Consider the following 111309-nt stretch of genomic DNA (forward strand, 5'->3'; position numbering starts at 1 on the left):
CTGGGTCCCGTCCTCCCCCGCTCTCGGGGGGGGGGGGGGGGGGGGGGCCCCGGCGCCGCCCGCGGGCGGGGGCCCCCCGCCCCCCCCGCCCGGAGGCGGTCCGACCCTACGGAAGATCGACAGCGCTGTTCGTGACCGGCGGAGTCGGCGCGGGGGCGGCGCGGGCCCCCGGTGCGTGCGCCGCAACGGCCGGCCGGGCGCCTCACCCCGACGGGAGGTCCGCCGGACGGGGAAGGGGCAGAATTGACGAGAAGCCGGGAAGCCCGAAAGGGGGCGTCTGGTGCCGACGGATCCGCTGGGGGGCGAGCGGTCTCCAGGCCTCCTGAGGTCGGAGCCGGGCACGCTGCTGGAGCACGTGGCGGTCGCGGTCTTCGGCCTCGACGACCAGGGCCGCGTCCGGTACTGGGGACCCGGCGCCGAAACGCTGTTCGGACACCCGCCGGAAGCCGTGCTGGCCGCTTCGGCCGACGTCCTGTTCCCCGCCCCGCCCGAGGGCGGCCCCAGCCCCGCCGCGCAGCTGGCGGAACGCGCCCGGACCCTGGGCTACTGGCGGGTCCGCATGCCCGCCGCGCACCGCGACGGCACCGTCTTCGACTGCGGCTTCCGGGTCTTCCCGGTCACCGGCCCCGGCGGCAGTTCGGTGGTCATGGGCCTGGCCAGCAGCGGCAAGGACCTCGACCGTGTCAAGACGAACCTGACCTTCCTCGACGCACTGTTCGAGACCTGCCCCATCGGCCTGGTCATGCTCGACGATCAGCTGCGGTACGTCCACCTCAACCAGGCGCTGGCCGACATGGACGGCATGCCCATCGCGGAACACCTCGGCCGGCGGATGACCGAGATCATGCTCACCTCCGACGAGGGCGAGTACGAGCGCACGCTGCGGAACGTCGCCGAGCAGGGCCCACCCGTGGTCGGGGTCCTGGTGGGCCTGCGCACGCCGGGCCGCCCCGACCGCGACCAGGTCCGGTCGGTGAGCCTCTTCCCGCTCAGCCGGGCCGGCGACACGCGCCCCGGCGTGGGTGGGCTGCTGGTGGACGTCACCGACCGTGAGCAGGCCATTCTGGAGGCGACGGCGGCCCGCCAGCGACTCGCCCTGCTGGACCGGGCCGGGGCCCGGATCGGCACCACCCTGGACCTGAACGTCACCGCGCGGGAACTGGTCGAGACCGTGGTCCCGGAATTCTGTGACGGCGCCGTCGTGGAACTCGTCGAGTGGATGGACGAGGCGGCGGACTTTGACCCCGGGCGGCCGCTGATCACCCGCCGCATCGCCGCCGGGACCAGCCTGCCCCCGCCCGCCGACGAACTCGTCGGCGGGCTGGAACGCGTCACCTACCCGCCGGGTTCCAGCATCCACGCCATGCTGAGCACCGGACGCCCGCTCTCGGTCCCCGTCAACGAGGAGTTCGTGACCAGGACCGTCGCCCACGAGGCGCGCGCCGAGCTGCTGCGGGACAGCGGGCTGGCGTGCATCCTGATCGCCCCGCTCGTCGCCAGGGGAACGGTCCAGGGCATCACCATGTTCGGCAGGTCCGCCGCCCGCCCCGCCTTCACCGACGAAGACCTCGCCCTGGCCTCGGAGCTGGCCTCCCGCGCCGCGCTGTGCCTGGACAACGCACGCCTCTACGGACGCGTCCAGAACATCGCGCTCACCCTCCAGCGGGCCCTGCTCCCCAGTGCCACGGGGGCCGGACCGTACGTGCGCGTGGCCCACCGGTACCTGCCGGCCGGCCATGTCACGGAGGTCGGCGGCGACTGGTACGACGTGATCAGCCTGCCCGGAGACCGGGTGGCCCTCGTCGTCGGCGACGTGATGGGCCACGGGGTGGCGGCGGCAGCGGCCATGGGCCGGCTGCGCATCACCGCGAAGGCGCTGGCCCGGCACCACACGGATCCCGGCGCGCTGCTCGCCGAACTCGACCATTGCGCCCATGAGGCCGGGATCGAGCTGGCCACCTGCCTCTACCTGCTCTACGACCCGGCGACCGGGCGTGCCCGGATGGCCAACGCGGGCCACCCGCCGCTCCTGGTCCGCCGCCCGGACGGCACGGTCGACACGGTGGCCGCCGCCGGGGCCGTGCCGCTGGGCGTGGGCGGTCTGCCGTTCCCGACGACGGAGCTGGACCTCCCGGAGGGAGCCACCCTCGCCCTGTACACGGACGGCCTCATCGAAGCCAGGGGCCGCGACATCGAAGTCGGCCTGGACGCCCTGCGCGACCAATTGCGCCGGGCCGAGGGCACGATGGAGGAGGCTGCCGACCGCATCCTCGCGAACCTGCTCCACGGCAACCCTGCCGATGACACGGTCCTGGTCCTGGCGCAGGTCAGTCGTGCGCCCGGCCGGCCGCGAGGGGCCGAGAGGTGAGTGGGGCCGTCCCGGCGCCGTACGGCATGGCCCGTACGGCATGGCCCGTGCGGCCCGTGCGGCCCGTGCGGCCCGTGCGGCCCGTGCGGCCCGTGCGGCCCGTGCGGCCCGTGCGGCCCGTGCGGCCCGTGCGGCCCGTACGGCCCGCACGGACGTGGACCTCGACGACCGGCTCGTGGCGCGCCGGTCCTGCCGCCGGGCGCCGTCGGTGTGGCGGACGGCGCCGCGCCCCGGGCCGCATCACAGGAGGAGCTCCTCGAACCAACCGTGGCCTCGTGCGACGTCGTGTGCGGGCGGCAGCGCGTCCTGGCCGCCGTGGCGGCGCTGCCGGCGCCGGCGCTCGTCGAGGACCGTCCCGCGCCGCGGATCGACGTGGCGCTCGCCCTTGCCGCGCGCGGGAGTGCTCGCGCAGCGGCCCGTCCGGCCCGTCCGGCCCGTTCGCAGGGAGCGGACCCGCCGCACGCGATGTGCGACGGGCCCGCCCTCCGCGGCTACTTGAACGCCGCGAACGCCTTCGTGAAGGCCAGCGGCTCCTGGAGGATGGAACTGCACGTGGCGTCGGCGTGGTTGACGGCCCCGCCCGCGCACTGCCGGTCCCGGGCCGAGGACCACATCGCCAGCCGGCCGATCCCCTTGGCCGCCGCGAAGTCCACGAGCTGCGAGGCGTCCGAGACGGTGAAGACCTCGGTCGCGACATCGTTGACGCCGATCATCGGCGTGACGGCCACCGCCTTCCAGGCCGCCGCGTCGGAGAGCCCGAGCACACCCTTGATCTGGGCCTGGGTGGCCGTCGCGGCCTGGATCGCGTACTGCCCCATGTCCCCGCTGTACGCGGGCCCGTAGTCCATCGCCATGATGTTGACGGCGTCGACCCGCACACCGTTGTTCCGGGCGTCGGCCAGCAGCGCCACCCCCGGCTGGGTCAGCCCCTCGGGCATCACGGGCAGGGTGAACGCCACGTCCAGCCCCGGGTGGGACTTCTGCAGGCGGGCGATGGCCTGGGCGCGGCGGGCGTTGGCCGCGGTGTCCGGCAGGGCCGCACCCTCGATGTCGAAGTCGACCTTGGTGAGCCGGTACTGGTCGACGACCTTTCCGTACGCGGCGGCCAGCTCGTCGACGGTGGCGCAGTTCAGCGCCAGTTCGTGCCCGGCGGCCCCGCCGAACGACACGCGGACATCGCCTCCCTTGGCCCGCAGCGCACCGATCTGGGCGGCGACCTTGTCGCTCGCGAGGTCCGTGACACCGCCCCACATCGGTGCGCAGCCGCCGCCGGAGGTGATGAAGGCGAGGTGGAACTCCTTCACGCCGGTCCTGGTCGCGGTGTCGACCAGGTCGTACGCGGGATACAGAGAGGTGTCCACGTACGGGGCGAAGCGCGCGCCGGGGGTGGCGGGGGAGGTCGCGGTGGGGGTGGGCGACGTGGTCCGGGTCGGGGTCGGGGTCGCGGTGGCGGTCGCCGTGGCGGTGGCCGTGGGCGCGGGGGTGGGCGCGGTCGTCGGCCGGACGGTGGGCCGCCCTGTCGGACCGGCCGTCGCACCCTGGTCCACCGAGCACTTCAGCCCGTTGATCCGGCAGCCGGTCGGGTCGCCCGGGGCGCCCGATCCGCTGGTCACGAAGCCGACGGTGACGGAGGCGCCCGCCGCCAGCTGCCGGTTCCAGCTCGCGGGCTTCACGGTGACGTGCTGCCCGTCGACCGTGTGGACGCCGTTCCACAGGGACTCGACCTTCACGCCGGCCGGCAGGTCGAACTGGAGCGTCCAGTCCGACTGGGCCTGCCCGGTGCTGTTGGTGATGACGTACTGGCCGGTGTAACCGCCGCTCCAGGAACTGGACTTCGTGTAGACCGCTCCGACGGAGCTCGCCTGCGCGGTGCCGGTCACCGCGAAGGCCGCGCCACCGATCACCGCCGCCGCCACGATCGCGCCCGTGACCTTCGCCGCCCGGCTCGTCGTGCGCCGGTGCCCACCTGTCCTGCTCATCGCGTGCCTGCCTCTGTGTTACTGGGGAGTTGGGAGGATGAGGCAGCACGCTAGCCGCCCCGAAGCGGACATTCGTTCGTTTCGGGGCGCCGTCCACGAACCTTAGGTTCCACTTAAGGCAGAGGAAAGAAGGGCCTCAGGAAGCGGGCTCGCCGGGCTACGCTCCGCAGATGGAGCGTGCAGAGGTTCTCAAGCGAGTCATCGGGATTCTCACGGAGGCCCAGGAGATCCGCCGGGCGGCGGAAGCCGGTGAGGACGACGAGGTTCCCGAGCGCGAAGCGGGGGTCGTCACCCAGCTGCTGAACGAGATGCTGCCCTCCATCAGCGTCCCGGCGGAATCCTCCCCCCAGCAAGTGGCCCGGCTCGTCGCGCAGGCGCTCGGTCCCGCCCTGCAGACCATGGTCGCCGGATTCAGCCTCGCCTTCACCAGCCTCGCCATTGCGCACGACGGCGGCCGGACGGACCTCTCCGCGATCGACGTCCTGCAGCAACTCGCACTCGAAGTGGAGGCAGGGGTCTACGACGGGGACGACTGAAGGGCCGTCCGGCGGGGGTTCAGCCGTGGCTGGTGTCGATGACGCAGAAGCGGTTGCCCTCGGGGTCGGACAGGACCACGAAGTCCGGGTCCGGCGGGTAGGAGTCCCAGTCGACGTGCCGGGCCCCCAGGGATACCAAGCGCGCGACCTCCGCCTCCTGCTCCGCCGCGTCCGCCGCGTACAGGTCGAGGTGGACGCGGGGACGGTCCTGTACGGGCGAGGTGCTGCGGCCGAGGGCCAGGCCGGGGCCCCGGCCGTCGGCGGGGACCAGGACGGTCCAGCCGGGGTCGACCTCGCCGTCCCGGGGGACGTATCCGAGCGCCCGCGCCCAGAATTGCGCCGCCCGCCGGACATCCGTGGCGCCCATGACGATCGTTCCGATGCTCAGCATGAGCATATTGTGCGGGCCGGGGCCGGTGCGCGTCGTCGGCGAGCGTGCGGCCGGCCGCATGGGCGGGCAGATCCTCGCGCGGCCGGTCCAGCCGGTCCAGCCGGCACGGGGGGTGCGGGCCCGGCCCGGCGGCCGCGCGCTTCGGTGAGCGGTCAGATCACGCCGGTCCTGCCGCGTGGCGCCCCGGCCCGCGAAGGCCCCGCGGCCTGCCCGCCCCGGCTACGACCGGCGGCGGGGCTTGCCGCCCTTGCCGCCCTTGGGGCCGCCCGACCCGCCGCGGGCGCTCTTGCCGGCGGGCTTTCCGGATGCGGTCTTGCGCTGCGCGCCGCCGCTCCCGCCCGCGTCCGGACGCTTCGCCTTCGCCTTGGCCTTCGCCTTCGCCTTGGCGGTCGCCTTGGGCTGCTCCGAGGGCGCCGGGCGGCCCCGGGTGCTGTTGACGGTCCGCCCGCGGACGATCCCGATGAACTGCTCCACCAGGTCCGTGGTCTCGTCCTGCGGCCACGACAGCGCGACGCGCGATTCGGGAGCGTCCGAAACCGGCCGGTACGTGAGGTCCTTGCGGTGGTGCAGGCGCGCGAGCGACTGCGGGACGACGAGCACGCCCACCCCCGCGGCCACCAGCTCGATGGCGTCCGCCGTCGTCGCGGGGCGCTCGATCGCCGGCTGTCCCGGCAGCCGCTCCCAGTCGAGGGTGTCGTCGAGCGGGTGCAGCACGATCTCCTCGGCAAGATCCGCCGTGGACACCTCTTCGGCCGACGCCACGAGGTGGTCCTTGGGGATCACGACCACGGTGGTCTCGGTGTAGAGGGGGATCGCGCTGAGGTCCGCGCGGTCCACCGGCAGCCGTACGAAACCGGCGTCGGCGCCGCCGTCGCGCAGCACGCCGAAAGCCTCGGTGGGGGACACCGCGACGAGGGTCAGCGGGACGTCGGGCAGTCGCTCATTCCAGATCCGGATCCACTTGGTGGGTGTCACCCCGGGGACGTAAGCGAGCCGGAACGAATGGGGTACTTCCGAGCCTGTCACCCCGCCAGGTTACCGGTCGTGGTCGGAGGTAGCGCACACGATCGATACTCTTGACACCATGACGTCGCACCAGAGCACCCAGACGATGAAGCCCGCAACCGCGGCGAAGAAGCTGGGCGTGTACCTCGAGGCCACCCCCGCCGAGTTCCAGGAGGGTGTCGTCTCGCGCAGTGAATTGAGTGCGCTGCAGGCCGACCCGCCCCAGTGGCTGCAGGAACTGCGGCGCAACGGCCCGCACCCCCGCCCCGTGGTCGCGGCGAAGCTCGGCGTGTCCATCGCCGGCCTCGCCCGCGGCGGAGTCACGGAGCCGCTCACCACCGAGCAGATCGAAGCGCTGAAGCAGGAGTCCCCCGAGTGGCTGCAGCGGGAGCGCGCCACTCAGGCCGAGGTCCGCAAGGAAGCGGTGCGGATCAAGGAGAAGAACGCGGAGAAGAACGCGGAGAAGGCCGCGAAGGACGCGGAGCGTGCCGAGTAGGACCGCGGTCCGCGTTCCTGAGGTCCGACCGGTTCCGGTGATCAGGCCCGGCTCCCCCTCGGGGAGCCGGGCCTGATCGTCATCCCGGCCGGCCGCCCGTCGCCAGCAGCTGCACGGCCTTCTCCAGCCTGGCCCGCCTCGTCTGCGGGGTCGGTGCCTGGAGCAGCGGCAGGGCCACCAGGTAGCGCCCGGTCCTGTCGAGGGCCTCGAACGCCTCCCTGGCCGCAGGGCTCGCGTCGAGCGCCGCCGCGAGGTCGGGCGGGACCGTCGCCGTCCTCTGCGACTCGTAGGCCCGCGCCCACCGACCGTCCTCCTGCGCCTTGCGTACCTCGGCCAGTCCCGGTTCGCGCATCCGCCCCGCGGCCGTCAGCATCGCGACCTTCTCCACGTTCACCTGCGACCACATGCTCCTGGGCCGGCGCGGTACGTACTTCTGCAGGTAGTGGGTCTCGTCGAGGGAGCGCCGCTGCCCGGAGATCCAGCCGTAGCAGAGGCCGATGTCGACGACCTCGTCATCGCCGACGGACGGGATGCCGGACTTCTTCTTGGCCATCTTGATCCACACGCCTTCGTGGCGCGTGTGGTGCTCGGCCAGCCAGCCCTCGAACGCCGCGCCGTCCGCGAAGGCGACGATCTCCACTCCGTCGAGTTCATCCATGCGGCTCAGGCTATCGGCTGCCCTTCGTCACCCGGGAAGCCCGGGAAACCGGGGAAACCGGGGAAACCGGGGAGAGGCGCGGTGAGTTCGCGCAGGACCTCCTCCGGTGAGGGGGGTTGGGGTGTCGAGTTCGAGGATCACGATCCGATCGCGGACGTCGTCCGGGGCACCGGCACCCGCACCCGCACCGGCCTCGGCACCGGCCCGGGGCCCCGCGGCGGCGAAAGGCGGTTTCCGGCCGGTCGCGGGCATCACCGAGCGCGAGCGGGAGGTCCTCACGCTGGTGGGGCGGGGCCGGTCGAACGCGGACAGAGCCGAAGAGCTGTTCCTCTCCGTGGCCACGGCCACGGGCACGGCCACATCGCACGTGGCGCGCCTGTTCAGCACGCTCGGCGCGCGGGACCGGGTCCATCTCGTGACCACCGCCTACGGGACGGGCCTGCTCGCACCGCCGCCCTGAAGCGTTTCCACAGGCATTCAGGCGGCCACGGCCTCCTGGCTGCGGTCGCCGTCGGACCGGCGGCCGCAGGCGCGGGAGGCGAGCAGGGAGTCCACGGCGAAGGCGCCCGGGCCGGTGAACACCAGCAGGAGGAAGGCCCAGCAGAACATCGCCGAGGCCTCGCCGCCGTTCTGCAACGGCCACAGGGCGCCCGGCTGGTGGACGGTGAAGTACGCGTACGCCATCGAGCCGGAGGCGACGAAGGCGGCGGCCCTGGTGCCGAGGCCCAGCAGGATCAGGGCGCCGGCCACCAGCTGGATGGCGGCGGCGTACCAGCCGGGCCAGGTGCCGACGGCGACCGTGCCGCCGCCGCGCGCGCCGCCGAGGACACCGAAGAGCGAAGCGGCGCCGTGCGAGGCGAACAGCAGTCCCGTGACCATGCGGAACAGGGCGACGGCGTACGGCTGGTTCCTCGCGAGATGTGCGTTCATGCGGGGCTCCTTCGGTTGGGGCGGGGCCCGAAGTAGTGCCGGGGTGTGGGACGAGAGGTACGGGTGCGGACGTGCGCGACGGATGCGGACGTGCGGGAGTGGGTGCGCCCACACGGGCGAGCCAGAGGTCAGGTAGTTCTGACCGCTCTGGAGAAATCGAGTTCCGGCCACCGGCCGAGCCGTGGCGACGCTACCCCGGTGCCGGAACGCGGTGCCGACGGCGCGCGGAGAAAACCCGCCGGTCCGTTCCCCTGTGACGGACCGGCAGGCCCCCGTCTCACCCCGAGCCTAGGACCGGGCCGCGGTCGCGCATGTGCATCGCGTGCAGAGTCCGTTGATCTTGCGCGCAGATGGTTTGGGCGACGCCGCGGCCGTCCGGCCCCCAATCCCCTTCGGAAGGGGTCGAGGTGGCGGAGCGTGAGACGCGAGGGCCACCAGGACGGTTCCCGACCTCGCGCCCCTCCCGTCGCCCCTCCCGCCCCCGTCCCCTCGTGTCCCTCGCGTCCCCGCTCCCGTCCCCCTTCCGGGACGCGCCCTCAGGCGTGTCGGCTGGCGGGGCGCGGACCAGTGGGGTCCGCTGGGCACGTGAGCGTTCTTCCTGGTCGCGGCTGGTGGGCCGGACTCCCGCCGGCGGCGGGAGCCGCCGTCATGGCCGCCGGCATCCTCTCCGTCGGCCTGCACCTCACCGGGCACGAGGTGGTCTCGCTGGTGGCGCTGGTCATCGCTGCGGCGCTGTGGCTGGTACTCGCCGCCGACTTCGCGTCCCGGCTGCTCGGGGACCGCGGGCGGTTCCGGGCCGAGGCCGACACCCCGGCCGCGCTGACCGCCGTCGCCGCCACCGCGGTACTCGGAACCCGGATCTCGCTCCTCGGCTGGCAGAGCGCGGCCGCCGCCTTGCTGGTCCTGGCCGCCGTGATCTGGCCGGGGCTCCTGCTGCACGTCGTACGGCACTGGCGGCGGCGTCTGCCGGGGACGGCGTTCCTCGGCTGCGTCGCCACCCAGGGGCTCGCCGTGCTCGCCGCCGTCCTCGCCGCTCCCGGCCCTCACGACTGGCTGGCCCGGGCGGCGCTGGCCGCCTTCTGCCTCGGACTGCTGCTCTACGCGGCGGTCCTGGTCCGGTTCGACCTCCACGAGATCGTGGGCGGCGCGGGCGACCACTGGGTGGCGGGCGGCGCGCTCTCCATCTGCGCCCTGGCCGGCTCCTGGCTCACGGCGTCAACCGTATGGACCGGCGGGGCGCACACCGCCCTGCTCACCGTCACGCTGGTGACGCTCGGCCTCTCCCTCGTCTGGTACGCCGTCCTGCTCGGCGCCGAACTGCGCCACCCCCGGCCGCGCTACGACATCCGGCGCTGGGCCACCGTCTTCCCGCTCGGCATGACGGCCACCGCCTGCCTCTCCGCGGCGGACCCGGCCGGCGTCCCCTGGCTGCGCCCGCTCGGCGAGGTGCTGCTCTGGATCGCCGTCGGCGCCTGGCTGCTGACCTTGGTCGCGTTCCTCGCCTCCCACCGGGCCGCGCGCCGTGCGAGACGGCACGGCCCACCGGGAGTGACGACCGGATGACCCGCCCCCCGCCCCCGCTCCCTGCCCCGGCCCGGGCGGCGGCGGGAACCGCGCCCCGCGCGGGGCCGTGCCTGCTCCTCCTGTGGCGGCGCCCGTGCCCGCTCAGTAGGGTCCCGGCATGGCATACACGTTCCAGGTGACCATCGATTGCCCCGACCCGCACCCCCTCGCCGACTGGTGGGCCGACGCCCTCGGCTGGGAGGTGGAGCCGAGCGACGAGGGCTTCATCCGCGGCCTGATCGCCGCGGGCCACGCGAGCGAGGCCGACACCACCACCCACAACGGCACCCTCGTGTGGAAGGCCGGCGCCGCCATCCGCCACCCGGAAGGCCTGGAACGCGCCCCCCGGATCCTGTTCCAGCTGGTCCCCGAGCCCAAGACGGTCAAGAACCGCGTCCACCTCGACGTCCGCATCGGCTCCGACGACCCCAAGACCGTCGTCGACCGGCTGCTCGCCAAGGGCGCGACCTTCCTCCACGACGGCCAGGTGGGCCCCTCGGCATGGACCACCCTCGCCGACCCGCAGGGCAACGAGCTGTGCATCACCCACCAGGCGGACTTCGGGTGAACGTCATCCTCTTCGGCGCCACCGGAATGATCGGCCGGGGCGTGCTCCGGGAATGCCTGCGCGACGACTCCGTCACCAGCGTCCTCGCCGTCGGCCGCACCCCGCTCGGCGTCACGCACCCCAAGCTCCGCGAGCGCGTCCGGAGCGACCCCTCCGACCTCTCGGCTCCGGACTTCGACCCGGCTGCGTACGACGCCTGCTTCTTCTGCCTCGGCGTCTCCTCCGTCGGCATGAAGGAGGAGGAGTACCGGCGCGTCACCTACGACCTGACGCTCGCGGTGGCCCGCCCCCTCGCCGCCGCCAACCCCGGCCTGACCTTCGTCTACGTGTCCGGCGAGGGCACGGACAGCACCGAGCGGGGCCGTTCCATGTGGGCCCGGGTGAAGGGCAGGACCGAGAACGCCCTGCTCGAACTGCCCTTCCGGGCCTACATGTTCCGCCCCGGAATCGTCCAGCCGGTGCGCGGGATCCCTTCCAGGACCCGGCTCTACCGGACCCTGTACGCCGTCACCGCACCGTTCATCCCGCTGCTGCGCCGGATCGCGCCGGACCTCGTCATCACCACCGAGACACTGGGCCGCGCCATGATCGCCGTCGCCACACCCGGCACCGAGGTCCCCGGCCACGTCCTGCGCCCGAAGGACATCAACCGCCTGGGCACGGCTCGCGACCAGGCGTAATCGAGTACCGGGCAGCCCCTTCCTCAGGCGAGAATGCAGCATCTCGAACTGGGAGGACCCCATGAGCCAGGACCACCTGACTCTGCATGACCTGCTGCCCGCTCAGGCGCTGGCGGACTCGATCGACGCCGGGTACGTGACCCGCAAGTCGCACCCCGAACTGCCGCTGTCCATCTACACGTACACGAGGACGGCCCAGTACGAGCGCGTCTGGAACCAGGTCACCACGCGCTGCCGCGGACTCGTCGCCGACGACACCACCGGCGCGATCGTCGCGCTGCCGCTGCCGAAGTTCTTCAACGTGGGCGAGCACGAGTCGGGTCAGTCCTACGCCCCCGGTCTCCCGGACGAGCCGTTCGAGGTGTACGACAAGGTCGACGGCAGCCTCGCCGTCGTCTTCCACTACGCGGACCGCTGGCGGGTCGCCTCCAAGGGCTCCTTCATCAGCGCCCAGGCCACCTGGGCCCAGCGCCTCCTCGACAACCGGGACACTGCGGCCCTGCGCCCGGGCACCACGTACCTCGCCGAGATCCTCTACCCGCAGAACCGGATCGTCGTCGACTACGGCGACCGCCGGGACCTCGTCCTGCTCGCCGCGTTCGGTGCGGACGGCACCGAGGTCCCGCTCGCCGAGGCCGCGCCCCACTGGGAGGGCATCGGCTCCGTCGTCACCGTCTGGCCGGCCATGCCCCTCGACGAGCTGATCGCGCTGACCGAATCCAACACCCTGCCCGGCGGCGCCAGGGCCAGCGGCCTCGACGCGGAGGGCTTCGTACTGCGTTTCGCCTCGGGGGTGCGCGCCAAGGCGAAGCTGTCCGAGTACGTACGCCTGCACAAGGTGCTTACCGGTGTCACCGAACGGGACATCTGGCGCAGCCACGGCATCCAGCGGTTCGCCGCACTGCCCGCCAAGCAGCTCGCCCAGGGCCTGAAGTGCACGGTCGCCGACATCGGGGCCTCGGGCGGCAAGCCGCTGGACGCATTGCTGGAGCAGGTGCCCGACGAATTCGACACCTGGGTGCGCGAGGTCATCGCCCGCCTGGAGGACGCGGCGGCCCGCCACGAGCGTGCCGTCGACGAGGCCTACGCGGGTCTCGCGCACCTGGCCGCCGACCGGGGCGCCTTCGCGCGCGCCGTCAAGGAGCTGGGCGACCGGGGCGTCCGCGCCGCGATGTTCATGCGGCTCGACGGCCGTTCGACCGAGCTCACGACGTGGCGGCACGTGCGGCCCGAGACGGGCGACCCGTACGTCACCGACGAGGAGAACACGGCCGTGTCCGAAGCAGTGCCCGACAGCGCGCCCGCCGAGGCGCGTCGCGCACCCGCGCGCGAGGCCGCTCCGCGCGTGCCCGTGCCGTCCGCGGGCCGGCCCGCGGACGACGACCGGCCGGAAGCCGCGCTGCCGGTCGTGCACGTCATGACGGGTCTGCCGGCCTCCGGCAAGACGACCGCGGCGCGCGCCCTCCAGGCGCAGTCCGGCGGCCGGATGCGCCGCGTCAACCTGGACGACCTGCGGAGCATGCTCGACCTGCCGGACCCCGGGCGGGGCCGCTCCTGGGAACACGAGCAGACCGTGCTGGCCGTGCAGGACGCAGCGGTCCGGGCGGCCGTCGACGGCGGATTCGACGTGGTCGTCGACAACACCCACCTGACCAAGCACATCCCCAAGCGCCTCAAGGCGGCGGTCGGCGGACTCGCCACGTTCGTCGTGCACGACTTCACCGACGTTCCGCTGGAGGAGTGCCTGCGCCGGGACGCCGCCCGGGAGAACCAGGTCGGCGAGGAGATCATCCGCGTCCTGGCCGACAAGCACCACAAGGCCCGCAAGGGCGGCTGGCGGCTGACGGCGGAGTGGCTGAACGGCACGTCCGGCGGGACGGCCGTGCCGCCGGTACGGGAGTACGTCGCCGACCCGGCGCTGCCCGCCGCGGTCATGTGCGACATCGACGGCACGCTCGCCCTGACCGGCGACCGCGGGCCGTACGACTTCTCGCGCTGCGAGCTCGACCTGCTCAACGAGCCGGTCCGGCACGCGCTGGACGCCTTCCGGCGGGCCGACGGCGACGTGATCGTGCTGCTGTCGGGGCGGAGCGAGGAGCACCGCACGCAGACGGAGTCCTGGCTGCGGCGTCACCAGGTCCCTTACGACGAGCTGTGGATGCGCGCGGCGGGCGACACGCGCCGCGACGACGTGGTGAAGGCGGAGCTCTTCGACGCTCACGTGCGCCACCGGTACGCGGTACGGGTCTCGCTCGACGACCGGGACCGGGTGGTCGCGGTCTGGCGCCGGATGGGCCTGCCCACCTGGCAGGTCAACTACGGCGACTTCTAGGGCGGGCCGTCGTGACGGGCGTGCTGATCGTCGATGCCGCGAACGTCGTCGGCTCGGTACCGGACGGCTGGTGGCGGGACCGGCGGGGCGCGGCGGAGCGGCTGCGTGACCGGCTGGCGGCGTGGGGCGGGGACGAGGAGATCATCCTCGTCGTGGAAGGCGCCGCCCGGGGCGTCGAGTCCGTGCCCGGCGTACGGGTGGACCCGGCGCCCGGGAGCGGTGACGACCGGATCGTGGAGCTGGCCGCGGCCCACGCGAGCCGCGACTGCGTCGTGGTCACGGCCGACCGCGAACTGCGCGAACGGGTCCGGGCGTACGGCGTGCGGTGCGTGGGTCCGCGTGCCGTACGCCCGGACCGCTGACCTCGTCACGGCCGGCCCCGGGCCGTCACGTGGGCCGTGGCGTGGGGCCCTGACGTGGGCGGGGTCAGCGGCAGTGGTGCACCGTGGTGAGGTTCTTGACGTAACGGGCCGCGACCCAGCGCTCCTGGCCGTAGGCCTTGTCGCCCTGCCCGCGGCCGCCCGTGCCGCCGTTCTGCCAGTCGCCGCCGTTCTGCCAGTTGCCGTTCCCGCCCGTGCCGTTCTCTCCCGTGCCGTTCTCCTCGTGCAGGCGGTACCAGATGCGGTTGCCGTCGACCGACTGGCCGTAATCCTTGCACTCGATCTCGACCCTGCGGTTCGGCTGAAGCTGCCCGACGACCCGCGAGCGCGTGGTCGGCTCGCTGCGGACCTTCAGCGGGCCCTTCGAGACGACCCTGCCGATCGCGTACCGGCCGTCGGCGGCGGCCGGGGCCGGCTGCGACGCGACGGCGGTCGTCGGGGCACCGTCGGCGACCGCGCCCCCGGCCCCGACCAGGCCGAGCACCAGGCTTCCGGCGGCGAGGGCGAGGATGGTCCTGGGGGGCTTCAGCATGAGCCGGCTCCTCTACGAAGACGTCCGCCCGGCCGCGGCGCGCGGCGCGGGACGGCAACCAGGCGGTTGCACCGCCGACTATGGCGAGGGCGGGGCCGGTCCGGGCCGTCGGCGCACCGGCGTATAGCCCGATATGCCCAATCCGCGCGCCTCTGTTCATGTTCGGGCCGCCGGGTTTCCGTACTCATGACCTCCGGGCCCGGTGCGGCTACCGTGAGGGGCACGTGGGGGTTTGACGAAGGCTCAGGGGGCGGCATGCGGCGCGGGCGGGCGACGGCAGGGGCGTTGAGCGGGGCACTGGGCGCGATGCTGGCCCTGGGCGGATGCGGGTCGGGAGGGGATACCGGGACGAAGGCGAAGCCCGGACCGTCGGGTTCGGGTTCGGTCTCGGTGTCGGCTTCGTCCGCGGCCAGCGGTCCGGCCGCCCCGTCACCCGCCGTCTCCACCGCGCCCGGCACCCTGCCGACGGCGTACACCTTCACCCCCGACCCGGCCCGCGTCCCGCACACCCCGGAACAGGCGCAGCGCCTGACCCGGGCCGCCGCCCTGGACCCGGACTCCTGGTCGGCGGGCATGGTGGCGCACGATCCGTACGAGAGCGCGGCCGACTGGCCGGTGCTTTCGGCGGACTGCGCCTGGTCGCGTGCCGGGCTGCCCGACGGAGTACTGGACAGCTACACCCGGAGGATGGACGTCCCGGCCAAGGACGGCAAGGGGCGGTTGCTCGGCTCGGTCACCCTCACCGTGCACCGGGACGCGGCGGCCGCGGACCGCGACATGCAGGAGACGGTGCAGCAGAGCTTCCGCTGCCCGGACCAGGACCTGGGCGGCGGCCAGTCCCTCCAGGGCCTGCTGTCGATGCACCAGCCCAAGGAGTCGGTCCTCAACGCCGACGCCTCGATGTTCGAGTCGGGGAAGTTCGTCCCGCCCGAATCCGGCGGTCCGCAGGGCTACGTGTCGACCAAGTCCCGGATCGGCACCGTGGTCATGGGCCTTTCCGTGAAGGGCGCCCAGGGGTACGAGACCAAGGACCTGCTGAGGGTGGCCGCCGAGGGCGCGGCCAAGGCGCTGTACCGCGTCGAACTGGAGCTGAAGAGCTGATGCAGCCGCTGCACGCCACCGATCCCGCGCGGATCGGCGGCTACCGCGTTCTCGGCCGGCTCGGTGCGGGCGGCATGGGGGTCGTCCTGCTCGGCCGGTCCGCCGGCGGGGCACTGGCCGCCGTGAAACTCGTCCGGGCCGAGTACGCCGACGACCCCGACTTCCGGGTGCGCTTCCGGCGGGAGGTGGCCGTGGCCCGCCGGGTCCGCAGCCGCTGGGCCGTCCCGGTCGTGGACGCCGACACGGAGGCCCCCGCGCCGTGGCTGGCGACCGAGTTCGTGCCGGGTCCGCCGCTGAGCGACGCCGTGGCGCGGGCCGGCGGACTCCCGGCGTCCAGCGTCCGTTTCCTCGGGTCGCGGCTGGCGGAGGCGCTGGACGCCGTGCACGAGGCCGGGCTGGTCCACCGCGACGTGAAGCCCGCGAACGTCCTGCTCGCCACGGACGGGCCCCGGCTGATCGACTTCGGGATCGCGCGGGCCCTGGACGACACCGTGCTCACCGCCACCGACGTCGTGATCGGCTCGCCCGGATTCCTCTCGCCGGAGCAGGCCCAGGGCGGTCACGTCGGACCGCCGAGCGACGTCTTCTCGCTGGGGTGCGTGCTCGCGTACGCGGCAACGGGGCGGCGTCCGTTCGGCACCGGCCCGGCCGAGGCCATGCTGTTCCGTACCGTGCACGACGCCGCCGACACCTTTGGGATCCCGGACGGGCTGCTGCCCCCGGTCGCCGCCTGCCTGGCCAAGGCGCCGGGTGACCGCCCCACGGCCGCGCAGCTGCGCGACGCCCTCGCCGAGGACACCCCCGGCCCCTGGCTGCCCGGCGGACTGCTCCAGCTGATCGCCGAACGCTCCGCGCGGATGCTCCAGTTGCCCGACATCGAACCGACACGGCCGACGGCGGGGACGGCGGGGACGGCGGGGACGGCGGGGACGGCGGGGACGGCGGCGCACGCGCCCGGAGTTCCGGCGGACGCCCCTCCCGCCGCGGCATCCGTACCCGTACCCGTACCCGTCTCCCTGCCCGCGCCCACCCGGCCGCGCCGTCGGACCGTGCTTGCCGCGGGCGGCGCCCTCACCCTCCTCACGGGCGGCGGAGGGTCGGCCGCCTGGCTGCTGCGGGACAAGGATTCCGCACCGGACGAGAAGGGTTCCGGCCCGGTCCGCCCCGTCCTGGCCATCGGCCTCCAGGCCGACCTGAGCGGCCCCGGCCAGACCGTGGGCAGGGCCCAGCGCGACGGCGCCCTGCTGGCCGTGGAGGAACTCACGTCCCGCGAGGACCTGCCCTTCGCCTTCCGGCTCGCCGAGTCCGACGACCGGGGAGCGGCCGGCCCCGCCGCCGCGGCGGCCGCCGCGTTCACCGCCGACACCTCCGTCGTCGCCGTCCTCGCGGCCACCGGTCCGGCGGCCGTCGCGGCCGTCCTCGCCCGCTACGACCAGGCCGGTCTGCCCGTGCTGACCGTCAACGACGGCGACACCACCCACCTGAACCGCGTCTACACCTGCCTGCGCCCCAACGACGCCTACCAGATGCGGCCCGTCGTCGAATACCTGACAGGGCGCCGACGCGGTACCACCCTGGTCGTGGACGACGGCACCCCGTACGGCTGGCAGACCACCCGCTTCCTCAGCGAGGCGCTGCGCGCGGGCAAGAGCCCGATGACCCCCGCCACGGTGGCCCCGGACGCCGACCACACGGACCTCGCGCGCGAAGCCGTACGGTCCGCCGCGGGCGCCGTGCTCTACGGAGGCGGCCCCTCCGGCGCGGCCCGCCTCGCCGTGGCCCTGGCCGCGGCCGGCTACCGGGGCCGGGCCCTCGCCACCCAGGCCGTCCACGACCCCCGCTTCCTCCAGGAGGCGGGCGCGGCCGCCGAGGGCTGGCTGCTGGTCTCCACCGCGGTCGACCCCGCCGCGGCCCCCGCGGCCCGCGCCTTCGACACGGCCTTCCGCGCCCGGCACCGGGCCCCCGCCCCGCCCTACGCGGCCGAGGCCTACGACGCCGTCCACCTCCTGGCCCGGTGCGCACAGGGCCTGGGCCGCGCCCAGGTCGGCCGCGGCGACCTCGTTCCCACCTTGCGCGGGACCACGTACGAGGGCGTCTCCAAGACGTACGCCTTCGAGCAGGCCAACGGCACCTACACGGGGGACGGCCTCTTCTTCTACGAGGTCGCCTCGGGCCGCTTCCGGTTCCTCGGCAACCGCTCCACCGCGTGGCCGGTCTGATCCCGGCCGGTGAACCGGCGGAGGCGAATCTGCGGGCGGGGGCCCGCGAGTTCGGTCCGGCCGCCCGAATGCCCCGACACCGCCCGCCTCCGGATGCGGGTGGCGGCGGCCCGGGCGAGAGTGGGGGCCATGGGTATCGAAGACTACGGCGGCGGCCCCGGCGCCCAGCAGACCGGCGTCCTCGTCGTGACGACCAACGACGTTCCCGGCTTCCGGGTGGAGCAGGTGATCGGCGAGGTCTTCGGCCTCACCGTGCGCTCCCGGCACCTGGGCAGCCAGATCGGCGCGGGCCTGAAGTCGATGATCGGCGGAGAGCTCAAGGGCCTCACCAAGACCCTGGTGGAGACCCGCAACCAGGCCATGGACCGCCTCATCGAACAGGCGAAGGCGCGGGGCGCGAACGCCGTCCTGATGATGCGCTTCGACGTGACCGACGCTGCCGACGTCGGGACCGAGGTGTGCGCGTACGGAACCGCGGTCGTCCTCGTACCCGCCTCCGCCTGATCCACGGGCCCGCCCCGGCCCCGGGCGCTGCGGGTGACGGCCGCCGACTCCTGCCGTCGGCGATCAGCCCCGGGGGCGGGGAGGAAACGCCTTCCCGGACACCACCGCCCGGCAGGACGTCCCCCTTCACGGCCCGCACCGCGCGCCACGTCGGATTCAAGGCCACGAGCGAGCGAGGAGACCGGTCAATCGGCGAGGCGAAGGTCGGTGATCAGGCGGAAGCGTTGCAGAACCACCGGCGTCGCGTCGTCCACGGTGAACCGGGGGTCCTCCAACGCCGCACGCATCTCCTCGCTGTGCCAGAACCGCTCGTGGCCCGCCCGCCATCCGGCCACGCTGGTGTCCCCCTCCCCCTCGTCCACGACGTGGGGGAGGTCCACCTGAGCGAGCGGGACCACGCGCACGCCGGTCACCTCGATGACCGCGACCGGACGGTCGTCCGAGTCGACGACCACCGAACGGCTCCCTGCTTCCGGCAGGGGGTCCCCCTCGTGCTCGTAGTCGACGAGGAGCGCTGTCGTCGAGGTCTTGGAACCGTCGAGGATCGCCGCGACGAGCCGGTCGCGCAGTGGACCGGGGAAGGCGAACTGCGTCCTGGGCAGCGAGGCGATGTCCGCGGATGATGAGGCAGAGTCAGATGTCATGCGATCACGGTAACGACTCGTAACGACCCGTAACGACCCGTTGCGGTCAAGCCGGCAGGAGCGGGAAGTGACGTGACGGCGGCCGCGTCGGCTGTTGCGGCCGAGGGGGCCGCGCGGGCCGGTGCCAACCCCCGGCGACCTCCGAAACTGGGCGGCTCCACGAATGCCGAGGCCACGAGTCGACGGCACCGGGGTGCCGCGCCGGGGGCCGTGACCCGGTGCACCTTGCCGGTAACAGCACCAGGCCCTGTACCGCCCTTGTACGGTGGTCGCCCGGAGACGAAGGGGCGGTCCGATGGGTCAACGCAAGTCGGCGGCAGAGGTGTTCGACGAGCTGGGGGAGCGCTACGAGGAGGCGTTCGGACGGGTGCCCGGCCAGATCGACGCCCTCGGCTGGCTCACCGAACGGCTGCCCGGCGGAGCCCGGGTGCTGGACGTGGGCAGCGGCACCGGACGGCCCACCGCCGAGGCGCTGGTCCGGGCCGGCTGCGCCGTGACCGGCATCGACGTCTCGGCGGCCATGGTCGAACTGGCCCGCGCCAGGGTTCCGCGGGCGCGCTTCGAACAGGCCGACGTGCGCACCTACACACCCGAGCCGGGCGGGTTCGACGCGGTGTGCTCCTTCTTCCCGCTGCTCGTGATGGACCAGCCGGAGGTCGCGGCGGCGCTGGACCGGATGGCGTCCTGGGTCGCCCCGGGCGGGTACTTCGTGATGGCGACGGTCCCGGGCGACATCCGGGGCCTGGACATCGAGTGGATGGGCCACGAGGTCACCGTCAGCAGCCTTTCCACGGAGGACCACCTGGCCAGGCTGGCGGAGAGCGGCCTGGAGGTGCTGCACCACCACATCGCCCCCTTCCGTCCCGCCGACGCGCTCGCCGGCCCCGAAGAACACCTCTTCTGCTACGCCCGGCGGCCGTGACGGGGCTCAGCGGACCGCACCGCGCACCGACTGCCGGGCCCGGAACCGTACGGGAGCCGTGCCGACCCTCCGGCGGGCACACCCCGGGCCCAGGGGGTGTCCGGCGGATCACGATCCGCAGGTGACGAGGCCCCGTACAGCGGGCGGTTGGATGAGGTACTCACCGGGACGCGGGTTCCGGGAGCGCGAGCGGCACGGGAACGGGCACGGGGCGCGGCCGGCCGCCCAGTCCCGCCGCGAGGCCGGCGACGACCACGGCGAGGCCGAGCCACACCGCCGGACCCGGGACACCGCCGCCCGTGAGGGCCCCGGCGCCCGCCGCGGCGATCGGCGCGACCCCCGCCAGCAGCCCGGCCCGGCCGGAGCCCACGGCGGCCACCGTGCGGTACCAGAGCAGGAACGCCACCGCCGTGACCATGACGGCGAGGTACCCGGCGGCCGCCCACTGGGCCGCGCCGAGTTCCAGCAGCTCCGCAGGCCGCTCCGTGCACACCGTGAGCCCCACCAGCATCACCGCCCCCATCCACACCGCATGCACGGACACGCCCCACGCGCCGTGCCGGCGCAGCACCGGTACGGCGAGCAGGGTGAAACCGGCCTCGCAGCCCAGCGCGAGGGCGGCCCAGGCCACCCCGGTGGCGTCGGTCCGGCCCGTCCCCTCGACCAGGACGGCCCCGGCCACCACGACCGGAGCCGCCAGCAGCACCTGACGGCTGGGCCGCCTCCCCTCCAGGAACGGGCCGATCAGCCCGAGGAGGATCGGTACGGAGGCCACCGCGACGGCGATGACGGCCGGTTCGGCATGCGCCACCCCCCGTACGACGGCCACGTTGAACAGCACCAGTCCCGTCGCCGCGATCCCGGCCAGCCACAGCCACTCCCGGCCGCGCGGGCGCAGCACCGGCACCCGGGCGGCCCGGGCCAGGGCGAGCAGGAGCAGAGCGGCGGCCGCGTACCGGACGGCCTGGACGGCGAACAGCGGGGCGTCGACAAGCGAGCGGGAGACGGTGACGCTGCTGCCCACCAGCGCCATCCCGGCGATACCGGGCGCCAGGTCCCGGAAGGCGGTGGAAGGTGTTGTCGTCTTCATGCGTCCAGCCTCGGGGCACAATGGTCCCCATGAGCAGGTCCAATGAAGGCCGGGACGAGGGGTCCAAAAGCGGCTCGGACTTCCTCCAGCTCGACATAGGCCAGGCCCCGCCGGGCGGCCGTACCGACTGGCTGGCGGGCCGGCTCCGCGCCGCCATCGCCGACGGCACCCTGCCGGTCGGCAGCCGGCTCCCGGCCAGCCGCGTGCTCGCCGCCGAACTGCGCGTCTCCCGGGGGCTGGTCACCGAGGCGTACCAGCGGCTGGCGGAGACCGGTCAGGTGTCCGGCCGGGGCCGGGGCGGCACGGTCGTCGTCGCCGCTCCGCCCCCGGCGGCCGGGCCCACCACCGCCCCCGCGCGCGGAGGGCCGGTCGACGCCCTGCGGGCCGTACCCTGCCGGATCGACCTCTCGCCCGGAGTGCCCGACCTGACGGCCTTTCCCCGTACCGCCTGGCTCCAGGCCGAGCGGCGGGTGCTCGCCGGGCTCACCCCCGCCGACTTCGGCTACGGGAACCCGCAGGGCGCGCCCGCGCTGCGCGAGGCCGTCGTCGGCTGGCTGGCCCGCAACCGGGGGATCCGCGCCGACCCCGGCGAGGTGGTGGTCGTCGCGGGCGTCGCCCAGGCCCTGGGGCTGCTGGCGCAGGTCCTGCGGGAGGACGGGGTACGCCGGATCGCGGTCGAGGACCCCGGCTCGCTCGGGGCCCGGCAACAGCTGGAGTACGGGCGGCTGGAGACGGTGCCCGTACGGGTGGACGAGGCCGGGCTGGACGTGTCCGCGCTCCGCGCGAGCGGGGCGGGCGCCGTCCTGCTCACCCCCGCGCACCAGTTCCCGACCGGCGTCGTGCTCGACGGCGAGCGCCGCCGCGACCTGCTCGGCTGGGCCGCCGCCGGGGGACTGGTCATCGAGGACGACTACGACGCGGAACACCGCTACGACCGGGCCCCCGTCCCCGCGCTGCGCGCCCTGCTGCCCGAGGCCGTCTGCTACGCCGGGAGCGTGTCCAAACTCCTCGCCCCCGCCCTGCGCCTCGGCTGGCTGCTGGTCCCGCCGCGCCTGCGCGAGGCCGTGACCGAGACCAAGCGCTTCGCCGACCTCGGCAACCCGGTCCTCGCCCAGCTGGTCCTCGCCCGGCTGATGGACTCCGGCGAACTGGAGCGCCACCTGCGCTTCGTCCGGCGCCGCCACCGCCGCCGCAGGGACGCCATGCTCCGCGCCGTCGCGGAGCGGCTGCCGGGGGCCCGGGTGCACGGCGCGGCCGCCGGCCTGCACCTGATGGTCACCTTCGACCGCGCCCGGTTCGAGGACACGGCCCTGGCGTCGGCGGCCCTGGCCCTCGGAGTCAAGACCCACCCGCTCTCCTGGCACCGCCTCACCCCGGGCCCGCCCGGCCTGATCCTCGGTTACGCGGCGGGCTCGACGGGCGAGATCGAGGAGGGCATCGCCACGCTGGGCACGGCCCTGGCCGGCCTCCCGCCCGGCTGACCGCCCCCGGACACGCTCGAAAAGAATTCGTGCGAGGGCGGCAACCTCGGCGGGGTTCGCGCGTCGTGCGGGGGTGAAGGGTGCGATCCGGCGCCCTCGACCCGACCGTGGAGAACCACCGTGATGAACCTGAAGCGCGTCCCCCGTACCGTCCGCCGCGCCGCCGTCGGCGCTGCCGCCGTCGGGGCGGTCGTCGCTCTCGCCGGACCGGCCTTCGCCGCGGGGGGCTCCGCCTCGCCGACGCCCGCGTCCAGCGCCTCGCCGAGCGCCGCGCCGAAGACGACCGCCACCAGCCCGGCGCCGAGCCCGTCCGCCAGCCTGCCGGGCGGTGCTGCGCCGAGCCCGTCCGCCAGCCTGCCGGGCGGTGCTGCGCCGAGCCCCTCCGTCAGCCTGCCGGGCGGTGCGGCACCCAGCGCGGTCCCGAGCGCGGCTCCCGGTGGCGTCCCGCAGCCCTCCGCTTCGCCCGCCGGTTCCGAGCTCGCGCATACTGGCTCCTCCGCGACCACCACCGCACTGGGGGCCGGAGCCGCCGCGCTCATCGCCGCCGGCGCCGGGACCGTGTACGCCGTGCGGCGCCGCGCCAACGGCTGAGGAAACCCGTGCTCCACCTCGTACCAACCGTCGGCCCCCTCACGCCCGGCTCCGGCCGGCCGTGGCGGGGCCTGTGGTCGTTGCTGCGCCGGGACCGCTCCGCCCCTGCCGCGCCCCGGCCGTACGGGTACCCGTACATCCACGACACGACCGGCGGCCCGGCCGATCCGCCGCCCACCGTCACCGCGCTCTACCACGCGCACCGGCTGCGCATGGTCCGCCTCGCGGTGCTCCTCGTCGACGACCTGGCGACCGCCGAGGACGTGGTCCAGGACGCCTTCACCGCCCTGTACCGCCGCCACGGGGAGCACATCACCGAGGTGGACAACGCCCTCGGCTACCTGCGCACCGCCGTCGTCAACACCTCGCGCTCGGTCCTGCGCCGCAGGCGGACCGCCCGGGCCTGGACGCCGCCCGCCGCGGCCGAGGTGCCGTCGGCGGAGGCGTCCGTGGTGCTCGACGAGGCGCACCGCGAAGTCCTCGCCGCGCTCGGCCGGTTGACCCCGCGCCGACGCCAGGTCCTGGTGCTGCGCTACTGGGCCGAGCTCAGCGAGGCGGAGATCGCCACCACCCTCGGGATCAGCAGGGGAGCGGTGAAGTCGAACGCGAGCCGGGCGCTGGACGCGCTGGAACGGATTCTGGAGGGACGGGTATGACGTACGGCGAACGCCCCGTCGAGCGCAGGCTGCGGGAGGCCCTGGACGCGCGCGCGGCCGGTGTGACGGTCCGCGGGCTGCGCCCGGCCGATCCGCCGGGGCCGCACGTACGGCGGTTCCCCGGCCTCCCCGTGGCGCGGCTGCGGAGTCTCGGGCTGCCCCTGGCCGGGCTGGCCGCGGCGGCGGCCGCCGTGGTGGGCTACCTGGTGTTCGCCCCCGAGGCGCCTTCGGTCCGTCCGGGGCCGCCCGCCGCGCCGCCCGGGATCGGGACCCCGACCCCGACGCCGACGCCGACCGACCTGCCGTCGCCGTCGCCGTCCGTGATGCCGGAGCCGAGCTCGGCGCCGAGGCCGGGCCCGAGCACCACGCCGTCCGCGACGCGGACTCCCGCTGGGGCCTCGGCCACACCGTCGAAGTCCACGCCCGCGTCGGCGTCCCCGCCGCCCACGAGCTCCCGCTCCACACCCCCCTCGGCATCCCCGAGCCCTTCCAAGCCTTAGGTCCTGTCGTCGAAGTGGCGCGGGCCAGGCGCACTTTGACGACAGGACCTGGAGGTGTCTTGCCGATCAGGCGGCTGGAGGCCGCGCACCCGGGTGTGCGCGCCCCTCCGCGCCGCCCGGGGAGGAGGCCCGAATGTGACGGCCGGGCCGCGTCAACCCACCGGCACGTCCCCGTGGCGGACGCCCAAGGCCGCGCCCTACGGCCCTCAGCCGGCTCGGGTGTTCTCCACCACCGCGACCAGCGGGGCCAGTTCGGGGTTCTGTGCGGCCTCGTCCAGCGCCTCGCGCAGGGCGCTGTCGTTCGTCGGCCGGGCCGCGGCCAGCAGGGCCAGGCCCGCCTCGCTCACGTCGGTGTAGATGCCGCGCCGGTCGGTGTCGCAGATGTAGCGGTTCAGCAGGCCGCGGTCCTCCAGCCGGCTGACGAGGCGGGTCGTCGCGCTCTGACTGAGCAGCACCGAGTCGGCGACCTGGTGCATCCGCAGGTGCCCGCCCGGCCCGCTGTGCTGGCGGCTCAGGACGTCGAGCAACGAGTACTCGCGCACGCTCAGGCCGTGCCCCGCCTGCAGCGCCCGCTCGATGTGCGCCTCGATCCGCCCGTGCAGGAGGGAGAGGGCGCACCAGCCCTGGGAGAGGGCGGTGAGCGCGCCGTCCGTGGCCGTCATGGGCTCCTCCTTCGAAGCGGGTCCTGCGCGTGCCACCAGGATAGGCCACCTACGCAATAGCCCGCGCTTGCAAATATCCCGCGTCTGCAATTAATGTGGACGCACGTAAGCGGCGACGGCAAAAGATGCCGCGCACCAGCGGCCGAGGCGCCGCGAACCGCTCCACCCCTCCCCTGAAGGGCACCTCCCCTCATGCCTCTCGCACTCCTCGCCCTGGCCATCGGGGCCTTCGGGATCGGCACCACCGAGTTCGTGATCATGGGCCTGCTCCCCGAGGTCGCCGGCGACTACGGCGTTTCCATCCCCACCGCGGGCTTCCTGGTCACCGGCTACGCCCTCGGCGTGGTCCTCGGCGCTCCGCTCATGACCGTCCTCGGCACCCGCGTCCCCCGCAAACGGATGCTGATGCTGCTCATGGGCCTGTTCGTCGCGGGCAACGTGCTCTCCGCGCTCGCCCCCGCCTTCGGCGTCATGCTGGCCGGTCGCGTCGTCGCCTCCCTCGCCCACGGCGCCTTCTTCGGCATCGGAGCCGTCGTCGCCGCCGGGCTCGTCGCCCCCGAGAAGAAGGCCGGAGCCATCGCCATGATGTTCACCGGCCTGACCGTGGCCAACGTGGTCGGCGTCCCGCTCGGCACCCTCGTCGGGCAGACCTTCGGATGGCGCGTCACCTTCCTGATCGTCGCCGGGCTCGGCGTCCTCGGCTTGCTCGGCATAGCCCGGCTGGTGCCCGAACTGCCCCGGCCCGAAGGCGGCGTACGGATCCGCCGCGAGCTGGCCGCCTTCCGCAACGTCCAAGTGCTGCTCGCGATGGCGATGACGGTCCTCGGCTTCGGTGGCGTCTTCGCCGCGATCACCTACATCACCCCGATGATGACCGGCGTCGCCGGCTTCGCCGACTCGTCCGTCACCTGGCTCCTCGTCCTCTTCGGCCTCGGCATGGTCGCCGGCAACCTCATCGGCGGCCGGTACGCCGACCGCGCGCTGATGCCGATGCTGTACGTGTCCCTCGGCGCGCTCGCCGTAACCCTGGCGGTCTTCACGCTCACCGCCCACACCAAGGCCGGCGCCGCCGTCACCCTCGTGCTCATCGGCGCCCTCGGCTTCGCGACCGTGCCCCCGCTCCAGAAGCGGGTCCTCGACCAGGCGGCGGGCGCGCCGACCCTGGCCTCCGCAGTCAACATCGGCGCCTTCAACCTGGGCAACGCCCTCGCCGCCTGGCTCGGCGGCCTGGTGATCTCCGCGGGCCTCGGCTGGACCGCCCCGAACTGGGTCGGCGCGGCGCTGGCCGCCTCCGCCCTCGTGCTCGCCCTGGTCTCCGGCGCGCTGGAGCGCCGTACCGCAGGGCCCGCGGACCGCTCCGGCCGCGTGGCCGCGGCCGGAGCGCCCGAGTCGCCCGCCGTCGCGGCCCGCCTCTGATCCACCACCCGCCCCTCGCATCCGCCCCCCAAGGAGAAACCCGCATGTCCAGCGCCACCCGTACCGCCGTCGCCCCCCTGACCACCGAGGACGCCGACCTGCTCGTCGCCGCCGCCCGGACCGCCGCGGAAGCCGCCGGGGTCACGGCCAGCGTCACCGTCCTCGACGCCGGCGGCCACCTGCTCGCCTTCCGCCGCGACGACCGCGCCGTACTGATCTCCGGCGAGACCAGCACCCGCAAGGCCTACACGGCCCTCCAGCTGAACGCGCCCACCGCCAACCTCGTCGACGCCGTGCGGCCCGGCGGGCCGTTCCACACCCTGCCCACCGCCCTCGACCGGCCGCTGCTGTTCATCGCCGGCGGGCTGCCCGTCCATCGCGACGGCCGCCTGATCGGCGCGATCGGTGTCGGCGGCGGGGCCCCGGACCAGGACCACGCCGTCGCCGCCACCGCGCGGGCCGAGCTGGTCTGACACCGCCGCCGGGTCGCGCGCCCGGGCTCCCCGTGCCAGGTTGGTACGGGGAACACGGGCGCACGATGCGAAATCCGAGGTTCAACGTGAGAGGCCACGTCATAGCGACGGCCACGGTCGCCGCACTGGTCACCCTTGCCGTCCCGGGCTGCACGGCCGCCTCCGACGAGGCCCGCGCCCCCGCCGCCCCGACACCCGGCGCCAGCACCCGGCCCGGCCCCGCGGCGCCCTCCCCTTCCCCCGCGCCCACCGAACCCGCCCCGACCCCGACGCGCTCCTACGCCCTGTCCACCGCCCCGCGCACCATCCCGGCCGTACGGGAGCACATACCCGCCCGGGGCCCCGGCTGGAAGCCCGCCCCCGAAGCCCGTGTGGTCGTCGCGCCGGGCGAGAGGGCGGCCCTGTCCGACGAGGGCAAGCTGCTCGCCGGTGAACTGCGCATGGGATACGCCGAGTCGGGGGAGCCGCGCACGGGAGACGTCGAACTCTCCTTGGGCGCCAAGGGATCAGGCCCGGCCGAGTCGTACACCCTCGCCGTCAAGGACGGCCGCGTGCGGATCACCGGACCCGACGAGGCGGGGGTCTTCTACGGCACCCGCACCCTCAAACAGGCCGTGAAGAACGCCGGTTCGGCCCCCGAGGGCACCGTGCGCGACGGCCCGGCCAAGCCCCAGCGCGGGCTCAACCTTGACATCGCGCGCAAGTACTACACCCCCGACTGGATCGAGGACCGGCTGCGCGAGATGGCCGACCTGAAGCTCAACCAGCTCGGCCTGCACTTCTCCGACGACCAGGCCTTCCGGATCGAGTCCGCCAGCCATCCCGAGATCGTCTCCACCCCGCACCTCACCAAGGCCCAGGTGCGCGCCATCACCGCCCTCGCGGCCCGCCTGCACATCACCGTCGTCCCCGAGATCGACTCGCCCGGACACCTCGGCGCGGTGCTGCGCGCCCACCCCGGCCTGCAACTGCGCGACGCACAGGGCAGGGCGGTGAAGGGGGCGGTGGACATATCGAACCCCGCTTCCGCGAAGCTCGTCGACGAACTGCTGCGCGAGTACCTGCCGCTGTTCCCCGGCGGGGCCTGGCACCTGGGCGCCGACGAGTACCAGGCGCTGGTGGTCCGCGACCCCCAGGCCTCCTTCCCGCAGCTCGCGAGTGCGGCGCGGCAGCGGTACGGGCCCAGCGCGCGGGTGCAGGACCTGGCCACGGGCTGGCTCGACGACCGCGCGGACACCGTGCGGCCCTCGGGCAAGGCACTGAAGGCCTGGAACGACGGCTTCTTCCGCGGCGGGGTCGCGAGCGCGGCCAAGGACATCCAGGCCGAGTACTGGACCGGCAAGGAGATCGGCGCCCGCCCGCCGCTGGAATACCTGCGCGAGGGCCGCAAGGTCGTGAACCTCAACGACGAGTACCTGTACTACGTGCTGGGTGAACCGAACCAGTTCACCTACCCCACGGGCGAGCGCATCTACAAGCAGTGGACCCCGCTGGTCCTGCGCGGCAGCACCCCCGTCCCGGCGCAGTACGCGGACCAGATCCTGGGCGGGCGCCTGGCCATCTGGTCCGACCTGTCCGGCGCGCAGACCCAGGACCAGGTGGCGGCGGGCATCAGGCTGCCGCTGGCCGCGCTGTCCCAGAAGGTCTGGGACGCCCGCACCCCGGCCCTGCCGTGGACCGGCTTCACCGCCCTCGCCGACCGCCTGGACCCGCCGCGGTGATCTCGCGGGGGTCGGGGCCGCCGCGGTGAGAGCCCCGTCGGTGAGGGCCGGAACGACGTCGCAGAGGCCGGTCCGGGGTTCCGCAGCCGCGCCGGGCGAGCGACCGGCCCGCCGCCGTCGCATCGCGCGGACGAGCCGCGACCACCAGCGATCCGGCCGCGGCGGCGGCTGCGATCGAGGAGATCGAGGCGATCGAAGGACGGCGCCACCGGCCTGTCGGCCTCAGGCCCGCCGATCCCGGCGCTGCCAGCGCCGCCGGGCCCAGCGGCCGATCAGCGGCAGGGCAGTGACCACGGTAAGGACCCAGGCGGCGGCGAAGGCCCAGATCAGCGGCTGGGCCACGGTGACCGAAGCCGCCACGAGCAGGGCCACCGTCACCGCGCCCAGCAGACAGGCCGCAAGGACGCGGTGACGCGGACGCCCGGACCGCAGGAGCCGGTCGAGGGAGCGGTCGCCCTTCAGATCGGCTTCGATCGCCGACAGGGCGCGCTGCTCGTGATCGGAAAGTCCGGCTCCGTCCATGACGACGTACCTCCGCAGGCTGTCCCGCCGGGCGCGGACCGAAGCCTCTGACCTGCGAGTACCCGGTCACGGTGCGGCCCAACCCCGAAGGACGTCACTGCTGTCCGACCGGTTACCAGATGGAGTTGACCCACTCCGGGTGGTCGATGAACGGGTTCCGGTTGTGCTGGTAGGTGTCGAATATGACCTGGTTGCGGCGCTGCTCGAAGGCGTCCGGCGGGTCCATCTGGTTCCACTGCTTCAGCAGGCTGATCCGGCCGAAGAGGGGGGCGGTGCCGTTGTTGACCTTGTCGTTCATCTCCAGGTCCGCGAAGCCGTCGCCGCCGTCGTAGCGCACGGCCATGTAGAGCAGCATCCGCGCCACGTCTCCCTTGACCGCGTTCCGCGGCTCGAAGGAGTCGGCGTCCGTGTAGCTGCCCGGGGCCTCGGAGACCGGGCTGCCGCCCATGTCGAAGTCCTTGTTGCCGCGGGTGCTGTTGACCGTGACGTCCTCGGGGCGCAGGTGGTGCAGGTCGGTGCCCGGGCCGGTCGCGGTGCCGAAGTCGCCGTGGCTCTTGGCCCAGACGTGCTCCCGGTTCCAGTCGTTGGGGTCGCCGCCGTTGGTGGACTTGGACTGGGAGCGGCCGGAGTAGACCAGGATGACGTTGTTCGGGTTCGCCGGGTCCTGGTCGGTCACCTTGAGCGCGTTCCACACGCCGTCGTAGGTCACCTTGGACTGGGTCTTGATGATGCCGTGCAGCGCGGTCTTCAGCGCGGCTCCGGTCTTGCCCGCGGCGGGTGCGTAGTAGTCGTCGACCGTGGTCGCGGCCGTCACTGCGGCCGTGCCCGTGGCGGACCGGGCGTCCGCCGTCCGCTGCTGGCCGGCCGAGGCGGCGGCCGGGACGGCGAACAGGGCGGCGGCCGCGAGACCGGCCGCCCAGGGAGTCAGGCGCGAGATTCTCATCACGTGGGGGTACCTATCCGTATGCACCGTCCCCGCCCGGGGAATTGGCGGGGTGTCAGGTGGCAGAGCGAGGCTCACATTGTCATGTGCCGAACAGGTTAAAACCATGTGTCCGGCGTGCGGATCCCGGGGTGTGCCGGGCCTGCGGCGCGGGCAGGGTAGCGGTGGCCCCCACGGGGCCGATCCGACCGAGCACGGCCCTTCCTGGAGCAGCCCATGGCAGTGAAGATCCTCATCGTGACCGGCGACGCGGCCGAGTCGCTGGAGGTCCTGTATCCGTACCAGCGCCTGCGCGAAGAGGGGTACGAGGTCCACATCGCGGCGCCGTCGGTGAAGAAGCTGCGGTTCGTGGTCCACGACTTCGAAGACGGCTTCGACACCTACACCGAGAAGCCCGGTTACACCTGGCCGGCCGACCTGGCCTTCGCCGACGTGGTCACCGAGGACTACGCGGCCCTGGTCGTCCCGGGCGGGCGGGCGCCGGAGTACCTGCGCAACGATCCCGAGGTGCGGCGGATCCTGGCCGCCTTCGCCGACGCCGACAAGCCCATCGCCCAGATCTGCCACGGCCCCCTGATCACCGCCGCGGCCGGGGGCCTCACCGGCCGCCGGGTGACCGCGTACCCGGCGCTGGAGCCGGACATGGAGGCGGCCGGGGCCGAGTTCGAGGACTCCGAGACCGTGGTCGACGGCACGCTGGTGTCGGCGAGGGCCTGGCCCGACCACTCGCGCTGGATGCGGGAGTTCCTGACGGTGCTGCGGAGCAAGGCCCCGGTGATCTGACCGGGAGCGGGCTTCCGCTCCGGCGGTGAAGGGGAGGCTCCCCATTCCTTTGTGAAGTGTCCGGACGCGGGACTGACGGCGCGCGGGCGGTGTGCTGAGGTGTGAGCGTCAATCAACGCTCATGCCACGGCAGTTGAAAGGACACCACCGTGACCGGATCCTTGGGTCGGCGCAGGTTCATCGGCGCGGCCGCTGCCCTCGGCGGCGCCGCGCTCGCGGGTCCGCTCGCCCCGCTCGCCCAGGCCCGGCCGGCCGGGCCCCCTCCGGAGGGGCTCCTCCCGGCCGGGGCCCCGTCGGCCGGGAGCCCGCCGGCCGCCGCCCGGTGGCCCGACACCCTCGTGACCCCGCCCGGCTTCCAGCCCGAGGGCATAGCCGTCTCCGCCCGCGGGGTGGCCTACACCGGCTCGCTGATCGACGGCTCCATCTACCGGGCCGACCTCGCCACCGGAACCGGCCGGATCCTCACCCGGGGCCAAGGGCCGCAGTCGGTCGGGCTGAAGCTCGACGCGTACGGCCGGCTGCTCGTCGCGGGCGGCGCCAGCGGTCAGATCCGGGTCGTCCACCCCGGCGACGGCAGGGTCCTCGCCACTCACCGGGCCGCGACCGGCACCGCGTTCGTCAACGACGTCGTCGTCGGATGCGGCGGGGCCTGGTTCACCGACTCCTTCGGCGACGTCCTGTACTTCCTGCCCGCCGGGCGCGAGCTCACCGGCGCCGGCGCCGCCCCCCGCGCGCTGCGGCTCGGCGGCGAATGGGCCCCGGTCCCGCCCGGCGGCGAGTACTGGGGAGCCAACGGCATCGAGCGGACCCCCGACGGCCGGGCCCTGCTGGTGGTGCACGACACCGCCCAGGCGCTCTTCCGCATCGACCCGGCCACCGGCGCCGCCACCCGGACCGTGCTCGACGGCGGGTCGGTGGGCAACGGCGACGGCCTCGTGGTCCACGGCCGCACGTTGTACGTCGTACGCAACTGGAGCCACGCCGTGGACGTGTTCACCCTCAGCGGCGACGGCCGCCGTGCCCGCTTCGTCCGGCAGATCACGGACCCGCGGTTCGACGAGCCGACGACGGCGGCGGTGTTCGGGGACCGGCTCTACGTCGTCAACGCCCGCTTCGACGCCGACTGGTCGGACCCGGCCACCGCCTCGACGATCGTCAGCTGCCCGCGGTGATCGCCGGCGCCGGCTCGTACTTGTAGTCCGCGCCGAAGTTCTTCTTCACGGCCGCTTCCCAGGAACCGTCCGCGACCATCTTCTTCAGCGCGGCGTTGATCTTGGTCTGGAGTTCCTTGTTGCCCTTCTTGACACCGATGCCGTAGTTCTCGGTGCTCAGGCTCTGGCCCGTCAGCTTGAACTTGCCCTCGTTGCCCTTGTGGGCCGCGTACCCGGCCAGGATGGAGTTGTCCGTGGTCATGGCGTCGACCAGGTTGTCCTCGAGGGCGACGAGGCATTCCGAGTAACCGGGGAGTTCCAGCACGCTCGCCTTGGGGGCGACGCTCTTCCTGATGTTCTCCGCCGAGGTCGAGCCGGTGACGGAGCAGAGCCGCTTGCTGTTGAGGTCCTCCGCCCTGGCGATCGTGTTGTCGCTGGCGCGGACCAGCAGGTCCTGGTGGGCCACGAAGTACGGGCCCGCGAAGTCGACCTTCTCCTTGCGCTTCTCGTTGATCGAGTAGCTCGCGGCGACGAACTGCACCTCGTTGTACTGGAGCAGCAGCTCGCGGTCGTTGCTGTAGACCTGCTTGAACTCGATCTGGTCCGCCTTGTAGCCGAGCTCCTTGCCCACGTAGGTGGCGACGTCCACGTCGAAACCGGAGAAGACGCCGCCGGTCTCGCGCAGCCCGATGCCGGGCTGGTCGAACTTGATGCCGATGGAGAGCGTCCCCTTGGCCTGGTCGTCACCGCCGCACCCGGAGGTGGTCAGGGCGAGGGCGATCACTGCGGCGACCGCGCCGGCCTGGGGAACCTTCATTGCTGCACTCTTTCCTCGGTGACGCGGGACGTGTGCCGGGATCGCCGGCGCGCGTGGAACCGCGGATGCGTGGGGGACGTCACGACACGTGTACGAGGAAGCTAGGAAGCCGGTGGCCGCAGCGTCACTACATCTGAGGAAAACTTGAGGATAACGATCCGGACCGGCCGCAGATTCTGCGGTGGGACCGGGCCGGAGCCGCCAGAAGGCGGGAAAGGGGCGGGCGTGGAGACGGGTTCGGTGCGGATCGACAAAAATGCGCTGCTACTGGGAGAAGGGGTGCAGATCCGCTTCATCCGGACCCTGCGGCTGCCCGAATCGGGCACGCACGCGCTGCCGCCGGGGCTGGGGGAATTCCCGCTCCGGCGGGTGGAGGACTACCCGGACACGGTGCCGCCGGAGTGGCTCGCGAAGGGGGGTGTGATGCTGCCCGTGTACCTGCGCGAGGCGATGTGGCTGAGTTTCGCCGGTACCCGCGAGCCCGCCGCGCTCCAGGTCGGGGTCGGCAAGGTGTGCGCGGTGTCGGGCGAGCGCTGGACGGGCCGGCTCGCCCGAGGTCCGCAGAACTACGTGGTGCTGCCCCGCCAGCCGTGGCTGGACGGGATCAACTCGGGCGACGGGACGGTGCGCCAGTTCGTCGCCGTACCGCTGGGGCTCGGTGCCACCGTCGAGGGGCAGGTCACCGGGCAGGAGACCACCGGCGGAGTACAGCTCCAGGCGTTCCCGCTCGCGCCGGCGGTGCTGGAGGAGTGGCGGCGGGCGGACAGTGCGCGGACCCGGCCTCCCGGATCGCCGCAGTGGGCCCCGCCGCCCCCGACCCCGCCGACCGGCCCGGCCGGCGGGTTCGCCGGCTTCGGAGGCCCGGTACCCATGCCGATGGCGGCGGCTCCCGGCGGGATCCCGGCCCCGGCCGTCGCTCCGGCGGCCCCGGGGGCGGCGCCGACCCGGGGCGCGCCGCCCGCCGCTCCCGCGATGGGGCTCGGCGTCGGCGGTTCCATGCGCCAGGAGGTCTACCGGGACGACCGGCCGCTCTCCGCCTGGGCGGAGGAGCCGGCCGCGCGGGTCTTCGTGCACCTGGTGACGCCGCCCGAGTGGCGTCGTATCACCGGGGAGGCCGCCCCGCCCTCGCCGGTGGACCGGGCCGCCTACACCCGGGCCGGGCTGCCCTGGTTCGACTACTACGACGAGTCCGCCGCCGACCTCGCGCCCTCCGCGACGCTAGCCGGGGTCAAGCCGGTGGGGGAGTGGATCGGCGACGACCACACCCCCTGGGCGGAGCCGGAACCCGCCCAGGTCAAGCCGCTCGGTAACGCCCCGAGGCCGGGCAAACCTGTACAGGACGGCAATTGGTAGACAAATTCCGGCAGTCGGGAATCAATGACCCAAACTGGTGATCGATTTCCGGCCGCCGGGCCGGTATGATCGCGCGCAGCAAGGCCGTAGCGCAGAGGTCGTCGCGCCCACGCATCGAGCTGGAGGACGTCGGTTCGAATCCGACCGGTCTTGCGTCTACTTGCTGTCTCAAGTCGTGATGGACGCCGGGCACCGGCGAAGGAACCGGTGGAGTGGTGATGACACAGCCGACACCCGTACGGTGCCCCGCGATCGAGCACCCGGACATGCCGCCGGCCGACCCCGCGGGTCTCGACCCGCTGCTCGCCCGGCTCGCGGCGGACCACCCGGTCGAGGCCGACGAGGCCTTCCCGCTCGGCACCCTGCGCGCCGACGGCCGCGTCGACCTCTGCAAGCAGGGGCTCGGCCCGGGCGGCGCGGCCCGGCTGCTGCCCGCCGCGGCCGCCTCCGCACACGCCACCCACCTGCTCCTCGGCACCAACGCCATCGGCGACGGGGGAGCCCGCACCCTGGCGGAGAACCTGGCGGCCGGAGCGGACGGGCACGGGCTGCGCACGCTCTACCTCGGCTGCAACAGGATCGGCCCCGACGGGGTCGCCGCCCTCGCCGGAGCCCTCGCCGAGGACACCACCGTCCGAGCCCTCTGGCTCAAGCGGAACCCGCTCTTCGAGGACGGCGCCCGCACCCTCGCCGCGCTGCTGCGCCGCAACACCGCCCTGCGCACCCTCGACCTGGTCAACACCGGGATCGGCGCGGACGGCGTACGCCTCCTCCTCGACGCCCTGCTGGAGCGCGAGCAGCCGCTGGAACGCCTCTTCCTCGGCGGCAACGGCCTCGGCCCCGACGCCGCGCCGCTGCTCGCCGCCCTGATCCGGGAGGCCGGGGTGCGCGAGCTGTACGTACCGGCCAACCACCTCGGCGACGACGGCGCCGCCGTCCTGGCCGCCGCGGCCGCGTCCTCCCCCGGCCCGGTCCGCCTCGGCCTCGGCGGCAACGGCATCGGCGCCGCCGGAGCGCGCTCCCTGGCCGGCGCCCTCGACTCCGTCGAAGCCCTGGACCTCGGCCGGACGATGTCCGAGCGGAGCCTGGGAGCCCCCGGCAACGACCCGGGCGACGAAGGGGCGTACGCCCTGGCCGCCGCGCTCCCCGGCAGCCCCCTGCGCCGCCTGGAACTGCGCCACACCGGCCTCACCGGCCGCGGCGCGAAGAGCCTGCTCGCGGCGGTGACGGCCGACAGCCCCCTGGAGTACGTCGGCCTGGGCCCCGGCCTGCCCCGCCGCGTCAAGCGCTCCTTCGCCGACCGGCTCCGCCCGGCCCGGGCCACCCATCCCGACCTGCGCGCCATCGGCAGCGTGTACCGGTGAGCCCGTACGCGGGAGCACCCGGCGGCTTCCTGCCCGAGGACGGCCCGGCCTGGCAGCGGATCCGCCGGTACGCCGTACCCGGCTGGATGATCGAACAGGCCACCGCGCACCGCCTGGCCGGGGACTGGCGAGCGGCCTGCGCAGCCGCGGGCGTGGACATCGGCTTCGACCTGCCCGAGGTCGCGGCCCGCTACGGCGCCTCCGTCGCCGGGGCCGTGGAGGAGGACCTCCGCAACCTCGCCCCCGACCTGCTGCGCTGGCACCTGCCGCGCGGCCTCGGCGGCCGCACCACCATCGCCACCGACCTGCGGATCCTGCTGGCCTCGTACGGCGGCGCCGACGGCCCGACCCTGTCGGTCACCACGCCCGTCATGACCGAGGGCGCGCAGCGGCTGCGCCTGCACTGCGCGCCGGTCGTCCCGACGAAGCGGAACCGGTACACGGGACGCGGCTTCGTCCCGGAGGACTGGACCGCGGTCCGGCCGTTCTGGGACGCCCGCCGCGCATCCGAGCTGGGCGCGCGCTTCGGCGACCCGGAGGGCCGCACCGAGCGGATCGACCTGCTGCGCGCGCAAGGGGACACCGCCGCGGCGTACGAGGCCGCGGGCATCGAGTGCGACCTGACCGTGCCGGCCCCGCAGCCCTACCAGCGCCAGCTGGACCCGGAGGCCCTGTTCGGGCGGATGCCGATCGACCTCACCCGGCTCGTGCAGGAGGTGGGGCGGCTCGTGGCGGCCGGCGCGGGCGAGCGGTACCGGATCGCGGCCGACTGGCGTACTTACCTCCTGCTGGAGACCGACGGCCCCGACCGGCTCCGGGCCCGCTTCATCGAGCGGGAAGAGGCACTCGCCGTCCCGAAACTGCTGCCGCGGTACGCCTGGCAGCGGCTGCCCGACCTCGAACTGGTGCGCACCGGCCGGATCACCCCGCGTGAGCTGCACCCCCTCGTGGCCGCCTCCCTGTTCCCCGGCGCCGGGCCCGCCGCGGGCCCGCCCGGCCCCGCCGAGGCGGAGCCCGTCCGGGTGCGCTGCCGGGGTGACTGGCACGAGGTGCGCTCGCGGGGCGGCGTACTCGACCTGCCGCACACCGCCGAAGAGCAGCAACGGGAGCGCGCCATGCGAGCGTTCGGCGGCGCGGTCTCAGGCTGCTTCGCCGTGCAGCAGACCTGGACCACGGGTGAGGGCCGGCTGCCCCGCGCCCTGCGCGACCAGCAGCGGGAGCTGTTCCTGCGCGCCCAGCACGGGGACACCCCGGGTGTGGTGACGCTGCTGGACGCGGGCGTGGACCCCCGGATCCGGGAGGCCCGCGGACGCGGCCTGTTGCACGAACTCCACCTGCTCGACCACGAAGTGCTGCTGCCCCGGCTGCTCGCGGCCGGCCTCGACCTGGAGGCGCGGGACAAGCACCAGCGCACTCCGCTGCTGTCGGCCGTGCACTGGGGCGGCTCCCCGGAGCTGGTCAGGGCCCTGCTGGCGGCCGGTGCCAGGATCGACGTCATCGACGAGATGGAACTGTCGCTGTCCCAGGAGATCCGCCGCTACAAGCGCACCGACCTGGACTTCCTGCGCCGGCGCGTCGACGAGGAGTTCCCCGGCATCGGCGCCGACTGGTTCGACGAGCACATGGAATACCGTGAGGAAGACGAGGACGACGACGCATGAGTGCCCAGCCGCAGCCCTCCCGGGCCCTGGCCGCCGCCGACGCCCTGGGCAAGCGGTTGGGCGCCACCCGGAGGGAACCCGCCACCGATCCCCAACTGGAGGCGCTGGCCCTGGCGGTGACGGCCAATCAGCCCGTGCTGCTGTGGGGTGAGCCCGGCATCGGCAAGTCCGCCGGCATGCGGCAGCTCGCCACCGCGCTCGGGGTGGAGCTGGAGACCGTCATCGCCAGCGTCCACGAGCCCTCGGACTTCTCCGGGCTGCCCATCGTCGGCGACGACCCCGCCACCACCGGCGTCCCGATGGCCCCGCCGGACTGGGCGGTACGCCTCGCCCGCACCGGCCACGGACTGCTGTTCTTCGACGAGTTGTCCTCCGCCCCGCCCGCCGTGCAGGCCGCCCTGCTGCGCGTGGTCCTGGAACGCCGGGTCGGCAGCCTCGAACTCCCCCCGGCGGTACGGATCGTCGCCGCGGCCAACCCGCCCGCCAGCGCGGCCGACGGCTGGCACCTCAGCCCCCCGCTGGCCAACCGCTTCGTGCACCTCGACTGGACGCACGATCCGCGCACGGTGGCCCGCGGCATGGCCGGCACCTGGCCCGAGGTGGCGATCCCGGCTGTCGACCCCGCCAAGGCCTCCGGCTCGGCCGCCCGCGCCCGCGGCGCCGTCTCCGGCTTCCTCACCGCCCGGCCGGGCCTGGTCCACCACATGCCCGCCGAGGCCGCGTCCCGCGGCCGCGGCTGGCCCTCCCCGCGCACCTGGGAGATGGCCCTGCGGCTGCTGGCCACCGGGTACGCGGCCTCGACGGGCCGGGAGGCACTGGCCGCCGCACTGACCGGAGCCGTCGGCGAAGCCGCCGGGATCGAGCTGCTCTCGTACCTCGAACACCTCGACCTGCCCGACCCGGACCGGGTGCTGGCCGACCCGGACGCCTTCGCCCTGCCCGAGCGCGGAGACCGGCAGCTGGCCTTCCTCATCGCCGTGGTCGCCGCCGTGCAGAGCGAGCTCACCCGCCCCCGCTGGGAGGCGGGCTGGGCGGTGCTGGCCAAGGCCGTGGACGCCGGCGTACCCGACGTCGCCGCCCGGGCCGCCGCCGACCTCGCCGCGATGCGCGACCTCGACTGGCCGGTGCCCGCCGGCATCGACGCCTTCGTGGAACTGCTCCGGCTGTCCGGCTCGCTGCCGGGCGGCGGCTGAGCCCGGCGGGCCGGGCCGTGCGCCTGGACCGCGCGAAGCTCCTGGCGGCCCGCTACAAGGCCGCCGAGGGCCGCCCGTACCTCGCCTCCGCCCTGTACGCACTGACGGTCGTCCCCTCGGACGGCGTGCGCACCATGGGCGTCGACCGGCACTGGCGCTGCTACGTCTCGCCCGCCTTCGTCGAGGCGACCCCGGTCGACGAACTGGCCGGAGTGTGGATCCACGAGGTGGCGCACCTGCTGCGCGACCACCACGGCCGGGCCGAGCGCCTGCCCGCCGCCGATCAGCGCGATCACGGCCGCGTCAACATCGCCCAGGACTGCGAGATCAACGACGACCTGCTCGCCGACGGGCTGAGGCTGCCCGAGGGCCGGATGGAGCCCCGGCTCTTCGGCCTGCCCACGGGCGGGCTCTTCGAGGCCTACCTGCCGACGATACCCGCACAGTGCAGCACGTCCTCGGCGCACGGGGTGGACTGCGGGTCCGGCGCGCACGGCACTCCCACGCCCTGGGAGCTCGGTGAGCGCGGCCCCGCCCGGGTCGGCCCGGTGGAGGCGGAGGCGCTGCGCCGCCAGACCGCCCAGGCCGTACGGGCCCACCAGCGCGCCCGGGGCCGGATGCCCGAGGGATGGGCCCGGTGGGCCGAGGAACTGCTGGAGCCTTCCGTCGACTGGCGCCGGGCCCTGTCCGGAGCGGTGCGGGAGGCCGCCGCCTGGGCGGCCGGCGCGGTGGACTACACCTACCGCCGCCCCTCGCGCCGCACCCCCGCGCTCGGCGGCCGGGTGGTGCTGCCCAGCCTGCGCCGGCCGCTGCCGCGGGTCGCGATCGTCATCGACACCTCGGGGTCGATGGGCCCGGAGGACCTGGCCGCCGCGCTCGCCGAAGTCACCGGCGTGCTGCGGGAGGTGGGGGTCGGCGGCAACCGGGTCGCCGTCCTCGCGTGTGACGCGGACGTCCACGCCGTGACCCGGGTGACCAGCGTCGACCAGGTGGCCCTGGCCGGCGGCGGGGGCACGGACATGCGCGTCGGCATCAGCGCCGCGCTGGCCCTGGCCGACCGGCCGAACATCGTGGTCGTACTGACCGACGGGTACACCCCGTGGCCGGACGAGACCCCGTCCTGCCGGCTGATCGCCGCGCTGGTGGGGGAGAACGCGCCCGCGCCGCCGGGATGGGTGGAGACCGTACGCGTCGACCTCGGGGCCTGAGCGGACTGGCCGGGAACGTGCGGTCGTCCGGGCTCCGGCGGTTGACCCGTGGGACCATGGGCGGGCAATACCCGTTGGGCGGAGGGGGAGTTCGGTGACCGGTGTACGCAAGGGCCTGGCCAAGGTGGAGATCGCGCTGCGATGGGACCCCAGTCCCGCCGGCACGCCGGCGCACGACCTCGACATCGTGGCCGCGGTCTACGGAGCGGCGGACCTCCACGGGGTCCCCGTCCACCTGGTCCACTTCGGCAGCCGGTCGCCCGACGGCACCATCACCCTCAACCGGGACAGTCAGACGGGCCAGGGCTTCGGCTTCGACGAGGTGATGACCCTCGAACTCCACCGGATGGCGCCGGAGCTGCGCCGGGTGGTCGTCGGTGTCCTGATCCAGGACACGGGTGCGGACCGCCCCACGACGTTTTCCGACGTCGCGGGAACGGGGGTCCGGATCCGTGAGGGGTACGAGGATCTCGCCCAGGGCGACTTCGCGGCCGTCCCGTCCGCCACCGCCGCCACGGTCGCCGAGTTCACCCGGGACGACTCGGGCGCCTGGTCGCTCGACCCGCGGCTGCACGGCTTCGACACCGGTCCGGAGGAGTTCACCCGGATCATGGGCCGAGTGCGCTGACGGCGGCGACGGCCGCCGCCCGGCCCGGCTCGGACGGCCCGGGGCCGCTCAGATCGGGAGGCGCCCACTCGTCGCGTGAGTGAGCGCCGCCCGGTCCGGGTGGCGCGCTGCCGCCGTCCCCACGAGGCAGCGCGGGCGGACCGCCGTCCGGTCATCGGGACGGCGGCCCGCCGGTTCAGGGGCCCTGGGGTGGTGTCAGACCCAGGGAGGGGAGCATGACCGCGTCGACGAACCGGACCAGGTAGTCGGCGTCGGCGTACCGTCCTTCGAGCACCGGCCGGATGCGGAGCACACCCATCAGCTGCGCCGGAAGGAACTCCACGGCGGGGTGGTCCGCGGTGATCTCGCCGCGCGCCACCGCCCGCTCCACCATCACGTCGAAGGCGGCCAGCTCGGGCTCGACCAGCGCCTCGCGCAGGGCGGCCTGCAGTTCCTCGTCGCTGAGCACGGCGTGCCCGAGGGCCTGGGTCAGCCGGGTGTCGCGCCCCGAGGTGCAGGCCGCGATCCGGGCCGCCTCGCGCAGGTCTTCCGCCAGCGATCCGGTGTCCACCGCGACGAGGGTGCCCTGCCGGTTGGCCCGCAGGGCTGCGGCGACGAGCTGGGGCTTGGTCTTCCACTGCCGGTAGAGCGTGGACTTGCCGCAGCTCGCCCGGGCGGCGATGCCCTCCATGGTCAGGGCCTCGTAGCCGTGCTCGCGCAGCTGCTCCAGGACGGCCTCGTAGAACTCCTGCTCCCGCTCCGGAGTGATCTTGGAGCGGCGCGCGGTCGTCGGCGTCGTCGTCATGGGGTGCGGCTCTCCTCGGGGGCGCCTCGGTGGCTTGTTCCAGTACGAGCAGTGTACGGGAACGCGAGCGTATCGGTACACCTGCGTATCGATACGCAAATGTATCGATACACTGGCGTGTCGATCTGTGCGAGCAGGAAGCGAGACCGGGGGATGACCTCCCATGCCACACCCGCCGGGGCGGCGGCCGGACGCCGAGCCGCGCGCCGCCGCCTCATACGCGAGCTGCTGCTCGTCGCGGGACTGTTCACCGTCTACAAGGCGGGTCGGTCGCTCTCGACCGGACGTACCGAAGAGGCCCTCGGCAACGCCGCGTGGATCTGGGACGCCGAGCGCGCCCTGCGCCTGCCCGGCGAGGGTGCCGTGCAGCGGCTGCTGCTGCACGGGGACGCCCTCGTGCACACCGCCAACACGTACTACGCGGCCGTGCACTTCCCGGCGACCGCGCTCTTCCTGGTCTGGCTCTACCTGCGCCGCCCCGCCCACTACCTCTGGGCCCGCCGCGTGCTCACCGTGCTCACCGGGGCCGCCCTCGCCCTGCACCTCGGCTTCCCGCTCGCGCCCCCGCGGCTGCTGGGTGCCGCGGACCTGATCGACACCGGACAGGTGTACGGCCCCACCGTCTACGGCGCCGCGCCGGCCACCGACACCATGGCCAACCAGTTCGCGGCGATGCCCTCCCTGCACTTCGGATGGGCGCTGACGCTCGCCCTCGGCATGATCGCCGCCACGCGCCCCACCAGGTGGCGCGCCCTGTGGCTGCTGCACCCCCTGCTGACCCTCCTGGTGGTCGTCGGCACGGCCAACCACTACTGGCTCGACGCGATCGTCGCGACCCTCCTGCTCGGGGCCGCCCTGCGGCTGGTCCCGCGACCGGATGCCGCCCATGCCGATGGTGGCGGTGGCGGCGGTGGCAGAGGGGACGCGGAGGCGGGCGCCGTGCACGGGCTGCCCGGCCCGCGAACCGCCGCCGAGCCCGGCCCTGTCCCCGGCTCCGGCTCTGCCCCCGACGCGGCCGTCGGATCCGGTTCAGGCTCTGCCCGTGACACGGCCGTCGCCCCCGCCTCCGCAGGAGCCGAGCGGTGAACGCCACCGCTCTCGCCGTCGTCCTCTGCCTCGCCTCGGCCGTGACCTACGCGGCCGCCGCCGTCGCCCAGGAGCGGCTCGCCCGCGCCGCCGTCGCACGCAGCGCCAGGGCCCTGCTCGGCTCCGGAGCCTGGTGGTGGTCGGCCGGGCTGAACGCCGCCGCCGCCCTGCTGCACGCGGCGGCCCTGCGGTACGGACCGCTCACGCTGGTGCAGCCGCTCGGCGCGCTCACCCTCGTGGCCGCCGTCCCGCTGGGCGCGCGCGGAGCCGGCCGCCGGGTGGCGGCGAGCGAATGGCGGGGCACCCTGGCCACCGTCGCGGGGCTGGGTCTGCTGCTGCTCCCGGCCTCCGGGCCGGCGCCCGACGACACCCTCAGCCTGGCCGAGGCGCTGGCCGTCTCCGGGGCCACGGCCACCGTGATCCTGCTGCTGACCGCCGTCAAGGACCCGCGCTCGGGGCTGCGCCACGCCACGGCCTCCGGACTGGCCTCCGCGGCGGCCTCCGCCCTGACCCAGACCGTGGCCGTGGCGGGAGGGCGCGGAGGATCCCTGTTCAGCGTCCGGGTCGTCGCCGTGGCCCTGCTCGTCGTGGTGTTCGCGGTCGGCGGGATGCTCCTGTCGCAGCGGGCCTACCGGGGCGGGCTCGGTGCCCCGCTCGCCGTGGTGAACCTGGCCAACCCGTTGGCCGCCGCGGCGATCGGCATGGTCCTGCTCGGCGAACGCCTCCAAGGCGGCGCGCTGGGGGTGCTGCTCGCGGTGGCGGGAGCCTTCGCCGCGGCGCGGGGGGTGCTCCTGCTGACCCGTACGCCCCCTGCGCGCGCCGCCCGGGCCGTGGCCGCCGAAGCCGAGCCGCCCGCCGCCCGGGCCGTGGCCGCCGAAGCCGAGCCGCCCGCCGCGCCCGCCGCGCCCGCCGCGCCTACGGCGCCCACGGCGCCGATCAGCCGGGTGGCCGTGTGAGCCGACGGCCGGAGAACCGTTTCGGCTGCCCTGGCGTCCTCCCCGGTGAACACCGGAACACCGAAACGGAGTGAATGGACATGGGGATCGTCGGCTGGATCATCCTGGGACTGCTGGCCGGAGGCATCGCCAAGGTCCTGCTGCCCGGCCGGGACCCCGGCGGCCTGATCGGCACCACCCTCATCGGCGTCGCGGGCGCCTTCACCGGCGGCTGGCTCTCCGCGAAGTTCCTGGACCGGCCGGTCCAGGCCCAGTTCTTCGACCCCGCCACCTGGGGCTCCGCCATCGCCGGCTCGCTGGTCCTGCTGATCGGCTACCGAATCCTCTTCGGCAATTCGCGGGACTGAGCCTTCGCCCCCGTCCCCACGACCTCTTCGCCGAGCCGAACGGCGACGCGGATCCCGAGAGGATCACCGCACGGCTCAAGCGGTACCGTGCCGTGAGGCATGAGGCATGAGGCATGAGGCAGAGCGCACCGGACCGAGCAGCGAGGAAGTCCCGGAGACATGGGCGTCACCCGGTTCCGACTGCTGGGCGGCCGCCGGGTGTTCGCCGGCCCGGTGCGGACCCTCTCCTGCCACGAGGACAACGCGCTGCTGCGCGAGCTCGTGCACGCACCGGGCGAGGGCGCCGTCCTCGCGGCGGCGGCTCGCTGCGCACCGCCCTCGTCGGCGACCTCATCGCCGGCGCCGCCGAGCGCAACGGCTGGGCCGGCCTGATCATCAACGGCGCGGTCCGCGACAGCGCCGCCCTCGGCGGACTCGACCTCGGGGTCATGGCGCTGGGCACCGTGCCCCGTAAGAGCGGCAAGACCGGCGCGGGCACGGTGGACGAGCCCGTCACGATCGGCGGGACCACCTTCCGCCCCGGGGACACGGTCCACGCGGACGCCGACGGCGTCGTCGTCCTTCCGGCCTGACCGGCGATTTCACGCCAGGGTCGGCGCACCGGCCCTGGCGCCCTCCGGGCGGGCCGGGTTTCACTGCGGGCCCATGAGACGACACAGGATCACGGGCGTGCTCGGCGCGATCGCGCTGGCCGCGGCCACGCTCGCCACCGCGGGACCCGCGCAGGGCGCTCCCACCACGGCCGCCGCACAGGCACCCGCGACCGGAGGCGGGACACCGCCCGCCGAGTTCGGCACCGACTGGCACGACCCCCTCACCCCCGCCCCGCCCGTCACCCGGCCCGGGACCCGCTCCTGCGAGGTGACCCTCGCCGAGGCGCAGTTCCGCGACTTCACCCCGTACCGGGGCAGCTACGCGCCGCCCCGGGGCTGCGGCTCCGACCACTGGGCCAAGGTGGTCCTGCGCCTCGACGGCAAGGTCAAGGGCCGCCAGTACGACCGCCTCGGCCACCTCTCCCTCGGCGGCGTCGAAATCCTGCGCACCTCCACGCCCCAGCCCTCGCCCGACGGCATCACCTGGTCCGTCGAGAAGGACGTCACCCGCTACCGCGACACCCTCACCCGCCCGCAGCCCGTCGAGATGCTCATCGGCAACGTCGTCAACGACACCTACACCGGTGTCATCGACGTGAAGGTCACCCTCACCTTCTACGCCGCCGAAGGCCGCCCCGGTTCCGCCGGATCCGCCGGTTCCACCGACTCCGCCGAGCCCACCGACTCCGCCGAGACCCCCGACCGCGTGCTGGCCCTCACCACCCCGGAGGTCACCACCCCGCGCAACACGGAGCGCCTCCTCGCCGAGGTGTACGCCACCGGCTCGGGCGGCGGCTGCGAGGAGTACTGGTACATGACCACCCCGGACGCGGCCCCGTACTCCTGCAAGGCGTCCGACGGCCCCTACCGCGAGGTCCGCGTCGCCGTGGACGGGCGGCTCGCGGGCATCGCCGCGCCCTTCCCGACCGTCTGGACCGGCGGCTGGTCCAACCCCTTCCTCTGGTACGTCACGCCCGGCCCCCGCGCCTTCGACGTGCAGCCGGTCGTCTACGACCTGACCCCCTTCGCCGCGCTACTCAACGACGGCCGCCCGCACCGGATCGAGGTTTCCGTGGCCGGGGTGCCGGCCGGACAGAGCGGCTGGAGCACCCCGGCCAACCTCCTGCTGTGGCAGGACGGGGCCCGCGAGGTCGTCACCGGCGCCCTGACCCGGCACGAGCAGAGCGATCCGGCCAACTCCTCCCGCTGGACCCCTGCCGCCCCCGCACCCGGCGCCGAGCACCGCCTGGACACCGAGGGCGGCCACCGGCTGACCGTCGCCGGATACCTGGACACCTCGCACGGGCGGGTCACCACCACCGTCACCCGCGCCGTGGGCAACACCTCGGTCCATCGCTGGACCGACGGCGAGAACCGCGACGCCCTCACCGCCACCTGGACCGACGAGGAGACCGTGACCCGAGGGGCCACCACCACCCGCACCGCACGCACGTACACGATGAACGGCGAGACCACCCTCGGCGCCGGCGACCGGCTGCGCACCGTCCTCTCGCTCGGCGACCGCGCGGACACCGTCACCCTGCGCCGCGGGCGGACGGCAGACGTCTCCCGCCTCGACAACCAGTACACGGGCGACGCCACTTACACCGCGAACGTCCCGCGCGACCAGCGGCACGCCGTCGCCACCACCACCGCCCGCTACCGGCTCCACGGTTCCCCGGCGTCCGGCGGCTGCTACGACCGTACGGTGGCCACCGCGCAAGGCACGATCACCGCGGACCGCCGACGCTGCTGACACCGCCTGCACCGCTGTCGCACGGGACGCCTACGATGACGGCCCATGGACACGAGTGAGGCCGGCAGACAACTGATCGACGGCCGTTTCGAGCTGGTCGCGCCCCTGGGCAGCGGCGGCATGGGAACCGTCTGGCGCGCCCGCGACATCGCCCTGCACCGCGAGGTCGCACTCAAGGAGGTGCGGCCGCCGGACCCGGCGACCGCCGCCGCCCAGCCCGGTCTCGCCGACCAGCTGCGCGAACGGGCCGTCCGCGAGGCCCGGGCCCTGGCCCGGCTCGCCCACCCCCACGTGGTGACGATCCACCACATCGTGGAGCCTGCGGACGGCTCGGAGGGACACCCGTGGATCGTGATGGAGCTGGTCCGGGGCGGCTCCCTGCACGACCGGCTGGCCGGCGGCCCGATGCCGCCGGCCGAGGTGGTCAGGCTCGGACTCGACGTCCTGTCCGCGCTGCGCGCCGCACACGCCGAGGGCGTCCTGCACCGTGACGTGAAACCGGCCAACGTGCTGTTGCGCCCCGACGGGTCGGCGGTGCTCACCGACTTCGGCATCGCGGCCCTGCACGGATCCACCGGCCTCACCTCGACCGGCGTGCTCATCGGCTCGCCGGAGTACATCGCGCCCGAGCGCGTCCGAGGCGAGGAGGGGCTGGCCGCCTCCGACCTGTGGTCGCTGGGCATGCTGCTGTACGTGGCCGCGGAAGGCGTCCATCCGCTGCGCCGCGCCACCAGCCTGGCCACAGTGGTCGCCGTGCTCGACGACCCGATCCCGGCGCCCGTACGCTCCGGCCCGCTGGCGCCGGTACTGGAGCGGATCCTCGTGCGCGACCCGGCCGCGCGGCCCGACGCGGCGCAGCTGGAACAACTGCTCCGGGACGCGAGCACCGCTCTCGCCGCCCCCGGGGCCGCCGCGGTCCTGGGGCAGTTCGGGCCGCCCACGCCGCCGCCCTTCGGTCCGGTCCCCACCCCGTACGCGGCCACCGCGCCGCTGCACCCGGCGTCGGCACCGCGGCGCCGCCCGGTCCTGCTCGCCGCAGCCCTCGCGGCGGTACTGGCGGCCGGAGCCGTCGGGGTCGTCAAGTTGCTGCCCGACGGCACCCAGGACGGCCGGGAGGAGAAGGGCCGCCCCGCCGCCTCGGGGCCGGCGCTCACGGCCCCCGCCGTCTCGGCCCCCGCCTCCGCGACCCCCGGACCGAAGGCGAGTACGCCCAAGGCGACGGCGCCGCAGGGCAGCCTGCTCACCCCCGCCAACATCCGGACCGCCGTGGCGGCGCTGAAGCAGCAGACCGGCACCACCACCTTCGTGGACCTGCGGATCTACGACGAGTACGTCATCGCCTCCGTTCCCACCGCCCCCGGAGCCAGGACCGTCGACTCCTGGCAGTACCGCGACGGCGGGGTCACCCGCACCGGCCCGGCAGGCACCGTCAAGGACCGCGCCCCGCTCATCGACATGGCCAAGGTCGAATGGGACACCCTGCCCGCCCTCCTGGAACAGGCCAAGCAGGACCTGGGCGTGGCGAACCCGACCTCCCGCTACGTGATCGTCGAGCCCTGGATGATGGACCAGAGCCCGTCCATGCGGCCCTACCTCAGCGACGAGTACGGCCAGGGCGGCTACGTCCTGGCCGGCACCGACGGCAAGGTCAGGAAGGTCTACCGCTCGTAGGCCGTGGCTCCGGACCTGCGATCCTGATCTTCGTACACGCGCGGAGAAACGTTCCGAGGGGAGCACGAGCAGCATGCCGAGCTGGCGCACCACACTCACGGCGGCCGGGATCCGCGGCACCCGGCTGCGGGACGACTACACGCACGCCGCCCGGCGCGTGCTCCGCCGCGAACCCGCCCCTTACCTCGCGCTGCGCCTGCTCGCCGCCCCGCCCCTGGTGCCGTGGCTCGCCGCCGGCCTCGCGTTCATGAACCTGGTCGACGACGTGGCCGAGACCGGCACCCCGTCACAACGGGCCGCCAACCTGGCCGCGTTGACCGGCCGGGTCGAGCGGGCCCTCACGTCCGGGGACAGCCCCGACCCCCTGCTGCGTGCCTACGCCCACGCCGTGGACGCGCGCGCCCTGCCCGCCCACTGGGTCTCCCGGTTCCTCGAGGGCGCCGCCACCGCCGAGGCGGGCTTCGACGGTTTCGCCACCGAGGAGGACTTCCAGGCCTACCTCGACGCCTACGCCTGGCCGGGGGTGCTGGTCTTCACCGGCCTCCAGTACCAGGGCGGACCCGGCCCCGAACAGGCGGCGGGCTGGCGGCGGTTCGTCGACGCCGCCCAGCGGGTCGACTTCCTCGCGGACCTCGCCGGAGACCTCGCGGACGGCCGCCTGTGCATCCCGCGCGCCCGCCTCGACGAGCACTCCGTGACCCGTGCCGACCTCGAACAGGCCCGCGACACCCCGGCAGTACGCGCGCTCCTCGCCGCCGAGACCCGCCGCGCCCGGACCGCCCTCGACGCGACCGACGGCATCCTCGAACTCGCCGATCCGGGGCTGCGCCCCGTCACCGGGACGATGGCGGAGCTGATGGCGCACCAGCTCACGGCCGTGGAGCGCGCGGGAGTCGACGCCCTGCGCCGGGACATCGGCTACGGTGTGGCGGCCCCCCTGCGCACCCTCGCCCGAGCCCGCGGCGCGGCCCGCCGCCGAGCCCGCGCACGCAGTCACCCGTAAGTTGGCGCCCGGGCGGTGACACAGGGCGGTGACACAGGGCGGTGACACAGGGCAGTGATACGGGGCAGTGACGCCGGGCGGTGACATGCGTCCGGCCGCGGCCGCGGACACGTGGCTCCGCCGGCGACCCGCGTCCTTCCCGGCGTGGTGGGTACGACACGGACCCCGCACCCACCGCCCGTCGTCCGCTTCCGCCACACCTCCACGTCCTTCGGCCCCGTCCGGGCGGCGGACGTCCTCGACGCGGCGGTGGACGGGGCGACCGTGACCGCCCCGCCCCACCCGGGCCGTTCCACCGGGGCAGACCCAGCGGAGGCCGTCCAGCGGCGCCCGTTCAGTGGCGCCCTTCTCAGTAGGCCCCGTTGACGTTGTCGATCGAACCGTAGCGGGCGGCCGCGTAGTTGCAGGCGGCCGTGATGTTGGCGACCGGGTCGTAGGAGTCCATCGAGGTACCGGGCACGTGGTAGGCGCGGAACGTCGGGTCGATGACCTGGAGGAGGCCCTTGGACGGGATCCCGTTCCGGGCGTTGATGTCCCAGTTGTTGATGGCGAGGGGGTTGCCCGAGGACTCGCGCATCACATTGCGGTGAATTCCGTTGTAGCTGCCGGGAATGCCGTGCTTGGCCATCACGTCCAGCGACTCGCGGATCCAGCCGTCGAGATTGTTCGGGTAGGCGGTGGCGGGCTTGGCAGCCGCCGCCTTGGCAGCCGCGGCCTTGGCAGCAGCGGCCTTGGCCTGGGCGGCGAGGGTCAGTTTGAGACCGGGCCGAATGATCGACGGATCGGCGCCGACGGCGCTCTTGTTCGCCGCGTACAGCTGCTCCCAGCCGCCGCTCAGGGAATGCTCCGCCGCGATCTTCGAAAGGGTGTCGCCGGCGACCACGGAATAGGTCATGGGCGCAGCCGCCTCCGCCGCCCCGGCGGTGGTCGTGCTGATCAGAGGCAGGGCGAGGGCCGCGCCACCCGTGCCGGCGATGGCCAGCCTGCGGGCGATCGGGTTGTTCTTCGGCCGGCGGTGCTTTCCCTTTGCGGGCATGGCGCATTTCCTCACGTGGGGGGGGGACGGAGAGGCCCCGGGGGTGGCCGGATTCGGCAGTGGCCCACCGGGAATGAGGGTGACCGTAGGCGAGCCCTCCGGGCGGGAACAAGGCCCGAATTCCACCGGTAGATCGACTTCCTGCTTTCCGTCCCGAAAATGACCTTGGCGCCCCCTTCGCGCATGGGACAACTTTCTTTCCGGGAAAAGGGAATCGGCCCTCCGGTGGAAATGATGTTGGCGGTTTCCGAGTGACTCACATCACGGGCCGCAGGTCCGGTCGGGGCCGGGTGCCGAATAGGTGCAAGTCCACTCTCCGAGGGCCGGATTCGGGCGACACGCCCGTTGGCGGCGAATCGCCCATTCAGGATGCTTTCCGGCGTTTTTCCCCCTCGTTCAGCCTCCCCGAGGCGCCCGCCCCGCCCCTCAGAGCTCCGTCAGCTCCGCCAGCCGCGCCAGGGTGGCCGCCACCGCCGCCCCGGAGGCCGGCAGCAGGGGCAGCCGTACGCCGGGCGTGGGGATCCGCCCCTGGGCGTGCAGCACGCCCTTGACGACCGCCGGATTGGGCTCGGCGAAGGCGGCCGCCGACATTCGGGCCAGGGCGTGCCCCAGGGGACGTGCCCGCGCCACGTCGCCCGCCCGCCAGGCTGCGGCGAGCTCCGCGAACCGGGCCGTCGCCAGGTGCGCCGAGGCCAGGATCCCGCCCGCCGCGCCCAGCGCCAGCAGCGGCGAGAGGTACGCGTCGTCTCCGGCCAGCACCTCGAACCCGGCCGGCAGGTCGCCGAGGAGCGCCACCGCGTCCTCCCCGATGCCACCGCCCGCGTACTTCACCCCCGCCACTCCCGCGAGCGAGCCGAGTGCCCGCAGTGCGGCGGCGTCCAGCGGCTGCCCGGTCCGGTACGGGATGTGATAGACGATCAGCGGCACGGGACTCACCTCGGCCAGCCGCGCGAAATGCGCCAACACGCCCGCCGCCGAGGGCCGTACGAACGAGGGCACGGTCACCAGCGCCGCCCGCGCCTGCGGCCACCGCGCCAGCCGGGCCAGCGACGCCTCGGCGGCCCGGGTTCCGCTCGCCCCGGCGCCCACGGTCAGCGGCGCGTCCCGCTCCGCACAGACCCGGGCGCAGACGTCGGTGACGAGATCGCGCTCCGCCTCGTCCAGCGTGGCCACCTCGGCGGTGGTGCCGAGGGCGACGATCCCGGTGGCACCCGCGTCGAGCACCTCGTGGGCGAGCGCCTCCAGGGCCTCGGCGGCGACGTCCCCGGTGTGGGAGAAGGGGGTGACGAGGGGGACGTGGATGCCGTGCAGCGAGAGGTCCTCGGTGATGTCTCGCGCCATGTTCCCCGCCCCGTCCTGTGCCCTGTTCTGCACACGGTCCCGTGCCCCGTCCTGCACACGGTCCTGTGCCCTGTCCTGTGTCATGCCGTCGAGCCTGGCCCGTCCCGAGCCTCAATTCCAGTTCGCGTTCCTTACGCGTTCCGTAAGCTGAGCCGATGCTCGATGTACGACGCCTGCGCCTGCTGCGCGAACTGGCCCGCCGCGGGACCATCGCCGCCGTCGCCGAGGCCCTCTCCTTCAGCCCTTCGGCGGTGTCCCAGCAACTCGGCGTCCTCGAACGCGAAGCCGGGCTGCCCCTGCTGGAGCGCACCGGCCGCCGGGTCCGCCTCACCCCGGCCGGGCAGAACCTGGTGCACCACGCCGAGGCCGTGCTCGAACGGCTGGAACAGGCCGAGGCCGACCTCGCCGAGGCGCGCAGCGGCCTGGCCGGAGTCCTGCGCATCGGGGCTTTCCCCACCGCCACCCGGGCCATCGTCCCGGCCGCCCTGACCGCCCTGGCCCGGCGCCACCCGGGGCTGGAGCCGATGGTCTGCGAGACCGACCCGGCGGCGGTCGCACACGCCCTGCGGGCCGGGGACCTGGACGTGGCTCTGGTCCACGCCTACGACTTCGTGCCCGGCGCCGAAGAGCCCGGGCTGGCCACCGAGCCGCTGTACGGGGAGGCGATGTACCTGGCCGCGCCCGCCGGGGAGACCCCCGGGCCGCCGCCCGGCACCGGCCAGGACGCCGCCTTGCGCGCGTACGCGGACGCCCCCTGGATCACCGCCACCCCCGGCACCCTGTGCCACGCCATGACCGTACGGGCCTGCCAGGCGGCCGGGTTCACCCCGCGCATCCGCCACCAGGTCGACGAGTTCGCCACCGTGCTCGCCCTGGTCGCGGCCGGCCAGGGCGTGGCCGTCGTCCCGCAGCTCGGGGTCACCGGCCCGGCCGGACCGGGCGTGCGCCTCACCCGCCTGGTGATGCAGCGCCGTACGAACCTCGCCTTCCGCAGCGGAGCCGGCGCCCACCCGGCCGTGGCCGCCTTCGGCGCGGCCCTGCGGGCGTCCGTACCGCCGGAGCTGGCGGGGGACACCTCCCCGGGGGTGCCCCCGGCCCCAACCGGGGGCAGGTAGCCGGGGGCAGGTGGCAGGGGGAGATCCCACGCCGCGGAGTGAGGCAACTCCCTTACGGCGCGGAGCCCGTGTACGTTCTGACGGGAGCCAACGAGAGCAGAGCGGGGTAGGACGTGACGCATCGCGTACGAGGGGTCATCGCCCGGAGCAAGGGCGCACCGGTGGAGACGACGACGGTGCTCGTGCCGGACCCGGGACCGGGCGAGGCGCTCGTCCGGGTCCAGGCCTGCGGGGTCTGTCACACCGACCTGCACTACCGCGAGGGCGGCATCAACGACGAGTTCCCCTTCCTGCTCGGCCACGAGGCCGCCGGGATCGTGGAGTCGGTCGGCCCGGACGTCACCTCGGTGGCCCCCGGCGACTTCGTCGTCCTCAACTGGCGTGCGGTGTGCGGGACCTGCCGGGCCTGCCGGCGCGGACGCCCCTGGTACTGCTTCGCCACGCACAACGCCACCCAGCCCATGACGCTGGAGGACGGAACCCCGCTCTCCCCGGCGCTCGGCATCGGCGCCTTCGCCGAGAAGACCCTCGTCGCCGCCGGTCAGTGCACCAAGGTGGACCCGGCCGCGGCGCCGGCGGCCGCCGGACTCCTCGGCTGCGGGGTGATGGCCGGCCTCGGTGCCGCCCTGAACACCGGCAACGTCGGGCGGGGCGACTCCGTCGCCGTCATCGGCTGCGGGGGAGTGGGCAATGCGGCCGTGGCCGGGGCCCGGCTGGCGGGCGCCTCCACGATCATCGCGGTCGACCTCGACGACCGGAAGCTGGAGTGGGCGCGCGGTCTGGGCGCCACGCACACCGTCAACGGCCGCACCGAGGACGTGGTCAAGGCCATCCAGGCCCTGACCGAAGGGAACGGCGCCGACGTGGTGATCGAGGCGGTCGGCCGCCCCGAGACCTACCGGCAGGCCTTCTACGCCCGCGACCTGGCGGGGACCGTGGTCCTGGTCGGCGTGCCGACCCCGGAGATGAAGCTCGAACTCCCGCTGCTGGACGTCTTCGGCCGCGGCGGGTCCCTGAAGTCCTCCTGGTACGGGGACTGCCTGCCCGAGCGCGACTTCCCGATGCTCGTCGACCTCTACCTGCAGGGCCGTCTCGACCTGGACGCCTTCGTCTCCGAGACCATCCCCCTCGACGGGGTCGAAGAGGCCTTCGCCCGGATGGAGCGCGGCGAGGTGCTCCGCTCGGTCGTCGAGTTCCCGTAAGTCCCAGGTCCCTGCTGGACCCCGTACTAGAATCGCGCGGTACGCCACACCCCCGCGCCCTCCGCCGCACCCGGCCGGGGGGCGCGGTCCCGCACCTCGTACCCCAGGGGCCGTCCGTGACCATCGAGCACAGCTACCGCCAGCCCGGGACGGTCCTCACCGATCACCGGTTCACCGTCCCCCTGGACCACGCGCGCCCGGACGGCGAGCAGATCGAGCTGTACGCCCGCGAGGTCGTCGCCACCGGCAAGGACCCGGCCGGCCTGCCGTGGCTGCTCTACCTGGAGGGCGGACCCGGCTTCGGGGCCCGGCGCTTCACCGGCCGGCAGGCGTGGCTGGAGCGGGCCCTGGCCGACTACCGCGTACTCCTGCTCGACCAGCGCGGAACCGGACGCTCCACGCCGGTGAACCGGCAGACCCTGCCGCTGCGCGGCACCCCCGCGCAGCAGGCCGAGTACCTCGCCCACTTCCGCGCCGACTCCATCGTGCGCGACGCCGAGGCCCTCCGCCGCGCCCTGACCGGCGGCGCGCCCTGGACCGTGCTCGGCCAGAGCTTCGGCGGGTTCTGCACGACCCACTACCTCTCCACCGCCCCCGAGGGCCTCACCGCCGCCCTGATCACCGGCGGCCTCCCGTCCCTGACCGCCACCGCCGACGAGGTGTACGAGGCCGCGTACCCCCGCATCGAGCGCAAGAACCGGGCGCACTACGAGCGTTACCCGATGGACGTGGAGCGCGCCCGCCGGATCGCGGCCCACCTGGCGGAGCGCCCGGCCGAACTCCCCGGCGGCCACCGCCTCACCGTCGAGGCCTTCCAGTCCCTCGGCCTGATGCTCGGGTCGGGTGACGGCAGCCACCAACTGCACTACCTCCTGGAGGACGCCTTCGTCCCGGCCTCCGCCGGACCGGCCCTGTCCGACGCCTTCCTGGAGGGCGCCCGGGCGCACCTCTCCTTCGCCGGACACCCCCTCTACGCCCTGCTCCACGAGTCGATCTACGCCCAGGACCCGGCCGCGCCCACCGCCTGGGCCGCCGAGCGGGTGCGCGCGGGCCACCCGCGCTTCGACGCCGCCAAGGCCCTCGCGGGCGACGAGCCGCTCCTCTTCACCGGCGAGACCATCCACCCCTGGCACTTCGCCGCCGACCCCGCGCTCGCCCCGCTGCGCGAAACGGCGGAACTGCTGGCCGCCCGTACCGGCTGGGGGCCCCTCTACGACCCGGACCGACTCGCCGCCAACGAGGTGCCGGTGGCCGCGGCCGTCTACCACGACGACATGTACGTCGACACCGCGCACTCCCTGGAGACCGCCCGCGCCATCCGGGGCCTGCGGACCTGGGTCACGGACGAGTTCGAGCACGACGGAGTCCGCGCGGGCGGCCCGCGCGTCCTGGACCGGCTGCTGACCCTCGTGCGGGGCGACGCCTGAGCCGGTCCGTTCCCCTGGGTCCTGTCGTCACAGTGGCGCGGGCCAGGCGCCACTTTGACGACAGGGCCTAGGGTGCGACTCATGACCGAACGGAATGATCAGGCCGCCCCCCTGCAGCCCATGCCCACCGACTGGCAGCGCGCCCTCGCGGTCGTCGCCCACCCGGACGACCTGGAGTACGGCTGCGCGGCCGCGATCGCGGATTGGACCGACGGCGGCCGCGAGGTCGTCTACCTCCTCGCCACGCGCGGCGAGGCAGGCATCGACACCATCGCCCCCGCCGACTGCGCGCCGCTGCGCGAGGCGGAGCAGCGGGCGAGCGCGGCCGTCGTCGGGGTGTCCGAGGTGGAGTTCCTCGACTACCGGGACGGCGTCGTCGAGTACGGGCTCGACCTGCGCCGGGACATCGCGGCGGCCATCCGGCGGTTCCGCCCCGAGCTGATCGTCACGCTGAACCACCGGGACACCTGGGGCAGCACGGAGGGCGGCGGCTACTGGAACACCCCCGACCACAAGGCCGTCGGCCGGGCCGTCCTGGACGCGGCCGCGGACGCCGGCAACCGGTGGATCTTCCCCGAACTCCTCACCGAGCAGGGTCTGGAGCCGTGGGGCGGGGTGCGCTGGGTCGCGGTGGCGGGAACCAGCACGCCGACGCACGCGGCCGACGCCGGCCCGGGACTGGAGCGTTCCGTCAGCTCCCTGCTGGAGCACAAGGCGTACATCGAGGTGCTGACGGACCAGGACCCGGAGGAGTACGTACGTTCCTTCCTCACCGAGAACGTCCAGCGGGCGGCGGACCGGTTCGGCGGCCGTCCGGCGGTCCCGTTCGAGGTCTTCCCCCGCTGACCGGGCCCCCATAAACTGACGGTTCGTCAGGCGTCAGTGGGGGTGCAGGACAGGGTGATCGACACCGTCACCACCGACATCGCGGAGGGTGAGGAGCGGATCCGGCTGGAGACGGCCGACGGGGTCGCGGTCCTCACCCTGTGCCGGCCGGACACGCTCAACGGCTGGAGCTGGGAGTCCACCCGCCAGCTGGGCCTGCTGGCGGACCGCGTCCGCTTCGATCCCTCGGTGCGGGCGGTACTGCTGCGCGCCGAGGGCCGGGCCTTCTGCGCGGGCATCGACGTGACCGCCCCGGGCGGCGGGATCACGGGCGGGTCCGCCGCCGAGCGGACCCGCAACTACTACGAGGGCATCCGCTGGGTCCACGAGCGGTTCGCGGTCCTCTCCCGCCTCCCGCAGCCCGTGGTGGCCGCCGTACAGGGCTACTGCCTCGGCTTCGGCTTCGAGCTGGCCCTGATGGCCGACATCCGGGTCGCTGCCGAGGACGCCGTCTTCGCCCTGCCCGAGGCGCAGCTGGGAGTGGCGGTGGACGCGGGCGGCGACCTCCGCGTCGCCCGCGAGGCCGGCGCGGGCTGGGCGAAGTACCTGGCCCTGACGGGCCGGCGCATCGACGCGGCGACGGCGGGCCGGCTGAACCTGGTCCAACTGGTCGTCCCGGCCGGGGAACTGGAGTCGGCCGCGCGCGCCCTGACGGCGGAGATCGCCGCGAACGCCCCCCTCGCGGTCCAGGGCATCAAACGCGCGGTCGACGCCTACGCGGACGCGGCCCTGCCCGCGGCCCTCGACCGCGTCGCGATGACGGCCGCCCTCACCCTCACCTCGGACGACTGCCGCGAGGGCTACACGGCCAAGGCGGCCCGCCGCCCCCCGGACTTCACCGGAAGCTAAGCCCTTGTCGGCAAAGTGGCGCCTGGCCCGCGACGCTCTGCCAGCTACCGCTGGCAGGTACCCCCCCCAGGCACCGCACTTCGCCGCGTTGTCGGGGGGCCCGAATACGTCCCGTACTCAGGCCGCCCCTCCGCCTCGCGCCGACCCGCCGGGGCGTGCGGGACAACCCTCAGGCCCGTCTGCGGCCCTGGTCGAACGGCCCGTGCCCCAGCTGCTCCCGCACCGGCACGACCTCGGGACTGACCAGCGCCCGGCGCTGCCAGTTCGCGCCGTCGACCACCAGTGTGTGGCCGGTGACGAACCGCGCGTAGGGCGAGGCCAGGAAGGTCGCGGCCCAGCCCAGTTCGCGCGGTGCGCCCACCCGCAGGGCGGGCTGCCGCCCGTTCCCGTCCCCGCCCCCGGGCGCGGCGCGCTCCAGGCCGCCCCGGATGTCCTCGGTCATGTCGGCGTGCGGGAACAGCCCAGGGACGAGGCCGTTGATCTGGATGCCGTAGGGGCCCCACTCGACGGCCAGGGTCTCCACCAGGTTCTTCACGCCCGCCTTGGCGGCCGCGCTGTGGGCGAAGCCCGGCCCGCCCGTCCAGGCGTACGAGGCGCCGATGTTCACGATCGAACCGGCGGTGCCCTCCGCCAGGTGGCGCCGGCCGAACTCGCGGGTCATGAACCAGGTGCCGGTCAGCGTGATGTCCACCACCGCCCGCCAGGCGTTCGGGGACAAGTCCTCCGCCGGGGAGGGGAAGTTGGCGGCCGCGTTGTTGACCAGGACGGCCGGCAGCCCGAGCTCGGCCTGCGCCGCGTCGAACACCTCCGCGACGCGCTCGGGGTCCCGGATGTCGCAGACGGCGGCCGTCACCCGGCCCGCGCCGGGTACGGCCGCCAGCTCCTCCCGCGCCGCCTCCAGCTGCCCGGCGCGGCGGCCGGCGATCACCAGGTCGCCGCCGAGCCGTGCGAACTCGGCGGCGATGGCCTTGCCCAGCCCGGTGCCGCCGCCGGTCACGAGGACCACCTGCCCCGCGTACGTACCGGGGGGCAGGGCGGCGGCGCCGAGCGGCGGTGGCGCGGGCAGACCGCGCCGGGTGTCGTCCGTCATGGGGCATCGATAGCGCGCGGGCGCTCAGATCGCCATGCCCGTGACAGCGCCTACCGCTGTGGCAGGTACGCCTGCCCGGTGGCGCAGGTCCAGATCACCGGCTTCAGCTTGCCCTTGGCATTGACGGCGGCTCCGCCGACCCGGCCGTCGTCGGAGACCGACTCGGCCGCGCTGGCCTGGTTCGCGGCGAGCCGCGGCAGGGCCAGTACCGGGCCGGCGCCAGGCCAGAGCTGCGCCTGGTCGGGCAGGGACTGCTCCTCCGGGTGGAACTTGGCGGTGCCGACGGTGACCTTGGTGGTGGGGCTGATCGCCTCGAAGGTGCCGTACGGGTGCGTGTTCAGCACTCCGGGGGAGGTTCCGGCCGCGGTGTACGGCGGCGTCCAGGTCCACGGCTTGTACTGGTACCCCGGCCCGTACCAGTCGTATCCGACGACCTGGCCGCTCTCGTCGAGGTCCTGGACGTAGCTCTCCTGCCCGCTGGGGGCGAGGTACCTGGCCGGTCCGCCGTCACCCGGCCAGATCACCGGGTGGGACCCCGACAGGTGGACGCCGGTCCCGGGGTCCTCGTAGTCCTGCACGGCCAGGCCGAGGACGTCGCCCTTGTCGTTGACGGCGGTGACCAGCTCGACGGACGTTCCCGGGCCGGCCTCCGCCGGCAGCGGCAGCTCGCGGACCTTCTGCCCGTCCTTCCAGACGATGCCGACGCCCGCCCGGTTGCGCGAGACCACGAGGCCGGCGTCGTTGACGTCCGCCTCGCCGTACGCGTAGTCGCTCCCGGGCAGCGGGGTGATCGCCGCGGCGCCCGCCCGGTAGGTGAACACGTAGCCTTCGGCGCCGTAGACGCGGCCCACCATCAGGCCGCTCCTGTTCACGGCGAGCAGCTCGCCGTGCAGGCCGGCCGCGGGCAGTGGCACCTTGTGGAGCGTGCTGCCGGTCCAGTACACGGGCTGCGCGCCGGAGACGCCGACGGACAGCTTGCCCGCGCCGAGGGCGAGGACGCCCTGGCTCTGCGCGTTGCCCGGGTTGTAGACGTCGTCCCCGAGAGAGCCCAGTACCTGGATCCGGGGAGTGCAGGCGGTGGCGGCCGTGGCCGGTCCGGCGGCGGTGACGATGCCGGCCAGGACGATCGCGGCGGCGGCGGCCGAGGCGCCCCGCCTCATGGGTGTGCTGTTCACGGTTCGAATCCCCCTGTGGTGTGCGGTGGCGCAAACGCGCGCCCGCAGCCGTGCCGGATCCGGGCGCGCGAGGTCCCCCCTGTTGCGTCATGTGCCCTGTGAAAGCGGCCTGTTGATGTTATCCCCGATCTTCCCGTTCACCCTTGGTTCGCACGTCTGATTTCGGTGCGCGTCGGCCCGGCCGCGTCGGCCGGTCGCTTCGGCCCGGTCGGCCGCGCACGCGCCGGCCCCGGACCCGGCCGGTCCGAGGGTTCCCAACGGGGCAAGCGACCGCTTAGTATGCGCGCGGACGTGATTCCTCGACGGCGGCTGGAGGCCCCGGATGCAGGCATGGCGAGTACATACCCCCGGCGAACCCCGTGAGGCCATGTGCCTCGAAGAGGTTCCCGAACCGGCCCCCGGCGAGGGCGAGGTGAAACTCCGGGTGCTCGCCGCCAACGTCAACTTCCCCGACGCGCTGCTCGTCCGCGGGCAATACCAGATCCGCCCGCCGCTGCCCTTCACGCCCGGCGTGGAGATCTGCGGCGAGACCGAGGACGGCCGCCGCGTCATCGCCAACCCGAGCCTGCCGCACGGAGGCTTCGCCGAGTACGTCACCGCGCCCGCACGCGCCCTGCTCCCCGCCCCGGACACCCTCGACGACGCCGAGGCGGCCGCCCTGCACATCGGCTACCAGACCGGCTGGTTCGGCCTGCACCGCCGCGCCCGTCTCCAGCCCGGAGAGACCCTGCTCGTGCACGCCGCCGCCGGCGGGGTCGGCAGCGCCGCCGTCCAGCTCGGCAAGGCCGCCGGGGCCACCGTCATCGGGGTCGTCGGAGGCAAGGCCAAGGCGCGTACCGCCGAGGAGCTCGGCTGCGACCTGGTCATCGACCGCACGGCCGAGGACCTCGCCGCCCGCGTCAAGGAGTTCACCGGCGGGCGCGGCGCCGACGTCGTCTACGACCCCGTCGGCGGCGACTCCTACACCGCCTCCGCCAAATGCGTGGCCTTCGAGGGCCGGATCGTCGTCGTCGGATTCGCCAGCGGCACCATCCCCGCCCCCGCGCTCAACCACGCGCTGGTGAAGAACTACGCCATCCTCGGCCTGCACTGGGGGCTGTACGCCACCAAGGACCCCGCCGCCATCCTCGCCTGCCACGCGGAGCTCACCAGGCTCGCCGCCGAGGGCGCCGTGAAACCGCTGGTCAGTGAACGGGTCCCGCTCGCGGAGGCCGCCGACGCCGTGCAGCGCCTCGCCGACGGAACCACCACCGGCCGCCTGGTCGTCGTACCGGCCCTGGACGGAGGTCCCCGATGACCGGCACCACCCCCACCGGGGAAGACCTGCGGGCCCGGGTCCGGGACCTGCTCGCCGCGCACCCGCCCGCGACCACCCCGCGCACCGACTTCCTGCGCGCCCGCTTCGACGCCGGACTGGCCTGGGTCCACTACCCCGAGGGCCTGGGCGGCCTCGGCGCGCCCCGGTCCCTCCAGGCCGTCGTCGACGCCGAGCTGGAGGCCGCCGGAGCCCCCGACAACGACCCGCGCCGTATCGGCATCGGCCTCGGCATGGCGGCGCCCACGATCCTCGCGTACGGCACCGAGGAGCAGAAGCACCGCTTCCTGCGCCCCCTGTGGGCCGGTGAAGAGGTCTGGTGCCAGCTCTTCAGCGAACCCGGCGCCGGATCCGACCTCGCCGCGCTCGGCACCCGCGCCGTCCTCGACGAGGACGCCGGCGAGTGGGTGGTCGACGGCCAGAAGGTGTGGACCTCCAGCGCCCACACCGCCCGCTGGGCCATCCTGATCGCCCGCACCGACCCGGCGCTGCCCAAGCACCAGGGCATCACCTACTTCCTCTGCGACATGCACGCCCCCGGCGTCGAGGTCCGGCCGCTGCGCCAGATCACCGGCGAGGCCGAGTTCAACGAGGTCTTCCTCACCGGCGTCCGGATCCCCGACGGCCACCGCCTCGGGGCCGTCGGCGAGGGCTGGGCGGTCGCCCGCACCACACTGATGAACGAGCGCGTCTCCATCGGCGGCATGCGCATCCCGCGCGAGGGCGGCATGATCGCAACCGTCGCCGCGGCCTGGCGCGAACGCCCCGAGCTGCGCACCCACGCCCTGCACCAGCGGCTGCTGGAGCTGTGGGTCGAGGCCGAGGTCGCCCGCCTCACCGGCGAACGGCTGCGCCAGCAGCTCGCCGTCGGCCAGCCCGGTCCCGAAGGATCCGGGATGAAGCTCACCTTCGCCCGCCTCAACCAGGAGATCAGCGGCCTGGAGGTCGAACTCCTCGCCGAAGGCGGCCTGTCGTACGAGGACTGGACCATGCGCCGCCCCGAACTGGTCGACTTCACCGGCCGCGACGCCGGCTACCGCTACCTGCGTGCCAAGGGCAACAGCATCGAGGGCGGCACCAGCGAAATCCTCCTGAACATCGTCGCCGAACGCGTGCTCGGCCTGCCCCCGGAGCCGCGCGACGACAAGGACCTGGCCTGGAAGGACCTCGCTCGATGAGCACACCGATGGGTCTCCTCTACTCCGAGGCCGAGGAAGAACTCCGCGCCGCCGTACGCTCCCTCCTCGCCGCCCGCTGCGACCCGAAGGGGGTCCTCGCCCGGATCGAGACCGACCGGCCCCACGACCCCGGACTGTGGCAGACCCTCGCCGCCGGGATCGGCGCCGCCGGGCTGCTCGTACCCGAGAAGCTCGGCGGCCAGGGCGCGGGCCACCGCGAGGCGGCCGTGGTCCTGGAGGAGCTGGGCCGGGCCGTGGCCCCGCTCCCGTACCTGACGAGCGCGGTGCTCGCGACGGAGATCCTGCTCGGCTGCGACTCCGAGGACGCCGCCCCGCTGCTGCGGGAACTGGCCTCCGGGCGGCAGGTCTGCGTACCGGCCGTGCCGCTGACCCTCGCCCCCGGCGCCCCCCTGCCGGCCGCCGCCCGGGACGCCGGCGACGGGACCCTCACCGGTACCGTCACGTCCGTCGCGGACGCCGTGGCCGCCGACGTACTGCTGGTCCTCGCCGACACCGGGCTGTACGCCGTCCCGGCCGCCTCGGCGGTGCTGACCCCGCAGGTCCCGCTGGACCTGACCCGCCCGCTGGCCACCGTCACCCTCGATGCGGCCGCCGGCACGCGGCTCGCCGACCCCGCCACGGCCCGGGCGGCGGTCGCCGGAGCCCTGCTCTCCGGGGCCGGGCTGCTCGCCTCCGAGCAGGTCGGGATCGCCGAGTGGTGCCTGACGGAGACCGTCGGACACGTCAGGGTCCGCCACCAGTTCAACCGGCCCGTCGGCTCCTTCCAGGCCCTCAAGCACCGTCTCGCGCGGCTCTGGCTCGACGTCGCCTCGGCCCGAGCGGCCGCCAGGGCCGCGGCCGACGCCCTCGCCACCGCGTCCCCCGACGCGCCCCTCACGGTCGCCGTCGCCCAGGCCTACTGCGCGGGCGTGGCCGTCCGGGCCGCCGAGGAGTGCGTCCAGCTGCACGGCGGCATCGGCATGACCTGGGAACACCCGGCCCACCTCTACCTCAAGCGGGCCAAGGCCGACTCGCTCGCGCTCGGCACGGCGGGCCACCACCGCGGCCTGGTCGCGGACTTCGCGGAACTCCCGGCGCCGTAGCGGGAATCCGGGCCTGGGGCAGGGCCGGCCAGGGCCGGGCAATGCAGGGGCAGGGCAGGGCAGGGCAGGGCAGGGCAGGGGAGCGCGGGGCAGGGGCCGGGCGAGGGCGCTCGGGCGTCGGCCGCCCGCCCTCGCCCTGCCAGCCGTTGCCCGGTGCGGCCGCCTGCCTCGGCGCCTGCCTCGGCCGGCATCCGGCCGGGCCGCCGGACATGCCGACCGCCGCCGCCCCGGCCGGCCTCGGCTCGCGCTCGGGGCGGCCGCGGCCGTCACCTGCCCCGCCTGCGGCGCGCCGCCGCGTGATCCTTATGCTCGGCCACATGACGGCCGCCATCACCCCGCTCACCGCCACGGAACTCCGCGCCCACCGCGACGAGCTCGCCGCCCTGCTCCTCGACGTGGTCGCCGACGGCTCCTCGCTCGGCTTCCTCGCCGGCCTCGACCACGAGGGCGCCGCTGCCTGGTGGGACTCGCTGCTGCCCGTCGTCGAGGAGGGATCCCTCGCCCTGTGGGTCTCCCGCACCGGTGGCGACGGCAGCATCGACGGCACCGTCAGCTGGTACCGGGAGTCCAAGCCCAACGGCCGCCACCGCGCCGAGCTGCGCAAGCTCATGGTCCACCCGGCAGCCCGCGGCCGCGGCACCGCCCGCGCCCTGCTCGCCGAGGCCGAGGCGGCCGCCGCCCGAGCCGGCGTGGTGCTGCTGTTCCTGGACACCGAGACGGGCAGCGGCGCCGAGAACGTCTACCGGCAAGCCGGCTGGACGGAGGCCGGCACCATTCCCGACTACGCCACCGATCCGGCCGGCCGCCTGCACCCCACCACGCTCTTCTACAAGCACCCTCAAGGGTGACCTCGCCCGCCGCGCGGCGTTAGACCCGTAGTCGCCGGCCACCTAGCGAGGGAGACCGAATGTCCGCAGCACCCGCCGCCCTTCCCACCCGCCGCGCGTTGCTCCGTACGGCCTTCACCGCAGCCGTGGCCGCCGGTACGGCCGCGGCCCTGGCGCCCGTACTGCGCGCCCGCCGCCCCCGGCAGACCCTCACGCCGGCCCCGCTCGCGGAGGAGACGTACCGGGGCCGGCACATCGCCGTCGACCGGGCGGGGATCCGCATCGACGGGCGCCCGCTGCACGTCATGCGCCGGGCCGACGGCAGTTACCTCAGCGGGGTCAACCACTTCGAGTCCTTCGGGACGCCGCTGGAAGTGGCCCGCGCGGCCGTCGACGAACTGGGCACGGCCCAGCTGGCGGCCGCCGCCCCGCACCACGGCTGACGGGAGGAGCCCCGCGTTGTACACCCGGCAGAACCAGAAGAACCTGACCAGCGCCCAGAAGAAGCGGTTCACGGCCGCCGTGCTGGAGCTCAAGCGCAGCGGCGTCTACGACGCCTTCGTGCGCACCCACGACAAGTACTTCGTACCGGACCGTGACCGCAAGCTCCGCGTCGGGCACATGTCCCCGTCCTTCTTCCCGTGGCACCGGCGCTACCTGCTGGAGTTCGAGAAGCAGCTGCGGGCGGTCGACCCCGGCGTGTCCGTCCCGTACTGGGACTGGACCACCGACACGAGCCCGGTCTCGTCCTTGTGGGCCGACGACTTCCTCGGCGGCACCGGCCGGGCGAGCGACCGCAAGGTGATGACCGGACCGTTCGCCTACGACAAGGGCAACTGGACCGTGACGGTGGGCATCACGGAGTCCGCCTTCCTCACCCGCAACCTCGGCCGGCCGCAGAACCCCATCGCCCTGCCCACCCCGGCCGAGCTCCAGTGGGCGATCGACGACCCGGTCTACGACGCCTCGCCCTGGAACTCCACGGTCGACGGCTTCCGCAACAAGCTGGAGGGCTGGGCCGCCCCCAAGAGCGAGCGCTGGCGCAACCACAACAAGGTCCACCAGTGGATCGGCGGACACATGACGGGCGGCACGGCGCCCAACGACCCGGTCTTCTGGCTGCACCACGCCTTCGTGGACCTGATCTGGGACCGCTGGCAGCACAAGCACCCCCGCTCCGGCTACCTGCCCGCCGTACCACCCGCCCACGGAGACCTCCAACGCGGCCGGGTGATCGCCCTCGACGAGCCGATGCCGCCGTGGAACATCACTCCGCGCGAGATGTTCGGCCACCAGGGCCTCTACCGCTACGAATGACACGGGGAAGGGCCCCCGCCCACGGGCGGGGGCCCTTCGGCCGATCAAACGATCAGGCGGTCAGACGATCCGGGGATCAGTGACCGTAGTCGCCACCCTCGGTGTGGTGCTCGCCGCCCGACGCGTTGACGCAGGTGTTGCCGAACGCCGGGTTCAGCAGGGCGATCACGTTGACGGTGTTGCCGCAGACGTTGACCGGGACGTGCACCGGAACCTGGAGCAGGTTGCCCGACAGGACACCGGGGGAGCCGACCGCCGCACCGTGCGCTCCGGCATCGGCGACGGCCAGACCCGCACCGGTGGCCATGGCGCTACCGGCGACAGCGGTGATGGCGAATGCCTTCGCGATACGCGACATCAAGATCTCCTCGTGAGATATGGGCGCCGCAGAATCTGCGGCATTTGACATGGCATACAACGCCGCGACGGCCGAGGGGTCACGGCCGCTGCGCCTACCTGGTGACCATGAAGCGCGCGGAGGCGAAGTACGGCCGCACCTGGGTGACCGTGCCCGGGCTCAGGACCGCGACCGCCCGGCCCGTGCACCCGGGTTCGCGGTAGAGGGTCACCGTCCGCCGGGTCCCGTTGGTGACCGCCCGGGCGCCGCCGCCCTGTGCCTCGACGCAGCCCACGGGGGCGCCGAGCCCGTGGACCCGGTCGTCCTGGCCGACGTACTGGAAGTCCGACCCGCCGGCCGCATGGGCCGCGGCGCCCACGGTGAGCGTGGCGGCCGCCAGCAGCAGGGCGGCCATGGTGTGGTGGATACGCAGGGATCGCATGCCCGGTCAACCGGGCCGGGCGCGGGCACGGTCACGCCTTGTCACCCGTTGGAGGGCTGTGCGACCGTGCGCCGGGCACCGGATCCAGGAGGACGAGATGAGCGCAGCGGGCGGCGGTACCGGCGGCCTGCCCCGGGCCAGGACCGCGTACGGCGTGGTCGAGGGCCGGACCGGACCGGGCGGGACGGCCGTCTTCCGGGGCGTTCCCTACGCGGCTCCGCCCGTCGGCGCCCTGCGCTTCGCGGCGCCCGCGCCCCCGGAGCCGTGGGACGGCGTCCGTGACGCCGGCGCGTTCGGGCCCACCGCGCCCAAGGTGCCCTACCCGCCGAAGTTCGCGGCCCTGCTGCCCGACCCGGAGATCGCCGGGGACGACTGCCTGAGCGTCAACGTGTGGACGCCCGACCCGGCTCCCGGGGCCCGGCTGCCCGTCATGGTGTGGATCCACGGCGGGGCGCTCACCCGGGGGTCCTCGGCCGTACCCGTCTACGACGGCTCCGCCTTCGCCCGCGACGGCGTCGTACTCGTCTCCTTCAACTACCGCCTCGGCGTCCTCGGCTACGGGCTCTTCCCCGACGCGCCCGCCAACCGGGGCCTGCTGGACCAGGTCGCCGCCCTCGAATGGGTCCGCGACAACATCGGGGCCTTCGGCGGCGACCCCTCCCGCGTCACCGTGTTCGGCGAGTCCGCCGGAGCCATCAGCATCGGTTCCCTGCTCGCCGCCCCCCGGGCCGCCGGCCTCTTCGGCCGGGCGGTCCTGCAGAGCGGGGCCCCCGAGGCACTGCCCCGCGACCGGGTGCGCTCCATGGTCCGGCGGATGGCCTCGCTGCTGAAGACGGACGCCACCGCCGAGGCCTTCGGAGCCACCGGCCTGTCCACCCTGCTCGCCGCCCAGGCGGCCGTCCTGCGAAGGTCGAGCCCCGTCGCCGGCGGTCCGGCCTTCGGCCTCGTCACCGACCCGGACACGCTTCCCGACGACCCGCTCGACGCCGCGTGCCGGTCCGGCGTACCGCTGCTGATGGGGTGGACCACCGAGGAGTACCGGCTCTGGCTCGCGCCGACCGGCGGGATGCGCCTGTTGGACCGGCTGGGCCCGCTCGCCGTGGAGCTGGCCCGGTTCCGCAGCGCCAAGGACCGGGCCGCGGTGAACGCACTGCGCGCCGCCCTTCCCGGTGCGGGTCCCGCCGACCTCGCCGGCCAGCTGCTCACCGACCGGCTGCTGCGCGACCCGCTGCGCAGGCTCGCCGGGACGCGGCGGACGGCGCCGAGCTTCCTGTACGAGTTCGCGTGGCCCTCGGGCGTCCCGGGCCTCGGTGCCTGCCACGCCCTGGAGCTGGGCTTCGTGTTCGACACCCTCGGCGTGTCGGAGGCGTCCTGGCTGGCCGGGCCCGACACCCCGCAGGCCCTGGCCGACGAGATGCACGCGGCCTGGGTGCGCTTCGCGGTGCAGGGGGAACCGGGCTGGGCGCCCTGGGACGGCAACGGCCCGCCGAGGGTGTTCGGCGGGCCGGAGCTCGAGGACGCTGGTCTCAGGGCAGCTGCCCTCGAGGAAGCCGAGCTCAGGGAAGCCGAGCTCAGGGAAGCCGAGCTCAAGGGGCTCGATGAGGGTGGAACGGACGCGTCGCCCGTTACTCGACGGGTCCTTCCATGACCTTGCTGATGAACTGGATCGGCCCCTCACCCATGTTCGGGACATAGGTCTTGGCGTTGTGCTGGCCGCCCTTGATGATCCTGAGCTCGGTGTGGACCGGCCCCTTGTTGCCGAAGGTGGCGATGAACTTCTGCACGTCCGGGAGGGTCTTCTTGTTGTTCTCGCTGTCTCCGACCTGGAAGGCGAGATAGACGTCCGGCCCCTTGCGGTCGATGAGCTGCTTCGCCAGGATTTCGGGGTTGTTCTCGGCCTTCTCCTTGTCGTGGCCCTTCCACAGCGAGGAGTCGGGGACGATGTCCGGGCCGGAGGCGATCACGGCCTTGAACTTGTCCGGGTGCTTCAGGACCGCCTTCAGCCCGGCGAAGCCGCCGGTGGAAGAGCCCATGAAGGCCCAGCCGTCACGGGACTTGACGGTGCGGAAGTTCGCCTTCATCAGGTCGGGGACGTCTTCGGTCAGCCAGGTGCCCATCTTGGGCTGCTCGGGGATGTCGGAGCCGTCCCAGTAGATGCCCTTGTCGTCCGGTGCGGGGTTGAGCACCGGCATGGCCAGGATGAAGGGCTTGCTCTTCCCCTCGGTGTACCACTTGGCGATGCTGGTCTGGAGGCCCAGGTCGGTGCCCATCCAGTAGTTGCTCGGGTATCCGGCGCCGCCCGGCAGGGCGATCATGACCGGGAAGCCGCTCTTGGCGAACTTCGGGTCGTTGTACTCCTTGGGCGCCCAGACCCACACCTTGCCCTTGAAGCCGGACTTCTTGCCGTCCAGCGTCGTGACGGCGACGTGGGTCCCGTCGGGCAGGGTCATTGAGTTCTTGAACTCGGCCTTGGGCCCCGTGGGCATGAGCATCTTGGAGTTCACCGGCTGCGGGGCGGCGTCCTTCTTCTTGCCGTCGTCCCCGGCGGCCGACTGCCCGAAGGACACCGCCGCGCCCTTGTCGGTGAAGGGGGGTATCTCGAAGTGGTACATCACGCCGGCGGCTATGCCCGCGAGCGCGAGTACGCAGACGCCCGCGATCACCCAGCGCCGCCCCCGGGACTTGCGCCGGGGCTCGTACGGGGGCTCCTGCCCGTAGGGGCCCTGCGGCTCGTACGGCTCCTGCCCGTAAGGCTGCTGGGGGTGCTGGGGCTGCCCGCCGTGGGGCTCGTACGGTTCGTGCGGCTGCTGTCCGTACTGCCGCCGCCCGTACTGGTCGCCGTAGGGCTGCTGCGGGTTCTGCCCTTCCGGCCGGTACGGCGGCTGGTACTGCTGCCCGTCGGGTGCGTACGACATGTGCGGTGGCTCTCCGGCTGGTGCTGCCCCGAGGGGCGGTGGTCTGACGGCTTGGTTCTTCCGTTCGAAAGATGAACGAAAGCATGCCAGGGTTCCGGATTTTTCCTTCTCTTGGGGTGCTCTAGGGAAGGCCGTTGCCCGACGCCGGAAGGGCCCGCCGAGTTCCGGTTCTGTTCGCCGAACGTCCCTGGCCCATGCACATGCCCCTGGGTATGGTGCCTGCGCGCCGCCCCCAGAACCCCCACACCGCCCGGAGGTACTCGTGTTTGGCATGACCCCGCCAAAGTCTCGTCGTGGGACCGCCCTCGCCGCCGCATTCGGCATCACCGCCGCCGCCGCGGCCCTGTGGGCGGGCATCGGCGCCGCCCAGCCCGCCCACGCGGCCGCGCTGCCCGCCCCCGACCACGTCGTCGTCGTGGTCTTCGAGAACCACGCCTACAGCCAGGTCATCGGCAGCTCCAGCGCCCCGTACATCAACTCCCTGAAGGCCGGGGGCGCCAACCTCACCCGGTCCTACGGCATCACCCACCCCAGCCAGCCCAACTACCTGCAGCTGTTCTCGGGTTCGAACCAGGGCGTCACCGGCGACAGCTGCTACACCCCCGGCTTCAGCTCCGCGCCCAACCTCGCCTCCGAGCTGATCGCTGCGGGCAAGAGCTGGGCCAGCTACAACGAGACCCTCCCCAGCCAGGGATCCACCACCTGCTCCAGCGGCAAGTACGCCCGCAAGCACAACCCCTGGTTCGCCTTCTCCAACGTGCCCACCAGCACCGCGAAGACGATGACCCAGTTCCCGACGGACTTCACCACCCTGCCCGACGTCTCCTTCGTCGTCCCGAACCTGTGCAACGACATGCACGACTGCTCCGTCGGCACCGGCGACACCTGGCTCAAGAACAACCTCAAGGCCTACGCGGACTGGGCCAAGACCCACAACAGCCTCCTCGTCGTCACCTTCGACGAGGACAACAGGCTGGCCGGCAACAAGATCCCGACCGTGCTCTACGGCCAGCCGGTGACCCCGGGCAGCACGTCGGGCACCACCTACAACCACTACGACATGCTGCGCACCCTGGAGGGCCTGGCCGGCCTGACCACCCACGCCGGGAACGCGGCCGGTGCCAAGGACATCACGGGGATCTGGGCCGTCTGACCATGTACGTTGCGGACAGCCGCGGTACTCCCGCGCCCGCCGTGCCGCCCGAGCAGTCGGCCGCCGCCCGGGGCACCCGCCCCGGGCGGCGCGCCGCGCTCGCGCCCACGGTGCTCGCCCTGGGCACGGTCAGCCTCATCACCGACATCTCCTCCGAGATGGTCGCCGCCGTGCTCCCGCTCTACCTCGTCGCCGGACTCGGGCTCTCCCCGCTCGGATTCGGCCTGCTCGACGGCCTCTACAACGGGGTCGGTGCGCTGGTCCGGCTGGCCGGCGGCCACCTCGGCGACCGCTTCGGCCGCCACAAGGCCCTCGCCGGAGCCGGCTACGCCCTCTCCGCCCTGTGCAAGCCGCTGTTGCTGCTCGCGCACACCCTGCCCGCCATCGGGGCCGTCCTCGCCCTCGACCGCACCGGCAAGGGCCTGCGCACCGCGCCGCGCGACGCGCTGATCTCCCTCGCCGCCGCCCCCGAGGACCGCGGCCGGGCCTTCGGCGTGCACCGGGCGATGGACACCGCGGGCGCCCTCGTCGGCCCGGTCCTCGCCTTCCTCATCCTGCGCGGGGCCGCCGACGGCTACGACGCCGTCTTCACCGTCAGCGCCTGCGTCGCCGCCCTCGGGGTCCTCGTCCTCGTGCTCTTCGTCCCCGGCCGCCCCGCCCCCGCCCGGGCCGCCGCGGGCGCCGACGGCGTCCCCGTCCGTGTCTCCCTGCGCGCCTCCGTCGGGCTGCTGCGCGGCCGCGACCTGCGCCGGACCGGCCTGTCCGCGCTGCTGCTCGGCCTGTGCACGGTCAGCGACGGCTTCGTCTTCCTGCTGCTCCAGCGCGCCACCGGGCTCGCCGACCGCTGGTTCGCCCTGCTGCCGCTGGGCACCGCCGCCGCCTTCTTCCTCCTCGCCCTGCCGCTCGGGCGGCTCGCCGACCGGATCGGCCGCCGGCGCGTCTTCCTCGGCGGCCACCTCGCGCTGCTGCTCGCGTACGGGCTGCTCCTCGCCGGCGGCCACCACCCGTGGCTGCCGTACGCGGTGCTCCTGCTGCACGGCGGCTTCTACGCAGCCACCGACGGGGTGCTGATGGCCGCGGCCGCCGCGGCCGTCCCCGAAGAGCACCGCGGCGGCGGCCTCGCCCTCGTCCAGACCGGCCAGGCCCTCGCCCGCTTCGCCGCCGCCCTCGGCTTCGGCGCCGCCTGGACCGTCTGGGGTCCGCGCCCCGCGCTCGCCGTCGCATGCGTGCTGCTCGCCGCCGCCGTCGGCGTGTGCGTCCGGCTGCGCCCCGCCGCGGACTGATCCCCACCGTGTGACAGATACGAGAAAGGCCCCCATGACCCCCCAGCGCCGGATCCTGATCCTCGCCGCCTTCGTCGTCCTGCTCGCCGCCGTGGCCGTGCACTCCTTCCTGCGGGCCTCCTCGCGGGCGGACGAGAAGAACCACGCGCGGGCGGGCGGCCCGCAGATCACCCGGGGGGCGGTCTCCCTGGCCCCGGCCGGGGACGGCCCGCGGATCGTGTTCCGGAACATGGCCTGGGGCCCGCACCGCGACGAGCTCGCCACCGTCCCGGCCGCCGCGCCCGAGGGGGCCCGTACCGCGTCCGGGGTGAGCTGCCTGCGCTTCCACGCCGCAGCCGGCACCGGGATCTGCCTCCGGGTCGACAAGGGCGGGGTCCAGGACGGCTACCGGGCCGTCGTCCTCGACGCCGGGCTGAAGCAGGTCTCCGCGCACGCGCTGGCCGGCGTCCCCACCCGCGCCCGGGTCTCGCCCGGCGGCCACCTCGCCGCCTGGACCGTCTTCGTCGGCGGGGACAGCTACGCCGGTACCGACTTCTCCACCCGGACCTCGGTGCTCGACCTGCGCACCGGCAGGCTCGACGCCTCACTGGAGGACTTCACGATCCTCAAGGACGGCAGGCCCTACCGCAGCGCCGACGTGAACTTCTGGGGGGTCACCTTCGCCGCCGACGAGCGGACCTTCTACGCGACGCTGGCCACCGGCGGCCGCACCCACCTGGTCCGCGGCGACCTGGCCGCGCGGACCGTGACCACCCTGCGCGAGAACGTCGAGTGCCCCTCCCTGTCGCCCGACGGGACGCGGGTGGTGTTCAAGAAGCGGGTGCCGGACCTGCCGGCCGAGGCGCCCTGGCGGTTGTACGCGCTGGACCTCGCCTCGGGCGCGGAGACCCCCCTCGCGGAGGAGCGCAGCGTGGACGACCAGGTGGTGTGGACGGACGACCGGACGGTCGTCTACTCCCTGCCGGGAGACTTCGGCGCCGATCTGTACTCCGTACCGGCCGACGGGAGCGGCGCCCCCGCCCGGCTCATGGCATCGGCCCTCGCCCCGGCCCTCCTCGGATGAGGAGGGCCGGGGCGAGGCCCGGGCGCGACCGTTACGCCGGGATCAGCGTCTTGCGGCGCCGCTTGCGCTGCGCGCCGGCCGACAGCCTCATCTCGATGATCGACCGCACGGCCGGCCACTCCTCGTCGAGGATCGAGTAGAAGGCCGTACTGCGGACCGCGCCGTCGAGCCCCCGCGAATGGGCCCGGCGGACCCCCTCGCAGGTGAAGCCGAGACGTTCCATCGCGGCCCGCGAGCGCCCGTTGCGGGCGTCCGCGCGCAGTGAGATGCGCCGGACGCCCCAGGTCTCGAAGGCATGGCGGAGCAGGAGCAGCTTCGCCTCGGTGTTGATGCCGGTTCCCTGGGCGCTCGGGGACAGCCAGGTATTGCCGATCTCGGCGGCATCGGGGATCGCCGTCGCCGGATCGCCGAACGGGACGCCGGGCACGGCGGGCCACACGAGGGGCCCCTGCCAGTAGTCGAGTTCCAGGAACCGGGTCGAACCGACGACCCGCCCGTCGGTGGCTCTGACCACCGCGAACGGGACCGATCGACCCGCCGCCTGATCGGCGAGGGCACGGTCGATGTACTCGTGGGACGCCTGCACGCCGTGGGGTACGGGAGTGAAGGCGTAAGTCGTACGATCCTCGGCCCCGGCCACGGCCAGAGCCTCGGTGTGGTGGGGGGCGAGGGGCTCGAGCCGCACGGAGCGGCCGGCGAGGAGTACGGGTACGGGCACGGAGCCTTCGGTCCTTCTGGGCGGTGGGGTGGTTGCACAGTCTGCGTCCCTGACGTCGCCCCCCGTGCAAAACACGGGTGAAAGGCAACGAGCTGTCAGGTGAACGCGAGTGGCTCAATGTAGCTCCTTAAAGTGCTCTCATGAACCCCCAATTTGGCAATGGCGTGAACCTCTTTTTCGACGACTTGGGTCCCCGTGCCGCAGCGCCCGTAATCCTGATCCACGGACATCCGTTCAACCGCACGATGTGGGCCCCCCAGACGGCCGCCCTGACCGCCGCCGGGTACCGTGTGATCACCCCTGACCTGCGGGGATACGGGGAAAGCCCGGTGCTGGCCGGCAAGGCCCTGCTCGCTGATCTCGCCGATGACATCGCCGCTCTCCTCGCCCGGCTGGGAATCGAACAAGCGGTCGTCGGCGGTGTGTCCATGGGCGGGCAGATCGCCATGGAGACGCGGCTGCGCCACCCGGGTCTGGTAAGGGCCCTCGTACTCTCCGACACCACCCCCCTGCCGGAGACCGAAGAGGGCGCGAAGCACCGCCGCGAACTCGCCGACAGGCTGCTCGCCGAAGGCATGGGGCCGTACGCCGAAGAAGTCATCGACAAGATGCTGGCGCCCTACAACGTGACCGGCATGCCCGAGGCCGCCGAGCGGGTGAGCGCCATGATGCGCGCCACCGACCCCGAGGGCGCGGCCGCCGCCCTGCGCGGCCGGGCCGAGCGCCCCGACTACCGGCCCGTACTCGCCGGGGCGACCGAGCCCTGCCTCGTGGTCGTCGGCGCGGACGACGTCTACACCCCGGTCGCGGAGGCCGAGGCCCTGCACGCGCTGATGCCGCACTCGGTGCTCGCCGTCATCGGGCGGGCCGGTCACCTGCCGGGCGTGGAGCAGCCCGAGGCCTTCAACCGGGCGCTCCTGGAGTTCCTCGCCGGCCTCTGACCCGCGGGGCGAATTGGACCGCCGGACGAAGCCCCGAATGGCCCAGCCGGGTGGGCCGGTCGGCTGCTCCAATGGCCCGGTGACGATCGCGTTCCTGCCCCCGCCCGGGGCGCCGCGCCGACTGGCCGCGGCCCAGCTGGCACATTCCGTCGGAGACGGCGCCTACTACGTGTGTTCGGCGCTGTACTTCACGCGGGTCGTCGGCCTCTCGCCGGCGCAGACCGCTCTCGGTCTGACCGTCGCCTGGGCCGTCGGTTCCGTCGCCGGGGTACCGCTGGGCGCGCTCGCCGACCGGCGGGGGCCGCGGGGCACCTCGGCGTCCCTGGCGGTGGCCACGGCCGTCCCGGTCCTCGCCCTCCTCTTCATCCGGTCCTTCGGGGCCTTCCTGATCACCGTCGTCGTGTACGCCACCGCCCAGTGCGGGCTGGCGGCCTCCCGGCAGGCGCTGCTCGCGGGCCTGGTCGCGCCGGAGCGGCGGACCGGGGTGCTGGCCCACCTCCAGTCCGCGCTCAACGGCGGACTGGCGCTCGGTGCGGCCGCCGGCGGCCTCGCCCCTGGGCGCGGACACCGAGCGGGCCTACCTCGCGGTGTTCGTGCTGGACGGCGTGAGTTTCCTGGTGTGCGCCGCGGTCCTGCTGCGCCTGCCCGCAGTGGCGCCGGTTGCCGGGCGGACGGCCGGGGAGCCCCGGCTGGCCGTGCTCCGCGACCGGCCGTACGCCCTGGTCACACTGCTGAACGCGATCCTGCTGCTGCGGATGCCGCTGCTCACCCTCGCCATCCCGCTGTGGACCGTGGAGCGCACGCACGCCCCCGGCTGGCTGGTGTCGGCGCTGTTCGTGCTGAACACCGTCGCCGTGATGCTGTTCCAGGTGCGCCGGGCCCGGCCGGTCACCGATCTGGACAGTGCGCGGCGGGCCGTGCGGGTGTCCGGGCTGGTCATGGCCGCCGCCTGCGCGGTGTTCGCCGCGTCCGCGCTGCCCGGGTCGGGCCGGGCGGCCGCCGCGCTGCTCGTGCTGGGCGCGGTACTCCAGGCGGACGCCGAGATGCGGCAGTCCGCCGGTTCCTGGCAGATCGGCTTCTCGCTGGCTCCCGCGGACCGGATCGGCCAGTACCAGGGGTTCTTCGGGACCGGCGTGCCGGTGGCCAGGACCGCCGGCCCGCTGGTGCTGACCGGGCTGCTCCTGGTGTGGGGGATCCCGGGCTGGCTGCTGCTCGGCGCGCTCCTCCTGGCCGCCTCGTACGGGATGGGCCCGGCGGTCCGCCGGGCCCGGGAGGGGCGTCACGAGTCCGCGGGGGCCGTCGTACAGTCGGGCTGACACCCCGGCCGGGCTGTCACCCCGACCTGGAGGACACGCATGCTGCGAGGGCTCACGACGACCGCGCCGGAGGCCTGACGTGGACGGCGTACTGCGGCAGCTGGCCTCCGTGGGGCCGTTCTTCACCGTGCCGTACGGGAAGGAGCCGCCCGGCCCGGGCTTCCGGCCGCTGACCGCTCTGTACGGGGAGCACCTGGAGCCGTACACGGCCGAGGTGGGGCGGCGGATCGGCAGCGGACCGGGGCGCACGGCCGCCTCCACCGCGCAGCTCGGGATCGCCTCGCGCCTGTGGTCGATCGGGCTGGGGTGCGCGGCGCTGGCCGGCCGGGTGCCGGACCTGGCCGCCGACCGGGTGTGGTGGCGGCTGCCCGGAGCGGGATCACTGGAGCTGTGGCTGCCCGAGCCGGGGGAACTGCCGGCCGGGGAGCTCGGCGGGAGCGTCCTGGGGAACCTGGCCCTGCTCGACGCGGGCCTGCGGGAGCGGCTGCGGGTCTCGCCCAAGGTGCTGCGCGGGAATGCCGCGTCGGCGCTGGTCGGGGCGCTCCGGGTGCTGACGGACCGGGTTGCGGGCCGGGCGGCCGTGGACCTGGCGGCCGCCCTGCTGGCCGAGGGCGGGCCGCTGGCCGGCACCGGCACCTTCGTCCACGAGGACGGGCTCGGGATGGCCTTCGTACGGCGCAGCTGCTGCCTCTACTACCAGGTGCCGGGCGGCGGTTTCTGCGGGGACTGCGTGCTGCGCACACGCTGAGGGGTGTCCCGGTGTCCCGGTGTCCCGGTGTGCCTGTGTGCCGTGCCGGACCCGGAGACCCGGTCGCGGAACCGACGGAGGCCGCCGGGGTGCAGTTGCACTGCCCCCGACGGCCCCGTCCGGCCGGAACCCCTAGAAGGTGAGGTTCCAGGAGTCGATCTTGCCGATGTCGCCGCCGGCGTTGTCGTTCACCCGGAGCTTCCAGGTGCCGTTCGCGACCTCGGAGGAGGCGTTCACGGTGTAGACGGTGTTGATGTTGTCGGTGCTCCCGCCGGCGCGGTTGTGCACGGTGTACACGGTGCCGTCGGGGGCGACGAGGTCCACCTTCAGGTCACCGATGTAGGTGTGCACGATGTTCACGCCCACCTTGAGGGTGGCCGGTGCGTTGCCGGTCACCCCGCTGACGGTGAGGGGGCTCTCCACGGTGGTGTTGTCGCCGATGGCGACGTCACCGAGGTTCTCGAAGTACTTGCCGGGCGGCGGGGTGGAGCCCACCGCCTTGAGCGCGTCGACCTGGCCCTCGCCGAAGAAGCCGTTCTTGGCCGTGGTGCCCGTGCAGCGGCTGTCCGACGGGCAGGCGACGTCGTTGGCCTGGGTGGCCAGCTTGTCGCGCAGCTGCGCCGGGGTGATGCCCGGGTTGGTGCTCGCCAGCAGCGCGGCCACGCCGGCGACGTGCGGGGAGGCCATCGAAGTGCCGCTCATGGTGCCGTACTTGCCGCCCGGCTGGGTGCTGTAGATGCCGGTGGCGTCCCCGCCGGGGGCCGTGACGTCGATGACGTTCAGGCCGAAGTTGGAGTACGAGGCCTTCGCGGTGGTGCCCATCGCCGAGACCGTGACCACGCCCGGGAGTTCGGTCGGGATGTCGAGGCAGGCGTTGGTGATGGTGCGGGTGACCGGCGTCGAGTCGTTCGGGCTCTCGGTGTCGGTCCGCTTGTTGGCCAGGTCGATGTTGGAGTTGCCGGCCGCCGCGACCTGCAGCGAACCCTTGCCCTCCGCGTACTCCTGGGCGCGCTTGACGCCCTCGATGATCGCGGCCTGGTCGGCGTTGTCCGGGCAGTTGAACTGCCACGGGTCGGTGTAGTAGCTGTTGTTGGTGACCTTGAAGCCGTGGTCGCCCGCCCACATGAAGCCGCAGACGGTGTTCTCGGCGAAGAACAGCGAGGAGCCCGGCTCGGCGATGCGCACCGAGGAGATCTTCACGCTCGGGGCCACGCCGATGACGCCCTTGCCGTTCTTGGCGGCCGCGACCGTGCCGGCCACGTGCGTGCCGTGGGTGCCCACGTCGCGCCAGGAGCCGGTGCGGGTGTCGGCCTTGCCGTAGGCGCAGGACGCGGAGTCCGCCGCGTTGAAGTTCGGCGCCAGGTCCTGGTGCTGGTCGTCCACACCGGTGTCGAGGATGCCGACCTTGACGGTGGGGGAGCCGGTGGTGACGGCCCAGGCCTGGTCGGCCTTGATCTGGGTCATGTCGGCGCGGACCGGCTCGCCCGACGGGGTGGTGGCCTGCGCCGGGTTGGCGGGGAGCGCCGGGTTGTAGGCGTCGGCCGGCACGTCCGAGGTGCGGGTGGCGCCGACCTGCTGGACCCCGGCCACACCGCGCATGGTGGTGGCGAAGGTGCCGGAGGCGGAGTGGGCGACGATGACGCCGATGGCGTCGTAGTTCGTGAAGACCGTACCGCCGTTGGCGGCGACGGCGGCACGCACCGCCGAGCTGTCACCGGGAGCGGTGATCACGAGGTAGGCACGGGTGCCGGCAACCCAGGTCGCACTCTGGGAAGTCGGGGCCGCGGCCCGGGGCGCCGCCGCGGCCGCCGGGGCGGAGGCGGGGGCGGAGGGAGAGACGGGGGCGGTGCCCGCGAGCGCGGCGGGAGCCCCGAAAGCGAGTGCGGCGCCGAGCGTGGCGGCCAGCACGAGGGTACGTCGAGGTCGGCTGGATATGTGGGGTATCAATGCGTCCTCCGATGACCCGGCGGTGCGGATGGCACCTACCGGGCCGTACGAAACGAGTGGTGGACGCAAGATGTCAGACGCGTGCCCCGGTATGGAAGTACCTTTTACAGCACGCGCGTTCTCAGGGTGATGGCTGAAAATAGCCCCTACCGGGAGTAGTCGGGGCCGACCGGGCTGGGCACCGTGGGGGCGAGCCCTGCCCGGTCGGCCCCTGCGGGGCGGACCGGCTACACCGGTACGCCTTCCTTGGCGTCGGCCGTCTGGGACGGTACGGCGCCCGCCGGTTCGACGTGTGCGTCGTCGACCAGCGTGGTCTCGTCGAACGGCAGCCGCCCGGCCAGTACTTCGGCGGCCCGTCCGTGGTCGAACTCCTTGGTCCACGTCCCGATGAGCACGGTGGCCACGGCGTTGCCCGCGAAGTTGGTCAGGGCCCGCGCCTCGCTCATGAACCGGTCGATGCCCACGATCAGGCCGACCCCGTCCACCAGTTCCGGCCGGTGCGTCTGGAGTCCGCCGGCGAGCGTGGCGAGGCCGGCGCCGGTCACCCCGGCCGCGCCCTTCGAGGCGATGATCATGAACAGCAGCAGCGAGATCTGCTCGCCCAGCGCGAGCGGCTTGCCCATCGCCTCCGCGACGAACAGCGAGGACATCGTCAGGTAGATCGCGGTCCCGTCCAGGTTGAAGGAGTACCCGGTCGGCACCGTGATCCCGGTGACCGGGCGCGACACCCCCAGGTGCTCCATCTTCGCGATCAGCCGCGGCAGCGCGGATTCGGACGAGGAGGTGGACAGGATGAGCAGGAACTCCCGGCTTAGGTAGCGCAGCAGGGCGAACACGCTGACCCCCGTGCAGACCCTCAGCAGGGTGCCCAGCACCACGAAGACGAAGATCAGACAGGTCGTGTAGAAGCCGACCATGATGACGGCGAGGGATTTCAGCGCGTCGATGCCTGTCGCTCCGACCACCGCCGCGATCGCCCCGAAGGCGCCCACCGGCGCCGCCCACATGATCATCGCCAGTACCCGGAAGACCAGCTTCTGCAGGTGCCCGATCCCGCGCAGCACGGGCTCGCCCGCGGCTCCCATGGCCTGGAGCGCGAACCCGCACAGCAGCGCCACCAGCAGCGTCTGGAGCACCTGGCCCCCGGTGAAGGCGGACACCAGCGTGGTCGGGATGATCCCGAGCAGGAACTCCGGGGTGCTCTGCGCCCCGCCCGCCTTGGCCTGGGCCTCGCCCGCGTGGCGCGCGGCCTCGGTCAGGTGCAGTCCGCTGCCCGGCTCCAGCAGGTTCCCCACCAGCAGACCGATGGCCAGGGCCACCGTGGACATCACCATGAAGTAGCCGAGGGCGAGTCCGCCCACCGCGCCCACCTTGGCGGCCTTGCGGACCGAGCCGATCCCCAGCACGATCGTGCAGAAGATCACCGGTGAGATCATCATCTTGATGAGGTTGACGAAGCCGGTGCCCAGCGGCTTGAGCTCCACGGCCACGCCGGGGGCTGCGAAGCCGACGGCGATGCCGAGGAGTACCGCGGCGATCACCGCGATGTAGAGATAGTGCGTTCTGTCGCGCCTGGCGGCCACGATGCCTCCTGTGGTGAATACGTCCCGGGAGGACCATCACCCAGCGCTGTGACCCCGGTCACCCTTGCGTTCATTGAGTTCACGAGCCGGTGCACACTGAGCGCCATGTTCCGTTTGCCCCGGCCGCCGCGCAGCCTCGCCGGCCAGCTCTTCGCCATGCAGGTGCTGCTGGTCGCCGTCGTCGTCGCCGGATGCGCCGTCTTCGCGTACGCCACCGCGCGCGGCCAGGCCGAGGACGCCGCCCGGCGCCAGGCCGGAGCCGTGGCCCGCGCGGTCGCGGACTCCCCGTCGGTCCAGGAGGCCGTACGGGAGGCCGGGCGCGGCATCGATCCCACGACCCGGCTCCAGCCGTACGCGGAGCGGGTCCGGGTCGACTCGGGGGTCGGCTTCGTGACGATCATGGATCCGGCCGGGCGGCGCTGGACCCACCCCGACCCGCGCCGGATCGGCGAGCGCTTCATGGGCAACACGGCCCCCGCCCTGCGCGGCGAGACGTTCAGCGAGACCTACACGGGCACCCTCGGCCCCTCGATCCGCGTCGTCACCCCCCTCACCGACGACGGCCGCGTCGTCGGCATGGTCAGCGCGGGGATCACCGTCCGTGCGATCAGCGCGCGGCTCGCCTCCCAGCTCACCGCGCTCGGCTGGGTCGCCGCCGCGGCCCTCGCACTCGGCGGGGCGGGCACGTACATCGTCAATGCCCGGTTGCGCCGCCACACCCACGGGATGAACGCGGCCGAGCTCAGCCGGATGTACGACTACCACCAGGCGGCCCTGCACGGGGTGCGCGAGGGGCTGCTGATGCTCGACGGCCAGCGCAGGATCACCCTGATCAACGACGCCGGGCGGGAGCTGCTGGGCCTGCGGGACGCGATGACGGGCACCGGAGTCGCGGACCTCGGGCTGCCCGCGCCGCTCACCGGCGCCCTGCTCGCCGACCGGCCCCGGGTGGACGAGGTGCACCTGACCGCCGACCGGGTACTCGTCGTCAACAGCTCGCCCGTTGCGGGCGGCGGCCGCCGGGGCACCGTGGTCACCCTGCGCGACCACACCGAACTCCAGGTTTTGACAGGGGAGTTGGACCACGAACGCGGTTTCACCCAGGCCCTGCGCTCCCAGGCCCACGAGGCGGCGAACCGCCTCCACACGGTGGTCTCGCTCATCGAACTGGGCCGCGCGCAGGAGGCGGTGGAGTTCGCCACCGCCGAACTGGAACTGGCGCAGGCACTCACCGACGAGGTGGTCACCGCCGTCGGGGAACCGGTGCTCGTGGCGCTGCTGCTCGGCAAGGCCGCCCAGGCACACGAGCGGGGCGTCGAGCTGGTCGTCACCCCCGACAGCACGGCCGTCGACGGCGCGGCGGGGACTCCGCCGGCCCGGGACCTGGTCACCATGGTCGGCAATCTCGTGGACAACGCCATGGACGCGCTCACCGGCGTCCCCGGCGGGCGGATCGCGGTCACCGTGCGCTCCGGCGCCGACGGACTGCTGCTGCGCGTGGCCGACAGCGGCCCGGGCCTGCCCGAAGGGGTGGACGTGTTCCGGCGCGGCTGGTCCGGCAAGGGAGAGGGGCGCGGGCTCGGCCTGGCCCTCGTGCGGCAGGTGGCGCAGCGCCACGGCGGCACCGCCGAGGCGGCCCAGCAGCCGGACGGGGGAGCCGAGTTCACCGTACGCCTCCCTGTGCGACCGGAGCCCCGGCCGTGACCGCGCCCGAGGTACGGGTCCTGATCGTCGAGGACGACCCCGTCGCCGCCGACGCGCACGCTCTCTACGTGGGCCGGGTCCCCGGCTTCACCGCCGTCGGCACCGTCCACTCGCTCGCGGAGGCCACCCGGGCCCTGGAGCGGACCCGTGTCGACCTGCTGCTGCTCGACCTCGGCCTGCCCGACGGGAACGGCCTGCGCTTCGCGCGCGGGCTGCGGGCCGCCGGGCATCCCGTCGACGTGATCGCGGTGACGTCGGCGCGTGACCTGGCCGTGGTCCGCGAGAGCGTCTCGCTCGGCGTGGTCCAGTACGTGCTGAAGCCCTTCGCCTTCCCGACCCTGCGCGAACGGCTCCTGCGCTACGCGGAGTTCCGTGCGACGGCGGGGGAGGCCGCCGGCCAGGACGACGTGGACCGCGCGATGGCGGCCCTGCGCTCACCCCGCCCGGCGGAGCTCCCGAAGGGGCTGAGCGCCCCGACCCTGGACCGGGTCGCCGCGCTGCTGCGGGCGGCGGCCGAGGGGCTGACCGCGGCGGGTGCGGCCGAGGCGGCCGGGATCTCCCGGATCACCGCCCGCCGGTACCTGGAACACCTGGTGGACACCGGTCGCGCGGACCGCACTCCCCGGTACGGCCAGGTCGGCCGCCCCGAACTGCACTACCGCTGGCTCGCGGCGGCGGCCGGCTCGGTGTCGAAGGTGTAGAACTTCCGGTGGTCCAGCATGTCCGCCGGGGTCACGTCGTTCCACGGCCGCATCGTGTCACCCAGGTCGACGACGTTCGGCGTGCCGGCCGCCGGCAGGTAGCCGGACTGCGGGTGACGGGCCTGCCACTCGGCCCACAGCTTGTCCACGTAGGCGTGGTGCATCCAGAACACCGGGTCGTTGGGGGAGGCGCCGGTGGCCATCTGGCCGCCCACCCACACGTGCACCCGGTTGTGCAGGTTGGCGCCGCGCCAGCCCTCCAGGCTGTTGCGGAAGCCGCCGTTCGAGGCACTGTTCCAGGGGGCCGTGTCGTAGACGGGCATGGCGAGTACGGCCTCCACCTCCGCCTTGGTCGGCAGTTCGGCGACGCCGGCCCCGAGCGCCCGGCGCAGGTAGGCGCGCGCGTCCACCCGTACCGCTATGTTCCACTTGCCCGTCGCGTACGCGAACGGGCCGTCGAGGACCTGCCCGTCGCGGGCCCGGCCGGTGCCGCCGAGGAAGTCGGCGGCCCAGAGGGAGGAGCGGGTGGTGCGGTCCGCCGTCCAGTCCCAGTACGGGAGCGAAACGCTCGCGTCCACAGCCTGCAGAGCCGCTTCGAACTCGAGCAGAAAGCGGCGGTGCCAGGGAAGAAAGGAGGGCGAGCGGTGCCCTACCCGGTCGCCCGAGTCGGTGTCGCTCATGATGAAGCCGTTGTGGGTGGTGACGAACCGGTCGTAGCGGCCGGTGCGCTTCAGTTCGAGCAGCGCGTTGGTGAAGGCGCGCTTCTCCTCGGGAGTGAGCGCGGCCTGGTTCTTGCGGACGGTCATGCCGTGCCTCCCATCGGTGCGAACGGCGCGAGCTCGGCGCCCTGGAGCTCGCGTACGGCGGCCCTGGCCAGCGAGGCCGGGTCCGCGTACGTCTCGTAGTGGTTGACCACGCTGATCCAGGTGCCGTCCGCGTTGCGCATCACGTGCAGCTCGCGGCCGTCTATCCGCACGGTGGGCAGACCGGGGGAGTGGTGGCCGCCGTGGTGGCCGCCGCCGTCGGTGGTTATCCGGATGCGTCGGCCCTGGTACACCTCGTCGATCGGGCCGGCGGGTGTGGTGGCGGCCCGGGAGTCGGTGGCGGCCGCGTGCGCGGTGACGCCCGCCAGGCCGAGGGCGGTGAGTGCGCCGGCAGTGGTGCCCAAGGCCTGCCGACGGGTGATCTTGTCCATGGCCGAAGAACTATCAGGGCGCCAGGGGCAGTTGACCGCTATCCGGACATCAGTGGATAAGTTTCATATAGAACGAATGCCGCGATCTTCCCGTTCGAAGCGGCAGCGGCAGCCGAGGCAGGAGGATTTCCTGTGTAAATGCTACTAGTCGGTAATTCTTTCGGTTCGACCGCACCGCTATGGGGGCGGTCACACTGCGGAGTCGGCCGGAAGGTGCGGCGCGAGATCGGGGAAAATGTCCGCTATTCCCCTATAGTCCGGATATGGCCCTCCATGAGACGAAGGACACCGGCGCCCCCGACGCCGCCTCGGACGTGTTCACGTCCGCGCTGAGCGGACAGATCCTCCCCAAGTACCGGATGCCCGACGACCACTCGCCCACCGAGGTCGTCTACCAACTCCTGCACAACGAACTCCTGTTGGACGGAAACGCCGCGCAGAACCTGGCCACCTTCTGCACCACGTGGTCCGACGACGGCGTGCACCGCCTGATGAACGAGTGCCTCGACAAGAACATGATCGACAAGGACGAGTACCCCCAGACCGCCGAGATCGAGTCCCGCTGCGTCAACATCCTGGCCGACCTGTGGCACGCCCCCGCCGGCACCACCGGGACCGGCTGCTCCACCACCGGCTCCAGCGAGGCCGCCATGCTCGGCGGGCTCGCCCTCAAATGGCGCTGGCGCGCCCGCCGACAGGCCCAGGGCCTCCCCGTCGACCGGCCCAACCTGGTGTGCGGCCCCGTCCAGATCTGCTGGGATAAGTTCGCCCGCTACTTCGACGTCGAGCTGCGCCAGGTCCCGCTGGAACCCGGCGCCACCGGCCTGCGGCCCCATCAGCTCGCCGCGTACGTCGACGAGAACACCATCGGCGTCGTCGCCATCCTCGGCGTCACCTACACCTGCGACTACGAGCCCGTCGCCGACCTCGCCGCCGAACTGGACCGGATCCAGGCGGAGCACGGCTGGGACGTCCCCATCCACGTGGACGGTGCGAGCGGCGGCTTCGTCGCCCCCTTCCTCCACCCCGACGTGGTGTGGGACTTCCGGCTCCCGCGCGTCGCCTCCATCAACACCTCGGGCCACAAGTACGGACTCGCGCCCCTCGGCGTCGGCTGGATCGTCTGGCGCACCGCCGACCTGCTGCCCGCGGACCTCGTCTTCAGCGTGGACTACCTGGGCGGCGACATGCCCACCTTCGCCCTCAACTTCTCCCGCCCCGGCGGCGAGGTCATCGCCCAGTACTACCTCTTCCTGCGCCTGGGCCGCGGCGGCTACCGCCGCGTGCAGCAGGCCTGCGCCGACACCGCCCAGTACCTGGCGGCCGAGATCGCCGCGATGGGCCCCTTCACCCTCCTCTACGACGGCCGGGGCGCCCTCCCCGCCGTCTCCTACACGCTCACCGACCCGGCCGCGGCGGGCTTCAGCCTCTACGACCTCTCCGACCGGCTGCGGATGCGCGGGTGGCAGGTGCCCTCGTACCCGCTGCCGGCCGACCGCGACGACACGGTCATCCAGCGCGTCCTCGTCCGGCACGGCGTGACCCGCGACCAGATCGCCCTGCTCGTCGCCGACCTGCGCCGGGCCGTGGAGCAACTCAAAGCCGCACCCCCGCCCGTGCCCGCCGCCGCGCCCCGGTCCGGCTTCCACCACTGAAGCGGTTCCCGCTCCGCCTACCAGCGCATGTCCAGCGCGTTCAGGGCCCTCACCCGCTCCGGGGTGAGGGAGGCGGCGCGGGAGCGCTGGTTGGCGATCCAGGAGCCCAGCCGCAGCTCCTGGCCGCCGCCCGGTTCCACGTGCGTGCGGGGCACCCTGAGGTGCCCTTCGCGGGCGTGGAACCGCTGGGCCGCCTCCAGGTGGTCGGCCCACGCGGCGGCGTGACTGCGGCGCGGCGGCGGACGTTCCGCCTCCGTCGCCGGGGTCATCCCGAGGGTGTGCTCCAGCAGCCAGCGCTGCGCCCAGGACAGCCGCTCCCAGTTCAGGCGCTGGGTACGGACCCACCCGCCCAGGTCCTCGCCCTGGACCAGCACCTCGCCGGGCGCCGACGGGAGCCCGCCGCCCGCGTCCAGATGGAGCCGGGTCAGGTGGAAGGCACGCTGCCAGGAGATCTCCCAGGCGGGACACCAGGACGCGTCGATCGCCTCAAGGGCCTCGCGGCGGTCCGCCGACAGGGCTCCCGGCCCCTCGCGGCGGGCCGCTGCCCGCTGGTTCTTGACCCACACCCCGACCGGGGCGCCGCGCCAGGTCGCGTCCACCGGCGGCAGCAGGTGGCCGTGCTCCGCCGCCCAGGCGCGGGCCACCGCGAGCCCCTCCTCGAACGCCACGTCGAAGTGGCTCCACACCATGCCGAGTTCGTCGAGCCGCGCCACCCGCTCCCGGCCGAGCGCGCCCCGGCGGTACGTGCGGCGCGCGTCCGCGATCCACTGGCCCAGCGGGAACCGGGCCAGCCCGGGTGGCCACGCCGCGTCGCCCGCCGGCACCTTGAAGCCGAACGGCACCTTCAGGTCCCCGGCCGTGGCGGCGTAGATCCGGGCGGCCTCGACGCCGCGCCGCCAGTGCTCGCGCTCCGGATGCAGCACCCGCAGCCGGACGAAGGCGGCCAGCAGCGCCGGATCCCGGGGGGTGGAGAAGCTCAGCAGCGCCTGCGCACCGGCCCCCGGACCGGAAGCCGCCGTGGCCGACGCGGCAGGCGCGGCCGTCCGGCTCGGCGTCTGCGGCTGGGCCAGGGATTCGACCAGGCGCGAGTCGTGCGCCCGCAGCGCCTCCAGCAGCCGCGCGAGGTCCCCGTACGCCCGCGAGGTGAGCATCGTCTCCGGCGTCTCTTCGGGTCCCAGCAGTACGGGCACCACCAGGGAGGCGACCTTCCCCTCGCCGGGCCGGATCCGCAGCGCCCGCCCGACCGCCTGCACCAGGTCGGGCATGGAACCCCGTACGTCGGCCCAGTAGACGGAGTCGCACTCCTTGGTGTCCACCCCCTCGCCCAGCACCCGGACACTGCCGAGGAAGGCCTTCTCGGCGACCCGGGCGTCCGCGAACGCGCCCAGCACCCGCCGCCGGTGGGCCGCCGTGTGCTGCCCGCACAGCCAGTCCGCCCAGACGGTGCGGGGGTACACCGGCTGCGGCCGGCGGCTCGTGAGCCGCAGCCGCGTCGCCACCGCCGGGAGCCCGGCCGCGAAGGCTTCCGCCTCCTTGGTCAGGTGGTGGAACACGAGCGTGCGCCGGAACCCCTCGTGGGCGGCCGCCTTCACCAGCGCCGTCTGCAGCGCCGCCAGCCGCGCCCCGCGCACGGCGTCCGAGCGGCCGTCCCGGCCCAGCAGCACGGCCGCCCGGAACTGCGGATCGGTGACGTCCACGCACACCACCCGGTACGGCGCGCAGATGCCGCGGTCGATGGCCTCGGACAGGGACAGCGTGTAGCAGCGCGCGCCGAACGGCCCCTGCGGATCGTCCTCCATGGAGGCGACGAGTTCGCCGCCCCGCCGCGGACCCGCACCCTCCTCGGGCGTCTCCTCGCCGTCCTGCCACACGCGGGGCGTGGCCGTCAGGTAGAGCCGGCGCACGGCGGGGATCCGCGCGTTGTCGTGCACCACCGCCCAGGGTTTGCCGATCCGGCCCGAGGTGCGGTGCGCCTCGTCGACCACGATCAGGTCCCAGCCCGCCAGCCCGGCGAGATGCGCGCGCTCGATGGTGCCCAGGCCCAGCGAGGCGTACGTGGCGAACACGGTGAGCCGGTCCACCGACGGGCCGCCCCAGCGGGCCAGTTCGGCCGGATCGGTGGTCGTGGGCACGCCCGCGTCCTCCCCGCGCAGCGAGCACACGGCCAGGGACCGCCCGCTGCGGCCGCCCTCCCGCCAGGCCGCGACGGTCTGCACCAGCAGATCCAGGGAGGGGACCAGCACCAGCACCCGCCCGGCCCGCAGTTCCTCGGCCGAGCGGACGGCGACGAGGGACTTCCCCGAGCCCGTGGCCATGATCACCTGGGTCCGCAGCCCACTCGCGGGCACCCGGCCCCCGGCGGGCAGCTCCAGCGCGCGCACCACGGCGTCGACGGCCTCGCGCTGGTGCGGGCGGAGATCCTTCTTCGCCATCGTGCGTCACCCTGCCACTGTGATCGGCCGGTTTGCCTCCAGCTCCTATCCTGCCTCCATTTTGAGGCAAAGGGTGGAGAAGGCGGGGAACCGCTCCAGCCGATGTCGAGCGGGCCGGACGCGCGGCGCCCGCCCGGGCGCTGACACCGGCGCGGGGCCGTGGCTCCCGGAGCCCGTCCTCACGTCGCCCGGCCCCGCCGGGCCGGCCGAAACCGTCTCGATGGCCGTCCCGGCCGCCTGAACGCCCGGCCGTCCCGGCCGTCCTGACCACCTGGCCGTTGACCGCCCGGCCGTCCTGGCCGTACGGGGGACGCCGACCCCGACCAGCGCGCGGCGGAGCGAACGTCGGCGCCCCGCGCCCTCACCTTCGGGGCCGCCGGGCGGATCTCCATGCCGCGCCCCCGCTCCATCGGCGGGGGAGGCTGCCCGGCGTCCGGCCCTGAACCGAGCGGCTCAGCGCGCTCCGAAGTTCTGCGTCCACCAGGGACCGCCCGAACCCTGGTGGATGCCGACGCCGATGTCCTTGAAGGAGCAGTTGAGGATGTTCGCACGGTGTCCCGGGCTCTTCATCCAGGAGTCCATGACGGACTGCGGGGTCTGCTGGCCGCGCGCGATGTTCTCCCCGTACGTCGACCAGCGGTACCCGGCGGAGGTCGTCCGGGTGCCCGGGTCCGCACCGTCGGGGTTGGTGTGCGAGAAGAAGTTCCGGCCCGCCATGTCGTCGGAATGGCCCTGGGCGGCGGCCCGCAACTGCGGGTCCTCCTTCAGCGGGCCGCAGCCGGCAGCCGCCCGCTCGGCGTTGACCAGGGCCACGACCTGGCCCGCGACGCCCTGCGGGGCGGGGGCCGGGGCCGGCGCCGAGGTCCGCGGGCTCGGTGAACTGCTGCGGCTCTTCGTCGGGCTCGCGGACGGGCTCGGCGAGGCGGAGACCGACGGGGACGGGGAAGCGGACGGCGAGGGGGAAGCGGAGGGCGAGGGCGACTCCGAGGGGAGCGCGGACTCGGTAGCCGAGAGCGCGGCCAGCGGCGCCGGCGGAGGGGTGTCGCCCGCCTGCGCGCCGCCGGAACCGGGGAGTGTGCCGAGGTACACCAGTCCGCCGCCCGCGACACAGGCGGCGAGCACCGCACCGCCGATCACCCGGCGCCGGCTCTGCCTGCGCCTGCGCAGCGCGCCCCGCCCGCCACCCGACGACGTCGCGTCCAGGCCGAGGTCCGCCGCCGTGTCGGAGAAGTCGGCCCCGGCCCCAACGCCTGCCCCGGCGCCTGCCCCAACGCCTGCTCCGGCGCCGGAGGGGAAGGCGGAGCCCGCGGGGGCGAAGTCCGCCGCCCCGGACGTGCTCATCCCTGCCAGCAGGGCCGCCGAGACGGGGACGAGGGCCAGACCGGCCAGCAGCCCCTCCGCCGGAACCAGACCGCTCCACAGGCCGGAGCACCGCACGCATTCCCGCGCGTGCCGGGCTATTCGCTTGCGCCACAGTGCCGAGGGCCGGCCGTCCCAGCCCGCCACGACCGTCCGCAGCTCCTCGCACGGCGGCTGGGCGCCCAGGGCCCGTTCCACCACGCGCGCCGATTCCAGCTGCGCCTTCATCCGCTGCACCCGTACGGCGGTGTGCTGCGGGGTCAGCTCCAGCGCGGAGGCCACCTCGGCCCGGGTCAGCTCCCCGGCGCACTCGAGCCACCACAGCGACAGCAGGGCCCGGTCGTCGGGCTCCAGCCAGCGCGTGGCGCGGGCCGTCTCGCGGCGCTGACCCGCGAGGTTCAGGCGTACGACCGTCAGGTCGACGAAGTCGGCCCCCGGGTCCGCCACGTCCCCGGCCGCCTCCAGGGTGCTCTCGCCGAAGCCGCTCTGCCGGGCCTGCCAGTGCGCCCGTACGCGGTTCATCGCGATCGCCACCAGCCAGGACCGGAAGCTCTCGTCCGCGCGCAGGCCGCCCAGCCCGTCGAGGGCCCGCAGCATGGTGTCCTGGACCACGTCGTCCACGTCGCAGGACCCGTTCAACGCCCGCCCGACGATGTTGTAGACGAGCGGCAGATGGGTGCTGACGAGGTCGTCCTGCGCGCGCGGATCGCCCGCGCGGGCCGCTGCCACCAGCGCTGCCGTGTGCTGAGTGCTCATGTGATGTTCCCTGTCCGTACCGGCGGTCGATGATGCCCAATGCATGGGAGACCGTCGAGAGGGGCCTCGATAACGCTTATCCGGAATTCTTGTCCGAAGATATTTCCGCCGCCGCCTCCTCCGGAACGGAAGGCCGCGCGTAGCGCCTGGTCGAGGAGTCGCCCTGGGCCGGTTGGCGCAACGCCGCCAGCATGGCATCCCCCCGTACGGTGCCCGCCACCGGCCGCTCCGTCAGGCTCCGTGGCCGTTCACAGCAGCGGAGCCAGTGCCTGTGTGGCCGCGCGCAGCATAGGCGCGTACGACTCGATCTCCTCCCGGGAGACCAGGAAGGTCACGGTGGTGACGCTGACCCCGCCGATCGGCCGGCCGTCCGGTCCGAGGACCGCGGCGCCGACGCAGCGGATGGTCGGCTCGTTCTCCTCGTCGTCCAGCGCGAAGCCCCGGGCGCGGACGGCCGCGAGCTGCGCGTGCAGCGCCTCTGCGGTGGTGACCGACTTCGGCGTCCGCGGCGGCAGTCCGGTGGCGGCGATCAGGTCCCGCACCTCCCCGGCGGACAGGTGGGCCAGGATGCTCTTGCCGATGGCGGTCGTGTGCAGCGGCATGCGCATGCCGACGCGGGAGGCCGTCCGGAAGGGCTGCCCGCCCTCCAGCTTGCGGATGTAGGTGAGGGTCTCCCCGCTGTGCAGGGCCAGATGGACCGTCTGTCCGCCGACCGCCTGGCGCAGTTCGTCCAGGATGCGCCCGATGCTCGCCGGCTCCCCGCCGCTCACCAGCGCGGACAGCCCGCGAAGCCGGGGCCCCACCCCGTAGCGGCGCTCGCCCTCCTGGCGTACGAAGCCCTGGTCGACGAGGGACGCGAGGATCCGGAAGGTGCTGGACTTGGGCACGGCGGCCGCCGCCGTCACCTCGGAGAGGCGGTGCGGCCCGCCGGGCGCCGCCACCGCCTCCAGGATGCGCAGGGACTTCTCCAGTGCGGATCCGGCGGCGGACGTCCGGCCGCCGCGCGCGCCCTCCGGGACGTGGTCCGCGGCTTCTTCCGTTGACACGACAACTCCCGCTCTGTGTAGGGTCTAGACCACATGGTTCCGGTACACGATACGACGTTCCGCTACGTGGAACGCATCGGGAGGGTCCCTTGTCCTGTCCCCTGCCCTGCCATCCGTACGCCGTGATATCCGCCCAGCGCCTGCTGCCGGTGCTGCGCGACGCCGACGCCGAAGAGACCGTCCGCCGCACCGCCGCCCTGCTCGCCGCGGGCTGCCGCGCGGTCGAGCTGACCACCTCCACCCCCGGCTGGGCCGCCGCCGTCACCCGGACCGCCCCGCTCACCGACGCGTACGGCCGCCCCGCCCTCGTCGGCGTCGGCACGGTGACCACGACCGCGCAGGCCGAGACCGCCCTGGACGCGGGCGCCGGCTTCCTGGTCTCCCCCCATCCGGCCCCCGAGGTCCGCGAGGTCGCCGGGCGCCGCGAAGCCGTCTTCATCGAGGGCGGGTTCACCCCCGGCGAGATCGCCGCGGCCGTCCGGGCCGGGGGCGCCGCGAAGGTCTTCCCGGCGCACGTCGGAGGCCCGCGGTTCGTCCGCTCCGTCAAGGCCGTCCTCCCCGAGGGCCTGATCATCCCGACCGGCGGGATCCGGCCCGGCGAGGTCCCCGACTGGCTCGCCGCCGGCGCGGCCGCCGTCGGCATCGGCGGTGGCCTGCCTGCCGACCCGGCCGAACTGGCCGCCGTGTTCGCCGAGCTCGCCCGACCGTGCTGCGGGTCCCGCGTCGGCTCCCCGGGCCAGGACCCGCGGTGACCGGGGGGTACGACGTCCTCGTGCTCGGCGAGGTGCTCGTCGAGATCCATGCCGAGGCCGCCCTCCGCGAGGCCGCCGACGGCACCACGGCCCGCATCTCCTACTCCGGCGACGCCCTGAACGCGGCGGCCGCCGCCGCGGCGGCCGGTGCCCGGACCGCCCTGCTCGCCGTGGTCGGCGACGACGAGCTGAGCATCCCGATGCTGCGCCGCGCCGCCGAACTCGGCGTGGACGTCTCCCACGTACGCCGCGCTCCGCGCCCCAACGGCGCCTACCTGCTCTGCGCCGACACCGAAGGCGACCGGGAGTTCGTCTACTGGCGCACCCGGAGCGCCGGCTCCACCCTCTCGCCCGCGCACGTCGAGTCCTGGTGCGACCTGCTGACCGCCTCCACGGCGCTCATCACCAGCGGTGTCACCGGCGCCCTGTCACCGAGCAGCCACGACGCCGTGCTGGCCGCCGCGCACCTCGTGCACCGGGCCGGCGGGCACCTCTCGTACGACCCCAACTTCCGTCCCCGGCTGACCGGCCGGGACCGGGCCCGGGAACTGCTGGCCGCCGTCGCCCCGCTGACCGGACTGCTCAAGACCTCCTGCCCGGCCGACGCGCTCGCCCTCGTGGACACCGGCGAGCCGCGCACCGCCGCCGCCCGCTACCGCGCGCTCGGCGCCCGCACGGTCGTGGTCACCTCGGGCGCCGGCCGGCTGCTGCTGGACGACGGGACGGGCGTCCGGTACGAGCCCGTCCCCGTGAACCCGGATCCCGTCGACGCGACCGGGGCCGGGGACTGTCTCACCGGCACCACGACCGCCCGGCTCGCCCTCGGCGACAGCCTCTCGGACGCGGTGGCCTACGGCGTGGCGGCCGCCTCCCTGTCCGTCTCCGGCCGCGGGGGCACCGGGCGCGTCCCCGCCTTCGCACAGACGGCGGCTCTGGCGGCCGAACACCGCCGGATCACAGGGAGTCGAGCAGCGCGATCTCCTCGGCGGTGAAGCGCACGGACCCCGCGGCGATGTTCTCGACCAGGTGGTCCGGGTTCCCCGTGCCCGGGATGGCCAGGACGTGCGGCCCGCGGTTCAGCGTCCACGCCAGGCGCAGCTGGGCCGCCGAGACCCCGTGGGCCTCGGCCACGGCCCGTACCTCGGGGGCGTCCTCGCCGGTCACCCCCGCCTCCTTGCCCGCGCCCGCGATCGCGAAGAACGGGACGAAGGCGACGCCCTGTTCCCCGCACGCGTCCAGGAAGGCGTGGTCCTCCGCCGGGGAGCCGATCCCGTACGGGTTCTGCACGCACGCCACCGGTGCGATGGCCCGGGCCTCGGCGAGGTGGTCGGGCCGGGCGTTGGAGATGCCCAGGTGCCGGATCAGACCGGCCGTGCGGAGCTCGGCGAGCGCCCCGAAGTGCTCGGCGACCGACCCGGACCTCTCGCGGCGGGGGACGCGCAGATTGACCAGGTCCAGGTGGTCCCGGCCCAGCTGACGCAGGTTCTCCTCCACCTGCCCGCGCAGCTGGCCGGGCTCCGCCCACCACCACTGCCCGGCCGGGTCGCGGCCCGGCCCCACCTTGGTGGCGATGACGAGGTCGTCGGCGTACGGGGCGAGCGCGCGGTTGATCAGTTCGTTGGCGGAGCGCAACGCGGAGAAGTAGAAGGCGGCGGTGTCGATGTGGTTCACGCCGAGCTCGACGGCGCGGCGCAGCACGCCGGTCACCCGCTCGCGGTCGCTGGGGGAGCCGTCGGCGAGCTGTGTCAGCCGCATCGCGCCGAAGCCGATCCGGTTGACGGTCAGGTCGCCGAGCTGCCAGGTGCCCGCGGCGCCCGCGGTGGTGGTCTCTGAGGTCATCCGCCGACCGTATAGGGCGCGGCGACCCGGCCCGCGGTGAGAACCGGCGGCGGGGTCCGGTCGACGGCGAGGAAGCCGAAGGGCGTGCCGAAGCGGACCGCGGGTCGTCGTACGCCCGGAGGTTGTCCGCCGATCGCCCTGTCCGTGCTCCTCCCCCCGCCCTCCCCGCCATGGGCCCCCGCCACCCACGAGGGCTGGTGCCGACGAAGACGGCGAAGTTCCACCCGGTTGCTCGAAGAATTCGGTGGATCTTCGGCGCGGGCCGTGTCATCGTAGGTCCCACCGAAGGGGTGTAGCTCAGCTGGTCAGAGCGCCGGTCTCCAAAACCGAAGGCCGCAGGTTCGAATCCTGCCGCCCCTGCCACACGGCACAACGTGCCGAACGCCCGGACGGGGGCTCCGCTCCCGTCCGGGCGTTGCCGTCTCCCCGGGAGACCCGAGCACCGAGCGGCGGGGTGTGTCCGCGCCTATGCGGCGCCGTCCTCCTGGTATCCGTACGGCCGGGTGATGATCTCCATTCCGTGCCCGGCCGGGTCCGTGAAGTAGACGCCGCGGCCCCCGTCGTTGTGGTTGATCTCGCCGGGGTGCTTGCCGTGCGGGTCGGCGAAGTAGGCGACCCCCGCGGCCTGGATCTTCCCGAAGGCCGCGTCGAACTCCTCCTCGGACAGGAGGAACGCGTAGTGCTGAGCGGTGAGGGAACCGGCCGGGACGGTCGCGAAGTCCAGGGTGACGCCGTTGGCCGTCTCCACGGGGATGAACGGACCCCATTCGGCGCCGACTTCGAGGCCGAGGATGTGCGCCAGGAATTCTGCGGACTCCCGGTTGTCACGGGAGTGGATGATCGTGTGGTTCAGTGCGACTGACATGAGTGGATGCCTCCGAAAGGCACGTCGCGGTCACCTCCATGCCTCACCCAGCCGGTGACCGACACGCGATGCCGCATTCACGATCCTAGGCACCGATTCCGGGCCGAGTCCACCGTGAAAGCGGGCACCACCCGTCGGCCGGCGCCAGCCGCCCGACCGTCACGAACCCCCGTACACCGCCTTGACGTTGTCCTGTGCCGGGTGCGTCCGGCCGGCCGGCCCCGCCGCGAACACCCGCAGCAGGTTCTCCGTCACCCGGGTCGTCAGCGCGCCGCAGCGCGCGTCCAGGCCGTGGTTCGAGCCCGCGCGCCCGGCGCCCGTCGCGTCCAGGGCCTCCACCCACCGCATCGTGCCGGTCGCGAAGACCCCTGCCCCGCTCGGCACCGTGTAGTACGCCGTGTCCTGATGGCTGGGCCGGCCCTCGCACACCACGGGCGAGTGCGCCAGGATCTCGAGTGGCCGGGGCGTCGGGAACGCGGTGTTCACCTTGTCGTACTCCACCCCCACCAGATGCTCGAAGCGGTCGCCCGCCTTGGCGCCCGTGCCCTCGAACAGCCAGTGGCCCGGGTTCGTCACCACGTACGGGGCGTCCACCGGATAGCCGTCGTAGATCACGCCGAGCAACGAGCTCTCCGGGTCCGCGCCGGGCGCCGAGCGGAAGTCCACGGTTGCCGGGTGGCCCCGTTTGAATCCGGGGTCCTGGTCGTAGGAGGACTTGTAGCAGACCAGCGTGCGGTCCGGGCCCAGCTCCGAGGCCTCCAGCCGGATCCGGCGGAAGCAGCAGTTCGCGCCCAGGACCGCGATGTTCGTACCGGCGTCGCGGGCCGCCGTGACGTGGGCCCGCTGCTCGGGCGACCAGTACTCGTCGTGCCCGAGCGAGAGGACCGCCGCGGCCCCCTCCAGCAGCCGCTTCTCCCGGGCCACGTCGGTGGTCGTCGTGTAGGCCAGGGGTATGCCGAGCCGCTCGGCGAGCGCGATCAGCGGTGCCTCGTACACCAGGAACAGGCCCGCGCCGTCGTCGTAGTCGTACGGCCGGTCGAAGCTGACCGTGAGGGACCGCGCCGCGTAGCCGCCGTCGGGTCCGTCGTAGCTGCCGTAGCCGCCCCACCGGTTGTAGGCCTGCCAGGTCGCGACCGCGTTGACCACGACCGTACGGCCTGCCGTCGCCGCCGACCGGACGGTGAGCGGCACGAAGCGCTGGCCCTCGCCGCCCTGCGCGTCGAGCCGAAGCAGGTAGCAGCCCTCGGGCCAGTCCTTGGTGTCGACCGTGGTGGTACGGGTCCACCGGGTGCGGACCATCCGCGTCCCGGAATCCACCGTGTGCTCGGGCTGCCGCACCCCCGGCAGGGCCTCCGAACGCCACACCAGCCGGGCCCGGGCCCCGCCGTACCAGCCCATCCGGTAGGCGGAGACGGTGAACCGGGGTGCGGTGGTGGACACGTGCAGGCCGAGGGACTCGCCGGGCAGGACGCTGACCCGGTCCGCGAAGCCCTCGATGGCCCGGGCTGCTCCGGCCCTGGTGACCGGCCAGTCGGCGTGGCCGGGACGGGCGTTCTCGGCCTTGACGTCGAAGGCGCCGGGTCCCGCGGCCGAAGGTTTCCCCGACGGGGACGGGGTCCCGCCGGACGGGGTCCCGCCCTGCCCGTCGGTGCCGCCGTCGCCGTTCGCACAGCCGGCCACGGCCCCGAGCCCGGCCGCCGTGGCCGCACCCGTCGCGATCGCGAGGAACCGCCGCCTGCGTGCGCCTGCGCCTGCGCTCGCGCCTTCGCCATCCCCGGCTATGTGCTCCTGATTCATGGAGGGCACGTTATGTCACCCTTCGGCCATGACTCCCACCGGCCCGTGAGGTGCGCACGGTCCGGGCACGGTCCGGAAGCCGCAGCAGCTGCTGGAACCCGTGCACGCCCCCACGCCCTCGTCCGCTTCACGCCCGAGAGCCACGGGGAGACCGCGGGCGCCGGCTACGCCACGGACGAGCGGTGGCCCCCTGTACTTCGCCTTCCGCGCCGCCCCGCCGCCCCGCCGCCCCGCCGGGGCCCGGGGACCAGCGAAGCCAGCGAGTCGAGCGCGTCCAGCGCGTCCAACGAGCTCCCCGTCCTTGAACTGGAGCGCCCCCGGTACCGGACTGCCGCTGCGCGACCGGCCCGGCCCCGGCCGCCCCACGGTCGTCACCCCGCCGTGAGACGGGGCGAGCGCCAGGCCGGGCTTCTAGACTGACCCGACGGCCGGTCAGGCACGGCAGCGACACGGAGGCAGGAAACGCATGCGCTATCTCTCCCTGGGCGGTTCGGGCCTTCAGGTCTCCGCCGTCGGGCTCGGCTGCAACAACTTCGGCGGCCGGCTCGACGCCCAGGCCACCCGCGCCGTCGTCGACGCCGCCCTCGACGCGGGCATCACCCTCCTCGACACCGCCGACATCTACGGCGGCCTCGGCGGCTCCGAGAGCCACCTCGGACAAGCCCTCAAGGGCCGCCGGGATCAGGTCGTCCTCGCCACCAAGTTCGGCTTCGCGGGCATGGACATGAAGTACGGGCCCGCCGCCGGCGCCCGCGGAGGCCGCGCCTACATCCGCCGGGCCGTCGAGGAGTCGCTGCGCCGCCTCGGCACCGACCACATCGACCTCTACCAGTTGCACAGCCCCGACCCGACCACCCCCATGGCCGAGACCCTGGCCGCCCTCACCGAACTCGTCGCCGAGGGCAAGGTCCGCTACATCGGTCACTCCAACCTCACCGGTTGGCAGCTCGCCGAAGCCGCCCACGTCGCCCGCGAGACCGGCTCGGTGCCCTTCGTCTCCGCGCAGAACCAGTGGTCGCTGCTGGAACGATCGGCCGAGCGCGAGCTCGTCCCCGCCGCCCTGCACTACGGCGTCGGCGTGCTCCCGTACTTCCCGCTGGCCAACGGGCTCCTGACCGGGAAGATCCGCCGGGGCGCGCCCGTCCCGGCCGGCTCCCGCCTGGAAGGCCGCGACGCGTACCTCACCGAGGAACGGCTCGACGTGGTCGAAGCGCTGGCCGCCCTGGCCGAGAAGCACGGCCGCAGCGTCCTCGAACTCGCCATCGGCTGGCTCTCCGCCCAGCCCGGCTGCTCCTCCGTCATCGCGGGAGCCACGTCGGCCGAACAGGTCCGGGCCAACGCGGCCGTCGCCGACCGCCCGCTGGAGGCCGGGCTCCTCGCCGAGATCGACGCCCTCGCACCGGGCCCCGCCGCCTGACCGGTGCACCGCCGCGCCGCGCCCTGCTCGACGACTTCCGGGGCGCGGGCACGACGGCCGCCGACCGGACCCTGCCCGCGCCCGGGGTCGAGGTGGTGAGCTTCCCCGACCCGACCAGGTAGGCGGTCGGCCGCAGCAGGGCCGGCTCGGCGGGGCCGATCGGGCCGGGCCGCGGGACACCTCCCGGGCGGCCGTCGTCGACGGGGCGGCGCTCCTCGAAGCACTCCACGCCGGCCGGATCGCCTGGCGGTTCTTCCGCTCGGTCACCTCCTCCCTCAGGAGGTGATGTCCTTGCGGGAGAACCCCCGGAAGGCGAGGGCGAACAGCACCAGCGCGTACGACACCGACACCACCGCCCCCTTGACCATCCCGCCCCACTCCAGCTGCGGCTGCAAGGCGTCCGCCCACGCGAACTGCCAGTGCGCCGGCAGGAACTCGCGCCACGACCCGAGCGCGGTGACCGCGTCCAGCACGTTCCCCACGATCGTCAGCCCGACCGCGCCGCCCACGGCGCCCAGCGGCGCGTCCGTCCGCGTGGACAGCCAGAACGCCAGCCCCGCCGTCACCAGCTGCGACACGAAGACGAAGGCGACCGCCAGCGCCAGCCGCGCCGCCGTGTCCCCGGCGGGCAGTGCGCCGCCCGCCGGGAGCTTCAGCGGCCCCCACCCGTACGCGGCCGTGCCCGCCGCCAGCGCGACCACCGGCAGCAGCACCATCGCCGCCAGGCTGAATCCGAGCGCCACCACCAGCTTGCTCCACAGCAGCCGGGCCCGCGGCACCGGCGAGGCCAGCAGATAGCGCAGCGAGGACCAGCTCGCCTCCGAGGCCACCGTGTCCCCGCAGAACAGCGCCACCGGCACCACCAGCAGGAAGCCCGCCGAGACGAACAGGCAGGTCGCGGCGAAGTTCGCGCCCGAGGCCGTCGCCGTGTCGATGAGGGTGATCCGGCCGTCTCCGCCGTTGCGGCTGCCGGGCCCGCCGCCCACCGCGAACGCGATGATCAGGATGAAGGGCAGCGCGGCCAGCACCCCGCCCATCACCAGCGTCCGGCGCCGGCGCCACTGCCGCAGCGCCTCCACGCGCAGCGGCAGCGTACGGCTCGCCCGGTAGCCCGGGGCCACCTCCTGGACCGTCTCCGCCTCAACCGTGCTCATGCCGATCCTCCGATCAGGGTGAGGAACGCGTCCTCCAGCCGGCGGTGCGGCCCCACTCCCGCCACCGGCACCTCCAGCCGTACGAGTTCGGCGATCAGCCCGGCGGCCGTCGCGCCTTCGAGCCGTACGAGGAGCCCGTGATCCGCGGACACCACGGAACCCACTCCCTCCAGCGCCGCCACCTTCTCGACGGCAGTCCCGTCCACCGGCTCCGCCAGCGTCACCAGCAGGGTGTCGCCGCCACCGGTGATCTCCGCGACCTCGCCCGCCTGCACCAGCCTGCCGCGGTCCATGACCACCAGGTGCGTGCAGGACTGTTCCACCTCCGACAGCAGGTGGCTGGAGACGATGACCGTCCGGCCGCCCGCCGCGTAGCGGATCATCACGTCCCGCATCTCCCTGATCTGCGGCGGGTCCAGACCGTTCGTCGGCTCGTCGAGGATCAGCAGGTCCGGCATGCCGAGCATGGCCTGCGCGATCGCGAGGCGCTGCCGCATGCCCTGCGAGTACGTGCGCACCGCGCGCTCCAGCGCGTCGCCGAGCCCCGCGATCTCCAGGGCCTCCGCCATGTGCGAGTCCCCGGCCGGGCGGCCGGTGGCCTGCCAGTACAGCTCCAGGTTCGCCCGGCCCGTCAGGTGCGGCAGGAATCCCGCGCCCTCCACGAAGGCCCCGACCCGAGACAGCACCGGTGCCCCGGCCCGCACCGCGTGCCCGAACACCCGGATCTCACCGGCGTCCGGCGAGATCAGCCCCATCAGCATCCGCAAGGTGGTCGTCTTCCCGGCGCCGTTGGGCCCGAGGAGCCCCAGCACCTGCCCCTTCTCCACCCGGAACGACAGGTCCCGCACCGCGTACCGGTCCTCCGACGTCGCGTACCGCTTCGTCAGTCCGGTGATCTCCAGCGGTACGTCGGCCAGCGAGGGCTCCGGCCGCGGTACGCCGCCCCGCGCGCCCGCGGGCCCCCGGCCGGTCCGCCGGATCCCCAGCAGCGCCGCGGCCAGCGCAGCCGCGCCCAGCGGCAGCCACCACGTCCAGGCGGGCAGCCCGGCCGAGGCGGTCCGCACGTCCGCGGCCACGGGGACGGCCAGCGGGCCCTCGGCCGAAACCGTGTAGGTGGCGGGCGCGGCCGGGGTCGCGTAGCCGAGATCGGTCGCCGCGACCACGAGCCGCAGCCGGTGCCCGGCTTCGACGGCGTGGTCGATCGCGGGCAGCCGGACCTCGACGGACCTGCCCTGCTGGGCGTCCTCCACCCGCACCGGGGCGACCAGCTGACTCGGCAGCACCTGCTGGCGGCCGTCGGGTCCGACGTCGTACACCTTGCCGAACAGCACGGCCGCACCGTCCGCAGCCGTCGACCTCACCTTCAGGGTGACGGTCGGCGTCCCGGTGATCCGTACGTCCTCCGACAGGGGCTGCGACTCGAAGCGGGCGCTCTGCCCCGGGAAGTCCAGCGAGAACCCGGCTCCGAAGGCGGCGAGCTGCCCGCCGATGCCGGGCAGCGAGGACAGGGCGGGGGGCGCCCCGCCCGCAGGATTGGCGAAGCTCTGCTCGCGCCCGGTCAGCGCGAACCGCTCCGGGCCGGAGGCGAGCCCGGGGTACCGGTCGCCGCTCGCGCCGCGCAGCTGCACCTGGCCGTCGGTGGAGTCGATGCCGCCGGAGCGCGAGACGCGGAACGCCGGGCCGGTGTCCGCGCCCCCGTCCCCCTTGAGGTGGCGGTCGAACCAGGCGGCGACCCGGGCCTCGGTCCGGCCCGCCTCGCGCATGCCGCCGTCGTGCCCGCCGGCCGCCCAGTCCACGGAGACGGGCGCGCCGTTCGCCGCGATGGCCTTGGCCATGGCGTCGGCCTGGTCCAGCGGGAAGAGGGAGTCGTCCTGGCCCTGCACGATGAGGGTCGGCACCTTGATGCGGGCACCGACGGCCGACGGACTGCGCTGTTCCAGCAGCGCCCGGGCCTCGGCGTCGGGCTTCCCGGCCACCGCGACCCGCTCGTACATGGAGCAGAGCTCGGGCTGGAACCGCCCGCAGCCGGGGGCGGCGAGTGCGTCGGGCGCCTGCGGCCCCGGCTGGGCGGGCTGCATGCCGCCGGCGGAGCCGGTGGTGAAGAAGAGGCCCGCCCACAGCTTCTTGAAGACGCCGTTCGGGAAGAGGGAGTCCGCCAGATTCCAGTAGGTGATCTGCGGGGCGATCGCGTCCACCCGCCGGTCGTACCCGGCGGCGAGCAGGGAGACCGCGCCGCCGTACGAGGCGCCGGACACGCCGACGCGCGGATCGCCGTCCGCGTCGAGCCGCACCTCGGGCCGGGTGGCGAGCCAGTCGATGAGCCGGGAGACGTCCTTGACCTCGTACTCGGGGTCGTTCAGCCCGATCCGGCCCCCGGAGCGGCCGAAGCCGCGCGCCGACCAGGTCAGGACGGCGTACCCGTCGCGGGCCAGCCGTTCGGCCTGCGCGCGCACATCGTCCTTGCTGCCGCCGAAACCGTGGCCGAGGAGCACAGCGGGACGTTTTCTCCCCTCGCCGTCCCCACCGCCGGCCGTGAAGTACGAGGTGTCGATCGCGGCGTCGGGCATGTCCAGCACGGCGTCCTGGCGGTGCACGGCCGGCGCGTCGCCGGCGGTGGCCGAGGCCGCGGCCGTCCACGTGCCGGCTCCCGCGACGACAGCGAGCGCGGCGGCGCCGGCGAGCAGGCGGTCCCGGCGTCGCCTGGGCAGTCGGAGCTTCATACGGGAACCCTAAACGCCAGGTGCCCCCCGCCCGAGCGCCCGCAGGGGGATGTCCCCACCTTCCCGAGGAGTACCCGGACCGCCCCTCGTACCGCACCCGCGGTATGCGGCCCCGGCATACGGTCCCGGTATGCGGCCCGGCCGATCTGCGGGACGCCCCGCCCGGCGGGAAGATGGCCGCATGCTGCTGGCCGAGGTCGCGCGCGTGTCCCGGGAGGTCGCCGGCACCTCCGCCCGGTCGCGGAAGACCGCCCTGCTCGCGGAGCTCTTCGCCGCCGCGCCCCCGCAGGAGGCCGCGCTGGTGATCTCCTACCTGGCCGGGCGCCTCCCGCAGGGCCGCCCGGGCATCGGCTGGCGCGCCCTCGCGCATGACGTGCAGCCGGCTCCGGAGCCGGGCCTGACCGTCCGCGCCGTGGACGAGGCGGTCATGGAGCTGGCCGCCGTCGCGGGCGCGGGATCCCAGGCCCGGCGCCGCCGGATCCTGGACGGCCTGCTCGGCGCGGCCACCGAGGACGAGCAGCGGTTCCTGCGCAGCCTGCTCTCCGGGGAGGTCCGCCAGGGCGCGCTCGACGCGGTGGCCCTGGAAGGCGTGGCCGCGGCCGCCGGAGTCCCGGCCGCCGACCTGCGCCGCGCGGTGATGCTCGACGGGTCGCTGCCCCGGGTGGCCGCCGCCGTCCTGGCCGACGGGGCGCGGGCGCTGCGGGACGTCACCCTGCGCGTCGGGCAGCCCGTACAGCCCATGCTGGCGGCCACCGCCAAGTCGGTCGCCGAGGCCCTCGCCGCGCTCGGGCCCTGCGCGGTGGAGGAGAAGCTCGACGGGATCCGGGTCCAGGTCCACCGCGAGGGGGACGAGGTACGGGTGTACACGCGCTCCCTGGACGAGATCACCGACCGGCTGCCGGAGGTGGCCGGGCTGGCCCGGTCACTGGCGGGGGAACGGTTCGTCCTCGACGGAGAGGTCATCGGCCGGGCCGCGGACGGCCGCCCGGTCCCCTTCCAGGAGATCGCCAGCCGGGTCGGCTCGCGCGTCGACGTGGAGGCCGCGCGGCGGACGCTCCCGGTGGTCCCCCTCTTCTTCGACGTCCTGGCCGCCGGGGACGAGGTGCTGCTCGACCTCCCGGTCCGCGAGCGGTACGCGGTCCTCGCCGCGCTCGTGCCGGAGCACGCCCGGGTCCGCCGCCTCGTGGTCGAGGACGCGCGGGCCCAGGTCGCCGAGGCCGAGGAGTTCTGGGCCGAGACCCTGCGCCGCGGCCACGAGGGGGTGATGGTCAAGGGTCTCGCCTCCGCCTACGCGGCGGGGCGGCGCGGCAGGAACTGGCTCAAGGTCAAACCGGTGCACACCCTGGACCTGGTCGTCCTCGCCGCCGAATGGGGCCACGGACGGCGCACCGGGCTGCTGTCCAACCTGCACCTGGGCGCGCGGGCCGCCGACGGGACGTACGCCATGCTCGGCAAGACCTTCAAGGGGCTCACCGACGAGATGCTGCGCTGGCAGACCGGGGCGCTGCGCGCGCTCGCGACCTCGGACGACGGCTTCACCGTCCGGGTGCGGCCGGAGCTCGTCGTGGAGATCGCCTACGACGGCCTGCAGCGCTCCTCGCGCTATCCGGCCGGGGTGGCGCTGCGCTTCGCGCGGGTGCTCCGGCACCGCCCGGACAAGGGCGCGGACCAGGCCGACACGGTGGAGACGGTGCTCGAACAGGGCGGCGTGCGCTGAATGCGCCTCTGAATTTGCCTCAGAGGCAAGACGCATTGCCAGAAAGGCAAGACTCTGGCTCAATCGGGGCATGACACCCGGTCCTGCCCCCGGTCGCGAAGACCGGACCGACCCCGACGCGGAAGCCGTGGCCGTCCCCGACGCGGAGGCGCCGGCCGACCCCGACGCGGTCACCGCCCCCGCCGACGAGCTGCCCGCCGTGGCCCCGCAACTGCGCGACCTGCGCCGGCGCGCCGGACTCACCCTGGAGGCCGCCGCCGCCAGGGCCAGGCTCTCGCCCGCGCACCTGTCCCGGCTGGAGACGGGACGGCGCCAACCCTCGCTGCCGCTGCTGCTCGCACTGGCCCGCACCTACGGTACGACCGTCTCCGAGCTGCTCGGCGAGACCATCGCCGTCGCCGATCCCATCGTACGGGCCGGTGGTCCGGGCGCCCGGGAGGCCGACGGGTGGACGTACTGGCAGGCCGGGGGCCCCGGGCGGGGGATGCAGGCACTGCGCGTGCACGTTCCCCAGGGCCGCAGCCAGGGCGAGCTGGTCCGCGTCCATCCCGGCGAGGAGTGGCTGTACGTCCTGCACGGGCGGCTGCGGCTGCACCTGGGGGAGGCCGAGTACCTGCTGGAGCCGGGGGACAGCGCGCACTTCGACTCGCTCACCCCGCACCGGATCGACGCGGCCTCCGCGGGCGGAGCCGACCTGCTGTTCGTCCACACCCTGCTGCAGAGCAGCCTCGCCGGGCTGTGCCTCGGCGGAGCCACCCCGTCCACGCACCACCGATAGTCCCCCGAGAGCCACAGACAGCCGAGGAGTCCCACCCATGTCCCGAGGAGAGAACCCCGTCACCATCCGGGCGCGCATCGAATCGAAGTTCCCGCGCGGTCTGGTGATCCGGCTGATCGCCTACTTGTTCGTCGGCCACCTCTTCGCCTTCTTCGTCTACCTCCTCTTCGTCCTGGGCGCCCAAAACCAGTAACGGCCCGGGGCCGCACGACTCTGGAAAGGTGCAGGCCCTGTAGCTACCCTCCGCGCATGATTTCCACGGTTGTCTGGGGTACCGGCAACGTCGGCCGTTTGGCCATCCGCGCCGTCGAGGCCCATCCCGCGCTGAAGCTCGCCGCAGTCATCGTCCGCAATCCAGCCAAGGTCGGCCGCGACGCGGGCGAACTCGGCGGACTGGGAAACCCGTTGGGGGTCGAAGCCACCGACGACATCGAAGCCGTCCTGGCCGGCCGCCCGCAGGCCGTCGTGTACGCGGCCTCCGGGGACGTCCGCCCCGACGACGCCCTCGCCGACATCACCCGGGCGGTCCGGTCCGGCGCGGTGGTGGTCAGCCCCGCGCTGTACCCGCTCTACGACCACCGCAGCGCACCACCCGAGTTCCGCGATCCGGTGCTGGCCGCCATCGCGGAGGGCGGCGGCTCGCTGTTCGCCTCCGGCGTCGACCCCGGCTGGGGCAACGACGTACTCCCGCTCCTGCTCAGCGGACTCGGCACCACGGTCGACGTGATCCGCTGCCAGGAGATCTTCGACTACTCCACCTACGACCAGCCGGACTCCGTCCGCCACCTCGTCGGCATGGGCCAGCCCATGGACCACGAGCCGATGATGCTCATGCCCTCGATCCCGACCATGGTGTGGGGCGGCCAGATCCGCATGATGGCCCGGGCCCTCGGGGTCGAACTGGACGAGATCCGCGAGACGTCGGAGCGCCGCGCGCTCGACACCACCGTGACCACCAGGACGATGGGCGACTTCGAGGCCGGCACCCAGGGGGCGATCCGCTTCGAGGTGCAGGGCATCGTCGAGGGCGAACCCCGCCTCGTCATCGAGCACGTCACCCGCATCCACGCCTCGTGCGCTCCGGACTGGCCGTCGCCGCCCGACGGCGGTGACGGCGCCCACCGGGTCGTCATCGAAGGCCGCCCCCGCATCGAGGTCACCATCGAGGCCACCGACGAGGGCGACAACCGCTCGGCCGGCGGCAACGCCACCGCCGTCGGACGCCTGGTGGGCGCCATCGACTGGCTCACCGAGGCGGAGCCAGGACTCTACGACGCCCTCGACGTCCCGCTGCGCCCCGCCGTCGGCAGACTCGGAAGGAAACAGTCATGAGGATCGACATCCCCGAAGGCCAGCACCCGATCGAGTACGTGTGGGGCGACCTGGTCCCCGGCATCGGCATGGCCGCCGCCAACTTCTCCCTCTCGGTGTACGCCCACACCACCCTGGGCCTGCGTGAGTTCGAGGCCGCCCGGCTGCGCGTCGCGCAGATCAACGGGTGCGTCTTCTGCCTGGACTGGCGCACCGAGCGGGAGGGGGAGAAGGTCGAGGAGGAGTTCTCCGACGCGGTCACCGAGTGGCGCACGACGAAGGCCTTCGACGACCGCACCCGGCTGGCGGCGGAGTACGCCGAGCGGTACACCCTCGATCACCACGGACTCGACGACGAGTTCTGGGAGCGGATGACCGCGCACTACAGCCAGTTGGAGATCGTGGAGCTGACGATGAGCATCGGCTCCTGGCTGGCCTTCGGCCGGCTCAACCACGTGCTCGGCCTCGACAGCGTGTGCATGCTGCCGGGTCACTGACATGGGTCCGGGGCCGCTCGGTGGATCCGGTCGGCCCCGGCTTCGGTGTGCCGGCCCCGGCTACAGGTCGGTCGCGATGATCTTCTCGATGTTCCGCTCGGCGAGGGCCGTGATCGTGACGAACGGATTGACGCTCGTGTTGCCGGGGATGAGCGCGCCGTCGATCACGTACAGGCCGGTGTAGCCGTGCAGGCGCCCGTAGTTGTCGGTGGCCCTGTCGAGCACGGCGCCGCCGAGCGGGTGGTAGGTGAGGTGGTCGCCCCAGACCTTGTTGGTGCCGAAGAGGTCGGTGCGGTAGATCGTCCCCTCTTTCGAGTTGATCTTGTCGAAGATGGTCTTGGCCATGTCGATGGACGGCTGCTTCCACGCGGTCTGCCAGTCGAGTTCGACCTTGCCGGCCGCCGCGTTCCAGGAGAACCGGGCGCGGTGCGGGTTCTTGGTGATGGACAGGTAGAAGGACGCGTAGGTCTCGATCCCCGTCGGGAGCGGCGCCACCTCGGCGAAGGCGCCGCCCGCCTCCCAGTTGTCGATGCCGCCGCAGGGGATCGCGGCCTGCACCTTGCCCGTCGCGTCCCACATGTGGTTGGCGCGGCCGCACATGACGTTGCCGTTGTCGCCCCAGCCCTTGCCGATCTCGTCGTTCAGGTTCGCCAGGGCGCCGGTGGCCTTCAGCTTGACGAGCAGCTTGCTGGTGCCGACGCTGCCGGCGGCGAAGAACACCCGGTCGGAGGTGACGGTCTTGGTCGCCGTGACGGTGCCGTCGGTGGTCAGCTGGCTGATGCCGACGGTGTAGCCGCCGCCCGGGGCGGGGGCTACCGAGGTGACCTGGTGGAGAGGGGAGATGGTGACCCGGCCGGTGGCCCTGGCCGCCGCGATGTAGGTCTGCTGGAGCGATTTCTTGCCGTGGTTGTTCCCGTAGAGGATCTCGCCGTCGACCGCGGACTTGGGGACGGTGCCGGCCGCCTCCTGCTCCATGTAGTCCCAGTCGTATACGTCGGGGACGAAGACGAAGGGGAAACCGGAGCGCTGGGCGTGCTTGCGGCCGACGCGGGCGTACTGGTAGCAGGCGACGGTGTCGAACCAGGCCGGGTCGATCAGGCCCACGCCGAGTCCGGCATTGGCCCGGGGGTAGTAGGTGTCGTACATCTCGTCGGCGTTCACCGAGGGCAGGACGGCGCTGAAGTTCTGCCGCTTCGGGGTGACGGCCATGCCGCCGTTGACGAGCGAGCCGCCGCCGACCCCGCGGCCCTGGTAGACGATGATGCCGCCCATTTCCTCGGCGTCGAGGATGCCCGTGTACCTGGGGACGTCCTTGTCGATCGGGAATCCGAGGAAGTTGCTGAGCGGCGCCTTGGTCCTGGTGCGCAGCCAGTAGGAGCGGTAGTCCGGGTTGGTGGTGTGGGCGAAGATCTTGCCGTCGCTGCCGGGGGTGTCCCAGGCCATGCCCATCTCGACCATGTGCACGTTCACGCCGGCCTGGGCCAGGCGCAGGGCGGCGACGGATCCGCCGTATCCGGTGCCGATGACCAGGACGGGGACGCGGGCTCCGTCGCCGATCGGGGCGGTGGCGGTGGCGGCCTGCGCCGCCGAAGCGGAGGTGACGTGAGCAGAGAGGGCCACCGCCCCAAGAATAGAACCTGTTCTTGCCAGGAATCCGCGACGGGAGAATCCGTTGGGGCCGGTTCTGGGCACGCCGTTCTCGCTCATGTGACGTTCCTCACTCTAGGCTGAATGAGAACGAGTTCTACTGCTATGAGCGTGTGAAGTCACTACATACCTGTAGGTAACTTGGCGACTTCAGGCCGGTCGCGTCACGGGGCCGGCGGCCTCCGGGCGGCCCGTGCGACCCAGGATCAGCAGGGACGCGACCGCAGCGAACGCGCACCAGGTGGAGGCGAATTCAAGCCTCCACAAGACCGCGCAGACCGCGGCCGCAGCAGGGCGTGCGCGGTCGCGCACAGCACCCCGAGCGGCACCCACGCGGCCAGCAGGGGCAGGGCGATCACCGCCCAGGTGGTGGCGGCGGGGGAGCGGCCGCCCCCGGAATCCCAGACGGCGGCCTCCGCCAGCTGGTGCGCGCCCAGCAGCAGGGGCAGCGGAGCGACCGGCAGATCGCGGGCGCGCCGGGCGCGCACCGTGCGCGCCACGCACACGAGGCCGGCGGTGGTGACGGCCGCGCCCACCGTCGGATCGGCCGTGCCCCTCCGGCACATGGCGCTACGTCACCCGGCGGCCGGCTGCTGCATCGTCGAGCAGTGGATGCCCCCGCTGCCGCCCGTCAGACGGTCCACGTCGAGCTGGACGACCGCGCGCCCGGGAAACGCGGCGACCCGCCCCGCCACCCCGGCGTCCTTGCGGTGCGTCTGTTTGCGGCCCCAGCCGTTGAAGCCCAGGCCGATCGGGTCCACGGCGCCGGCGTCGTCACGGCGGAAGACGGGGCCGGTGTCCCGCATCCACAGGTCGTCGACCGGGACCGAGGAGATGACGGTGACGGCGGAACCGCAGCGGGCCCGGGCGGTGGCGGCCGCGCCCGCCGCCGCGCACATCAGCACCGGCTCATAGCGGGCGACGGTGCGGGCGATCAGCGCGATGTCCTGCTGCACCCCGGCGAGGTCGGGCCCCCAGACGGCGCGACCGGAGGGCCAGGCCATCCAGGTGCGCAGGTGCCGCACGTCGTCCGAGGGCGCGGTCATCCGGCGGGCGGCGGCCTGCTCGGGGGGTGGTGGAGCGCTCCGAGGGGCAGTCCCGCGGCGCCGGCACCCGCCGATCGCAGCACCGCTCTGCGGCTGGGATTCATGCGAACTGCCGAAGGGGTGGGGACGAGAGGTGGCCGCACCGTGGCATTGACTGAATTTTCAGTCAAGCTCCGCCGCCCTCCCGCGGGGGTTCGAGCGGCGGAGCGGTCACCGCGCACTGGGTACGGCACTGCGGGTGCGGCGCCCAGGGCGCGGGCGTGCGCACGGTCGTCCAGGCCACTGCCGCACCGAGCACCAGCGCCCCCGCGCACCAGGGCATGGCCCGGCCGAAGGCCGCGTCGAACTGGTCCGCCGAGAGGTAGGCGTCGGGGCCCATTCCGGCCAGCAGCGGCAGCGCCGCCACCGCCAGCAGCCCGGCCACCCGCGCCGCGGCGTTGTTGACGCCGCTCGCCAGTCCCGCCCGGCCCGGGTCCACGGAGGCCAGCACGGTCGCCGTCAGCGGGGCCACCAGGGTCACCATGCCCATGCCCATCACCACCATCGCGGGCAGCACGTCCACCACGTACGAGGCGCCCGGACCGACGCGCAGCATCAGCAGCATCCCGGCGGCGCAGAGCAGGGGCCCCACGGTCAGGGGGATCCGCGGCCCGATCCGCTCCGCGAGCTGCCCCGAGCGGGCCGAGAGCAGCAGCATCAGCACGGTGGTCGGCAGGAGCGCGGCCCCGGCGGCCAGTGCGGAGTAACCGGACACCACCTGGAGCTGGAGCACGACGAGGAAGAAGAAGCCGCCGAAGGCCGCGTACACGCACAGGGTGACCAGATTGACGGCCGTGAACTGCCGGGAGGTGAAGATCGACGGCGGCACCATCGGATCGGGCCGCCGCCGTTCGACGTGGACGAACGCGACGGCCAGCACCACGCCGCCCACGGCCGCAGCGATCACCGGCGCGCCCGCGGCCCGCGCCTCGATCAGCGCGTAGGTGATCAGCGCCAGGGACGTCGCGCACAGCCCCGCGCCGAGCACGTCGAACCGCCCGCTCGCGTCCGGGTCCCTCGACTCGGGTACGTGGCGCAACGCGACCGGGACGCACAGCACGGCCAGCGGCACGTTCAGCAGGAACACCCAGCGCCAGCCGGGCCCGTCCACCAGCCAGCCGCCGAGGAACGGCCCCACAGCGGCCCCCACCCCGCCCAGCCCCGACCACAGGCCCACCGCCCGGGACCGGTCCCCGGACCGGATCGAGCCCTGGATCAGCGCGAGGGAGCCGGGGGTCAGGAGGGCCCCGCCGATGCCCTGCAAGGCCCGGGCGCCGATCAGGATCCCGGCGTTCGGCGCGATGCCGCACAGCAGTGAGCCCACCGCGAACCACACGACACCGAGCACGAAGATCCGCCGGCGCCCGAAGCGGTCACCGAGCGCCCCGCCGACCAGGATCAGCCCGGCCAGGGTCAGTGCGTAGGCGTTCACCGTCCACTGGAGCACCGCCAGATCGGCGTCCAGGTCCTGCCCGATGCGCGGGAGGGCGACGTTGACCACCGTCGAGTCCAGCAGGGCCATGCTCGACCCGAGCACGGTGGTCAGCAGGATCCACCTGCCCCGGGCGGACGAGAGCGGGACGCCCGGCCCGGGTGGTTCGGGGGGTGAGGTCATGCCTTCAGGCTGGCCCCGGCGGCCGGGAAGGGCCAGCGGGCGCGGGCACGGCTCATTAGGCCCTCTTGTAATGGACATGGCACTGAATCACCATGACCCGCGCACATCCCGCACATCTCGCACGTCCTTCCCGCACAACCCGCACCCGGTGTACGAGGAGACAACACGTGGCCCAACGCAACAGGCGACACTTACGCACGGCGCTCGCCGCCCTCACCTCGGTCCTGCTCCTGCCCCTCGGCGCGGGCGTCGCCGCCGCCGCGCCGACGGCGGATCCCCGAAGCGGCGGCCCCACCCCGGGTCCGGCCGAGCGCAAGATCGAACCCAAGCTCCGCGCCCAGCTCGACGGCTCCTCGAAGGCCGCCTTCTGGGTCTACCTCGACAGCGCGGCCGACCTCAGTGCCGCGGCGAAGCAGCGGACACGTGCCGCCAAGGCCGAGACGGTCCTGCGCGCCAAGAAGGACCACGCCGCGCGGAGCCAGGCCGAGCTGGTCAAGGCCCTCGAAGGCGCCAAGGCCGAGTACACCTCGTACTGGATCGTGAACGCGGTCCGCGTCGTCGGCGGCGAGAAGCTCGCCGGCACCCTCGCGCAGCGCCCCGAAGTGTCCCGGATCGACGCCGACGACAAGGTCGACCTGCCCAAACCCGCCGAGGGCAAGCGGGAGCAGGCCGCGGCCGACGCCGTCGAGTGGAACATCGACCGCGTCAAGGCGCCCCAGGTCTGGGAGCAGGCCGGAGTGCGCGGCGAGGGCATCGTCGTCGCCAACATCGACAGCGGCGTGGACTACACCCACCCGGCCGTCAACAACCAGTACCGGGGCAAGAACGCGGACGGCGGCTACACCCACGCCTACAACTGGTTCGATCCGGCGGGAGTCTGTGCCGCCGCGGCCCCCTGCGACAACAACGACCACGGCACCCACACGATGGGCACCATGGTCGGCGACGACGGCAGCGCCAACAGGATCGGTGTCGCGCCGGGCGCCAAGTGGATCGCCGCCAAGGGCTGCGAGACGAACTCCTGCTCCGAGGCCTCCCTGCTCGCCTCCGGCCAGTGGATCGTCGCCCCGACCGATCCGAACGGCCAGAACCCGCGCCCCGACCTCGCCCCGCACATCGTGAACAACTCCTGGGGCAGCGCCGCGCACGACGACTGGTACCAGCAGATCGTCGACACCTGGCGTGCCGCCGGCATCTTCCCGGCCTTCTCCAACGGCAACTCCGGGCCCGGCTGCGCGACCAGCGGCTCACCCGGCGACTACGCGAGCTCCTACAGCTCCGGCGCCTTCGACGTCAACAACGCCATCGCGTCCTTCTCCTCGCGCGGGGCCGGCCCCGGCGGCGTCATCAAGCCGAACATCGCCGCCCCGGGCGTGAACGTGCGCTCCTCCGTTCCGGGCGGCGGGTACGAGGCCTTCTCCGGCACCTCCATGGCCTCACCGCACACCGCGGCGGCCGTGGCCCTGCTCTGGTCCGCCGCGCCCGCCCTCGAAGGCGACATCGCGCAGACCGAATCGCTCCTGGACGGCACCGCCCAGGACACCGACAGCGGCCAGTGCGGCGGCAACGCCGCCGACAACAACGTCTTCGGTGAGGGCAGGCTCGATGTCCTCGCCGCCGTGAACGCCGCCCCCCGCGGCGCGATCGGCGCACTCGCCGGCACCGTCCGCTCCGGCGGCGGCGAGCCCGTCGCGGGCGCCAAGGTGACCGCCGACGGCCCGATCGACCGTACGACGACCACCGCGGCCGACGGCACCTACAAGTTCGCCGCCCTGTCGGTGGGCGACTACAGCCTGACCGCCGCCAAGTTCGGCTACGGGCCGCAGAGCGCGACGGTGGCGGTCGCCGAGAACACCACCGCCACCGGCGACTTCACCCTCACCCAGGCCCCCTCCGGCAAGCTCAGCGGAACGGTCTCCTCCGCCGCCGGACCCGCCGCGGGCGCCTCCGTCACCATCACCGACACCCCGGTGACCGCGACCGCCGACGCACAGGGCCGCTTCGAGGTCACCCTGCCGCACGGCACCTACGACGTGAACGCCACCCACTCCTCCCGCTGCGTCACCGGCGGCACGGCCAGGGCCACCGTCGCCGCGGACACCACCGTCACCGTCACCCTGCCCGAGCGCACCGACGGCTACGGCTACGCCTGCGCCACCGCGAACGGCCGCCCGTACACCCCGGGCAGCCGCCAGCTCGCGCTGACCGGCGACAACACCACGGAGCGCGTCGACCTGCCCTTCCCGCTGCCGCTGTACGGCAAGACGTACGGCCAGGCCTGGATCGGCACCAACGGCACCGTCAGCTTCGGCGGCAACAACACCGCCGACGTCAACGGCGACCTCCCGAGCGCGGCCACCCCGAACGCCGCGCTCTACCCCTTCTGGGACGACCTGGTCGTCGGCGCGGCGGGCAGCGGATCCGGCGTCTTCACCGCCGTCACCGGCACCGCCCCGCACCGTTCCTACGTGATCGAGTGGCGCGAGGTGTCCCACTGGTCGGCGCAGGCCGAGAAGTTCTCCTTCACGGCGGCCATCGGCGAGGACGGCACCGTCTCGTACTCCTACAAGGGGACGGGCGGTACCGGCATCAAGGGCGGGTCCACGGCCACGGTCGGCGTGGAGAACGCCGCCGGCACGGACGCCTTCAAGTACTCGTTCAACACCCCCGTCATCACTGACGGCCTGTCCATCGGCTTCCGCACCACCAGGAGCGGTGTGGTGGCGGGCCGGGTCCTCGACGCC

Annotated in this window: 105 protein-coding genes, 1 tRNA gene and 3 pseudogenes (1 of these 109 only partly in view); 69 read left to right on the forward strand and 40 right to left on the reverse strand. The window is 73.8% G+C overall.

The genetic code is table 11. The annotated features are described in order from the left end of the window. Window positions 1–280 precede the first annotated feature (280 nt). The gene (locus ACFCZ1_RS07300; protein WP_376677404.1) at window positions 281–2368 is read left to right on the forward strand and encodes a SpoIIE family protein phosphatase; all 2088 of its coding nucleotides are present in this window, start codon (window positions 281–283) and stop codon (window positions 2366–2368) included. Window positions 2369–2608: 240 nt separating this feature from the next. On the opposite strand, the gene ACFCZ1_RS07305 is transcribed toward ACFCZ1_RS07300, so the two are convergent. Beyond that, entirely contained in the window at window positions 2609–2830 is a 222-nt protein-coding gene (locus tag ACFCZ1_RS07305; protein WP_376677405.1) for a hypothetical protein, read from the reverse strand. Between the two features lie 29 nt (window positions 2831–2859). Beyond that, window positions 2860–4347, reverse strand: coding sequence for a cellulose binding domain-containing protein (locus tag ACFCZ1_RS07310; RefSeq protein ID WP_376677406.1), 1488 nt, complete (start codon window positions 4345–4347; stop codon window positions 2860–2862). A 170-nt stretch (window positions 4348–4517) separates the two neighbouring features. On the opposite strand from ACFCZ1_RS07310, the gene ACFCZ1_RS07315 reads away from it, so the two are divergent. Further along, window positions 4518–4883, forward strand: a complete 366-nt coding sequence (locus tag ACFCZ1_RS07315; RefSeq protein WP_376677407.1) for a hypothetical protein — start codon at window positions 4518–4520, stop codon at window positions 4881–4883. Window positions 4884–4902: 19 nt separating this feature from the next. On the opposite strand, the gene ACFCZ1_RS07320 is transcribed toward ACFCZ1_RS07315, so the two are convergent. After that, window positions 4903–5274 (reverse strand): VOC family protein, encoded by a 372-nt coding sequence (locus ACFCZ1_RS07320; protein WP_376677408.1) that lies wholly within the window; start codon window positions 5272–5274, stop codon window positions 4903–4905. Here ACFCZ1_RS07320 and ACFCZ1_RS07325 point away from each other — a divergent pair. Next, complete coding sequence (locus ACFCZ1_RS07325; RefSeq protein ID WP_376677409.1) at window positions 5273–5422, forward strand: hypothetical protein; 150 nt, start codon at window positions 5273–5275, stop codon at window positions 5420–5422. The genes ACFCZ1_RS07320 and ACFCZ1_RS07325 overlap by 2 nt on opposite strands. 71 nt (window positions 5423–5493) lie before the next feature. On the opposite strand, the gene ACFCZ1_RS07330 is transcribed toward ACFCZ1_RS07325, so the two are convergent. Next, a complete protein-coding gene (locus ACFCZ1_RS07330; protein WP_376677410.1) occupies window positions 5494–6300 on the reverse strand; it encodes a LysR substrate-binding domain-containing protein in 807 nt (268 codons plus the stop codon). A gap of 58 nt (window positions 6301–6358) precedes the next feature. On the opposite strand from ACFCZ1_RS07330, the gene ACFCZ1_RS07335 reads away from it, so the two are divergent. Beyond that, window positions 6359–6775 (forward strand): DUF5997 family protein, encoded by a 417-nt coding sequence (locus ACFCZ1_RS07335; RefSeq protein ID WP_376677411.1) that lies wholly within the window; start codon window positions 6359–6361, stop codon window positions 6773–6775. Window positions 6776–6854: 79 nt separating this feature from the next. Here ACFCZ1_RS07335 and ACFCZ1_RS07340 read toward each other — a convergent pair whose 3' ends face one another. Next, window positions 6855–7433, reverse strand: a complete 579-nt coding sequence (locus ACFCZ1_RS07340) for a YdeI family protein (RefSeq protein ID WP_376677412.1) — start codon at window positions 7431–7433, stop codon at window positions 6855–6857. A gap of 121 nt (window positions 7434–7554) precedes the next feature. Between ACFCZ1_RS07340 and ACFCZ1_RS07345 the strand changes: the two genes are divergently transcribed. After that, complete coding sequence (locus ACFCZ1_RS07345; RefSeq protein ID WP_376677413.1) at window positions 7555–7893, forward strand: response regulator transcription factor; 339 nt, start codon at window positions 7555–7557, stop codon at window positions 7891–7893. 17 nt (window positions 7894–7910) lie between these two features. On the opposite strand, the gene ACFCZ1_RS07350 is transcribed toward ACFCZ1_RS07345, so the two are convergent. Next, window positions 7911–8363, reverse strand: a complete 453-nt coding sequence (locus ACFCZ1_RS07350; protein ID WP_376677414.1) for a DoxX family protein — start codon at window positions 8361–8363, stop codon at window positions 7911–7913. Between the two features lie 585 nt (window positions 8364–8948). On the opposite strand from ACFCZ1_RS07350, the gene ACFCZ1_RS07355 reads away from it, so the two are divergent. The 5 genes from ACFCZ1_RS07355 (at window position 8949) to ACFCZ1_RS07375 (ending at window position 13868) form a co-directional block, all read left to right on the forward strand. After that, the gene (locus tag ACFCZ1_RS07355; RefSeq protein WP_376677415.1) at window positions 8949–9926 is read left to right on the forward strand and encodes a tellurite resistance/C4-dicarboxylate transporter family protein; all 978 of its coding nucleotides are present in this window, start codon (window positions 8949–8951) and stop codon (window positions 9924–9926) included. Window positions 9927–10044: 118 nt separating this feature from the next. Beyond that, window positions 10045–10494, forward strand: coding sequence for a VOC family protein (locus tag ACFCZ1_RS07360; RefSeq protein WP_376677416.1), 450 nt, complete (start codon window positions 10045–10047; stop codon window positions 10492–10494). Further along, window positions 10491–11174, forward strand: coding sequence for an epimerase (locus ACFCZ1_RS07365; protein WP_376677417.1), 684 nt, complete (start codon window positions 10491–10493; stop codon window positions 11172–11174). The genes ACFCZ1_RS07360 and ACFCZ1_RS07365 overlap by 4 nt, the downstream gene beginning before the upstream one ends. Window positions 11175–11235: 61 nt before the next feature. Further along, window positions 11236–13506, forward strand: coding sequence for an AAA family ATPase (locus ACFCZ1_RS07370; RefSeq protein ID WP_376677418.1), 2271 nt, complete (start codon window positions 11236–11238; stop codon window positions 13504–13506). Window positions 13507–13517: 11 nt separating this feature from the next. Beyond that, window positions 13518–13868 carry an NTP pyrophosphohydrolase gene (locus ACFCZ1_RS07375; protein ID WP_376677419.1) on the forward strand — a complete coding sequence of 117 codons (351 nt, stop codon included), beginning with the start codon at window positions 13518–13520 and terminating at the stop codon, window positions 13866–13868. Window positions 13869–13932: 64 nt separating this feature from the next. Here the strand turns inward: ACFCZ1_RS07375 and ACFCZ1_RS07380 are convergent, their stop codons facing one another. Next, entirely contained in the window at window positions 13933–14418 is a 486-nt protein-coding gene (locus tag ACFCZ1_RS07380; RefSeq protein WP_376677420.1) for an SH3 domain-containing protein, read from the reverse strand. 285 nt (window positions 14419–14703) lie between these two features. Between ACFCZ1_RS07380 and ACFCZ1_RS07385 the strand changes: the two genes are divergently transcribed. The 3 genes from ACFCZ1_RS07385 to ACFCZ1_RS07395 all read left to right on the forward strand — a co-directional run bounded on the left by ACFCZ1_RS07385 (window position 14704) and on the right by ACFCZ1_RS07395 (window position 18242). After that, window positions 14704–15519: a hypothetical protein gene (locus ACFCZ1_RS07385; protein WP_376677421.1), complete on the forward strand. Its 816-nt coding sequence runs from the start codon at window positions 14704–14706 to the stop codon at window positions 15517–15519. Next, entirely contained in the window at window positions 15519–17738 is a 2220-nt protein-coding gene (locus ACFCZ1_RS07390) for a bifunctional serine/threonine-protein kinase/ABC transporter substrate-binding protein (protein WP_376677422.1), read from the forward strand. Before ACFCZ1_RS07385 ends, ACFCZ1_RS07390 begins: the two co-directional genes overlap by 1 nt. A 129-nt stretch (window positions 17739–17867) precedes the next feature. Next, window positions 17868–18242: a YbjQ family protein gene (locus tag ACFCZ1_RS07395; protein WP_376677423.1), complete on the forward strand. Its 375-nt coding sequence runs from the start codon at window positions 17868–17870 to the stop codon at window positions 18240–18242. Window positions 18243–18427: 185 nt separating this feature from the next. Here ACFCZ1_RS07395 and ACFCZ1_RS07400 read toward each other — a convergent pair whose 3' ends face one another. Then, complete coding sequence (locus ACFCZ1_RS07400; protein ID WP_376677424.1) at window positions 18428–18886, reverse strand: ASCH domain-containing protein; 459 nt, start codon at window positions 18884–18886, stop codon at window positions 18428–18430. A gap of 295 nt (window positions 18887–19181) precedes the next feature. On the opposite strand from ACFCZ1_RS07400, the gene ACFCZ1_RS07405 reads away from it, so the two are divergent. Continuing rightward, window positions 19182–19808: a methyltransferase domain-containing protein gene (locus tag ACFCZ1_RS07405; RefSeq protein ID WP_376677425.1), complete on the forward strand. Its 627-nt coding sequence runs from the start codon at window positions 19182–19184 to the stop codon at window positions 19806–19808. Between the two features lie 160 nt (window positions 19809–19968). Here the strand turns inward: ACFCZ1_RS07405 and ACFCZ1_RS07410 are convergent, their stop codons facing one another. Then, on the reverse strand, window positions 19969–20898 hold the full coding sequence (locus tag ACFCZ1_RS07410) for a DMT family transporter (protein ID WP_376677426.1): 930 nt from the start codon (window positions 20896–20898) through the stop codon (window positions 19969–19971). Between the two features lie 29 nt (window positions 20899–20927). Here ACFCZ1_RS07410 and ACFCZ1_RS07415 point away from each other — a divergent pair, with 29 nt between their 5' ends. The 3 genes from ACFCZ1_RS07415 (at window position 20928) to ACFCZ1_RS07425 (ending at window position 23626) form a co-directional block, all read left to right on the forward strand. Next, window positions 20928–22379, forward strand: coding sequence for a PLP-dependent aminotransferase family protein (locus ACFCZ1_RS07415; RefSeq protein WP_376677427.1), 1452 nt, complete (start codon window positions 20928–20930; stop codon window positions 22377–22379). A gap of 123 nt (window positions 22380–22502) precedes the next feature. Continuing rightward, window positions 22503–22970 (forward strand): LAETG motif-containing sortase-dependent surface protein, encoded by a 468-nt coding sequence (locus ACFCZ1_RS07420; protein WP_376677428.1) that lies wholly within the window; start codon window positions 22503–22505, stop codon window positions 22968–22970. A gap of 8 nt (window positions 22971–22978) precedes the next feature. After that, entirely contained in the window at window positions 22979–23626 is a 648-nt protein-coding gene (locus tag ACFCZ1_RS07425) for an RNA polymerase sigma factor (RefSeq protein ID WP_376677429.1), read from the forward strand. Between the two features lie 199 nt (window positions 23627–23825). Here the strand turns inward: ACFCZ1_RS07425 and ACFCZ1_RS07430 are convergent, their stop codons facing one another. Then, window positions 23826–24119, reverse strand: coding sequence for a hypothetical protein (locus ACFCZ1_RS07430; RefSeq protein ID WP_376677430.1), 294 nt, complete (start codon window positions 24117–24119; stop codon window positions 23826–23828). Window positions 24120–24332: 213 nt separating this feature from the next. Then, window positions 24333–24788 (reverse strand): MarR family winged helix-turn-helix transcriptional regulator, encoded by a 456-nt coding sequence (locus ACFCZ1_RS07435; protein WP_376677431.1) that lies wholly within the window; start codon window positions 24786–24788, stop codon window positions 24333–24335. Between the two features lie 192 nt (window positions 24789–24980). Here ACFCZ1_RS07435 and ACFCZ1_RS07440 point away from each other — a divergent pair, with 192 nt between their 5' ends. The 3 genes from ACFCZ1_RS07440 (at window position 24981) to ACFCZ1_RS07450 (ending at window position 28398) form a co-directional block, all read left to right on the forward strand. Beyond that, entirely contained in the window at window positions 24981–26204 is a 1224-nt protein-coding gene (locus ACFCZ1_RS07440) for an MFS transporter (RefSeq protein ID WP_376677432.1), read from the forward strand. A 44-nt stretch (window positions 26205–26248) separates the two neighbouring features. Continuing rightward, a complete protein-coding gene (locus ACFCZ1_RS07445) occupies window positions 26249–26677 on the forward strand; it encodes a heme-binding protein (RefSeq protein WP_376677433.1) in 429 nt (142 codons plus the stop codon). A 65-nt stretch (window positions 26678–26742) separates the two neighbouring features. Beyond that, window positions 26743–28398: a glycoside hydrolase family 20 protein gene (locus tag ACFCZ1_RS07450; protein ID WP_376677434.1), complete on the forward strand. Its 1656-nt coding sequence runs from the start codon at window positions 26743–26745 to the stop codon at window positions 28396–28398. A gap of 222 nt (window positions 28399–28620) precedes the next feature. On the opposite strand, the gene ACFCZ1_RS07455 is transcribed toward ACFCZ1_RS07450, so the two are convergent. Then, window positions 28621–28920, reverse strand: coding sequence for a DUF3040 domain-containing protein (locus ACFCZ1_RS07455; protein ID WP_376677435.1), 300 nt, complete (start codon window positions 28918–28920; stop codon window positions 28621–28623). A gap of 112 nt (window positions 28921–29032) precedes the next feature. After that, window positions 29033–29863, reverse strand: coding sequence for an endonuclease I family protein (locus tag ACFCZ1_RS07460; protein ID WP_376677436.1), 831 nt, complete (start codon window positions 29861–29863; stop codon window positions 29033–29035). A 216-nt stretch (window positions 29864–30079) separates the two neighbouring features. On the opposite strand from ACFCZ1_RS07460, the gene ACFCZ1_RS07465 reads away from it, so the two are divergent. Both ACFCZ1_RS07465 and ACFCZ1_RS07470 read left to right on the forward strand, forming a co-directional pair. Further along, window positions 30080–30646 carry a DJ-1/PfpI family protein gene (locus tag ACFCZ1_RS07465; protein ID WP_376677437.1) on the forward strand — a complete coding sequence of 189 codons (567 nt, stop codon included), beginning with the start codon at window positions 30080–30082 and terminating at the stop codon, window positions 30644–30646. Between the two features lie 149 nt (window positions 30647–30795). Next, a complete protein-coding gene (locus tag ACFCZ1_RS07470; protein ID WP_376677438.1) occupies window positions 30796–31818 on the forward strand; it encodes an SMP-30/gluconolactonase/LRE family protein in 1023 nt (340 codons plus the stop codon). Here ACFCZ1_RS07470 and ACFCZ1_RS07475 read toward each other — a convergent pair. Next, entirely contained in the window at window positions 31802–32614 is an 813-nt protein-coding gene (locus tag ACFCZ1_RS07475) for a glutamate ABC transporter substrate-binding protein (RefSeq protein ID WP_376677439.1), read from the reverse strand. The two genes, ACFCZ1_RS07470 and ACFCZ1_RS07475, sit on opposite strands and share 17 nt — an antisense overlap. A gap of 225 nt (window positions 32615–32839) precedes the next feature. Between ACFCZ1_RS07475 and ACFCZ1_RS07480 the strand changes: the two genes are divergently transcribed. From ACFCZ1_RS07480 to ACFCZ1_RS07510, 7 genes and pseudogenes are all read left to right on the forward strand, one after another. Continuing rightward, window positions 32840–33967, forward strand: coding sequence for a hypothetical protein (locus ACFCZ1_RS07480; RefSeq protein ID WP_376677440.1), 1128 nt, complete (start codon window positions 32840–32842; stop codon window positions 33965–33967). A gap of 80 nt (window positions 33968–34047) precedes the next feature. Continuing rightward, window positions 34048–34120, forward strand: a pseudogene (locus ACFCZ1_RS07485). Between the two features lie 65 nt (window positions 34121–34185). Further along, complete coding sequence (locus ACFCZ1_RS07490) at window positions 34186–35331, forward strand: gala protein (protein WP_376677441.1); 1146 nt, start codon at window positions 34186–34188, stop codon at window positions 35329–35331. Further along, window positions 35328–36992, forward strand: a complete 1665-nt coding sequence (locus ACFCZ1_RS07495; protein WP_376677442.1) for an ankyrin repeat domain-containing protein — start codon at window positions 35328–35330, stop codon at window positions 36990–36992. Before ACFCZ1_RS07490 ends, ACFCZ1_RS07495 begins: the two co-directional genes overlap by 4 nt. Continuing rightward, entirely contained in the window at window positions 36989–38185 is a 1197-nt protein-coding gene (locus tag ACFCZ1_RS07500) for an AAA family ATPase (RefSeq protein ID WP_376677443.1), read from the forward strand. Before ACFCZ1_RS07495 ends, ACFCZ1_RS07500 begins: the two co-directional genes overlap by 4 nt. Before the next feature lie 17 nt (window positions 38186–38202). After that, entirely contained in the window at window positions 38203–39393 is a 1191-nt protein-coding gene (locus tag ACFCZ1_RS07505) for a VWA-like domain-containing protein (RefSeq protein ID WP_376677444.1), read from the forward strand. A 94-nt stretch (window positions 39394–39487) separates the two neighbouring features. Next, the gene (locus tag ACFCZ1_RS07510; protein WP_376677445.1) at window positions 39488–40021 is read left to right on the forward strand and encodes a TerD family protein; all 534 of its coding nucleotides are present in this window, start codon (window positions 39488–39490) and stop codon (window positions 40019–40021) included. Window positions 40022–40196: 175 nt separating this feature from the next. Here the strand turns inward: ACFCZ1_RS07510 and ACFCZ1_RS07515 are convergent, their stop codons facing one another. Next, complete coding sequence (locus ACFCZ1_RS07515) at window positions 40197–40805, reverse strand: TetR/AcrR family transcriptional regulator (RefSeq protein ID WP_376677446.1); 609 nt, start codon at window positions 40803–40805, stop codon at window positions 40197–40199. Window positions 40806–40958: 153 nt separating this feature from the next. Between ACFCZ1_RS07515 and ACFCZ1_RS07520 the strand changes: the two genes are divergently transcribed. The 8 genes from ACFCZ1_RS07520 to ACFCZ1_RS07555 all read left to right on the forward strand — a co-directional run bounded on the left by ACFCZ1_RS07520 (window position 40959) and on the right by ACFCZ1_RS07555 (window position 48217). Then, entirely contained in the window at window positions 40959–41891 is a 933-nt protein-coding gene (locus ACFCZ1_RS07520; RefSeq protein ID WP_376677447.1) for a phosphatase PAP2 family protein, read from the forward strand. Further along, a complete protein-coding gene (locus ACFCZ1_RS07525; RefSeq protein ID WP_376677448.1) occupies window positions 41888–42847 on the forward strand; it encodes a hypothetical protein in 960 nt (319 codons plus the stop codon). The genes ACFCZ1_RS07520 and ACFCZ1_RS07525 overlap by 4 nt, the downstream gene beginning before the upstream one ends. Before the next feature lie 80 nt (window positions 42848–42927). Then, window positions 42928–43194 (forward strand): GlsB/YeaQ/YmgE family stress response membrane protein, encoded by a 267-nt coding sequence (locus ACFCZ1_RS07530; protein ID WP_376677449.1) that lies wholly within the window; start codon window positions 42928–42930, stop codon window positions 43192–43194. A 159-nt stretch (window positions 43195–43353) separates the two neighbouring features. Beyond that, a complete protein-coding gene (locus tag ACFCZ1_RS07535; RefSeq protein WP_376677713.1) occupies window positions 43354–43566 on the forward strand; it encodes a hypothetical protein in 213 nt (70 codons plus the stop codon). Continuing rightward, complete coding sequence (locus ACFCZ1_RS07540; protein WP_376677701.1) at window positions 43527–43766, forward strand: S-adenosylmethionine: 2-demethylmenaquinone methyltransferase; 240 nt, start codon at window positions 43527–43529, stop codon at window positions 43764–43766. The genes ACFCZ1_RS07535 and ACFCZ1_RS07540 overlap by 40 nt, the downstream gene beginning before the upstream one ends. A 73-nt stretch (window positions 43767–43839) precedes the next feature. Continuing rightward, window positions 43840–45543, forward strand: a complete 1704-nt coding sequence (locus ACFCZ1_RS07545) for a peptide-N4-asparagine amidase (protein ID WP_376677450.1) — start codon at window positions 43840–43842, stop codon at window positions 45541–45543. Window positions 45544–45588: 45 nt separating this feature from the next. Then, window positions 45589–47214 (forward strand): serine/threonine-protein kinase, encoded by a 1626-nt coding sequence (locus ACFCZ1_RS07550; protein WP_376677451.1) that lies wholly within the window; start codon window positions 45589–45591, stop codon window positions 47212–47214. A 73-nt stretch (window positions 47215–47287) separates the two neighbouring features. After that, entirely contained in the window at window positions 47288–48217 is a 930-nt protein-coding gene (locus ACFCZ1_RS07555; RefSeq protein ID WP_376677452.1) for a squalene/phytoene synthase family protein, read from the forward strand. A gap of 349 nt (window positions 48218–48566) precedes the next feature. On the opposite strand, the gene ACFCZ1_RS07560 is transcribed toward ACFCZ1_RS07555, so the two are convergent. After that, complete coding sequence (locus tag ACFCZ1_RS07560) at window positions 48567–49253, reverse strand: transglycosylase SLT domain-containing protein (RefSeq protein WP_376677453.1); 687 nt, start codon at window positions 49251–49253, stop codon at window positions 48567–48569. 426 nt (window positions 49254–49679) lie between these two features. After that, on the reverse strand, window positions 49680–50594 hold the full coding sequence (locus tag ACFCZ1_RS07565) for a dihydrodipicolinate synthase family protein (protein ID WP_376677454.1): 915 nt from the start codon (window positions 50592–50594) through the stop codon (window positions 49680–49682). 155 nt (window positions 50595–50749) lie between these two features. Here ACFCZ1_RS07565 and ACFCZ1_RS07570 point away from each other — a divergent pair, with 155 nt between their 5' ends. The 5 genes from ACFCZ1_RS07570 to ACFCZ1_RS07590 all read left to right on the forward strand — a co-directional run bounded on the left by ACFCZ1_RS07570 (window position 50750) and on the right by ACFCZ1_RS07590 (window position 56072). Further along, complete coding sequence (locus ACFCZ1_RS07570) at window positions 50750–51709, forward strand: LysR substrate-binding domain-containing protein (protein WP_376677455.1); 960 nt, start codon at window positions 50750–50752, stop codon at window positions 51707–51709. Window positions 51710–51822: 113 nt separating this feature from the next. Next, window positions 51823–52911: an S-(hydroxymethyl)mycothiol dehydrogenase gene (locus ACFCZ1_RS07575; RefSeq protein WP_376677456.1), complete on the forward strand. Its 1089-nt coding sequence runs from the start codon at window positions 51823–51825 to the stop codon at window positions 52909–52911. Window positions 52912–53033: 122 nt separating this feature from the next. After that, a complete protein-coding gene (locus tag ACFCZ1_RS07580; protein ID WP_376677702.1) occupies window positions 53034–54338 on the forward strand; it encodes an alpha/beta fold hydrolase in 1305 nt (434 codons plus the stop codon). Between the two features lie 81 nt (window positions 54339–54419). Then, window positions 54420–55184, forward strand: a complete 765-nt coding sequence (locus tag ACFCZ1_RS07585; RefSeq protein ID WP_376677457.1) for a PIG-L deacetylase family protein — start codon at window positions 54420–54422, stop codon at window positions 55182–55184. A 54-nt stretch (window positions 55185–55238) separates the two neighbouring features. Then, window positions 55239–56072 carry an enoyl-CoA hydratase/isomerase family protein gene (locus tag ACFCZ1_RS07590; RefSeq protein WP_376677458.1) on the forward strand — a complete coding sequence of 278 codons (834 nt, stop codon included), beginning with the start codon at window positions 55239–55241 and terminating at the stop codon, window positions 56070–56072. Between the two features lie 169 nt (window positions 56073–56241). Here ACFCZ1_RS07590 and ACFCZ1_RS07595 read toward each other — a convergent pair whose 3' ends face one another. Both ACFCZ1_RS07595 and ACFCZ1_RS07600 read right to left on the reverse strand, forming a co-directional pair. Next, window positions 56242–57162, reverse strand: coding sequence for an SDR family oxidoreductase (locus ACFCZ1_RS07595; RefSeq protein ID WP_376677459.1), 921 nt, complete (start codon window positions 57160–57162; stop codon window positions 56242–56244). Window positions 57163–57212: 50 nt separating this feature from the next. Then, complete coding sequence (locus tag ACFCZ1_RS07600) at window positions 57213–58337, reverse strand: hypothetical protein (protein WP_376677460.1); 1125 nt, start codon at window positions 58335–58337, stop codon at window positions 57213–57215. Window positions 58338–58659: 322 nt separating this feature from the next. On the opposite strand from ACFCZ1_RS07600, the gene ACFCZ1_RS07605 reads away from it, so the two are divergent. The 6 genes from ACFCZ1_RS07605 (at window position 58660) to ACFCZ1_RS07630 (ending at window position 64077) form a co-directional block, all read left to right on the forward strand. After that, window positions 58660–59634 (forward strand): NADPH:quinone oxidoreductase family protein, encoded by a 975-nt coding sequence (locus ACFCZ1_RS07605; protein ID WP_376677461.1) that lies wholly within the window; start codon window positions 58660–58662, stop codon window positions 59632–59634. Continuing rightward, complete coding sequence (locus tag ACFCZ1_RS07610; RefSeq protein ID WP_376677462.1) at window positions 59631–60830, forward strand: acyl-CoA dehydrogenase family protein; 1200 nt, start codon at window positions 59631–59633, stop codon at window positions 60828–60830. Before ACFCZ1_RS07605 ends, ACFCZ1_RS07610 begins: the two co-directional genes overlap by 4 nt. Next, window positions 60827–61933, forward strand: coding sequence for an acyl-CoA dehydrogenase family protein (locus ACFCZ1_RS07615; RefSeq protein ID WP_376677463.1), 1107 nt, complete (start codon window positions 60827–60829; stop codon window positions 61931–61933). Before ACFCZ1_RS07610 ends, ACFCZ1_RS07615 begins: the two co-directional genes overlap by 4 nt. Window positions 61934–62250: 317 nt before the next feature. Beyond that, window positions 62251–62781, forward strand: coding sequence for a GNAT family N-acetyltransferase (locus tag ACFCZ1_RS07620; protein ID WP_376677464.1), 531 nt, complete (start codon window positions 62251–62253; stop codon window positions 62779–62781). Between the two features lie 59 nt (window positions 62782–62840). After that, on the forward strand, window positions 62841–63203 hold the full coding sequence (locus ACFCZ1_RS07625) for a tyrosinase family oxidase copper chaperone (protein WP_376677465.1): 363 nt from the start codon (window positions 62841–62843) through the stop codon (window positions 63201–63203). Between the two features lie 16 nt (window positions 63204–63219). Further along, a complete protein-coding gene (locus ACFCZ1_RS07630) occupies window positions 63220–64077 on the forward strand; it encodes a tyrosinase family protein (protein WP_376677466.1) in 858 nt (285 codons plus the stop codon). 76 nt (window positions 64078–64153) lie between these two features. Here ACFCZ1_RS07630 and ACFCZ1_RS07635 read toward each other — a convergent pair whose 3' ends face one another. Next, window positions 64154–64435, reverse strand: a complete 282-nt coding sequence (locus tag ACFCZ1_RS07635) for a chaplin (RefSeq protein WP_376677467.1) — start codon at window positions 64433–64435, stop codon at window positions 64154–64156. A gap of 94 nt (window positions 64436–64529) precedes the next feature. Further along, window positions 64530–64856, reverse strand: a complete 327-nt coding sequence (locus ACFCZ1_RS07640) for a hypothetical protein (RefSeq protein ID WP_376677468.1) — start codon at window positions 64854–64856, stop codon at window positions 64530–64532. 97 nt (window positions 64857–64953) lie between these two features. On the opposite strand from ACFCZ1_RS07640, the gene ACFCZ1_RS07645 reads away from it, so the two are divergent. Next, on the forward strand, window positions 64954–66504 hold the full coding sequence (locus tag ACFCZ1_RS07645; protein WP_376677469.1) for a carboxylesterase/lipase family protein: 1551 nt from the start codon (window positions 64954–64956) through the stop codon (window positions 66502–66504). On the opposite strand, the gene ACFCZ1_RS07650 is transcribed toward ACFCZ1_RS07645, so the two are convergent. Continuing rightward, a complete protein-coding gene (locus tag ACFCZ1_RS07650; RefSeq protein WP_376677470.1) occupies window positions 66482–67771 on the reverse strand; it encodes an alpha/beta hydrolase-fold protein in 1290 nt (429 codons plus the stop codon). The genes ACFCZ1_RS07645 and ACFCZ1_RS07650 overlap by 23 nt on opposite strands. Window positions 67772–68042: 271 nt before the next feature. Between ACFCZ1_RS07650 and ACFCZ1_RS07655 the strand changes: the two genes are divergently transcribed. Genes ACFCZ1_RS07655 through ACFCZ1_RS07665 form a run of 3 tightly spaced genes read left to right on the forward strand, consistent with a single transcriptional unit; the run spans window position 68043 to window position 71270 of the window. Beyond that, window positions 68043–68924 (forward strand): alkaline phosphatase family protein, encoded by an 882-nt coding sequence (locus tag ACFCZ1_RS07655; protein WP_376677471.1) that lies wholly within the window; start codon window positions 68043–68045, stop codon window positions 68922–68924. A gap of 2 nt (window positions 68925–68926) precedes the next feature. Then, window positions 68927–70207: an MFS transporter gene (locus tag ACFCZ1_RS07660; RefSeq protein ID WP_376677472.1), complete on the forward strand. Its 1281-nt coding sequence runs from the start codon at window positions 68927–68929 to the stop codon at window positions 70205–70207. 34 nt (window positions 70208–70241) lie between these two features. Further along, a complete protein-coding gene (locus ACFCZ1_RS07665) occupies window positions 70242–71270 on the forward strand; it encodes a TolB family protein (RefSeq protein ID WP_376677473.1) in 1029 nt (342 codons plus the stop codon). 31 nt (window positions 71271–71301) lie between these two features. On the opposite strand, the gene ACFCZ1_RS07670 is transcribed toward ACFCZ1_RS07665, so the two are convergent. After that, window positions 71302–71988, reverse strand: a complete 687-nt coding sequence (locus ACFCZ1_RS07670) for a GNAT family N-acetyltransferase (protein WP_376677474.1) — start codon at window positions 71986–71988, stop codon at window positions 71302–71304. A gap of 140 nt (window positions 71989–72128) precedes the next feature. Here ACFCZ1_RS07670 and ACFCZ1_RS07675 point away from each other — a divergent pair, with 140 nt between their 5' ends. The 4 genes and pseudogenes from ACFCZ1_RS07675 to ACFCZ1_RS07690 all read left to right on the forward strand — a co-directional run bounded on the left by ACFCZ1_RS07675 (window position 72129) and on the right by ACFCZ1_RS07690 (window position 74993). Beyond that, window positions 72129–72929 carry an alpha/beta fold hydrolase gene (locus tag ACFCZ1_RS07675; RefSeq protein ID WP_376677475.1) on the forward strand — a complete coding sequence of 267 codons (801 nt, stop codon included), beginning with the start codon at window positions 72129–72131 and terminating at the stop codon, window positions 72927–72929. A 37-nt stretch (window positions 72930–72966) separates the two neighbouring features. Further along, window positions 72967–73419, forward strand: a pseudogene (locus ACFCZ1_RS07680) (MFS transporter); the annotation flags it as partial. A 40-nt stretch (window positions 73420–73459) separates the two neighbouring features. Next, window positions 73460–74245: a hypothetical protein gene (locus ACFCZ1_RS07685; RefSeq protein ID WP_376677476.1), complete on the forward strand. Its 786-nt coding sequence runs from the start codon at window positions 73460–73462 to the stop codon at window positions 74243–74245. Between the two features lie 79 nt (window positions 74246–74324). After that, window positions 74325–74993, forward strand: coding sequence for a (2Fe-2S)-binding protein (locus tag ACFCZ1_RS07690; RefSeq protein ID WP_376677477.1), 669 nt, complete (start codon window positions 74325–74327; stop codon window positions 74991–74993). Between the two features lie 132 nt (window positions 74994–75125). Here the strand turns inward: ACFCZ1_RS07690 and ACFCZ1_RS07695 are convergent, their stop codons facing one another. Both ACFCZ1_RS07695 and ACFCZ1_RS07700 read right to left on the reverse strand, forming a co-directional pair. After that, entirely contained in the window at window positions 75126–76901 is a 1776-nt protein-coding gene (locus ACFCZ1_RS07695; RefSeq protein WP_376677478.1) for a S8 family serine peptidase, read from the reverse strand. A 266-nt stretch (window positions 76902–77167) separates the two neighbouring features. Further along, window positions 77168–78523, reverse strand: a complete 1356-nt coding sequence (locus tag ACFCZ1_RS07700; protein WP_376677479.1) for a cation:dicarboxylate symporter family transporter — start codon at window positions 78521–78523, stop codon at window positions 77168–77170. 105 nt (window positions 78524–78628) lie between these two features. Here ACFCZ1_RS07700 and ACFCZ1_RS07705 point away from each other — a divergent pair, with 105 nt between their 5' ends. Together ACFCZ1_RS07705 and ACFCZ1_RS07710 are read left to right on the forward strand one after the other, a co-directional pair. After that, entirely contained in the window at window positions 78629–80227 is a 1599-nt protein-coding gene (locus ACFCZ1_RS07705; RefSeq protein WP_376677480.1) for an ATP-binding protein, read from the forward strand. Beyond that, entirely contained in the window at window positions 80224–80928 is a 705-nt protein-coding gene (locus ACFCZ1_RS07710) for a response regulator (RefSeq protein ID WP_376677481.1), read from the forward strand. Before ACFCZ1_RS07705 ends, ACFCZ1_RS07710 begins: the two co-directional genes overlap by 4 nt. On the opposite strand, the gene ACFCZ1_RS07715 is transcribed toward ACFCZ1_RS07710, so the two are convergent. Together ACFCZ1_RS07715 and ACFCZ1_RS07720 are read right to left on the reverse strand one after the other, a co-directional pair. Next, window positions 80883–81734, reverse strand: coding sequence for a tyrosinase family protein (locus ACFCZ1_RS07715; protein WP_376677482.1), 852 nt, complete (start codon window positions 81732–81734; stop codon window positions 80883–80885). The two genes, ACFCZ1_RS07710 and ACFCZ1_RS07715, sit on opposite strands and share 46 nt — an antisense overlap. Continuing rightward, window positions 81731–82123 (reverse strand): tyrosinase cofactor, encoded by a 393-nt coding sequence (locus ACFCZ1_RS07720; RefSeq protein ID WP_376677483.1) that lies wholly within the window; start codon window positions 82121–82123, stop codon window positions 81731–81733. The genes ACFCZ1_RS07715 and ACFCZ1_RS07720 overlap by 4 nt, the downstream gene beginning before the upstream one ends. A 263-nt stretch (window positions 82124–82386) precedes the next feature. Between ACFCZ1_RS07720 and ACFCZ1_RS07725 the strand changes: the two genes are divergently transcribed. Further along, window positions 82387–83778 carry a glutamate decarboxylase gene (locus ACFCZ1_RS07725; RefSeq protein ID WP_376677484.1) on the forward strand — a complete coding sequence of 464 codons (1392 nt, stop codon included), beginning with the start codon at window positions 82387–82389 and terminating at the stop codon, window positions 83776–83778. 17 nt (window positions 83779–83795) lie between these two features. Here ACFCZ1_RS07725 and ACFCZ1_RS07730 read toward each other — a convergent pair whose 3' ends face one another. The 3 genes from ACFCZ1_RS07730 to ACFCZ1_RS07740 form a co-directional block, all read right to left on the reverse strand. After that, window positions 83796–86210, reverse strand: coding sequence for a Helicase associated domain protein (locus ACFCZ1_RS07730; RefSeq protein WP_376677485.1), 2415 nt, complete (start codon window positions 86208–86210; stop codon window positions 83796–83798). Between the two features lie 453 nt (window positions 86211–86663). Beyond that, window positions 86664–88325 (reverse strand): sigma-70 family RNA polymerase sigma factor, encoded by a 1662-nt coding sequence (locus ACFCZ1_RS07735; protein ID WP_376677486.1) that lies wholly within the window; start codon window positions 88323–88325, stop codon window positions 86664–86666. A gap of 248 nt (window positions 88326–88573) precedes the next feature. After that, on the reverse strand, window positions 88574–89371 hold the full coding sequence (locus ACFCZ1_RS07740) for an IclR family transcriptional regulator (protein WP_376677487.1): 798 nt from the start codon (window positions 89369–89371) through the stop codon (window positions 88574–88576). Window positions 89372–89460: 89 nt separating this feature from the next. Here ACFCZ1_RS07740 and ACFCZ1_RS07745 point away from each other — a divergent pair, with 89 nt between their 5' ends. Together ACFCZ1_RS07745 and ACFCZ1_RS07750 are read left to right on the forward strand one after the other, a co-directional pair. After that, the gene (locus ACFCZ1_RS07745) at window positions 89461–90123 is read left to right on the forward strand and encodes a bifunctional 4-hydroxy-2-oxoglutarate aldolase/2-dehydro-3-deoxy-phosphogluconate aldolase (RefSeq protein WP_376677488.1); all 663 of its coding nucleotides are present in this window, start codon (window positions 89461–89463) and stop codon (window positions 90121–90123) included. Further along, window positions 90120–91115 (forward strand): PfkB family carbohydrate kinase, encoded by a 996-nt coding sequence (locus ACFCZ1_RS07750; protein ID WP_376677489.1) that lies wholly within the window; start codon window positions 90120–90122, stop codon window positions 91113–91115. The genes ACFCZ1_RS07745 and ACFCZ1_RS07750 overlap by 4 nt, the downstream gene beginning before the upstream one ends. Here ACFCZ1_RS07750 and ACFCZ1_RS07755 read toward each other — a convergent pair. Continuing rightward, window positions 91078–91962 (reverse strand): aldo/keto reductase, encoded by an 885-nt coding sequence (locus ACFCZ1_RS07755; protein ID WP_376677490.1) that lies wholly within the window; start codon window positions 91960–91962, stop codon window positions 91078–91080. The genes ACFCZ1_RS07750 and ACFCZ1_RS07755 overlap by 38 nt on opposite strands. A gap of 286 nt (window positions 91963–92248) precedes the next feature. Here ACFCZ1_RS07755 and ACFCZ1_RS07760 point away from each other — a divergent pair. Further along, a tRNA-Trp gene (locus ACFCZ1_RS07760) sits at window positions 92249–92325 on the forward strand. 103 nt (window positions 92326–92428) lie between these two features. Here the strand turns inward: ACFCZ1_RS07760 and ACFCZ1_RS07765 are convergent. After that, window positions 92429–92827, reverse strand: a complete 399-nt coding sequence (locus tag ACFCZ1_RS07765; RefSeq protein WP_376677491.1) for a VOC family protein — start codon at window positions 92825–92827, stop codon at window positions 92429–92431. 159 nt (window positions 92828–92986) lie between these two features. Then, a complete protein-coding gene (locus ACFCZ1_RS07770) occupies window positions 92987–94624 on the reverse strand; it encodes a N,N-dimethylformamidase beta subunit family domain-containing protein (RefSeq protein ID WP_376677492.1) in 1638 nt (545 codons plus the stop codon). A 466-nt stretch (window positions 94625–95090) separates the two neighbouring features. Here ACFCZ1_RS07770 and ACFCZ1_RS07775 point away from each other — a divergent pair, with 466 nt between their 5' ends. After that, on the forward strand, window positions 95091–96041 hold the full coding sequence (locus tag ACFCZ1_RS07775) for an aldo/keto reductase (RefSeq protein ID WP_376677493.1): 951 nt from the start codon (window positions 95091–95093) through the stop codon (window positions 96039–96041). 275 nt (window positions 96042–96316) lie between these two features. Here the strand turns inward: ACFCZ1_RS07775 and ACFCZ1_RS07780 are convergent, their stop codons facing one another. Together ACFCZ1_RS07780 and ACFCZ1_RS07785 are read right to left on the reverse strand one after the other, a co-directional pair. Beyond that, entirely contained in the window at window positions 96317–97195 is an 879-nt protein-coding gene (locus ACFCZ1_RS07780) for an ABC transporter permease (protein ID WP_376677494.1), read from the reverse strand. Continuing rightward, window positions 97192–99915 (reverse strand): alpha/beta fold hydrolase, encoded by a 2724-nt coding sequence (locus tag ACFCZ1_RS07785; protein ID WP_376677495.1) that lies wholly within the window; start codon window positions 99913–99915, stop codon window positions 97192–97194. The genes ACFCZ1_RS07780 and ACFCZ1_RS07785 overlap by 4 nt, the downstream gene beginning before the upstream one ends. Window positions 99916–100096: 181 nt before the next feature. On the opposite strand from ACFCZ1_RS07785, the gene ACFCZ1_RS07790 reads away from it, so the two are divergent. The 5 genes from ACFCZ1_RS07790 to ACFCZ1_RS07810 all read left to right on the forward strand — a co-directional run bounded on the left by ACFCZ1_RS07790 (window position 100097) and on the right by ACFCZ1_RS07810 (window position 104218). Continuing rightward, window positions 100097–101632 carry an ATP-dependent DNA ligase gene (locus tag ACFCZ1_RS07790; RefSeq protein WP_376677496.1) on the forward strand — a complete coding sequence of 512 codons (1536 nt, stop codon included), beginning with the start codon at window positions 100097–100099 and terminating at the stop codon, window positions 101630–101632. A gap of 70 nt (window positions 101633–101702) precedes the next feature. Then, window positions 101703–102410 carry a helix-turn-helix domain-containing protein gene (locus ACFCZ1_RS07795; protein WP_376677497.1) on the forward strand — a complete coding sequence of 236 codons (708 nt, stop codon included), beginning with the start codon at window positions 101703–101705 and terminating at the stop codon, window positions 102408–102410. 37 nt (window positions 102411–102447) lie between these two features. Then, complete coding sequence (locus ACFCZ1_RS07800) at window positions 102448–102603, forward strand: DUF6126 family protein (protein ID WP_376677498.1); 156 nt, start codon at window positions 102448–102450, stop codon at window positions 102601–102603. A gap of 56 nt (window positions 102604–102659) precedes the next feature. Further along, entirely contained in the window at window positions 102660–103742 is a 1083-nt protein-coding gene (locus ACFCZ1_RS07805; protein WP_376677499.1) for a dihydrodipicolinate reductase, read from the forward strand. Beyond that, on the forward strand, window positions 103739–104218 hold the full coding sequence (locus tag ACFCZ1_RS07810) for a carboxymuconolactone decarboxylase family protein (RefSeq protein WP_376677500.1): 480 nt from the start codon (window positions 103739–103741) through the stop codon (window positions 104216–104218). Before ACFCZ1_RS07805 ends, ACFCZ1_RS07810 begins: the two co-directional genes overlap by 4 nt. Before the next feature lie 60 nt (window positions 104219–104278). On the opposite strand, the gene ACFCZ1_RS07815 is transcribed toward ACFCZ1_RS07810, so the two are convergent. The 5 genes and pseudogenes from ACFCZ1_RS07815 to ACFCZ1_RS07835 all read right to left on the reverse strand — a co-directional run bounded on the left by ACFCZ1_RS07815 (window position 104279) and on the right by ACFCZ1_RS07835 (window position 108565). Then, window positions 104279–105925, reverse strand: a complete 1647-nt coding sequence (locus ACFCZ1_RS07815) for a GMC oxidoreductase (RefSeq protein ID WP_376677501.1) — start codon at window positions 105923–105925, stop codon at window positions 104279–104281. Between the two features lie 90 nt (window positions 105926–106015). Next, window positions 106016–106198, reverse strand: a complete 183-nt coding sequence (locus ACFCZ1_RS07820) for a DUF6629 family protein (protein ID WP_376677502.1) — start codon at window positions 106196–106198, stop codon at window positions 106016–106018. A 20-nt stretch (window positions 106199–106218) separates the two neighbouring features. Then, window positions 106219–106431, reverse strand: a pseudogene (locus ACFCZ1_RS07825) (DUF6629 family protein); the annotation flags it as partial. A 9-nt stretch (window positions 106432–106440) separates the two neighbouring features. Next, a complete protein-coding gene (locus ACFCZ1_RS07830) occupies window positions 106441–106911 on the reverse strand; it encodes an agmatine deiminase family protein (protein ID WP_376677503.1) in 471 nt (156 codons plus the stop codon). A gap of 166 nt (window positions 106912–107077) precedes the next feature. Beyond that, window positions 107078–108565: an MFS transporter gene (locus ACFCZ1_RS07835; protein ID WP_376677504.1), complete on the reverse strand. Its 1488-nt coding sequence runs from the start codon at window positions 108563–108565 to the stop codon at window positions 107078–107080. 167 nt (window positions 108566–108732) lie between these two features. Between ACFCZ1_RS07835 and ACFCZ1_RS07840 the strand changes: the two genes are divergently transcribed. After that, window positions 108733–111309 carry the 5' portion of a S8 family serine peptidase gene (locus ACFCZ1_RS07840; protein WP_376677505.1) on the forward strand. 1005 nt of this gene lie beyond the right edge of the window, so 2577 of the gene's 3582 nt are visible here — the first part of the coding sequence; the start codon lies at window positions 108733–108735; its stop codon lies beyond the right edge, outside the window.

This window comes from Streptomyces sp. NPDC056224 (assembly GCF_042267665.1).
GTDB lineage: Bacteria > Actinomycetota > Actinomycetes > Streptomycetales > Streptomycetaceae > Streptomyces.

Bases quoted from the DNA above. Each gene is read 5' to 3' on its own strand.
- ACFCZ1_RS07450 (WP_376677434.1), top strand. From the start codon at position 26,743: ATGCGAAATCCGAGGTTCAACGTGAGAGGCCACGTCATAGCGACGGCC.
- ACFCZ1_RS07835 (WP_376677504.1), bottom strand. From the start codon at position 108,565: ATGACCTCACCCCCCGAACCACCCGGGCCGGGCGTCCCGCTCTCGTCC.
- ACFCZ1_RS07335 (WP_376677411.1), top strand. From the start codon at position 6,359: ATGACGTCGCACCAGAGCACCCAGACGATGAAGCCCGCAACCGCGGCG.
- ACFCZ1_RS07515 (WP_376677446.1), bottom strand. From the start codon at position 40,805: ATGACGACGACGCCGACGACCGCGCGCCGCTCCAAGATCACTCCGGAG.
- ACFCZ1_RS07475 (WP_376677439.1), bottom strand. From the start codon at position 32,614: ATGAAGGTTCCCCAGGCCGGCGCGGTCGCCGCAGTGATCGCCCTCGCC.
- ACFCZ1_RS07310 (WP_376677406.1), bottom strand. From the start codon at position 4,347: ATGAGCAGGACAGGTGGGCACCGGCGCACGACGAGCCGGGCGGCGAAG.
- ACFCZ1_RS07490 (WP_376677441.1), top strand. From the start codon at position 34,186: ATGACACAGCCGACACCCGTACGGTGCCCCGCGATCGAGCACCCGGAC.
- ACFCZ1_RS07610 (WP_376677462.1), top strand. From the start codon at position 59,631: ATGACCGGCACCACCCCCACCGGGGAAGACCTGCGGGCCCGGGTCCGG.
- ACFCZ1_RS07405 (WP_376677425.1), top strand. From the start codon at position 19,182: ATGGGTCAACGCAAGTCGGCGGCAGAGGTGTTCGACGAGCTGGGGGAG.
- ACFCZ1_RS07565 (WP_376677454.1), bottom strand. From the start codon at position 50,594: ATGGCGCGAGACATCACCGAGGACCTCTCGCTGCACGGCATCCACGTC.
- ACFCZ1_RS07810 (WP_376677500.1), top strand. From the start codon at position 103,739: ATGAGGATCGACATCCCCGAAGGCCAGCACCCGATCGAGTACGTGTGG.
- ACFCZ1_RS07770 (WP_376677492.1), bottom strand. From the start codon at position 94,624: ATGAATCAGGAGCACATAGCCGGGGATGGCGAAGGCGCGAGCGCAGGC.
- ACFCZ1_RS07520 (WP_376677447.1), top strand. From the start codon at position 40,959: ATGACCTCCCATGCCACACCCGCCGGGGCGGCGGCCGGACGCCGAGCC.
- ACFCZ1_RS07550 (WP_376677451.1), top strand. From the start codon at position 45,589: ATGGACACGAGTGAGGCCGGCAGACAACTGATCGACGGCCGTTTCGAG.
- ACFCZ1_RS07625 (WP_376677465.1), top strand. From the start codon at position 62,841: ATGTCCGCAGCACCCGCCGCCCTTCCCACCCGCCGCGCGTTGCTCCGT.
- ACFCZ1_RS07585 (WP_376677457.1), top strand. From the start codon at position 54,420: ATGACCGAACGGAATGATCAGGCCGCCCCCCTGCAGCCCATGCCCACC.
- ACFCZ1_RS07410 (WP_376677426.1), bottom strand. From the start codon at position 20,898: ATGAAGACGACAACACCTTCCACCGCCTTCCGGGACCTGGCGCCCGGT.
- ACFCZ1_RS07325 (WP_376677409.1), top strand. From the start codon at position 5,273: ATGAGCATATTGTGCGGGCCGGGGCCGGTGCGCGTCGTCGGCGAGCGT.
- ACFCZ1_RS07785 (WP_376677495.1), bottom strand. From the start codon at position 99,915: ATGAAGCTCCGACTGCCCAGGCGACGCCGGGACCGCCTGCTCGCCGGC.
- ACFCZ1_RS07705 (WP_376677480.1), top strand. From the start codon at position 78,629: ATGTTCCGTTTGCCCCGGCCGCCGCGCAGCCTCGCCGGCCAGCTCTTC.
- ACFCZ1_RS07360 (WP_376677416.1), top strand. From the start codon at position 10,045: ATGGCATACACGTTCCAGGTGACCATCGATTGCCCCGACCCGCACCCC.
- ACFCZ1_RS07415 (WP_376677427.1), top strand. From the start codon at position 20,928: ATGAGCAGGTCCAATGAAGGCCGGGACGAGGGGTCCAAAAGCGGCTCG.
- ACFCZ1_RS07830 (WP_376677503.1), bottom strand. From the start codon at position 106,911: ATGACCGCGCCCTCGGACGACGTGCGGCACCTGCGCACCTGGATGGCC.
- ACFCZ1_RS07620 (WP_376677464.1), top strand. From the start codon at position 62,251: ATGACGGCCGCCATCACCCCGCTCACCGCCACGGAACTCCGCGCCCAC.
- ACFCZ1_RS07725 (WP_376677484.1), top strand. From the start codon at position 82,387: ATGGCCCTCCATGAGACGAAGGACACCGGCGCCCCCGACGCCGCCTCG.
- ACFCZ1_RS07730 (WP_376677485.1), bottom strand. From the start codon at position 86,210: ATGGCGAAGAAGGATCTCCGCCCGCACCAGCGCGAGGCCGTCGACGCC.
- ACFCZ1_RS07455 (WP_376677435.1), bottom strand. From the start codon at position 28,920: ATGGACGGAGCCGGACTTTCCGATCACGAGCAGCGCGCCCTGTCGGCG.
- ACFCZ1_RS07315 (WP_376677407.1), top strand. From the start codon at position 4,518: ATGGAGCGTGCAGAGGTTCTCAAGCGAGTCATCGGGATTCTCACGGAG.
- ACFCZ1_RS07500 (WP_376677443.1), top strand. From the start codon at position 36,989: ATGAGTGCCCAGCCGCAGCCCTCCCGGGCCCTGGCCGCCGCCGACGCC.
- ACFCZ1_RS07775 (WP_376677493.1), top strand. From the start codon at position 95,091: ATGCGCTATCTCTCCCTGGGCGGTTCGGGCCTTCAGGTCTCCGCCGTC.
- ACFCZ1_RS07535 (WP_376677713.1), top strand. From the start codon at position 43,354: ATGGGCGTCACCCGGTTCCGACTGCTGGGCGGCCGCCGGGTGTTCGCC.
- ACFCZ1_RS07570 (WP_376677455.1), top strand. From the start codon at position 50,750: ATGCTCGATGTACGACGCCTGCGCCTGCTGCGCGAACTGGCCCGCCGC.
- ACFCZ1_RS07635 (WP_376677467.1), bottom strand. From the start codon at position 64,435: ATGTCGCGTATCGCGAAGGCATTCGCCATCACCGCTGTCGCCGGTAGC.
- ACFCZ1_RS07320 (WP_376677408.1), bottom strand. From the start codon at position 5,274: ATGCTGAGCATCGGAACGATCGTCATGGGCGCCACGGATGTCCGGCGG.
- ACFCZ1_RS07595 (WP_376677459.1), bottom strand. From the start codon at position 57,162: ATGACGGACGACACCCGGCGCGGTCTGCCCGCGCCACCGCCGCTCGGC.
- ACFCZ1_RS07800 (WP_376677498.1), top strand. From the start codon at position 102,448: ATGTCCCGAGGAGAGAACCCCGTCACCATCCGGGCGCGCATCGAATCG.
- ACFCZ1_RS07815 (WP_376677501.1), bottom strand. From the start codon at position 105,925: ATGAGCGAGAACGGCGTGCCCAGAACCGGCCCCAACGGATTCTCCCGT.
- ACFCZ1_RS07805 (WP_376677499.1), top strand. From the start codon at position 102,660: ATGATTTCCACGGTTGTCTGGGGTACCGGCAACGTCGGCCGTTTGGCC.
- ACFCZ1_RS07755 (WP_376677490.1), bottom strand. From the start codon at position 91,962: ATGACCTCAGAGACCACCACCGCGGGCGCCGCGGGCACCTGGCAGCTC.
- ACFCZ1_RS07340 (WP_376677412.1), bottom strand. From the start codon at position 7,433: ATGGATGAACTCGACGGAGTGGAGATCGTCGCCTTCGCGGACGGCGCG.
- ACFCZ1_RS07545 (WP_376677450.1), top strand. From the start codon at position 43,840: ATGAGACGACACAGGATCACGGGCGTGCTCGGCGCGATCGCGCTGGCC.
- ACFCZ1_RS07555 (WP_376677452.1), top strand. From the start codon at position 47,288: ATGCCGAGCTGGCGCACCACACTCACGGCGGCCGGGATCCGCGGCACC.
- ACFCZ1_RS07615 (WP_376677463.1), top strand. From the start codon at position 60,827: ATGAGCACACCGATGGGTCTCCTCTACTCCGAGGCCGAGGAAGAACTC.
- ACFCZ1_RS07370 (WP_376677418.1), top strand. From the start codon at position 11,236: ATGAGCCAGGACCACCTGACTCTGCATGACCTGCTGCCCGCTCAGGCG.
- ACFCZ1_RS07720 (WP_376677483.1), bottom strand. From the start codon at position 82,123: ATGGACAAGATCACCCGTCGGCAGGCCTTGGGCACCACTGCCGGCGCA.
- ACFCZ1_RS07605 (WP_376677461.1), top strand. From the start codon at position 58,660: ATGCAGGCATGGCGAGTACATACCCCCGGCGAACCCCGTGAGGCCATG.
- ACFCZ1_RS07350 (WP_376677414.1), bottom strand. From the start codon at position 8,363: ATGAACGCACATCTCGCGAGGAACCAGCCGTACGCCGTCGCCCTGTTC.
- ACFCZ1_RS07380 (WP_376677420.1), bottom strand. From the start codon at position 14,418: ATGCTGAAGCCCCCCAGGACCATCCTCGCCCTCGCCGCCGGAAGCCTG.
- ACFCZ1_RS07400 (WP_376677424.1), bottom strand. From the start codon at position 18,886: ATGACATCTGACTCTGCCTCATCATCCGCGGACATCGCCTCGCTGCCC.
- ACFCZ1_RS07675 (WP_376677475.1), top strand. From the start codon at position 72,129: ATGAACCCCCAATTTGGCAATGGCGTGAACCTCTTTTTCGACGACTTG.
- ACFCZ1_RS07660 (WP_376677472.1), top strand. From the start codon at position 68,927: ATGTACGTTGCGGACAGCCGCGGTACTCCCGCGCCCGCCGTGCCGCCC.
- ACFCZ1_RS07560 (WP_376677453.1), bottom strand. From the start codon at position 49,253: ATGCCCGCAAAGGGAAAGCACCGCCGGCCGAAGAACAACCCGATCGCC.
- ACFCZ1_RS07530 (WP_376677449.1), top strand. From the start codon at position 42,928: ATGGGGATCGTCGGCTGGATCATCCTGGGACTGCTGGCCGGAGGCATC.
- ACFCZ1_RS07465 (WP_376677437.1), top strand. From the start codon at position 30,080: ATGGCAGTGAAGATCCTCATCGTGACCGGCGACGCGGCCGAGTCGCTG.
- ACFCZ1_RS07440 (WP_376677432.1), top strand. From the start codon at position 24,981: ATGCCTCTCGCACTCCTCGCCCTGGCCATCGGGGCCTTCGGGATCGGC.
- ACFCZ1_RS07390 (WP_376677422.1), top strand. From the start codon at position 15,519: ATGCAGCCGCTGCACGCCACCGATCCCGCGCGGATCGGCGGCTACCGC.
- ACFCZ1_RS07665 (WP_376677473.1), top strand. From the start codon at position 70,242: ATGACCCCCCAGCGCCGGATCCTGATCCTCGCCGCCTTCGTCGTCCTG.
- ACFCZ1_RS07420 (WP_376677428.1), top strand. From the start codon at position 22,503: ATGAACCTGAAGCGCGTCCCCCGTACCGTCCGCCGCGCCGCCGTCGGC.
- ACFCZ1_RS07765 (WP_376677491.1), bottom strand. From the start codon at position 92,827: ATGTCAGTCGCACTGAACCACACGATCATCCACTCCCGTGACAACCGG.
- ACFCZ1_RS07445 (WP_376677433.1), top strand. From the start codon at position 26,249: ATGTCCAGCGCCACCCGTACCGCCGTCGCCCCCCTGACCACCGAGGAC.
- ACFCZ1_RS07780 (WP_376677494.1), bottom strand. From the start codon at position 97,195: ATGAGCACGGTTGAGGCGGAGACGGTCCAGGAGGTGGCCCCGGGCTAC.
- ACFCZ1_RS07435 (WP_376677431.1), bottom strand. From the start codon at position 24,788: ATGACGGCCACGGACGGCGCGCTCACCGCCCTCTCCCAGGGCTGGTGC.
- ACFCZ1_RS07735 (WP_376677486.1), bottom strand. From the start codon at position 88,325: ATGAGCACTCAGCACACGGCAGCGCTGGTGGCAGCGGCCCGCGCGGGC.
- ACFCZ1_RS07655 (WP_376677471.1), top strand. From the start codon at position 68,043: ATGACCCCGCCAAAGTCTCGTCGTGGGACCGCCCTCGCCGCCGCATTC.
- ACFCZ1_RS07460 (WP_376677436.1), bottom strand. From the start codon at position 29,863: ATGAGAATCTCGCGCCTGACTCCCTGGGCGGCCGGTCTCGCGGCCGCC.
- ACFCZ1_RS07640 (WP_376677468.1), bottom strand. From the start codon at position 64,856: ATGCGATCCCTGCGTATCCACCACACCATGGCCGCCCTGCTGCTGGCG.
- ACFCZ1_RS07790 (WP_376677496.1), top strand. From the start codon at position 100,097: ATGCTGCTGGCCGAGGTCGCGCGCGTGTCCCGGGAGGTCGCCGGCACC.
- ACFCZ1_RS07795 (WP_376677497.1), top strand. From the start codon at position 101,703: ATGACACCCGGTCCTGCCCCCGGTCGCGAAGACCGGACCGACCCCGAC.
- ACFCZ1_RS07395 (WP_376677423.1), top strand. From the start codon at position 17,868: ATGGGTATCGAAGACTACGGCGGCGGCCCCGGCGCCCAGCAGACCGGC.
- ACFCZ1_RS07645 (WP_376677469.1), top strand. From the start codon at position 64,954: ATGAGCGCAGCGGGCGGCGGTACCGGCGGCCTGCCCCGGGCCAGGACC.
- ACFCZ1_RS07650 (WP_376677470.1), bottom strand. From the start codon at position 67,771: ATGTCGTACGCACCCGACGGGCAGCAGTACCAGCCGCCGTACCGGCCG.
- ACFCZ1_RS07715 (WP_376677482.1), bottom strand. From the start codon at position 81,734: ATGACCGTCCGCAAGAACCAGGCCGCGCTCACTCCCGAGGAGAAGCGC.